At 59.6% G+C, this 115343-nt stretch carries 99 protein-coding genes and 8 pseudogenes (2 of these 107 running past the window's edge); 56 read left to right on the top strand and 51 right to left on the bottom strand.

Annotated features, from left to right (window positions below):
• The 5 genes from SM755_RS22095 to SM755_RS22070 form a co-directional block, all read right to left on the bottom strand.
• On the bottom strand, nucleotides 1–2175 hold the 5' portion of the coding sequence (locus tag SM755_RS22095; RefSeq protein ID WP_323174588.1) for an MMPL family transporter. It extends 402 nt beyond the left edge of the window; only the first 2175 of its 2577 coding nucleotides appear in the window; its start codon is at nucleotides 2173–2175; the stop codon falls past the left edge of the window.
• Nucleotides 2176–2461: 286 nt separating this feature from the next.
• Complete coding sequence (locus tag SM755_RS22090) at nucleotides 2462–2740, bottom strand: hypothetical protein (RefSeq protein WP_323174587.1); 279 nt, start codon at nucleotides 2738–2740, stop codon at nucleotides 2462–2464.
• Nucleotides 2737–3186, bottom strand: coding sequence for a helix-turn-helix domain-containing protein (locus SM755_RS24570; RefSeq protein ID WP_369335279.1), 450 nt, complete (start codon nucleotides 3184–3186; stop codon nucleotides 2737–2739). Before SM755_RS24570 ends, SM755_RS22090 begins: the two co-directional genes overlap by 4 nt.
• Nucleotides 3187–3606: 420 nt before the next feature.
• Nucleotides 3607–5079 carry an amidase gene (locus SM755_RS22075; protein ID WP_323174586.1) on the bottom strand — a complete coding sequence of 491 codons (1473 nt, stop codon included), beginning with the start codon at nucleotides 5077–5079 and terminating at the stop codon, nucleotides 3607–3609.
• Nucleotides 5080–5306: 227 nt separating this feature from the next.
• Entirely contained in the window at nucleotides 5307–5954 is a 648-nt protein-coding gene (locus SM755_RS22070; RefSeq protein ID WP_323174585.1) for a helix-turn-helix domain-containing protein, read from the bottom strand.
• Between the two features lie 301 nt (nucleotides 5955–6255).
• On the opposite strand from SM755_RS22070, the gene SM755_RS22065 reads away from it, so the two are divergent.
• From SM755_RS22065 to SM755_RS22050, 4 genes and pseudogenes are all read left to right on the top strand, one after another.
• Complete coding sequence (locus SM755_RS22065; RefSeq protein ID WP_323174584.1) at nucleotides 6256–6486, top strand: hypothetical protein; 231 nt, start codon at nucleotides 6256–6258, stop codon at nucleotides 6484–6486.
• 31 nt (nucleotides 6487–6517) lie between these two features.
• A pseudogene (locus SM755_RS22060) lies at nucleotides 6518–6684 on the top strand (IS1595 family transposase); the annotation flags it as partial.
• A 147-nt stretch (nucleotides 6685–6831) separates the two neighbouring features.
• Nucleotides 6832–7434, top strand: a complete 603-nt coding sequence (locus tag SM755_RS22055) for a hypothetical protein (RefSeq protein WP_323174583.1) — start codon at nucleotides 6832–6834, stop codon at nucleotides 7432–7434.
• A 72-nt stretch (nucleotides 7435–7506) separates the two neighbouring features.
• On the top strand, nucleotides 7507–8361 hold the full coding sequence (locus tag SM755_RS22050) for a DUF4870 domain-containing protein (RefSeq protein WP_323174582.1): 855 nt from the start codon (nucleotides 7507–7509) through the stop codon (nucleotides 8359–8361).
• 239 nt (nucleotides 8362–8600) lie between these two features.
• Here SM755_RS22050 and SM755_RS22045 read toward each other — a convergent pair.
• A pseudogene (locus tag SM755_RS22045) lies at nucleotides 8601–8699 on the bottom strand (integrase core domain-containing protein); the annotation flags it as partial.
• Nucleotides 8700–8967: 268 nt separating this feature from the next.
• On the opposite strand from SM755_RS22045, the pseudogene SM755_RS22040 reads away from it, so the two are divergent.
• Nucleotides 8968–9120 (top strand): annotated as a pseudogene (locus SM755_RS22040) (PadR family transcriptional regulator); the annotation flags it as partial.
• Nucleotides 9121–9206: 86 nt separating this feature from the next.
• Here the strand turns inward: SM755_RS22040 and SM755_RS22035 are convergent.
• A complete protein-coding gene (locus SM755_RS22035) occupies nucleotides 9207–10727 on the bottom strand; it encodes an aldehyde dehydrogenase family protein (RefSeq protein ID WP_323174581.1) in 1521 nt (506 codons plus the stop codon).
• 511 nt (nucleotides 10728–11238) lie between these two features.
• Between SM755_RS22035 and SM755_RS22030 the strand changes: the two genes are divergently transcribed.
• The 3 genes from SM755_RS22030 (at nucleotide 11239) to SM755_RS22020 (ending at nucleotide 15153) form a co-directional block, all read left to right on the top strand.
• The gene (locus SM755_RS22030) at nucleotides 11239–12963 is read left to right on the top strand and encodes a Na+/H+ antiporter NhaC family protein (RefSeq protein ID WP_323174580.1); all 1725 of its coding nucleotides are present in this window, start codon (nucleotides 11239–11241) and stop codon (nucleotides 12961–12963) included.
• A gap of 144 nt (nucleotides 12964–13107) precedes the next feature.
• Complete coding sequence (locus SM755_RS22025; protein WP_323174579.1) at nucleotides 13108–14493, top strand: aspartate aminotransferase family protein; 1386 nt, start codon at nucleotides 13108–13110, stop codon at nucleotides 14491–14493.
• Nucleotides 14494–14652: 159 nt separating this feature from the next.
• Nucleotides 14653–15153 carry an Lrp/AsnC family transcriptional regulator gene (locus tag SM755_RS22020; protein ID WP_323174578.1) on the top strand — a complete coding sequence of 167 codons (501 nt, stop codon included), beginning with the start codon at nucleotides 14653–14655 and terminating at the stop codon, nucleotides 15151–15153.
• 810 nt (nucleotides 15154–15963) lie between these two features.
• On the opposite strand, the gene SM755_RS22015 is transcribed toward SM755_RS22020, so the two are convergent.
• A complete protein-coding gene (locus SM755_RS22015; protein WP_323174577.1) occupies nucleotides 15964–16725 on the bottom strand; it encodes an IclR family transcriptional regulator in 762 nt (253 codons plus the stop codon).
• Between the two features lie 459 nt (nucleotides 16726–17184).
• Here SM755_RS22015 and SM755_RS22010 point away from each other — a divergent pair, with 459 nt between their 5' ends.
• From SM755_RS22010 to SM755_RS22000, 3 genes are all read left to right on the top strand, one after another.
• Nucleotides 17185–18552 (top strand): gluconate:H+ symporter, encoded by a 1368-nt coding sequence (locus SM755_RS22010; RefSeq protein WP_323174576.1) that lies wholly within the window; start codon nucleotides 17185–17187, stop codon nucleotides 18550–18552.
• Between the two features lie 100 nt (nucleotides 18553–18652).
• Entirely contained in the window at nucleotides 18653–19816 is a 1164-nt protein-coding gene (locus SM755_RS22005) for a mandelate racemase/muconate lactonizing enzyme family protein (RefSeq protein WP_323174575.1), read from the top strand.
• Nucleotides 19813–20622, top strand: a complete 810-nt coding sequence (locus tag SM755_RS22000) for a creatininase family protein (RefSeq protein ID WP_323174574.1) — start codon at nucleotides 19813–19815, stop codon at nucleotides 20620–20622. The genes SM755_RS22005 and SM755_RS22000 overlap by 4 nt, the downstream gene beginning before the upstream one ends.
• A 122-nt stretch (nucleotides 20623–20744) precedes the next feature.
• Here SM755_RS22000 and SM755_RS21995 read toward each other — a convergent pair whose 3' ends face one another.
• The 7 genes and pseudogenes from SM755_RS21995 to SM755_RS21965 form a co-directional block, all read right to left on the bottom strand.
• Complete coding sequence (locus SM755_RS21995; protein WP_323174573.1) at nucleotides 20745–21128, bottom strand: RidA family protein; 384 nt, start codon at nucleotides 21126–21128, stop codon at nucleotides 20745–20747.
• A gap of 102 nt (nucleotides 21129–21230) precedes the next feature.
• Nucleotides 21231–21356 (bottom strand): annotated as a pseudogene (locus SM755_RS21990) (IS5/IS1182 family transposase); the annotation flags it as partial.
• A 249-nt stretch (nucleotides 21357–21605) separates the two neighbouring features.
• Nucleotides 21606–22394, bottom strand: a complete 789-nt coding sequence (locus tag SM755_RS21985; RefSeq protein WP_342674269.1) for an ABC transporter ATP-binding protein — start codon at nucleotides 22392–22394, stop codon at nucleotides 21606–21608.
• Entirely contained in the window at nucleotides 22385–23227 is an 843-nt protein-coding gene (locus tag SM755_RS21980; RefSeq protein WP_323174571.1) for an ABC transporter permease, read from the bottom strand. Before SM755_RS21980 ends, SM755_RS21985 begins: the two co-directional genes overlap by 10 nt.
• Nucleotides 23224–24144 (bottom strand): ABC transporter substrate-binding protein, encoded by a 921-nt coding sequence (locus tag SM755_RS21975; RefSeq protein ID WP_323174570.1) that lies wholly within the window; start codon nucleotides 24142–24144, stop codon nucleotides 23224–23226. Before SM755_RS21975 ends, SM755_RS21980 begins: the two co-directional genes overlap by 4 nt.
• 505 nt (nucleotides 24145–24649) lie before the next feature.
• Entirely contained in the window at nucleotides 24650–25240 is a 591-nt protein-coding gene (locus tag SM755_RS21970) for a YdeI/OmpD-associated family protein (protein WP_323174569.1), read from the bottom strand.
• Nucleotides 25237–25443: a hypothetical protein gene (locus SM755_RS21965; RefSeq protein WP_323174568.1), complete on the bottom strand. Its 207-nt coding sequence runs from the start codon at nucleotides 25441–25443 to the stop codon at nucleotides 25237–25239. Before SM755_RS21965 ends, SM755_RS21970 begins: the two co-directional genes overlap by 4 nt.
• Before the next feature lie 441 nt (nucleotides 25444–25884).
• On the opposite strand from SM755_RS21965, the gene SM755_RS21960 reads away from it, so the two are divergent.
• The gene (locus tag SM755_RS21960; protein WP_323174567.1) at nucleotides 25885–30162 is read left to right on the top strand and encodes a hypothetical protein; all 4278 of its coding nucleotides are present in this window, start codon (nucleotides 25885–25887) and stop codon (nucleotides 30160–30162) included.
• A gap of 265 nt (nucleotides 30163–30427) precedes the next feature.
• On the opposite strand, the gene SM755_RS21955 is transcribed toward SM755_RS21960, so the two are convergent.
• From SM755_RS21955 to SM755_RS21945, 3 genes are read right to left on the bottom strand one after another with little or no spacing between them, the layout of a single operon-like run.
• Entirely contained in the window at nucleotides 30428–30874 is a 447-nt protein-coding gene (locus SM755_RS21955; protein ID WP_323174566.1) for a low molecular weight phosphatase family protein, read from the bottom strand.
• A 14-nt stretch (nucleotides 30875–30888) separates the two neighbouring features.
• The gene (arsB, locus tag SM755_RS21950) at nucleotides 30889–32049 is read right to left on the bottom strand and encodes an ACR3 family arsenite efflux transporter (RefSeq protein WP_323174565.1); all 1161 of its coding nucleotides are present in this window, start codon (nucleotides 32047–32049) and stop codon (nucleotides 30889–30891) included.
• Nucleotides 32042–32443, bottom strand: a complete 402-nt coding sequence (locus tag SM755_RS21945) for a metalloregulator ArsR/SmtB family transcription factor (RefSeq protein ID WP_323174564.1) — start codon at nucleotides 32441–32443, stop codon at nucleotides 32042–32044. Before SM755_RS21945 ends, arsB begins: the two co-directional genes overlap by 8 nt.
• A gap of 254 nt (nucleotides 32444–32697) precedes the next feature.
• Between SM755_RS21945 and SM755_RS24565 the strand changes: the two are divergent.
• The 4 genes and pseudogenes from SM755_RS24565 to hcsS all read left to right on the top strand — a co-directional run.
• Nucleotides 32698–32808: pseudogene (locus SM755_RS24565) on the top strand (arsenic metallochaperone ArsD family protein); the annotation flags it as partial.
• Between the two features lie 3 nt (nucleotides 32809–32811).
• Nucleotides 32812–33401: pseudogene (locus tag SM755_RS21935) on the top strand (ArsA-related P-loop ATPase); the annotation flags it as partial.
• The gene (gene hcsL / locus SM755_RS21930; protein WP_323174561.1) at nucleotides 33398–33766 is read left to right on the top strand and encodes a halo-CC-star protein HcsL; all 369 of its coding nucleotides are present in this window, start codon (nucleotides 33398–33400) and stop codon (nucleotides 33764–33766) included. The pseudogene SM755_RS21935 and the gene hcsL, both read left to right, overlap by 4 nt.
• Nucleotides 33757–33939, top strand: coding sequence for a halo-CC-star protein HcsS (hcsS, locus tag SM755_RS21925; protein ID WP_323174560.1), 183 nt, complete (start codon nucleotides 33757–33759; stop codon nucleotides 33937–33939). Before hcsL ends, hcsS begins: the two co-directional genes overlap by 10 nt.
• Before the next feature lie 737 nt (nucleotides 33940–34676).
• Here the strand turns inward: hcsS and SM755_RS21920 are convergent.
• Nucleotides 34677–34787 (bottom strand): annotated as a pseudogene (locus SM755_RS21920) (IS6 family transposase); the annotation flags it as partial.
• Nucleotides 34788–35856: 1069 nt separating this feature from the next.
• Between SM755_RS21920 and SM755_RS21915 the strand changes: the two are divergent.
• The 13 genes and pseudogenes from SM755_RS21915 (at nucleotide 35857) to SM755_RS21855 (ending at nucleotide 48879) form a co-directional block, all read left to right on the top strand.
• Complete coding sequence (locus tag SM755_RS21915) at nucleotides 35857–36399, top strand: fumarylacetoacetate hydrolase family protein (RefSeq protein WP_323174644.1); 543 nt, start codon at nucleotides 35857–35859, stop codon at nucleotides 36397–36399.
• Nucleotides 36400–37003: 604 nt separating this feature from the next.
• Complete coding sequence (locus SM755_RS21910; protein ID WP_323174559.1) at nucleotides 37004–37168, top strand: hypothetical protein; 165 nt, start codon at nucleotides 37004–37006, stop codon at nucleotides 37166–37168.
• 329 nt (nucleotides 37169–37497) lie between these two features.
• Nucleotides 37498–38673, top strand: coding sequence for a mandelate racemase family protein (locus SM755_RS21905; protein WP_323174558.1), 1176 nt, complete (start codon nucleotides 37498–37500; stop codon nucleotides 38671–38673).
• A gap of 91 nt (nucleotides 38674–38764) precedes the next feature.
• Nucleotides 38765–39226: pseudogene (locus SM755_RS21900) on the top strand (DDE-type integrase/transposase/recombinase).
• Nucleotides 39227–39441: 215 nt separating this feature from the next.
• Nucleotides 39442–40968 carry an aldehyde dehydrogenase family protein gene (locus tag SM755_RS21895; protein ID WP_323174557.1) on the top strand — a complete coding sequence of 509 codons (1527 nt, stop codon included), beginning with the start codon at nucleotides 39442–39444 and terminating at the stop codon, nucleotides 40966–40968.
• Between the two features lie 3 nt (nucleotides 40969–40971).
• A complete protein-coding gene (locus tag SM755_RS21890; RefSeq protein ID WP_323174556.1) occupies nucleotides 40972–41397 on the top strand; it encodes a hypothetical protein in 426 nt (141 codons plus the stop codon).
• 287 nt (nucleotides 41398–41684) lie between these two features.
• Nucleotides 41685–42839, top strand: coding sequence for a cobalamin-independent methionine synthase II family protein (locus SM755_RS21885; protein WP_323174555.1), 1155 nt, complete (start codon nucleotides 41685–41687; stop codon nucleotides 42837–42839).
• A gap of 530 nt (nucleotides 42840–43369) precedes the next feature.
• Nucleotides 43370–44380, top strand: a complete 1011-nt coding sequence (locus SM755_RS21880) for a hypothetical protein (RefSeq protein ID WP_323174554.1) — start codon at nucleotides 43370–43372, stop codon at nucleotides 44378–44380.
• 56 nt (nucleotides 44381–44436) lie between these two features.
• Nucleotides 44437–44577, top strand: coding sequence for a hypothetical protein (locus tag SM755_RS21875; protein ID WP_323174553.1), 141 nt, complete (start codon nucleotides 44437–44439; stop codon nucleotides 44575–44577).
• Nucleotides 44564–45742 (top strand): ABC transporter substrate-binding protein, encoded by a 1179-nt coding sequence (locus SM755_RS21870; protein ID WP_323174552.1) that lies wholly within the window; start codon nucleotides 44564–44566, stop codon nucleotides 45740–45742. Before SM755_RS21875 ends, SM755_RS21870 begins: the two co-directional genes overlap by 14 nt.
• 626 nt (nucleotides 45743–46368) lie before the next feature.
• The gene (locus SM755_RS21865) at nucleotides 46369–46674 is read left to right on the top strand and encodes a hypothetical protein (RefSeq protein ID WP_323174551.1); all 306 of its coding nucleotides are present in this window, start codon (nucleotides 46369–46371) and stop codon (nucleotides 46672–46674) included.
• Nucleotides 46671–47843, top strand: a complete 1173-nt coding sequence (locus tag SM755_RS21860; protein ID WP_323174550.1) for a DUF4350 domain-containing protein — start codon at nucleotides 46671–46673, stop codon at nucleotides 47841–47843. Before SM755_RS21865 ends, SM755_RS21860 begins: the two co-directional genes overlap by 4 nt.
• Nucleotides 47844–47874: 31 nt before the next feature.
• Nucleotides 47875–48879 carry a MoxR family ATPase gene (locus tag SM755_RS21855; protein WP_323174549.1) on the top strand — a complete coding sequence of 335 codons (1005 nt, stop codon included), beginning with the start codon at nucleotides 47875–47877 and terminating at the stop codon, nucleotides 48877–48879.
• A 45-nt stretch (nucleotides 48880–48924) separates the two neighbouring features.
• On the opposite strand, the gene SM755_RS21850 is transcribed toward SM755_RS21855, so the two are convergent.
• From SM755_RS21850 to SM755_RS21835, 4 genes are all read right to left on the bottom strand, one after another.
• Nucleotides 48925–49818: a hypothetical protein gene (locus SM755_RS21850; protein ID WP_323174548.1), complete on the bottom strand. Its 894-nt coding sequence runs from the start codon at nucleotides 49816–49818 to the stop codon at nucleotides 48925–48927.
• Nucleotides 49815–50450 carry a hypothetical protein gene (locus SM755_RS21845; protein ID WP_323174547.1) on the bottom strand — a complete coding sequence of 212 codons (636 nt, stop codon included), beginning with the start codon at nucleotides 50448–50450 and terminating at the stop codon, nucleotides 49815–49817. Before SM755_RS21845 ends, SM755_RS21850 begins: the two co-directional genes overlap by 4 nt.
• Nucleotides 50447–51919: a DUF58 domain-containing protein gene (locus tag SM755_RS21840; RefSeq protein WP_323174546.1), complete on the bottom strand. Its 1473-nt coding sequence runs from the start codon at nucleotides 51917–51919 to the stop codon at nucleotides 50447–50449. The genes SM755_RS21845 and SM755_RS21840 overlap by 4 nt, the downstream gene beginning before the upstream one ends.
• Before the next feature lie 202 nt (nucleotides 51920–52121).
• On the bottom strand, nucleotides 52122–52268 hold the full coding sequence (locus tag SM755_RS21835; RefSeq protein WP_323174545.1) for a hypothetical protein: 147 nt from the start codon (nucleotides 52266–52268) through the stop codon (nucleotides 52122–52124).
• A 177-nt stretch (nucleotides 52269–52445) separates the two neighbouring features.
• On the opposite strand from SM755_RS21835, the gene SM755_RS21830 reads away from it, so the two are divergent.
• Genes SM755_RS21830 through SM755_RS21815 form a run of 4 tightly spaced genes read left to right on the top strand, consistent with a single transcriptional unit; the run spans nucleotide 52446 to nucleotide 56669 of the window.
• Complete coding sequence (locus tag SM755_RS21830) at nucleotides 52446–53618, top strand: NAD-dependent epimerase/dehydratase family protein (protein WP_323174544.1); 1173 nt, start codon at nucleotides 52446–52448, stop codon at nucleotides 53616–53618.
• 3 nt (nucleotides 53619–53621) lie between these two features.
• The gene (locus SM755_RS21825; RefSeq protein WP_323174543.1) at nucleotides 53622–54620 is read left to right on the top strand and encodes an NAD-dependent epimerase/dehydratase family protein; all 999 of its coding nucleotides are present in this window, start codon (nucleotides 53622–53624) and stop codon (nucleotides 54618–54620) included.
• Complete coding sequence (locus tag SM755_RS21820; RefSeq protein WP_323174542.1) at nucleotides 54610–55629, top strand: NAD-dependent epimerase/dehydratase family protein; 1020 nt, start codon at nucleotides 54610–54612, stop codon at nucleotides 55627–55629. Before SM755_RS21825 ends, SM755_RS21820 begins: the two co-directional genes overlap by 11 nt.
• The gene (locus SM755_RS21815; RefSeq protein ID WP_323174541.1) at nucleotides 55629–56669 is read left to right on the top strand and encodes a glycosyltransferase family 2 protein; all 1041 of its coding nucleotides are present in this window, start codon (nucleotides 55629–55631) and stop codon (nucleotides 56667–56669) included. The genes SM755_RS21820 and SM755_RS21815 overlap by 1 nt, the downstream gene beginning before the upstream one ends.
• 276 nt (nucleotides 56670–56945) lie before the next feature.
• Here SM755_RS21815 and SM755_RS21810 read toward each other — a convergent pair whose 3' ends face one another.
• From SM755_RS21810 to SM755_RS21785, 6 genes are all read right to left on the bottom strand, one after another.
• Nucleotides 56946–58328, bottom strand: a complete 1383-nt coding sequence (locus SM755_RS21810; protein WP_323174540.1) for a glycosyltransferase family 4 protein — start codon at nucleotides 58326–58328, stop codon at nucleotides 56946–56948.
• A gap of 11 nt (nucleotides 58329–58339) precedes the next feature.
• Nucleotides 58340–59635 carry a nucleotide sugar dehydrogenase gene (locus SM755_RS21805; RefSeq protein WP_323174539.1) on the bottom strand — a complete coding sequence of 432 codons (1296 nt, stop codon included), beginning with the start codon at nucleotides 59633–59635 and terminating at the stop codon, nucleotides 58340–58342.
• Nucleotides 59622–60539 (bottom strand): NAD(P)-dependent oxidoreductase, encoded by a 918-nt coding sequence (locus tag SM755_RS21800; RefSeq protein WP_323174538.1) that lies wholly within the window; start codon nucleotides 60537–60539, stop codon nucleotides 59622–59624. Before SM755_RS21800 ends, SM755_RS21805 begins: the two co-directional genes overlap by 14 nt.
• 67 nt (nucleotides 60540–60606) lie before the next feature.
• Nucleotides 60607–61686: a non-hydrolyzing UDP-N-acetylglucosamine 2-epimerase gene (gene wecB / locus SM755_RS21795; protein ID WP_323174537.1), complete on the bottom strand. Its 1080-nt coding sequence runs from the start codon at nucleotides 61684–61686 to the stop codon at nucleotides 60607–60609.
• Nucleotides 61687–61772: 86 nt separating this feature from the next.
• Nucleotides 61773–62957, bottom strand: a complete 1185-nt coding sequence (locus SM755_RS21790; RefSeq protein WP_323174536.1) for a glycosyltransferase family 4 protein — start codon at nucleotides 62955–62957, stop codon at nucleotides 61773–61775.
• A 105-nt stretch (nucleotides 62958–63062) separates the two neighbouring features.
• Complete coding sequence (locus SM755_RS21785) at nucleotides 63063–64304, bottom strand: sulfatase-like hydrolase/transferase (RefSeq protein ID WP_323174535.1); 1242 nt, start codon at nucleotides 64302–64304, stop codon at nucleotides 63063–63065.
• A gap of 194 nt (nucleotides 64305–64498) precedes the next feature.
• Between SM755_RS21785 and SM755_RS21780 the strand changes: the two genes are divergently transcribed.
• Together SM755_RS21780 and SM755_RS21775 are read left to right on the top strand one after the other, a co-directional pair.
• Nucleotides 64499–65668, top strand: a complete 1170-nt coding sequence (locus tag SM755_RS21780) for a glycosyltransferase (RefSeq protein WP_323174534.1) — start codon at nucleotides 64499–64501, stop codon at nucleotides 65666–65668.
• A 101-nt stretch (nucleotides 65669–65769) separates the two neighbouring features.
• Nucleotides 65770–67308, top strand: a complete 1539-nt coding sequence (locus SM755_RS21775) for an oligosaccharide flippase family protein (RefSeq protein WP_323174533.1) — start codon at nucleotides 65770–65772, stop codon at nucleotides 67306–67308.
• Nucleotides 67309–67328: 20 nt separating this feature from the next.
• On the opposite strand, the gene SM755_RS21770 is transcribed toward SM755_RS21775, so the two are convergent.
• Entirely contained in the window at nucleotides 67329–68225 is an 897-nt protein-coding gene (locus SM755_RS21770) for an alkaline phosphatase family protein (protein ID WP_323174532.1), read from the bottom strand.
• A 274-nt stretch (nucleotides 68226–68499) separates the two neighbouring features.
• Between SM755_RS21770 and SM755_RS21765 the strand changes: the two genes are divergently transcribed.
• Together SM755_RS21765 and SM755_RS21760 are read left to right on the top strand one after the other, a co-directional pair.
• Nucleotides 68500–69831, top strand: coding sequence for a sulfatase (locus tag SM755_RS21765; RefSeq protein WP_323174531.1), 1332 nt, complete (start codon nucleotides 68500–68502; stop codon nucleotides 69829–69831).
• Nucleotides 69832–69929: 98 nt separating this feature from the next.
• Entirely contained in the window at nucleotides 69930–71780 is a 1851-nt protein-coding gene (locus tag SM755_RS21760) for a hypothetical protein (protein ID WP_323174530.1), read from the top strand.
• A gap of 129 nt (nucleotides 71781–71909) precedes the next feature.
• On the opposite strand, the gene SM755_RS21755 is transcribed toward SM755_RS21760, so the two are convergent.
• From SM755_RS21755 to SM755_RS21740, 4 genes are all read right to left on the bottom strand, one after another.
• Entirely contained in the window at nucleotides 71910–73037 is a 1128-nt protein-coding gene (locus SM755_RS21755) for a DUF1616 domain-containing protein (RefSeq protein WP_323174529.1), read from the bottom strand.
• Nucleotides 73038–73128: 91 nt separating this feature from the next.
• Complete coding sequence (locus SM755_RS21750; protein WP_323174528.1) at nucleotides 73129–75270, bottom strand: hypothetical protein; 2142 nt, start codon at nucleotides 75268–75270, stop codon at nucleotides 73129–73131.
• A gap of 197 nt (nucleotides 75271–75467) precedes the next feature.
• Nucleotides 75468–76238, bottom strand: a complete 771-nt coding sequence (locus SM755_RS21745) for an ABC transporter permease (protein WP_323174527.1) — start codon at nucleotides 76236–76238, stop codon at nucleotides 75468–75470.
• Complete coding sequence (locus tag SM755_RS21740) at nucleotides 76235–77275, bottom strand: ATP-binding cassette domain-containing protein (protein WP_323174526.1); 1041 nt, start codon at nucleotides 77273–77275, stop codon at nucleotides 76235–76237. Before SM755_RS21740 ends, SM755_RS21745 begins: the two co-directional genes overlap by 4 nt.
• Nucleotides 77276–77354: 79 nt before the next feature.
• On the opposite strand from SM755_RS21740, the gene SM755_RS21735 reads away from it, so the two are divergent.
• Nucleotides 77355–77513 carry a hypothetical protein gene (locus SM755_RS21735; RefSeq protein ID WP_323174525.1) on the top strand — a complete coding sequence of 53 codons (159 nt, stop codon included), beginning with the start codon at nucleotides 77355–77357 and terminating at the stop codon, nucleotides 77511–77513.
• A 74-nt stretch (nucleotides 77514–77587) separates the two neighbouring features.
• Here the strand turns inward: SM755_RS21735 and folP are convergent, their stop codons facing one another.
• On the bottom strand, nucleotides 77588–78430 hold the full coding sequence (folP, locus tag SM755_RS21730) for a dihydropteroate synthase (protein ID WP_323174524.1): 843 nt from the start codon (nucleotides 78428–78430) through the stop codon (nucleotides 77588–77590).
• A gap of 478 nt (nucleotides 78431–78908) precedes the next feature.
• Here folP and SM755_RS21725 point away from each other — a divergent pair, with 478 nt between their 5' ends.
• On the top strand, nucleotides 78909–80663 hold the full coding sequence (locus SM755_RS21725; RefSeq protein WP_323174523.1) for a hypothetical protein: 1755 nt from the start codon (nucleotides 78909–78911) through the stop codon (nucleotides 80661–80663).
• A 165-nt stretch (nucleotides 80664–80828) separates the two neighbouring features.
• Here SM755_RS21725 and SM755_RS21720 read toward each other — a convergent pair whose 3' ends face one another.
• From SM755_RS21720 to SM755_RS21705, 4 genes are all read right to left on the bottom strand, one after another.
• Nucleotides 80829–81578, bottom strand: coding sequence for a sugar phosphate isomerase/epimerase (locus SM755_RS21720; protein ID WP_323174522.1), 750 nt, complete (start codon nucleotides 81576–81578; stop codon nucleotides 80829–80831).
• Nucleotides 81579–81754: 176 nt separating this feature from the next.
• The gene (locus tag SM755_RS21715) at nucleotides 81755–83056 is read right to left on the bottom strand and encodes a TRAP transporter large permease (RefSeq protein ID WP_323174521.1); all 1302 of its coding nucleotides are present in this window, start codon (nucleotides 83054–83056) and stop codon (nucleotides 81755–81757) included.
• Nucleotides 83053–83601 carry a TRAP transporter small permease subunit gene (locus SM755_RS21710; RefSeq protein ID WP_323174520.1) on the bottom strand — a complete coding sequence of 183 codons (549 nt, stop codon included), beginning with the start codon at nucleotides 83599–83601 and terminating at the stop codon, nucleotides 83053–83055. Before SM755_RS21710 ends, SM755_RS21715 begins: the two co-directional genes overlap by 4 nt.
• A gap of 140 nt (nucleotides 83602–83741) precedes the next feature.
• The gene (locus SM755_RS21705; RefSeq protein WP_323174519.1) at nucleotides 83742–84758 is read right to left on the bottom strand and encodes a TRAP transporter substrate-binding protein; all 1017 of its coding nucleotides are present in this window, start codon (nucleotides 84756–84758) and stop codon (nucleotides 83742–83744) included.
• 103 nt (nucleotides 84759–84861) lie between these two features.
• Here SM755_RS21705 and SM755_RS21700 point away from each other — a divergent pair, with 103 nt between their 5' ends.
• Both SM755_RS21700 and SM755_RS21695 read left to right on the top strand, forming a co-directional pair.
• Nucleotides 84862–85056, top strand: a complete 195-nt coding sequence (locus SM755_RS21700) for a hypothetical protein (protein WP_323174518.1) — start codon at nucleotides 84862–84864, stop codon at nucleotides 85054–85056.
• 60 nt (nucleotides 85057–85116) lie between these two features.
• Nucleotides 85117–86082 (top strand): D-2-hydroxyacid dehydrogenase, encoded by a 966-nt coding sequence (locus SM755_RS21695; protein ID WP_323174517.1) that lies wholly within the window; start codon nucleotides 85117–85119, stop codon nucleotides 86080–86082.
• A gap of 70 nt (nucleotides 86083–86152) precedes the next feature.
• Here the strand turns inward: SM755_RS21695 and SM755_RS21690 are convergent, their stop codons facing one another.
• The 4 genes from SM755_RS21690 to SM755_RS21675 all read right to left on the bottom strand — a co-directional run bounded on the left by SM755_RS21690 (nucleotide 86153) and on the right by SM755_RS21675 (nucleotide 90309).
• Nucleotides 86153–87184 carry a mannonate dehydratase gene (locus tag SM755_RS21690; protein WP_323174643.1) on the bottom strand — a complete coding sequence of 344 codons (1032 nt, stop codon included), beginning with the start codon at nucleotides 87182–87184 and terminating at the stop codon, nucleotides 86153–86155.
• Nucleotides 87185–87391: 207 nt separating this feature from the next.
• A complete protein-coding gene (locus SM755_RS21685; RefSeq protein WP_323174516.1) occupies nucleotides 87392–88474 on the bottom strand; it encodes an Ldh family oxidoreductase in 1083 nt (360 codons plus the stop codon).
• Between the two features lies 1 nt (nucleotide 88475).
• Nucleotides 88476–89402, bottom strand: coding sequence for a dihydrodipicolinate synthase family protein (locus SM755_RS21680; RefSeq protein WP_323174515.1), 927 nt, complete (start codon nucleotides 89400–89402; stop codon nucleotides 88476–88478).
• A 136-nt stretch (nucleotides 89403–89538) separates the two neighbouring features.
• Nucleotides 89539–90309, bottom strand: coding sequence for an IclR family transcriptional regulator (locus tag SM755_RS21675; protein WP_323174514.1), 771 nt, complete (start codon nucleotides 90307–90309; stop codon nucleotides 89539–89541).
• A gap of 481 nt (nucleotides 90310–90790) precedes the next feature.
• Here SM755_RS21675 and SM755_RS21670 point away from each other — a divergent pair, with 481 nt between their 5' ends.
• From SM755_RS21670 to SM755_RS21600, 15 genes are all read left to right on the top strand, one after another.
• Nucleotides 90791–91555, top strand: a complete 765-nt coding sequence (locus SM755_RS21670) for an IclR family transcriptional regulator (protein WP_323174513.1) — start codon at nucleotides 90791–90793, stop codon at nucleotides 91553–91555.
• Nucleotides 91556–91697: 142 nt separating this feature from the next.
• A complete protein-coding gene (locus tag SM755_RS21665; protein ID WP_323174512.1) occupies nucleotides 91698–93467 on the top strand; it encodes a Na+/H+ antiporter NhaC family protein in 1770 nt (589 codons plus the stop codon).
• A 160-nt stretch (nucleotides 93468–93627) separates the two neighbouring features.
• Nucleotides 93628–94650, top strand: a complete 1023-nt coding sequence (locus SM755_RS21660) for an asparaginase (RefSeq protein ID WP_323174511.1) — start codon at nucleotides 93628–93630, stop codon at nucleotides 94648–94650.
• A gap of 295 nt (nucleotides 94651–94945) precedes the next feature.
• Nucleotides 94946–95734 (top strand): class I fructose-bisphosphate aldolase, encoded by a 789-nt coding sequence (locus SM755_RS21655; protein ID WP_323174510.1) that lies wholly within the window; start codon nucleotides 94946–94948, stop codon nucleotides 95732–95734.
• Between the two features lie 162 nt (nucleotides 95735–95896).
• Nucleotides 95897–96664 (top strand): HTH-type transcriptional regulator GlpR, encoded by a 768-nt coding sequence (gene glpR / locus SM755_RS21650; protein ID WP_369335278.1) that lies wholly within the window; start codon nucleotides 95897–95899, stop codon nucleotides 96662–96664.
• Entirely contained in the window at nucleotides 96661–97584 is a 924-nt protein-coding gene (pfkB, locus tag SM755_RS21645; RefSeq protein ID WP_323174508.1) for a 1-phosphofructokinase, read from the top strand. The genes glpR and pfkB overlap by 4 nt, the downstream gene beginning before the upstream one ends.
• A 238-nt stretch (nucleotides 97585–97822) precedes the next feature.
• A complete protein-coding gene (locus tag SM755_RS21640; protein ID WP_323174507.1) occupies nucleotides 97823–99001 on the top strand; it encodes a PTS fructose transporter subunit IIC in 1179 nt (392 codons plus the stop codon).
• Nucleotides 99002–99045: 44 nt separating this feature from the next.
• Nucleotides 99046–99522, top strand: a complete 477-nt coding sequence (locus SM755_RS21635) for a PTS sugar transporter subunit IIA (protein ID WP_323174506.1) — start codon at nucleotides 99046–99048, stop codon at nucleotides 99520–99522.
• Entirely contained in the window at nucleotides 99519–99878 is a 360-nt protein-coding gene (locus SM755_RS21630; protein ID WP_323174505.1) for an HPr family phosphocarrier protein, read from the top strand. The genes SM755_RS21635 and SM755_RS21630 overlap by 4 nt, the downstream gene beginning before the upstream one ends.
• Before the next feature lie 4 nt (nucleotides 99879–99882).
• Nucleotides 99883–101568 carry a phosphoenolpyruvate--protein phosphotransferase gene (gene ptsP / locus SM755_RS21625; RefSeq protein ID WP_323174642.1) on the top strand — a complete coding sequence of 562 codons (1686 nt, stop codon included), beginning with the start codon at nucleotides 99883–99885 and terminating at the stop codon, nucleotides 101566–101568.
• Nucleotides 101569–101602: 34 nt separating this feature from the next.
• Nucleotides 101603–102070: a PTS fructose transporter subunit IIB gene (locus SM755_RS21620; RefSeq protein ID WP_323174504.1), complete on the top strand. Its 468-nt coding sequence runs from the start codon at nucleotides 101603–101605 to the stop codon at nucleotides 102068–102070.
• Nucleotides 102071–102146: 76 nt separating this feature from the next.
• Nucleotides 102147–103016, top strand: a complete 870-nt coding sequence (locus SM755_RS21615) for a class 1 fructose-bisphosphatase (protein WP_323174503.1) — start codon at nucleotides 102147–102149, stop codon at nucleotides 103014–103016.
• A gap of 180 nt (nucleotides 103017–103196) precedes the next feature.
• Nucleotides 103197–103646, top strand: coding sequence for a MaoC/PaaZ C-terminal domain-containing protein (locus tag SM755_RS21610; protein ID WP_323174502.1), 450 nt, complete (start codon nucleotides 103197–103199; stop codon nucleotides 103644–103646).
• Between the two features lie 180 nt (nucleotides 103647–103826).
• A complete protein-coding gene (locus tag SM755_RS21605) occupies nucleotides 103827–104642 on the top strand; it encodes an alpha/beta hydrolase (protein WP_323174501.1) in 816 nt (271 codons plus the stop codon).
• 203 nt (nucleotides 104643–104845) lie between these two features.
• Nucleotides 104846–105715, top strand: coding sequence for an SMP-30/gluconolactonase/LRE family protein (locus SM755_RS21600; protein ID WP_323174500.1), 870 nt, complete (start codon nucleotides 104846–104848; stop codon nucleotides 105713–105715).
• Nucleotides 105716–105792: 77 nt separating this feature from the next.
• Here the strand turns inward: SM755_RS21600 and SM755_RS21595 are convergent, their stop codons facing one another.
• The 8 genes from SM755_RS21595 to SM755_RS21560 all read right to left on the bottom strand — a co-directional run.
• On the bottom strand, nucleotides 105793–106572 hold the full coding sequence (locus SM755_RS21595; protein WP_369335274.1) for an SDR family NAD(P)-dependent oxidoreductase: 780 nt from the start codon (nucleotides 106570–106572) through the stop codon (nucleotides 105793–105795).
• Between the two features lie 179 nt (nucleotides 106573–106751).
• Nucleotides 106752–107513, bottom strand: a complete 762-nt coding sequence (locus SM755_RS21590; protein WP_323174499.1) for an IclR family transcriptional regulator — start codon at nucleotides 107511–107513, stop codon at nucleotides 106752–106754.
• Between the two features lie 841 nt (nucleotides 107514–108354).
• The gene (gene gfo6, locus SM755_RS21585) at nucleotides 108355–109437 is read right to left on the bottom strand and encodes a D-xylose 1-dehydrogenase Gfo6 (RefSeq protein ID WP_323174498.1); all 1083 of its coding nucleotides are present in this window, start codon (nucleotides 109435–109437) and stop codon (nucleotides 108355–108357) included.
• A gap of 63 nt (nucleotides 109438–109500) precedes the next feature.
• Nucleotides 109501–110001: a universal stress protein gene (locus SM755_RS21580; RefSeq protein WP_323174497.1), complete on the bottom strand. Its 501-nt coding sequence runs from the start codon at nucleotides 109999–110001 to the stop codon at nucleotides 109501–109503.
• 75 nt (nucleotides 110002–110076) lie between these two features.
• Nucleotides 110077–111495, bottom strand: a complete 1419-nt coding sequence (locus SM755_RS21575; RefSeq protein ID WP_323174496.1) for a GntP family permease — start codon at nucleotides 111493–111495, stop codon at nucleotides 110077–110079.
• 376 nt (nucleotides 111496–111871) lie between these two features.
• Complete coding sequence (locus tag SM755_RS21570; protein WP_323174495.1) at nucleotides 111872–114094, bottom strand: ABC transporter ATP-binding protein; 2223 nt, start codon at nucleotides 114092–114094, stop codon at nucleotides 111872–111874.
• Nucleotide 114095: 1 nt separating this feature from the next.
• On the bottom strand, nucleotides 114096–115112 hold the full coding sequence (locus tag SM755_RS21565) for an ABC transporter permease (protein WP_323174494.1): 1017 nt from the start codon (nucleotides 115110–115112) through the stop codon (nucleotides 114096–114098).
• Nucleotides 115102–115343: the end of an ABC transporter permease gene (locus tag SM755_RS21560; protein WP_323174493.1), read on the bottom strand. The gene runs 757 nt beyond the window's last position; 242 of the gene's 999 nt are visible here — the last part of the coding sequence; its start codon lies beyond the right edge, outside the window — the gene reads right to left on this strand; its stop codon occupies nucleotides 115102–115104. Before SM755_RS21560 ends, SM755_RS21565 begins: the two co-directional genes overlap by 11 nt.

Raw genomic sequence — 115343 nt, 5'->3', positions numbered from 1 at the left:
GAGCCCCGGCGCACGGTACCGCCACCAGTACAGTCCAAGGAGGAACGTCAGGATGACACCCAGCGTCACGGCGAATCCTTCGACGAGCGTCTCGAACAGGGCGCTCTGGGCGACAGCAGTGATGATCGGCCCGCCTGTCGCAACAGCTGTTACCGGTGCATCCGCTTCGATACCGGTAGCGACCTGTCGCACGTCGCTGGCAATCGATTGGGCAGCCGCGTCGGTCTCAACACCGACGGTCAATTTGGCTGTCGCATACGACCCATTCTCGGTTTGATAGAGCACGGTTGATGCCCGATCAGGAGCGACATCGTACACGAGGTCGTAGACTTGCGCGATATCTTCGTCCGGGAGACCGTCACCATCCACGTCTCGCGCATCGATCGCGGCGGCGACAGTCTCATTTTCGGACGCTACTGAACGGAGAACAGTCGCCGGACTCTCGACGGTGGGCGTGCCGTCCGACTGCATGGCGATCGTTCCATTTTGACTCGTATATTGAGACGTATCGTCGGTCGCAGTGAGCACCGCTGGCGTGGTCACATTCCCGCGTATTAGTATCTGAGCGTCCGACCCTTGTCCGCGTTGTCGGAAGTTATCGCTCAGGTATTCGAGATTCTCTCGGACGTTGTATTCGGCTGGGGCGAACGGTTCCGGAAGCGACTCCATCCATCCTGGGGCGTCCTCCGGAAGGAAGTCCGCCTGGTTGAACTCCGTATCTAGGCTGGTCGCACCGTAGGCACCTACCGAAGCTACCAACAGTGAGACGACGAGAACGGCGATCGGTATCCGTCGTGAGAGGGTCGCAGTGCCCGAGAGCACACGACGAATCGGCCCTGAGCTGACTCCGAACGCTGACTTCTGGCGGTCACGGCCAAGTCGAGAGAGGAGCCGTTCGACTTCGAGTTTGACGGCTGGGACGAGTGCCGCAAAGACGACGAACATCGCGACGATTCCGGCGGCGCTCAGGAGTGCGAAATCCTGTATTGACGCGAGCGGGCTGACATAGTTCGAGAAGAAGCCAATTCCGGTCGTGAACGCAGCGGCGGCCAGCGAAACGACGATACCGGCGATCCCCGCCCACATTGCAGTGGTCGGATTTCGCTGGGCATCCGACTCAGTATCGGTGCCGAGATCCTCCGTTCGCGCCTCGCGATAGCGCATGACGACGTGGAGAGAGTAGTCGATACTCAGGCCGATGAGTAGGAATGGAACGGCGATGAGTATCGAACTGGACGGAACCCCGAGCCATCCCTGGATACCCTGGAGCCACACCATCACCACGCCGATACCGAACATACTGATGAGTACGTCGACCACATCGCGGTACGCAATACTGAGAACGGCGAGCAGGAGGGCGAGTGCGACGGGAGTGATGATGAGGAAGCTGTCGCCGATGGCCTGCGAAGACGCCTCGTCGATGATGCCCTGCCCGAAGACGAACGCATCGTCGAAGCGCTCGTCGACCAGTGAGGCGATAGCCACTTGCGCATCGTACGCCTCCTGGGGCGTTTCGCTAGCACCGCCACTTTCATCGGATTGGAACACAAGGGTCAGTCTCGCGTCGGCGCTCGTTGCCCCGGGTTCGTAGTCCGACGGCAGGAACGGAGTCGGGTCACGGTCAGGTGCGGTTGAACCCGGATCGAGTACTCGCGCGAGTAGTGCCTCAACCTCCTCGTCCGAGCGCGACTCGAGCACCTCGATCTGTTGGTCGAGTGTCGGCGCTGGTGGCTGTCCGTTCCGACTGGCGGCTGTGTCGTGTGTCCCGTTCTCTGCCGTTTGGGTTTCGACGTATGCCGTCGTCGCCACGATATTCTCGAGACCGAGGAGACCCGACTCCGCTTGGAGCGTCGTATTGATGGATTCGGTCTCACGTATTTCCTGCTGGAGTCGGAGGCTCTGCAGTAATGACTCGCGAGTAAGAACATCTCCATCCGCGTCTTTGACGACGATCTGTGTAACTACCGCATCATCCGTTTCATACGTTGATTCAATTTCTTCAAGCGCTGCCTGTTCTTCGGAATCGATACCTGCCCGACCGATCTCGCCGTCCTCACTGGTGCCGACCACCGCGCCAGCGCCGACGATTGCCGTGAGGACGAGTAGCAGGACGATTATAAGCTTGCTCCGCGAGATGAGCGCGTCCGCGTATCGAGACGGTAAATTCCGTTTCATTGGTCACCGTCGCCGCTTCGTATTCGCATGGGCTGTGGTACCGATGTGGGTCGACGGTTTGGTGGATCGGAATCGCTCATTGATACACTCTCTGTGCGTGCCTCTTAAGGAACGATGGAGGCCTCCCACAACGTGGGACAACCGTGGATTTCGGTTGATCTCTCGTGGTAATTCCGAGACCGGCCAACTGGAACAGCCACTCTACGGCCACTCTGTACGAAGCAGACGGCATGAATCGGTTGTGCGAGTCGATAGCCGCGCGGTCCCGATCGGACCGGTAGTAGCGTTACTGCCCGTAGAGCCCGTAGATCATGACGAGAAAGCCCCCACAGGCGATGAGACTCTCGTAGAGCATTCCCTGGACGCTTGGAACGCCAAAGATGTGATGGAGAATTCCAACTAAAAACGTTCCGATGGTGATGACCATAAGTCCAACTGCGAAGTACTGGAGTCCCTCGATCTGCGTTCGCTGATAGGCTCGGTAGGCTAACAGGGAGACGATACCCCCGAGTACGAGCGCACCGATTTTGGCAATTCCGAGTAGGATTATAATACTATCCGTCATGATTCCTTCTTCATCTCGGACCAGAACGTTGCCATACGATCCTCTGCATCCTCTTTTGGCCGTTCAACGGAGACGGTGAACTCGTCGTCGTCGATGGTGATCGAGATATCCGTGAAATCCCGTTCGTACAACGTGGCATTCGGTCCATCACGACGGACTTCAGTGTATTCTTTGACGAGTGCTGCCTCGCGGAGTCGCTTGAGTTTGCGATACGTCGTCGAACTTGGTAGATCGCAGTCCTTGCAGAGTTCGGTTGCAGATTTTGGCTCGCACAATGCCGTGAGTATCGCTCTGCATTTGCTGTCTTCAAGCGATTGTAGTACTGCTGAAACGGAAGAATCGTCATCCTCCGAAGGTCCCTGAACCATGTCGGTGGCTGTCCGAGTTGCGTTCGACCGTGATGGGATGAGCGAAAGCCGATTTGGGTCGATGAATTCATCAGTCATTTGAATATCGAATTCTCCAGTGCGCCTCGACTCGGAGACGATTACGCTGTCAGTTAGCTCTGTCTTGCGACTCTGTGTGCATAGTGGTATTGGATGTTCCCAGATCGTTGGACTACCAGGCATCCAATACAGAGGTTAGAGTCCGAACGAATGCGCGTCTGATTTCCATCGCTCAGTCCCCAAGCTACATTCTGGGACATTTCGATCGTTGGTTATCTACCTGATCGGTGGCGGTGCGATGTCGTTGCGTGACCTCAAGAGCGCGACGAAGGATATCAACCTGGTCGTCGCCGACTACGACGGCTCCCTGTCTCTTCTTGGTAGGAGAGGTTCTCGGAGTACGAGTCCAGCGATAGTTCGTCGATAGACCCTGCTTCAACGGCGGTTAGCTGAGGATGCTATGCAAGGAACTGATATTAGCTAATCAAGAGAGTTGATATCTGATACGTCTGGGTACGTATCGATCCATGGTTGACTGCGCTCTATGGCCGCACTGGCCGAAAGAATTGTCTCCTCGTCAAACCGGGATGCGACCAGTTGTGCACCGATCGGCAGTCCGTTCTCGGAGAGGCCAGCCGGAACCGACGCAGCTGGATGACCACTAAGGTTTAACGGCCACGTGAGGACCCAATCGAGATACGGATCGATGGATTCTCCATTTATCGCCTCTGGGCCGACGTTTCCTGCCTCGAAAGGTGGACACGCGAGTGTCGGTGTGAGAAGTAAATCGTATTCGTCCAGAACGTCTTGTATGGCGTCATATACCTGCGTACGCACGACATCGGCTTGTTTGAACGCAACAGCGCTATGGTCGTAGCCGTTCTCTATGAGTTCAACCAATTTCGGAGAAACCTTCTCCCGGTGTTCCCCCAGGAAATCGATTCCATCGCTCTTTTTGAGGCTTTCGGCAATCGACGCCAGCGTAGATTCGAAGAGCAGTATTTCAGCATCCCGCATGGCCTCGAATAGAATCGGGAATTCAGGGTCTACTCGGTCGATTGTTGCCCCACCATCACGAAGTGTTGTGGCGACATCGTTCACCTGCTCCTTGACCGCAGGCTCGACCTCGAAGATACCGAAATCGGAACTGTACGCGATAGAAAGATCGTCGATCGGTTGGCGAGTAGCTGGTAGATATTCGCCTTCGTTGTCAGGGATACTGATCGGATCACGTGAATGAACACCAGTGATGATTTCAAGCAGTAGTGCTGAATCCGCTACTGTTCGCGTGATTCCACCGAGAGACATGAACGGAGCAGCCGCTTCGAGGGCGTCCGGTCTCGATGCCTCTGGAACTACTCCTGCCGTCGGTTTGAGACCGTATACACCGCAGGCACTCGCGGGAATTCGTATCGAACCTGCGGCATCAGATCCAAGAGCAATTGGAACGGCTTCAGCCCCTACGGCAGCAGCGCTCCCTCCAGAGGATCCGCCAGCAGTCTTGCTGGGATCGAAGGGATTGCCAGTTGTTCCATACAGCTGATTCGAGGTGTCGGCAGCGTGACCGAACTCGGGACTATTCGTTGACCCAATGACAATCGCCCCCTCGTCTATCAACCGTTGCACGATGACTGATGTCTCCTTGGGAACAGATTCTGCGAATACAGCCGAACCGTTCGTACACGGCATCCCTTCGATATAGGAGTCAAGATCTTTCAGTGCGATTGGGACACCGTGAAGACGACCGAGTGGTTCGCCAGATTGAACGGACTCAGTAGCTTCATCCGCTTTCGCACGGGCTTGCTCTTCGCGAAGTTGTACGAAAGCGTTGATCGACTCATTTGTTTGTTCGATGCGTTCGTAGGCCGCATCAACGGCTTCCGTTGGCGTGATGGCTCCGTGTTCGATTTCCGTTGCGAGTCGTTGTGCGGATAGACTAGTTGGATTGGTCATTGTGTCTAGATCTGTGAGTTGACCTGCAGGGAATCTCGTGTCAGCGATAGAGATGAGTCTGGTTCATGAATGATGCTCTGCGGTGGATTACAAATCGATCTCAATAATCCCCGACCGTTCTGCCCAAATAGTGAAGTAGTTACCATCATGGTTGGCACAGATACTCACAGACAGACCATAATCGAATAGACACCCATTTACTGAGTCAATGTCTTATACGTGGCTGACTACCCGCTGCAAATAGTCCGAATGAGATTCTGCTGACCTCGTCTGAGGCGTGTCGATACTGCCTGAGTAGAGATATCTAACTGATCTGCGACCTCTTCCATCTTCGCCTGACGTGGAATATCGAAGTAACCGAGTTCGAACGCACACACGAGCGTCTCACGCTGTATTTCGGTTACTCCCGACGCTCGATTCTCATTCACAGTCCCGTCTTCTTCATAGAGTTTGTGTAAGCAAAATGGAATACCGCGCTCTTTACAGCCCTCTTGATATCGTATCAGATTATCCCGTGCTGGAAATCGCACCCGCATATCGAACCCTTCTCGCGTTGCCGTCGCATCCAGTACGATTCCATTATTTTCAAACATCAGTGGATAGGGCAGACTGGCTTTCATTTCCTCTATATGAGTGATCGTGTAGAGGCGTCGATCGCCGGTTTGAGCAAGGCACTCGTAATCGCTGACCAGTTCGTGATCGTGGAGACCTCTTTCGAAGGCATCAAAGTCATCACCCCACGCCCATCCGAGGATTTTTCCTCGGTCCTCAGATTCAGGATAGAGTGCTGTATTCCTGAGTTTCATCTCCGGTACCTGATCTAATATTTTGGGCAATATTTGGGTCTGTATCGTGTATTCCACTATGATATTCATGGCACTCTCTTGAAGATGATGAGTTAAAGCTTATTCTGACCACGAGGTAGACGGAGAACAGGAAGCAGCGTTTGTGTCAGGAAGGTGCCCAGGTGGCCCTGTTTGATCCTCAAGCCTGCCGATGATTTCGTCTGCTATCCAGCTGAGACGGTCGCGAACGACTTCGGACTTTCTAATTTCTTGCACGCGTAACCGATAGAGAGAAGACGAGGACGGCGTTCAGAGCGGGCGCTGACTCCGTTTTTCCATCCAGCGAGCGTCGGCTCGGCTGCTCGCGGCGGAGGTCCACGGTGAACGTATCATGGATTCAGTGAGTCAGATCCGCCTCGTTCAAGCCGACGGAACTCCATTCGCCGGCGAGACGGTAGCAGAGGCCCGTCACGACACCGAACGCGGTTGGATCGTGGTCAGTGTCTCGCATAACGGAACTGTTCACACCGACGAACATACCAATATCACGGCCGACGACGTGTTCGTTGCGGGAAGCGACGAGGCAATTCAGGAGTCCAAGCGAACGGTCGCCAACTCGTGACCGCAGGGTGCCGCATTCTTTCAATATTGCACATGGAAACACCTGCGAGAGCTACGGATAACTGCTGCGACCGTGGCCCTCGCCTCATCAAAGCATTGCAAAAGACCACCGTATTTCCGAGCGTTCCAGCTACGTCGCAAGCTCTTGCGAAAACCTGAAAGAATAACATTCACAGAAGCCATCAACGCAACGCTGTAAGATCAGTAACGTGCTACTCAAGAGCGAGTATAAAAACCGAATAGTCCAAGGAATCGATCGTATTCGCCTGCATGAACCGATTTGGTGCCCGCCAAATTCGGATGTGGGTTTAACTCCCCTCCCAATCATGGTGTGATCACTGACACGATGTCCACCCTCCCGCCTTGGATCGAGAACCGGATTGAACATAATCTCGACAAAAAACTCACACAGCGCCACGTCGTCGAGACGATACTCGAAGCCGAGCGGCCGTACTTTTCGGCCGAACAAATTCGCGCTCGAGTTCAGCCGGACGTGAGCAAAGAGACGGTCCGTCTCCGACTGAACGAACTCCGCGAGCGGGACGTCATCGCTGCTGACACGTATCCAGAGTCGATCACGTTGTACTACCTGAACCATCCGGAATCGAACTGGCCGCTCTCACCCGAAGGAAAAGAGGCGCTTGCGTTGGAGACGCCGCTCGAGACCCTCTCAGTCGACGATTTCGTTCACCTCCGAAATCCAGCCGGTATCCGAACGCTAGTGCTTGCGGGCTTTCAGTTGACGCTCGTCCTCTTTGCGATCGGAATCGTTGCGCCGGTTATCCCGATCGATTCACTCGTGGAGAGTACAAACGGGTATTGGGAAGCGGGTGGCAACCTCTTTGTAGTGTGTGTTGTCTTGCTGCTCGCTGAGCGACTGGCGAGAGAGATCCGGACCAAAAGAAGGGCAACGAAGAGCGTTCTTCCCGACAGTATCCGTCCGAAGTAACACCAACGAATCGACCGACAAACCATCTGCTGTCCATCACGGCTACACAACCAGACCGAACACCACGCACCTATGTCCAACGAACACCGATCCACATCGACCGAGACACAAGCACAACCGGGACCGACCCTCCTGACTGAACGAACTCTGAGCGGAATCTTCGTCCATCTATTGGGTCTCGGAACCGGATTTGTTCTTCCAGCGGTCATATACTTGGTTGCAAAACGCGACTTTACGCGAGAAAATGCCCGAAATGCGTTCAACTGGCAGCTACTGTTTACCGGATCGTTCTCCGCTCTGCTGGGGATATTCGCTATTGGACTGGCATTCGACTCGTGGGCCCCTGAGGGCACGATCGTACAACAGATTGGACGCGCGTTTATCCTCGTGTTTGCGGTGGGCTTTTTCGCATTTACGTTTGCGGTGCTGATTAACTTTGCCTGTGGACTGATCGCCATGGCCAAAGCGATATTTGGCAGTGCCTGGTCGTATCCACTCGCACCGGATTTCCTCGGCTGGATCGAGGCAAAAACCGATGGCTCCGTCACCTTCCGGACGGGCCTTATCGGATACGTCACCACGGTACCGATTGTATTCGCGTACCTCCTCTGGAGTGGTTTGGCAGGAGGACCGGAAAGCGGTCTCGGCTTTACCATCGGGTTCGTACTGGTGATATACCTGATCATTACGTCGATAACCACGCCGGCAGTTCTCGTTCGCGATGCACGTGCGAACGACGAATCGGATGCAAATTGGAGGATAAACTGGTTGCTGTATGTTATCTTCCCGCTCGCCATCGCCGCCCTGACGTACGTTCTGGCAGCGATACAGTTTGGGTCAGAAAACCCGTCCGGTGATGCGGTTTACGCCTTTTCAGGAGCCTTCTGGCTCGCGACGATAGTCTATCTAGTCCGACAGCAGTACTGACAGGAAGATGGTTATTTTTGAGGGACTGGTCACCGTCTCGAGGGTAGGACAGCCGTATCGTGGCCGAAAAGTGTAGACAGGTCACTAACGTATTTATCAGTTAGCGGTACTGATCGTAGTCACTTGCTGGGCCCAACGCGTATGGGTCATCGAATCTATCGTACCCACCCCTCCAGAATCGACACGAACGGATCAAGAGAGGCAATGAGGGGCTTATTGAAACCTTCTGTTGGCACTATCTATTTCAGCGCCTCCTCAGCAGGCGTTCGGCCATTGAGTGCTTGGTTCGGCCGGTTGTGGTTGTAATGGTGTCTAAACCGTCTGAGCTAGTGGCGAGCGCAGTCAAATAGCCGCCGGCATCAACGGGAAATGCTGTCTCGTCGTACCGGCCGGTCGTGCCGGCATGCCTGGCGCTGCCGTGGCTCCTTGCGGTCGTACTGAACGCGGGACTGATCCTCCGTGTGGCATAGCGATAGACTCGAAAATCAGAGTCCCACTACTGAATGTTGCTCCAAAAGTCATTTCGGCGCTTTCGCGCTACGAAATGACGCATGTAAATCCACCGCCGAAGTAACTGATAGAACGCCACAATCGACGGCGTTAGAACTGAGTGGATTCCAGCGTGACCTGCTGTTCGTGATTGCGGCCGTTGCCCCCACAAAAGGCACGGTACTGAAAGATGAGCTTCAAGACTAGTACGCGAGTGAGATACATCACGGGCGGCTGTATCCGAATCTCGACACTGTAGTCGTAAAGGGGCCTACCGAGCACCCCATGCTACGGTCCAGACGTTCGGAACTCCCCCATGATTCCGCGATGATGGCTGGCCAGCTGTGATCGTACGACTATAGCTCCGGATTCTTGAGGTCCATGTTAACTGTTTTAGTCTGCGTGTAGTGATCAAGCGTTTCTTCAGCGCACTCACGTCCGATCCCGGAGCGCTTGTAGCCACCGAAGGGGACACCGAGGTCATCACCTGGGTATTTGTTGACCGCGACTAGACCGGCATCGATATCTGAAGCGGCCTGGTGGGCACGGGAAGCATTTTCAGTGATAACATATCCTGCGAGTCCATAGTCGATGTCATTAGCCATTTCAATTGCTTCCTCGTAGTCGGAGAACGTGAGGAGACACTCAACTGGCCCGAAAATCTCCTCTTGTGCAATTCTCATATCATTATCGACGTCATCAAAGATAGTTGGCTCAATAAACCAGCCGTCGTCGAGTTCGGAATCGTCCGGAGAGCTACCGCCGGTAAGCAGGGTTGCGCCTTCTTCTGTACCGAGTTCAATGTAGTCTGTGACTTTCTCGTGCTGGCCTCGGTGTGCGAGAGGTCCCATCATCGTCCCTTCTTCGAGAGGATCTCCGACGGTGTAGTCGGCTGCACGGTCGAGGAACGCCTCTGTGAACTCCGTTTTGATATCCTCGTGAAGGAGAATGCGCGAGGCAGCATCACATGCTTGCCCGGTATTGTAGAAAATTCCGTCTGCGGCTGCTTCAGCAGCAGTTTCGATGTCTGCATCGGGGAAAACGATCATTGGACTCTTCCCCCCGAGTTCAAGCGTAACTGGTGTGATGTTGTCTGCGGCTGCCTTCATGATCGTCTCACCAGTCAGATCTTCACCAGTGAACGCAAGCTTGCGAACGGCCTCGTGTTCGGTAAGTGGCGCACCTGCCTCTTCACCATATCCAGGGACGACGTTCAACACGCCATCGGGAAGAATATCAGCAGAGAGCTGAGCGGCATATAACGCGGTGAGCGGTGTGAGTTCTGCGGGTTTTAGTACAACAGTGTTCCCGGTCGCCAGCGCAGGTGCCACTTTCCAGGCTAGAAGATAGAGCGGGAAGTTCCATGGCGTAATTTGGCCACAGACGCCGTAGGGCTCACGTTGCGTGTACACCAACGAGTCACCGTCAACAGGTATTTGTTTTCCACCGTGTGAGCGCACGATATCTGCGTAATACGAGATGAACGCGATCGCGCCATCAATTTCTGCTTTCGCGTATTCGAGTGGTTTTCCTGTGTCAAGACATTCGAGAAGGCCAAGTGTGTCGCGGTTTGCCGAGAGTTCATCAGCCCACTCATTGAGTAACGCGGAACGTTCGGACGTTTCAAGATCGCTCCATTCACCTTCAAAAGCGGACTGAGCGGCGTCGACAGCAGCAGTAATCTCTTCGTCGGTACACCGTGGGATGTCTGCGATTGGTTCGTCAATCGCTGGATCCGACGTCTGGAACGTCTCGCCAGTAGTTGCCGGTCGTGTTTCACCATCAATCCAAGCACCAAAGGTGATATCCGTTGTTGCCTCGTCGATTGCGCGACGGTGCTTCTGGCGAATATCGCCTTTGAACTCGTCGGTTGTCATACACCATATGACTGTACCCCGCCATTATTAAAATTTATCCATACTTATACAATTTTGTCGTCTTCAGTTCGATCACCATGGTACGATCGAAATTGAGTCCATTGTCTGAGGAAGACATCTACAGGCGGGTCAGTCCGAGTGTCTCAGCATCATTCGGAAGAGTTGAACTCTTCCGTGATGACTAGAGAGTTTTGCTCTCTCGAATCACGTTACCACGAGGCGGTTCACCTACTGGCCACTATTGAGCACGAGTTGAGAGCAAAGATATCTGTTATAATTTGTACTAAATTCTAGATCCTCAATTGCGGAGACGGGATCCTTGTAGACGCGAGTTAAATATCAACTTCTGACCACCATATGTGTGTCCGGCCGATGACATGGCCGACAGCACCCCTCCTCTCCCGCACACAGTAATTGGATTGTATCCAAGTATAATCGATTTTGTCGTCAATAGACTATAATAACTGCGACTCAGTAAATTATATAGTGTATGTTGAGTATATGTTGGACTATGTCTGCCACGGCATACGGTGCATGGTCGCTACTACCACTCATCCTAGCGATCAGTATCGCCATTAAAACTAGAAAAGCGATTATCGGCTTGTTTTTGGGCGTTTGGTCTGGTGGCACTATTTATCGATATTTTGACGGGGTAGAACTTGCCGAAAATGTATTCACCGGGTTAGGGTTGCCATCCTATGAACCCCTCAATATCGCATTGGGGCTCATTATAGCCGGATTCTGGGGTTCCATTGACACCCTTCAATGGATTTCAGAGTCCGTCGGTGAAAGTGTATTCAATATGCAAATCATACTACTCGTTCTGTTTTTGGGTTCCGCCATTGCCATGATCTGGAAGTTGGGAGGGACGCTCGCTGCTGCGGAGAAAGTCACTGAATACGTCGATAGCAAGAGAAAAGCAGGTATAGCAGCGTGGGTAATGGGGATAGGTTTGTTCTTTGATGATTATGCCAACGCAGCAATCGTTGGAACCACTATGAAAGATATCTCAGACGCGCTTAATATGTCTCGTGAGAAACTATCCTATATTGTAGATTCTACAGCAGCTCCAGTCTCCACCATTGCACTGTCTTCGTGGGTTGCTTTTCAAATGTCAATGATCAACACTGGATACGAAGCTACAGAGATCCCTGCTGATGAGATCCCATCATCATTTCTAATATTTATCCAATCAATCCCGTTTAACATGTATTCCATCTTGGCTATATTCATGGTCGGGATTATCGTCCTCACTCAACGCGATTTCGGCGAAATGCTTTCGGCTGAACATCGTGCTCGTGAAACGGGCAAGGTTAATCGGGAGCAGGCAAGTCCGATGCAGGACATAAAAGGTGATCTCGGGGATCCCATCGAAGGAGTACCCAGAATGCTCCGGACATTTTTCGCCCCTGTATTTGTTCTCCTTGGTGTCGTCGTGGTGGGTGCACTTATTACAGGATACGAGCCGGGACGGACACTGCGTCAAATACTGATTAATGCCGACTACGTTTTCACTATCGTAGTTGGGTCATTCGCTATGGTTGCTACTACTTGGTACTACGCATACGTCTACGACTACATGTCTATAGGAGAAAGCGTTGATACTTCTGTGAAGGGGTTTAAGATTATGTTGACTCCACTAACAATTCTTGTGTTGGCTTGGACTATCGGTTCGGTCGTTGAACAGCTAGGAACTGGCGATTATGTCGCAAATTATGCAACGTTGATCCTCACGCCCGAAACACTCCCGATAGTTATTCTTCTGATCGGTTCATTCATGGCCTTTACTATGGGTGATGCGTGGGCAGTCATGGCGATCTTGACACCTATCGCAGTTCCGCTAGCTTGGGAACTCACCGGCGATCACACAATGGTTGCTGTTGTCGTCGGTGCAACTTTTTCAGGAGCCATCTTTGGTGATCACTCCTCACCAGTCGCTCCAACAACAGTACTTGCAGCGACGTTCACCGGAGCTGATCTGATAGACCATGTTCGAACACAGATTTACTACGCTGTCACTGTCGTGGCGGTTTCGACAGCCTTACTCCTTACATGGGGATACGGTGCGCCGATTTGGGGACGTTCAATCTGGGCAGCTATCGCATTGATCCCCGTGGGAATTGTCCTCCTGTACGGTATTGTCTATTTCCTCTCTGAGTGGGACGGAAGGCGGAAGAATATCTCTCCATCTGTTGCCAGTCAAGAATCTCACAATCTGACCGCCGATGACGACTAAAACGCGTTCTGAACCAAGCACGTTCAGGTAGTCCCCTCTATACTGTTCCCCTCTTTAAATGTGGGATAGACAATAGAATTAGCCAATGATTGGATTATAATCAATATGAAGAAGTTTTATTATACATAAGACACAAGTAAGGGCATGGAGTTGGATGACACTGATCACGAGGGATTGTACCGTGAAAACACGCAGGAGAACAAGAAATTCTTCGAGCGTGCGAAAGAGGTAACACCTCTTGGCGTCGAATCCAACGTGCGACATTTCGACCCATATCCGATTTACGTGAAACGAGCGGAGGGCTCGTATGTCTACGATCTCGACGATAACGAATATCTTGACTTCCTGATGGCGCTTGGTCCCAAAATCTTGGGTCACAATCACCCTGCCGTTACTGAAGCAGTCAAAGAGCAGGCAGAAACAGCCGATCTAACTGCCACTCCACAGGTTGTCAGTATCGAACTGATGGAAAAAATCGTCGAACTGGTTCCCAGTATCGAAAAAGTCCGCCTGTCGAATAGCGGTTCAGAAGCTACCATGCACGCGCTCCGCGTGGCCCGATCATATACTGGAAAAGAAAAGATTGCCAAACCAGAAGGTGGCTATGGTGGCGCACACGATTATCTCCTCCAGAGTGTACTCGCCGACGAAGACGCATTGGGAGACGAAAAGCGACCGAATACGGTGTCATACGGCTCAGGTATTCCGGAGGCGGTCAGTGATCTTACGCTCACGTTCCCCTTTAATGATAAGGAGGCAACAGAATCGATCCTCCGAGAACATGCCGATGACTTGGCAGCAGTCATTATCGAGCCGGTCATGTTCTCTGCTGGATGCTTGAAACCTCAAGACGGGTATCACGAGTTCTTGCGGGAACTGACGGACGAATTAGGCATCGTTTTGATATGGGACGAAGTGATGACCGGCTTTCGTCTAGCTCCAGGCGGTGCCCAAGAACGGTTCGGTATTGAACCGGACATGACGACGTTCGCGAAAGCTGTAGGTGGCGGATATCAAATGGCTGGATTCGGCGGAAAAACCGAGATTATGAACGAGATCATCCCACCGGATGAATCCAACGCCCAAAAGAGTTGGGAGACGACGGCGTTCCACGGTGGAACGTATAACGGACATCCCGTCTCAGCGGCAGCCTCACTAAAGACTCTCGAGGTCCTTGAGGAGGAAAATGTCTATGCTGACATCGACAGAAAAGGAGAGATGCTCTTCAAAGGGTTGCAGGATGTTATCGACGATGTCGGGATCCCTGCCCACGTTCAATATATCGGTTCAGCAGGCCAGGTCCTCATGATGGATTCCGAATTAAACAGGTTCCGCGACCTATTCAACGCGAACGGAGACCAGTTCAATGACTGGTTTGTCGAAGCCGCCGCTCGGGGTGTTCTCTTCGGCATTCCACCGCAGGGCGAGCGTTTCTTTACCGCATATAGCCATACCGAAGAAGAGATCGAACACGCCCTTGAGGTAGCAGAAGATGCCTTCAAAGCTGTCAACCACGAATACGACCAATAAAATGGCCTCTGACATCGGGAACGCAAGATTGTAGTGCACGCGGCCGGTTCTACTCTCCGCCTGGACAGGCCACGGTACTTTTGATTGACATCATAATCAAAGAGAGATGAGATTGCCATAACCGTCATTCACGCAAGGATTCGAGATCTAACCAAACCAATGAGCGAGAACGACAATATCACTGAAAAGGACATAGAGATATTAGAAGCTATTGGAGATCTAAAAACATCAAATACGAAGGAACTTCATGAAAAGACTGGAATCCCCAAATCTACAGTACATTATAGAATTAAAAAGATGCATGAAATGGGAGTGTTTAAGAATGATCTGCTAGAGATTGACCTTGGGAAGTTAGGGCTGTCTGTTACGGTTATATCCGAAGTTCAAGCAGAATATTCCGAAGGATACCATGAAACAGTTGGTGATGAATTATCGCAAATTAATGGCGTAGATCAGGTGTATTTCACAATGGGTGATACGGACTTTATAGTCATCTCTCATCTCCAAGATAGCGAACAAGTCGAAGAACTCGTATCCGGATTTGAGCAGATAGATGGTGTCCAAAGAACTAGTTCAAAATTCGTCATTAAAACGATTAAACAGCATGAGTTCACTATAGAGAACTATGACCACTCCTCTCTAGAAAGCCTAATCGGATAAATCAAAATAGTAGATCACATTCGTAATATCGAACCGTCGAATCAAGTGTCTCTTCGTCTCATATGCACCGTCTAGTTCAGGGCCTCTTCGACTGGTAGTTACCCGTCTATCGGTTGATATGATTTGCCAGTCTTCTCGAACACCTGCTGGTAAAACTCGCCAAAAAAGGCCGTCGATACAGTTGCAGTGGCGTCTAACAGGTGGCCGAGATAGGACGATTCCGTTCGCTTTCAAGATCATCTCGAAGACTGGCGAGCCAGGTGGCAGGTGCCAGTCGTCATTCGGAGGCTGATCTCGGTCAGCTCCTGTGTGAATCCTCTACTAGATAGGGGTTGGCATAGATAGTGACGCTATTTCGTACACGCTCCGGAATTCGTCACAGTCCCTGAAACTATGCTCTCGCCACCGAACGCTACTCGAGGGGTGGGCCAACACCCGTGTTGTCGTCCACTACTGTATGGAACAACACGCCATCTCTGCCGAACAGATTGAGTACGAAGGAGTCAAGAAGTACTAGGAGCAGCGTCCTCAGAAGGAGAAGATAGAGCAACGGCGGCAGTATCTGGAGAACGTCTGAGTCTGGGCCCCATAGAACTCCCGTATTTTGAGAAGTTCGCGGAACCGGCCCTAGCGTGAGTAGGAACGATCGTGGGAATATTGGTCGATTTCGTCACTCTCGAAGTGACACTGTCGTCATGGACGGTTACAAATCGGTGTGATTAGCATGGAGGGTGCGTATAGCTGAGGACGAGCTAGACTGCCTCTCGTCGAATACATCGACTCTCTGTCCTCGAACAGAAATTCGAAGGACTAGTATTGAGTTCTGACCTCGATCTCATTTTTCGCATACTCCAGTGTATCGAGGAGAGTAGCGAGGTATGAGGATTGAAATCGGCTTCGAGGGCCGGTGATACCGATTGAGGCGATTACATTTTGTTCATCATCGAGAATCGGGACGGCAATACCCCTCACACCCCGTAAATGCTCTTCGTCATCTAGCGCATATCCTTGCTGACGGATCTTCCGTAGTTCGTTCTCCAGTTCATCCCGGTCCGTGAACGTCCGGTCGGTACCACGAGGAAGCCCATGCTGATCAATGATTTCGGAGCGTTTTGTGGCGGACAAATGCGCAAGAAGGGCTTTGCCAAGCGATGTCCAGTGCATTCGGGTATGGTTTCCGATGGTAATCTCGTCACCGGCAGCCATCTCACCGGCACTACGAGAGAGAATAATTCGGTACCCTCGTTCCTCAACTGCCGCACCGGCAATTTCACCCGTTGTATCTGCCAATTCGGCAACTTTCTCTTCGAGTAACTGGGCCGCTTCAAAGCGTTGTCTAATGGTTCCACCATCGGTTAGAAATCGTAGAGATCGACGATATTGGGAGCCCTCTTTAACAAGATACCCCTGGTTAAGTAACGTATTTAGATGAGTGAATACAGTACTCGTAGAGATATCGGTCTGCTCCGCGATAGCTGAAACTCCAGCAGGTTCTAGCTCATCAAGTGCGCCTAAAATCTCAAACGAAGTCTCAACAGCACTGATCGTTTTCGGTGTGTTACCTCCTGCCATAGCGGCAGGTGCTTTCCCAAGTGGCAAAAACCTTTTTCTACACACTCGATACCATTTCCGACCATATAGGAAATATCAATCTAGCCTGAATACGGGACAGAAGCAAGGTACTTCTCAGAACACCATCCTTGGTATCGATCTGCTATCGCATTTACTGGACTCTATCGCGGTGAAGTTGCAGATCAGGCTTTATCCGGTGTCGTTCCTCCGTGATCGGAAAAACGCCAATAATCATAGATGGCAAATGGTGATGGACATGATTTTTTCGCGTATATCGGAACAGAACATGTTGACTCTCAATAGTGATTTGGCATCGATCCCGAAGCCCTCGGCCGGTTGCGAGTGTTCTGACTAGCTATGACCAATCCGGCACAATTAAAACAATTTCCAGAATATATTTTCGAAAATAACCCTATTTCCCCGCATAGATTTATAATCGTTCAGTATGTGGGGGAGAACATGGCATTTCCACATGCCCCACTAGTAGCGTTCGGAGTGGGTTTAGTAGCGACAATACTACTCCTGGTCAAGCTCAAATTGCCCGCGTTCATCGGGCTAATAATTTCGACGTTCATCGTCGGAATCGTCGCGCCGGGAGTCCCACTTGAAGAAATCGCGTCTGAAACAGCGACGTCGTTCGGCGACACGTTTGCAGGTGTGGGAATACCTATTCTGATGGCTGCAGTGATCGGGAAGACGATGTTAGAGAGCGGCGCTGCGGAGCGTATTATCCGCTCGTTCACAGCCATTACGGGTGAAGAGAACGGAGAATACGCCCTGTTCGGAAGCGGATTCATACTAGCGATTCCAGTCTTCTTTGGCAACGTGTTCTACCTGCTTGCCCCACTCGCGCGATCGATGCGGGCACGTGTTGGACACAGCTACTCGCTGTTTATCGTCGTTATTTGCGCTGCCGCCGCAACGACTCACGTCTTTGTTCCCCCCACGCCCGGCCCGCTCGCCGTCGCGTCCGAAATTGACGCGAATCTTGGAACGACGATCCTTATCGGGATTCTGGTCGGTGCTCCTACAGCAGTGCTATCAGGGCTAGTCTACGGCAAGTTCATCTCAAAGCGGATCGAGATCCCACTCCGCGATACGATGGGAACAACGACGGAAGAGCTCAAGGAGATATCGCAGCAGCGAACGTCGACTCTTCCTGGCGTACTGGAGGCTTCACTGCCGATCGTACTCGCCATCGTATTGGTCGGTGCCCAAACGGTTACGGATACGTTCTTCGCGGCTAGTACGTCGTTCGTCTCGTTCTTTGCCTTCGTCGGGGACCCGAACTTCGCACTGACCGCCGCCGCGCTCGCCTCAGCTATCACGTTCTATCGGAGCAAATCCGACGATTTAGAAGCGTGGGCAGAAGAACTCACCGAGGCACTGAAAGAAGGTGGAAACATCGCCGCAATTGTCGGCGCAGGGGGAGCGTTTGGCGGCATGCTCGCTGCAGCAGGTGTTGGCGGGTACATTTCCAACGCGCTGCAAGGGCTGGGGTTCGGTCTCATAGTCACCGCATGGATCATTGCGGCTGCAGTTCGAATCGCACAGGGGTCTGCAACCGTCGCTATGCTAACGACTGCAGGCATCGTTGAACCGCTCGTGGGACAACTATCGGTCCACCCGGCATACCTCGTAATGGCAATCGGTGCCGGCGGGAACATCCTCTCATGGTATAACGATGGTGGGTTCTGGATCATCACCGAAATCGGTGGCTTGACCCAAGCAGAAGCCTTGAAGACGTGGACGGTTGTGACGACTCTCATTGCCATATTTGGACTCGTCTTTACCATTGCCTTCTCAACGGTGCTCCCACTCGCATGACGGAGAAAAACCCTGGCATGGCTTGTAGCCGATCTCGCCAGCATCATCAACCACAGTAACAGAAGTCGACCGAATAATCAACTCACAAACACAGTTACCCATGAAAATCACAGATATCGAGGCGTTCGCAGTTACCGTTCCACTCGTCCCGTTCGAAGACGGAGGTATTGGACCGTACGTAACCAATCACAACTCGCTACAGGACATGGATCGGGTCCTTGTCCGGGTAGACACCGATGAAGGGCTCTCCGGATGGGGTGAGGTTCGTGTATTCCTCACGCCGGAAGCGACCGTCTCAATCATCGAAGAAGGGATCCGACCACTCGTCGTCGGACAGTCCCCGTTCGAACTGGAAAAGCTCCGCCGACAGGTGTTTATTGAGTACGCGAACGCAGACATGTTCTTCGCGCCGGTCGAAGTAGCATGTTGGGATATCGTTGGCAAGTCACTCGATAAACCCGTGTATGAACTCCTCGGCGGATGGACAACACCCAGTCAGACAGACGTAAAACACAGAGACCATCAGGACGATTACGGGGATGCACACGAGATTGAGGTCGCGTACTGTCTCGGGATTCTCTCACCCGAAAAATCCAAACAACGCGCCGCTGACGTGCTCGATGCGGGCTACTCCGTGTTGAAGACGAAAGCCGGCCGTGACTGGAAAGAAGACATTGCTCGTATTAAAGCGATGCACGACGAAGTAGATGGTGAACTCGAGTTCAGGCTTGATCCGAATCAGGGCTGGACAATTGATCAGGCGATCCGCGTTGGATCAGAACTCGCAGACGCTGGGATCTACCTGCAGTATATGGAACAGCCGATTCGAGTTGATGCACACAAGTCACTTGCTAGCTTGAAAAATCAAACTGGACAACCGATAGGACCGAACGAAGATACGTACATTCCACATAACCTACGCAGACTTGTCGATGCAGCAGCCATCGATGTGGCGGTGCTGGATCTGACTCCGGCAGGTGGAATTACCGGGTTACGCCAGCAGGCAGCTATCGCGGAGGACGCAGGGATTCCGATAGCTCATCACTGTGCGTTTGACCTCGGTATTAGAACCGCGGCCATTCTGCACTCTGTCCACGGGATCCCGGGGTTCTCTCTCCCACCGGATTCGGTCTACTACGGCTGGGAAGACGATGTTATCGTTGACCCGTTCACCATCACTGATGGGAAGCTATCCGTGCCGGAGGATCCCGGCCTTGGCATCGACGTTGATCGAGACAGCATTGCGGAGTTCCGTATTGCATGACGCACTTAACTACACAATTAGACGAGACAGTTTCGTTTGGCGCACAGTCTGCGAACAGTATCACGGCTATCGGTGAGCGAGATGGATCCGTGCTGGTTATCCCAGTCGGAAGTATCGAACAACACGGCGAGCACCTCCCCGTCATGACCGATACACTGTTAGCAAACAGTGTGGCAACAGTAGGTGCCAAACGCATCGCTGACGAGATTCCCGTCTTGGTTACACCACCTGTCAGACCTGGCTACTCACCTCACCATCTCTCCTTTGGAGGAACACTCACCAGCGAGTTCGAGACGCTCCTCGACTTCATACGCGATACGGCTGATTCAGCACTTTCGAACGGATTCGACGCACTGGTACTGATAAACGGTCACGGAGGGAATACGCCACTCATTGACGCTGCCGTCTCGGAGATCGGGCATGAGCACACGGAGGCGGAGATTCTCGGGGCGACATATTTCGAGTTAGTGGCTGACCTCGTAGAAGAGGTTCGAGATAGCGAGAAGGGTGGGATGGCCCATGGCGGTGAGTTTGAGACGTCATTGATGCTCTATCTGTACCCAGAGCTAGTGGATACCGATGCAATGCCGGCGACGTACTGGGAGGAACAGTATGACCTCGGTGGAGATGACCTTATCAGTGGTGGCCCGTTATCTGTGTATCGCCCCTTCGACGAATATTCAGATAGCGGAGCGATTGGGGACCCGAACGTCGCAGATGAGAAAACCGGGAAACAACTCTTCGAAGGATCTGCAGAAGCTATCGCAGCGCTCCTCAAGGAGGTACACGAACAGAATGCCGATTAACTCCACAATATAGCCTAACCAGCTAGAGATTCCGTTCTACCGATCGCTTCTTTCGTCGTTCATCCCTGGGTAGTAGGTGCTTGGCGGGTCTGGACCGGATGTCGACCGAGAAACAACCGTGTCTAGGCGTCCGGTGTGCTCGCGACCACTTCTATCTCGACTTCAATGTCGACCGGCAGATCGGCAACTTCGACCGCACTACGGGCGGGGAAGGGCTCCGAGAAGTGTTCTGCGTAGACCTCGTTGATGGCGTTGTAGTTGTCCATGTCGCGCACAAACACGGTCGTCTTGACGACGTCGTCGAGACTAGCATCCGCCGCTCGTAGCACGGCGTCGACGTTCTCCAACGTTCGGCGCGTCTCGTCTCGCACATCGCCCTCGATTATCTCCCCAGATTCGGGGTCGATCGGACCCTGTCCGGAGATGAAGATGCGGTCGCCTTCGAGGATTCCCTGCGAGAACGGACCGATACTCGGCGGCGCATCATCAGTGCTGAGTTCTTCCATGTGAACGACACTGGTCTCCGGGGATACGAATCTTACCAAAGAAATCTGGTATAAGTGGACGAGCGCGGCTCGCCTTCTCCATTCCCTCGACCCAGTCGAGAATTCTTGGAGCGTAGCCTCCATGTGAAGACGAAGAAAATGCAGAACGGCGTGTTTCCAGCCGGCAACTCTGTTACCGGCAGGATGGCTGATCTGCATCACTGCTGCAGCAGTACGTTTTCGGGCTATCGAGACAGCTGGTTTGACGAAGCGAAAGCGGACTTTGGGCTTTAGTGAATCGCCATCTAGCGTTCAGTTGAGTGGTTTTAGAACGCCTGTGACAGAGTCCAATCGTTCTGCTATCGCAGATTCCTTCGAACTCGTAGTTACATTGTCTCAGAGTAGCGCCGCGAACTACTGGACCCCACCGCAGAAGTCGATGCCATCTAGTGATTCGCTAGATCCATATACTGTTAATGTCAATGCAGGGAGAAGGTGTCAGTGGCGAGTGTCCATCGGACTCCCGAGTTCAGCTCTGATTCTCGCGACGGAGTCAACAAAATCATGCGCCGTCCGTTCACGCGGGCGTTCTAAGTCGATAGGGATGGTCGACTGTACGGTTCCTGGGTCAGCGTCCATGACAACGACGCGATCAGCCAGTGTTACCGCCTCGTCGATGTCATGTGTGACGAACACGACGGTCTGTCCGGTCTGTGCCCAGATGGTGAGTAATTCGGCGTGTAGGCGGTCGCGCGTCCGCGCGTCGACACTCCCGAACGGTTCGTCCATCAACAGGATCTCCGGGTCGACGGCGAGGGCACGAGCGATCCCGACGCGCTGTTTCATGCCGCCGGACAGTTCCTTGGGGTAGGCGTCTTCGAAGCCCTCGAGCCCGACGAGATCGATCAACTCCCGGACCCGTGCCTCGCAGTCCGCACACTCACACGCGGGCCGGTCGAGCCCGAATCGAATGTTCCCGCGGACGGTTCGCCAGGGGAACAGTGCGTACTCCTGGAAGACCAGTCCCCGGTCTAAACCCGGATCGGTGACCGGGTTACCGCCAACCAGGACCGAGCCACTGTCCGGGTCATCGAGGCCGGCGATCGTCCGCAACAGCGTGGTCTTGCCACAGCCGGACGGCCCGACGATACAACAGAACTCGCCCTCCGAAACCGAGAACGAGACGTCTTCGAGCACTTGCGTCGATTCGTAGGCCTTGCTAACGTTCCGAATGCTAATCTTCTCGCTGGACTCCTGATCCGTGGATGATATCTCGTTCATCGCCATGAAAGTACACTCCGTTCGATGAGTCGAAATCCGACGTCCATACAGAGGAACGCCAGACTGATTAGGAACATGTAGGCGACGCTGGTCGCCATCGCAAGGTTGTTCGAGGCGTTGATGATCTCGTAGCCGACGCCGGGGGCGCCGAACAACTCAGCGCCGACAACGATCATCCAGCACCGGCCGATGCTCGTCCGGAACCCCGTCAACACTTGGGGGGCCGCACTCGGAAGCGCGACGAGTTTCAACATCGAGAGGTCGCGTTCTACGCCGAGCGTCGACGCGGCATCGGTCAGTTCGCTCGAAACGCCCTCGACGCCACCATACGCGCCGTAGAAGTTGATCCAGAACGCGCCGACGAAGACGATAAACGCCGCGCCGGTGTGATGGATGCCGAACCAGACGATCGCAAAAACGACCCACGCCAGCGGCGGAATCGGACGGAGCACTCGGACGAGTGGCCGTAACCAGTCGTCGAGCGCACCGTTCCAGCCCATCGCCAGCCCGAAACCGATACCACAGCTAGCGCCGAGGAGGAGGCCAGGGACGTAGTGGAACAACGTCTCTGCGAGGTGTGCAAGCCCCGTTGGAAGCACTAGCTCCGACCCGAAGACGGGGACCACAATCGCAGTTGAAGTTGCGAAGAGGTCGAAAAACGCGTGCACCGAATCGATCGGTCCCGGCACCAAATACGACGGCTGGGTCGCCATCGCCCCGACCCACCAGACGAGGAGGAACGCAAGGAGACCGCCCAGACCGCGAAGATACCTCTTCACGTCTCTCTCGAACCCGGCCGTAACCATCGTGTTCGAATTGGTTTCTGTTTGGTGGCTCATTCTTGGACAGCGTCGGAAGGACCGAACGCGAAAAGGTTCTCGGTGGCGATCGGTTCCTCGATGTTGCCGACGTTCGCGACGAACTCACCCATCGTTGCGGTCTGGTCGGTAATCGCGTGGGGATCCGAGATGAAATCCGACGCCTGTGAGTCCATGGCAGCCGTAGCGAGATCCTCGCTCACGCCGGAGCCGATGACCGACGCAGCGTCGGCAGCGGCTGCATCCGGTGAATCTGCCGTGAACTCGGTTGCCGCCGTATGCTGTTCGACCAGGGACTGCGAGACGTCGTTGTCGTCGATCACCTGCTGGTTCGCGAACAGCACCGTAACCGGGTGATTTTCTAGGATAGCACCAGACCAAGCGAGTTCACCGAAGTCGTCATCTTGATCGATGATCGTCGCGAACGGTTCCTGGATAATCGTCGCGTCGATGTCGCCCGATTGGACCGTTTGGACCGCCTTTGACGGTGGGACTTTCGACTTGTTGATGACGGAGTCCATCTCACCGATGTCGAGGTGCTCTTGGGTCCAGTACCGAAGCACGATATCAGGGACGCTCCCATCCGGTGGAGCGCCGAATCGTATCTTGCGGCCGTTCTCCTGCTCGAATCGCTCGAACGTGTCCGTCCCTTCCTGGTCGTACAGATCGACGAGTTCGGTTGTCGCCATGATCTTGAAGCCGTTTTTCGAGTTCGCCGCGAGGATACCGGCGTCGGTGCCCTTGTCGACGAGGACCATCGCAGGAGTGATTCCGAAGAGCGCAGCGTCGACATCCCCGCTGGCGAACGCCTTGACCACGTTCGGTCCAGAGCTGAATCGTTCGATAGTGACATCCACTGGGACGTTCTCATAATACCCCTCCTGTTCCATCACGTAGTGTTGCATGTTCGGATAGATCGGGACGTACGCGAGAGTCATGGAGTCGAGGGACCCACTACTTCGACCGAGGCAACCGGCGAGTCCCGTTGCAGCAACCGTACTCGCGCCTACCCCCTGGAGCAGTCTTCGTCGCGTGGTTTGGACCATCGATGTTGCTAACTTAGGACACCAATATAATAACTACTGCGATGTTAGGTCCTATAGTTAATAGAGGCTGGAGCTATTGAGATAGTTCTAGTTTGAGAGTTCGCCATTGGAAAAACAGTTGGGACCAGAGTGTCTTATCATATCGAAGGAGTGGTGAAAATAGGGATAGGAATGAGCGGCCTGCAAATTCAAGAAACGGCAGTGATCGTCGCCGAGGAACGTGATGGAGTTTTCACCGAGGTTCCGTCTGGATCAAGTCATCGAAACGGATCGCAAATCAGAGTCGGCGTCGGAGAGGTAAGTCGTTGACTGGAGCCAACAGCGCGGGAAACCGGGCCGAGAATTGTTGGGAGGTCTTAGCTCACGACCGGTCAATCGAGAATTCTCGTGGGATCGTTCACAGCCGCCGCTGATTGTCCTCGTCATACGCTCGAAGGTCCTGCTCTACGAGTTCAACCGTCTGCTCGAGCCGCCGTTGTTTCGTCTCATCCGTCTTCGCCTCCTCGAGCAGCGCGATGAAGGCGTGCTGATCCGAGTTCGAGAACGCCTGGAAGTTTTCCCAGGCCGTCTCGTTCTCCTTCAGTGCCGCCTCGAGTTCGTCCGGGATTTCGTGGTCGTCGGCCAGCCGATAGGCCTCGTCCCACTCCCCGGACTCCTTCGCTGCCTCGACTAATTCCATTCCGGCCGGGGTCATCTTCCCGGCTTCGACCATCGCCTGGACGCGTTCCTTATTCTTCTTCGACCACTTGCTGTCGGGCTTTCGCGGCGTAAACCGGCGCTTGTACCGTTCGTCGTCAATGCCGTTGATCAGACCGTCGATCCAACCGAAGCAAATCGCCTCCTCGACCGACTCGGCGTAACTGATCCCGGACCGGTCCGAGTCCGCCTTGTAGTACCCGACCCAAAGCTCGTCCTCAGTACCGGAGTACTCCTGGAGCCAGTCACGGAATGCCCCGCGCGATTCAAAGAAAAGTAGCTCGGTAGTCATGACGAGACGGGCCCTCGAACTGCCGTTACCACGGTCCAGTTCCGTTGCGTGGCCTCGATGCTGAGTACCTCCCCGGCATCTGCGAAGGGACTATCCGCCAGTGCGTTCTTATCGAGTTCGCTGTGACTCGTCCGATCGTCCATCTTCAGTCGGTTGTGGACTCCGACGTTGATCCCGCAGGGGACTGCAGTGTACGTAGTCATGGACCGGTGATCGTAACTACAAGGAGGGAGATAATAGAACCCTAGTTTGAAGCGGAATGTAGGCCACAAACTGCGGAGTATTCGCGACCGCTCGCCAACCGCCCATCCGCAAGTTCTGGAAGCAATTCGCATTGTAACCGCCGTTACGGCGTATGTGGACGGGTTTTCTCTGCACTCCAGACGCTGGTGAGTACGCCCACGTCGATGCGACAGTGATTTCGCCCGTGAAGACACTTTGTATGGAACGTTTGAAGCGAAGAACGGATATCGAGGAGCAGCGAACGGGAGGGGTGTCGTCCGTCGATGCCCGATGACGGATCCTCATGGATGACGATGTGTGGTAGAAAAATTTATTCAGACGGTACGGTAAGTTGAACGTAACCAACCACCGTTGTCGTTCTCTCGGATGGAGTCGTCGACGGAGTCGGTTACCACGAACCTATGGACCCCACGATACAGGAAGTCGGACCCGGCGAATTAGCGGACGTAGTCGAGCCGGGCGAGGTAACGCTCGTTCTCGGTGCACCCGGTATCGAAACGTCACAGCAGTTGCAGTCGCTAGGGCAGACCGTCGAGCGACTGCCCGCGACAGCAGGTGTCGACGACGACGAACTCGTGGTCGTCGATGATTTCGTCTCGGCAGTGTTTGCCCTTGGCGAAGAGCACCCGTCGACCTACAGTTACGAGTTCGGCGAGAAGTCGCTGTTCGCCAGAGCGGGAGGCGCAGTGCTCGTCACCCGCCCCCGGAGTTTTGACTGGCTTTGCCGGAGCGATGTGGGGATAGCCGGAGGTTTCATCGAGACGGTCGACACGGTCGTGACGGTCCGAACGCCGCCGACTGCTGCCGCGGCCGCAATCAACGATGTTCGGGGACGGATCGAAAAGCGGAGTCCAGGCGGGCTGCGAGACGGCGAGCGAGCGGCCGTGCTAGAGCAGACCTGGTATCCGCCATACTACTTCGAAACCGCGGAGCTTCAGAACCACCTCGGATGGTACGACGCGACGGTCACGCCGGCAGCATTTCTCTCCCTCTCGAGATACGACGATACAGCGGTCCTCATGCCGGATGACATCAGGGAAGTGTTCGGAGACTGTGACAGCTCAATCGGAGCCTGGAGCGAGGAGTTCGCGGACAGTATCTCGGGACTCGTTCCGAGCGGTTGCCTCCCGAGTCACATTCCCAACGAACGCTCGCCGCCGGTCCTCGCTGCAGTCGCGCTGGTTGTCGTTGGACTCGCCGAGGATGCAGACTGGCTCGAGTCACTCGCTCGGTATCGAGTACTCTCCCCGGCCGCCGAGGCGCTTGAACTCTCTCTGGACCTCCCGCCTGGAACGGTCGATCACCTCCGGGTGTTCGCTGCCGATCCCGCACGAGCAGTGATCCGCGACCGTCTCGGTAGCGACGCGAACCGAGAATCGGTCGTCGGCCTGGCATGTAACGAGATCCGGGAGGCAGTAGACGCGCTTCAGTCGGCGAGTTCGTCGTTCGACGAGATTTCGACGGGGCCCGAGGAGTACGGTTCGTCTCGACTCGTCGGTGCTTGGCACTGGGATGGACCGCAAGCGTTGCGCGAGTCGGCAGCTGAGCGCGAGCTGCCAGCACCGCCCCAGGAGCCAGACGAAACCCCCGGCGAGACAGCAACGGACTGGACATCGCTCGTCGATGGAGACGAGTTCCTCGACGCACTTGACGGGGGGCTTGTGGTGCTTTCCGGACCGAAAGCGAGCGGAAAGCGACGGCTCGCTGCGTCGCTCGCCTCGGAACTGGAGGACTGGGGCACAACCGTCGTCCTCCCCGACCTCACACATCCGGACCACATTCGGACTGGAATCGACGCAACGCCGAACGCGGTCGTCGTCGCGACGTACGGTACCGGGCCGGCGAGGATCACCAGCGACGACGGCGTTCGAGCGCTTCCCGAATGGGTTACGAAGGGCAGTTGTACGGGCGCGCTGCTCATCTGCGACGACAGCGACCGTGAGCGACTCGACGACACCTGTGAGCGGGCTGGCTGTGACGAACTGGCAGCCTGGAACGACCGCGTCGAGTTCTCACTCGACGAGCCGAACGCTGTTTCTGACCGCGATCCAGAAACCGTCGCCGGTGACCTGCTCGATGCAATCGGCTGGAACGAGGTCCAGTCACCGTCTCGTCGGACCGTCGATGTCGAGTCGGTCACGGACCAGAGCACACTGGCAGCGGTTTCGGGAGTTCCGGATCACGCACTGACTGGCGAGTTCGTCGGCCACGTCGTCGCTGAGGCCGTCGATATCATCTCGACCACGCACGGCCCTGACGCGGCACAGCAGTGGCTCTCGTTCATCGACGACCTTGTGGCAGATGTCGGGCGCAATCGAAGTTCCGACACCGATGAATCCGTCCAGTATCGAGGCGAGGTCTACGGGACCGCGATCGCTGCCGTGGCGACAGCAGAGCCGACGACGGACGAGTGGGTCCACGCGGTCGCGCGGGGTGTCCTGACCCTCACCAACGAAACCGCGACCCCGCGCGGTCAGGAATCCGCCGGCGGAGATCTGGAACCGTTTGCCACCGCGTTCTCGGGTGCATTGGCGACGCTCGCACAGCCGCCGGACGGAACGAGGGTAAACCACGGTGCAATCGGGTGTGTCGACCAGGCCCTTCACGATGCAGTCTCGGATGACGTGCGACAGTTTCCGCTCCACTTCGTCTACGGGAGTGCAGTCGAGCAAATCGTCCACCGGGCCGAGGATCCCACGACGGCCAACGGCGGCCTCACCACACTATTCTCACTCGTTCGCCAGTACGCGATGAGCCCCTCCGACCGGTCCACGGCAGTGGTGCTCCAGAACTCCGTTGGCTCTATGATCGGAGCTGTAGCGGGCCTCGAGTGTCCTCCAGAGGAGCTGTCAGCCTGGATAGCCGATATCGAGTCGCGTGTCGGGGACGCGACAGCGCTCATCAATGATCCAGACGCCCGAACAGCGATGCTCGAAGAAAGTTACGCCGCCGGGATCGGTCTGTGGGTGTTCGAACACGGCTGTCCGGACGACGTGTTTACCCCCTGGCTCGACGCTGTCGGCCACAGCATGTGCCAAACAGCGGTCAAGGCGGACCTCGATGACCCTGAAACGTTCGTGGTCGATGCATACGGCCGCGCTGTTCGGGCCGTCATCCGAACGGGCGAACTCGACCGAGCGGAACAGTTGTTCTCGAACTGTCATCGGCTCGTCGATACGATCGCGAGTTCGAATCACTTCGCAAACGAGTGGGAACTCCGGGCATCGCTGCACGCGAAGGTGCTTGCGTCCTTCGGCGACGTAGAGCGGGACCACCCAGACGAAGTCAATCAGTACCCTTACGGCAGTGATTCGATCCCGTTCGACGACTCCCTCGGTTTCGAGGACTGGATAGAACGATACGACGAAGCAGCGATGCGAGGAGCAGCATCCGACGCATCGACAGCCGAGACGAGGCGGTATCTAACGGATATCTACTGCGGGGCGCTGTCGACGCACGTCCGGGGTTACAACCCGGATTTGGCCGGATCGAACGACGGAGTGAGACCGCGCAGGGAGCGGACGTGGTATACAGGCCTCACGGAGCGGATCGAAGCGAGAGCGACTACGACTGACTCGGTCGACGATCCGCTCACCTTCCTAGCGGACGTATTCGGCGGGGCTGCCGTGCACTGGGCGGCCAACGGGGAATCGAATCGCACCCGGGAGTGGATCGAGGTGCTCGTCCGGTCGCTGCGGACCAGTCGGAAGTCCGTCGACGGGCCGAGCACGACGGAGTGGTACGACGCGTTCGCATCGGCGGACGCCGAGATTCTGGTGGCAGTACTGACCCGGACCGATGTCGGTGAACGGACGCACGAACGCCTGGTCGAGGCAGTGCTGTCCCGGATCGAAGCTGCGGCCACAGCCCCAGACAATCCGTCCCACCCCGTCGAGTACGTCGTGTCGGTCTTCGGTGGCGCACTCGCACTCGCCGCCGACGCTCCGCCCGAGGGGGTACGGTTCGGCGTCACCGAAGCCCTAGCAGTCCTCGACGACGGGGTCTCGCTCGAGCGGGACGGGACCGAGCGAACGGAGGTTTTCGAACGGGTGTACGCAGAGGCGTTCGCGAGCGTCAGTCGAACCGACACCGATGCCTCGGAGGCGGCGGCGTGGCTCGAAATCGTCTCCACCACGATCGAAGCGATCGCAACGGAGCAAACGCAGGAACGTTCGGCCGCGTTCGTCGCCGCCGTGTACGTTCGATCGCTCTTTCAAACCGCACAGAGCGGTGCCGACGGATGGTACCAGCGGCTCGACGCGGAACTCCGCGAGTACGCGAATGGCCCGTCAGTCGACGATCCGGCGGCGTTTCTGGAAGGGGTCTACGCCGATGTAGTCGTCGAGGGTGCAAAGAGACACGGGTCCGAGAGACGAATCGAAACGTGCATCGAGGCCGTGAGCGAATCGATTCGGGCCGCGACCGACGGGGACGTGATCCGTTCGAACGACGCCTTCGAGCGAACGATCTCACGAGTGGCCGAGACGTTGTTGACGGCCGACGTCCGGAACCGCAGCGACTACATGAGACGCCTCGATCGCGGACTACGGAAAACGGGTGCCGAGGACCTTGCAAACGATGTGTTCGACGGCGAAAGGAGTGACGACTCCGATAGCGAGCCAGAGTCGAATCCCAAGAGGAAACCCGGAAATACTTCAACAGGACAGCAGGATCGGTGAGATCGATGCCGTCCGTTCCGACGCCGTTCCCTTGACATCACGGACCGACACGAACTGCTTACCGATGGCAGCAACCCGAACCGGAAGTCGACCGCTGTCGCATTCGAAAGGGTCGATCGACGAACCGAAGTCGCTGCGATGTCGTTCAACAGCCTGTCGCCCGTCAGCACAGCTTACGGCTCTCCGCGATAGCGGTCACAACTGTGCTCGCGATAGTTGTTCGGACCCAGCAAAAACCGGATACTAGGTGCGGTAGTACCGTTGCTCAGGTCGACGTATTGAACTCGTCGAACAGTGCAATGACTCGCTGTTCGATTTCATCACGGATCTCGCGAACTCGGTCGAAATCCTTTCCATCGGGATCTGCAAGCGCCCAATCACGAACATCGACATCTTCGCCAACGTTGCCGACGTCGAGTGTCGAACAGCCCATCGTGGCGACGTAGTCGCAGGACTGCAGTTCGTCGATCGTGATTTCACGGGGCGTTCGATCGGAGAGGTCGAACCCCACGTCGTTCATTACCTCGATTACTTCCTCATGGACGCGGTCGGCTGGATGCGTCCCGCCAGTCAGGATTTCGACGCGGTCGGCGAGACCGCGGCGGTCGCGTTCGCGTTGCGCGAACGCCGTGGACATCTGGGAGCGGCCAGCGTTCTGGACGCACATGAAGGCGATACGGATCGGATCGTCTGAAGTACTGTTAGTGGACATGATTGTGGTAGTGGTTAATCGTTAGCTGCTGGATCGGGCGCTGCTGCATCGAGACTCTCAGTACTGGAGGCACTCCAGTCAAATTTCCGCTGGAAGTACAGGGAGACATTGACCAACCCCAGTAGGACCGGAACCTCGATGAGTGGCCCGACGACGGTCGTGAACGCGACGCCAGAACCGACACCGAACACGGCGACTGCGACCGCGATTGCTAACTCGAAGTTGTTCGAAGCAGCCGTGAATCCAATCGCGGTCGTCGTCGAGTAGTCCGCGCCGATGCCGCGGCCCATCCCGAAGCTCACGAGGAACATCACGACGAAGTAGATCGTCAGCGGAACGGCGATCAACAAGACATCGCCCGGCGAGGCGACGATGTTCTCCCCCTGCGTGGCGAACATGACGATCACGGTAAACAGCAGTGCAACGAGTGTAAGGGGATCGATTTTCGGGATGAACTCCTCGTCGTACCACTCCTCGCCCTTAGCCCGCGTTCCGACGGAGCGGGTAAGGAAGCCACCGGCAAATGGAATCCCGAGAAAGATGACGATCGCCTCGAACACCTGCATCGGTGTAATATCGAACGTCGTGATCCCGGCGACGAGCGACTCCATGCCGAGTAGCGGCGGAAGATACAGCGCGAAGAACCAGACGTACACTCCGTACGTGATGATCTGGAAGAGGCTATTAAACGCGACCAGGCCGGTCACGTACTCGGTCGAACCCTCGGCGAGTTCGTTCCAAACGAGCACCATCGCGATACACCGGGCCATTCCGATAAACACGAGTCCGAGGAAGAACTCGGGACGGGCCGGGAGACCGGGAACAATCCCGCTGAAGAAGATCACCGCAAGCCCAAACATGAGGGTTGGGCCGATAAGCCAGTTCTGGACGAGACTGAGCCCGAGTACTCGCCAGTTACTGAACACCGCCCGGAGCTGCGAGTAATCAGCTTTCGCCAGCGGTGGATACATCATCAGCACGAGCCCGATTTCCACAAAGTGGAGGTTCTGAATCGGCTCGGTGACCGACGGGGCGACATAGCCCACTCCCACACCGATTGCCATCGCGGCGAAGATCCAGACGGTGAGGTACTTATCGAGGAAATCCATCGACCGCGGGTCCCCACAATCTGGACAGTCACAGTGCGGGCCGTGCTCGTGTTCGACGTTACGCATCACCGTTCACGCTCCCTTCGAGGACCGCGACGAGTGCTATCGAACGATTGGTTGCCCGATACTTCTTCCAGCGACCGTCCTTCCGGCCGTCGACGAGACCCGCATCGACGAGTTTCGAGAGGGCGTGACTGAGACCGCTCTCGGTCACATCAACGACCGCGTTCAACTCGCAAACGCAGAGTTCCTCCTGTGCTGCAACCAGTACGCGCACGAGCGTGTAACGCGTCTCGTTCCCGAGTGCCGAGAGGACATCGAGTTCAGCGTCGGCCTGTGCCGTCCCAAGTCCCGCCTCGAGCGTCCCTAGCTCGTCGAGCCGACGCTCGATATCCTCGCTTCGACACTCCTCGAGTTCGTCATCGAGATAGCGTCGAAGCCGTTCCGTTGATTGTGCCATCGAGATCGACTTGAACATAGTCTCAATTAAGTCTTCCGGAGAACCCCACGGAGAACTGCGTCGAGAAAACACTGTATTACCCACGCATCAATATACAACCGGTAAGGAGCTTACAATACGGTGCTCGTTTTGGAACCCGACCAAAGAGTTTATGGGGTATGTATGAGTGGATATTCAATTGAATTGCGGATCAACTGAGTCGGACGCAACTGTCGTGTGACGGCTGACTCCCAGCCTGGACGAGTTCACCACAAATGAAAGATCTTACACTATACGAAGACGCGATGTGTTGTGCAACCGGCATCTGCGGTCCCGATCCCGACGACGAACTCGTCGCGGTCAGCGCCGCGCTCGACCAGCTCGAAACGGTCGAAGAGCAACTCAACAGTCCCTGCGTCGAGGAGATCGCTGCGTTCGACAATTTCGTCGACTTCATGGACAGCCCGGCGTACGACGTGGTCGTCTTCGACACTGCCCCGACCGGCCACACACCCAGCTATTAGAGCTCCCCTCCGACTGGAAGGGATTCATGGACCTGGGTTCGCTGACGAAAGGTACAGCGCCGGAGAACGGCGACCAGTACGAGGGAGTCATCGAGACGATGCAAAACCCCGAGAAGAGTTCGTTCGCCTTCGTCATGTACCCCGAGTACACACCGATGATGGAAGCCTATCGGGCCGCCGAAGATCTCAACGAGCAGGTCGGTATCGAAACCTCACTGGTCGTCGCGAACTATTTGCTTCCGGCGGAGTACGGAGACAACGACTTCTTCACGAATCGCCGAGCCCAACAGCGGCAGTACCTCGAGGAGATCAATGACCGGTTCGACGCGCCGATGATGCTGGCGCCGCTGCGTCAGGATGAGCCGGTCGGACTGGCGGAACTTCGCGCGTTCGGCGACGATCTCACCGGGCTCTCGGGAGCACTAGAGGAACAGAAGGAGGTGACGGTTTCATGAGCGAAATTCAATCTGAAAACACAGCCGTTGAAGCGAAGCTTCAGGCGTTCGTACAGACACTCAAAGAGTCTGCGACCTATCAGGAGTTCATCGAGGCCAGCGAGGCGCTCGAGAACGACACGGAGGCGATGGCGCTGCTCCAGGAATTCCAACAGAAACAGCAACGAATGCAACGCGGCGGCTTTGACCAGTCGCTTATGAGCGAGCTTCAAGACCTCAACTCAGAGATGTCGACCAACAAGACCATTCAGCGACACCAAGCCGCCCAGGAGGGGCTTGTAGAACTCCTCCGGGAGACCAACGACGTGAGCAGCGAACAGATCGATCGGGAGTTCGCCCAGTCAATCGGAGGTGGGTGCTGTTGAGCGAAACAGACGAAGCCGTGCTGGCCGCCGCCGAAGCACTCGGAGAAGAACTCGCCGACACGCAGTCTACCTCGGCGGAATTCGAAACGGTGCTAATACAGTGCAACGAAACGATCAGTCAGGAGACCGGAATCCAGTACGGCGACGCCTGCGGAGCGGGTGACTGCTGTTGACAGTCCTGTGACCGAGTAGCCGGTAATCATCTACTTTGCTGATCCCAACTGGGGACTATAGTAGCCACTGAAAGTCAGTGTATACCTGATCGCACGATGACTGTGCGATCAGCGTGTAAACAGTTTCAGTTGTTACTATAGGAAGTCTGGGTGGCTCGCCGGACAGCGTCGTGAGTTTCGGGCGGCACACAATCGCATAGCAGGCGTGGATATTTAATGTCCCATAGGAACTGATCCGTAGATATCTAGATTCTTGTGGATCGGCTGCCCACCGAACTCGTATGAAAACGGTCGATTCGTCCGTCGAGGATTGACAGTACTTCTCAACGCGGTTTCAGAGCGGGTTGTCAAGCCAACCGCTTCACCTCACTCGGGAGAGGGCAGCCAGATATCCATACCTACCGACGAGAAACACGGTGACGGAAAGTTCGTGTTTCTCGGTCAATCGATGCATAAATGCGGCGGCTGAGTCAGTACTTTGCCGTCCGAAGAGTGGATAGGATGGAGACGTTTGAACTCGGTATTTATTGCAGTAGATACCCAAGACTAGTTGCCGGTTCTCTCGACAGGAGTTCAATCAATGGCGACCCGCGGTAGTGTCGCCGTCCGCAGAACGCGGAGCGCTCTGCCGCCACGGCGAATCTGAGTTCGCCAACCACTGGAGATCGAAATTCTCCAAGCGGCCGTACGAAAACACTGCTCCCGTGATCGTCCAGAGATAGAACACTAACAGTGAACCGATATACGGAGTGCCGGATTGGTTGGCGAGAGCGTTTTACGCCAACTAAGCGAAGAATAGCGTGTATCGCTCGGAGCGAACAACCGGTCACGTGTAGCCGGGCGGCGAAGACCGTGGCGAGGGTTACCATCCGCTCATGCTCCACGGTTCAGCAGATGTCGCCACGTCACACTCACTGAGCAGTCTGCGAGCAGCATAGCCAACCTAGTGCCCCGACCTGTTCGCTTCTCAAACCGGCCTACTAGACAGTGCCGTACTCACTAGTAGGAGTTCATCTTGAGGCGATTGTATTGTGTATTCCGGGCAATATAGATTGCTAGACAAGCTGTCGGTACCCGATCACTCTCGAGTGACAACCCGCGATTCGTGCCAAGATGTATCGACTTCGGTGAATTCGATACGCCAGTCGTCTCGCGTGATTTGCTCCCGTCGACAGAGGATATCTACGCGAGGCCTCCACCACTCCTCCGTCATCGGAGATCACGTCTCAACCGAGCACTGGGTCACGTGAGACACAGGTACTGGAGTTCACATTCCTCTCACCTGTTCCGGTATTGCCGGATAGGTTTCCCGCTCTTGAACGCTGATGCTGAGCCGTCTTCCGGAATATCACTGCTGAGTATCTTGTACCGCCTCTTTAGGAAGGCCGGCCGTCCACTCAATGAATTACAAGGGTGCTATCGTAAATACCGTGGTGTCATATTGAAGAAAAGCGTTTGTCGTGGAAAGTGCACGGTCAGGTCCCCGTCTACCGCTCGATAGTGACGATAGTAGTCGTCTCGGGAGTTCACTGGATCGTGAACGGGTCGTGATCGATTCTGAGCTGTCTCAGAGGAGATTCGAATCGCAGGATCACGGCCGTCGCAGGTCGGTTGCGCGATCACGGGTGGCGTGGTCCGCTGTCGTTCAGTGCAACTCATTCGATCGATTCGGGGTCAAGGCTTCTCAGTGGATATCGGTCTGCTCTTTCGCTGACCCATTAGTCCGGTATTATCGGATAAACCGGTGTAAGTCGCTTCTTTGGTAGGAATTTTGCCCGATTACGTGTCGAAATGTGGCTCACGGTGATCCTCGATCCCCATAGATATCATATCCCTGATTGAAAGAACGTATAACATGGCAGTTGGGCTGAATTTCGGTTAACTTTCTCGCCCTGTTTCCGCCATTGTCGGAAGCAGATTACTTCGGAGCTCTCCGGTCATCCGGGACACTTCGTCCATCCGTCGGCGCTCAACGAGGTCGACTACGAGGTCGAACTCGGCGTCGTCATCGGGCGGACCGCCAAAGACGTGTCCGCGGACGACGCCTCGGACTACATCGCCGGCTACACGGCGATAAACGACGTTAGCGGTCGCGGCACCCAGTTCGCCGACGAGCAGTTCTTCCGCGGAAAGAGCTACGATACGTTCGCCCTGATGGGCCCGGCGCTCGTCCCCGACGCTCGACTCGATCCGTCGCAGTTGGACGTCGCCTGTCGCGTCAACGGGGAGACGATGCAGTCTTCGAACACGCAGGAGTTCATCTTCAACATCGATGAACTCGTCGAGTACATCAGCGGTATCACGACGCTTCGCCCGGGAGACGTGATCTCGACCGGGACGCCCGGCGGTGTCGGCATTTTCCGGGATCCGCCGGAACTGCTCGAGCCCGGCGATACGGTCGAAGTCGAAATCGATGGAATCGGAACTCTGGCGAACCCCATCGTCGCTGAGCGCGAGTAGTATAGTCCCACCGAGACGGACTGCTGTCAGTCAGTGCCGTCGCATCCGCAACCGTCTGCGAGTGCGCCGGGAAATGACACAGTAGATCGGGTGAAAGTCAGTGCACACCCGATCATACGACGGCTGTGCGAGTAGCGTGTGAACAGTTTCAATCGGAACTCTATACTCCCTCGTCAGTACGTAATCTGCGCGAGAACGCGGCTCACGCAGTTTGGCGGCGGTTTCGATTACGGTTCGACAGCGAACACAGGCGAACGGTGACGCCACTCGAACGCTTCGTTCGAGGACGACTGTCTCTCCGAGTTCGCGACTATCGGAAGCCGTTTCGATTACACTGAACGAGAACGCTCGTTCGAACGGCCCAAAATAGACCTCTGTGACCCACAATCAACAGTATACGCTCTTGGGCGCCAGCATGGCGGAGTATGGGGCGAGTTGCACGCGGTGGAATTTCGACTGGTGAGCGGTTCAGTTTCCGGTAGTACCGGAACAGAGCCACTCTCATCGTAGGCAGGATACGGTAGACAATACGATCGAGAATGTCGATTGTCTGTAGAACAGCGGGTTCTTTACGGGATCGACCCGATACGCGTCGGTTGTAAGCGTGACAACTACCGCAGATTGCGAGTTCACGATCGGCGTCACTGATACTGAACACCACCCAAACGTGTTCCGCTGGTTCGACGCGGTCGCGACGGAACGCGAGTCGGCGACCGTCGGGAAGCCGGGATCGACCGGTACCGAATTACAGACATACAACCGTAAATGATGGGCGAATTTCGATGGCAATGGCCGAACGAAGTCGCTCGCCGCGAACCGACATCCGACTCACGGTGCCCATCGTTCAGTATTAGAGAACTCGACGGTAACGTGTGTTCGAAATTTCACAGTCGGTTGCAGACAGTCGCTCTCGAGTAGGATACCACCCGATGGAGTACCGAGAGCGGGTGTGCTACGCTATCCGACAACGGGCGTAATTCGGCCGTTCGCCCTGTTGGAAAGCGCGTCCAGGAGAGTTCAGCGCTGTATAACGCCCGAGTTCGCGTGATCGGTGCTCGTTCAGGGAAATTTATAGTGCTGGTCATCAGACACCGTCGTATGGCACCGACGATAACGAAGATCGAGAGTCGGGAGTTCGAGTATCCGCTCGAGGACGTCGGAACCGACCAAAACGGGTTCAACCTCGTCTACGATCCCGGTGAGACGACGTGGCGCAAACTGTTCGGAATCACAATCTACACGGACGTCGGCATCACCGGCGAGTACGTGGGTGGGAACTCGCCCGGAGCGGCCCAGATCAACATGTTCGCCGATTACCTCGTCGGACGAAATCCGCTCAAGCGGGAGAAACACTGGAGCGAGATCAAGCGGGCGCTCCGGAAGTACGACCGAATGGGAATCGGCCCGATCGACATCGCCCTCTGGGATTTCGCGGGAAAGTACTACGACGCGCCGATTCACGAGCTGCTCGGAACCTACCGCGAGTCGATTCCAGCTTACGCCTCGACGTACCACGGCGACGAAAACGGCGGACTGGACTCGCCAGAGGCCTTCGCCGACTTCGCTGAGGCCTGTCTCGAACGCGGCTTCCCGGGCTACAAAATCCACGGCTGGGGCGGCAGCGACGCGAGCCGCGAGATCGACCGCGAACTCGATGCGATCGCGGCCGTCGGCGAGCGCGTCGGCGACGAGATGGACCTCATGTTCGATCCGGCCTGCGAGTACGAAACGTTCGGTGACGCGCTCAAAGTCGGGCGTGCGCTCGACGACCACGAGTTCTTCTGGTACGAAGACCCCTATCGTGACGGCGGCATCTCCCAGCAGGGACACCGTCGGCTCCGGGATCATCTCGATACTCCAATCTTGCAGACCGAGCACATCCGCGGCCTCGAATCCCACGCCGACTTCGTCGTCGGCGACGGGACCGATTTCGTCCGCGCGGATCCGGAGTACGACGGCGGGATCACCGGAGCGATGAAAATCGTCCACATGGCCGAGTCCTTCGGCCTCGATGTCGAGTTCCACGCCCCAGGACCGGCCCAGCGCCACTGTATCGCCGCGACGCGCAATACGAACTACTACGAACTCGCGCTGTTGCATCCCCGCTGTCAAAATACGCAGCCGCCAGTTTACGAGGGCGGCTACTCGGATATGATCGATACGATCGACGACCGGGGCCACGTCACCGTACCCGACGGGCCGGGTCTCGGTGTCGATTACGACTGGGGCTACATCGAGGAGAACGGGACGGGCTCGGTCCACGTCTACGAGTAAGCCTCGTTGACGGACACTGCAGGCACGATCGGGACCGGTGGGACCGCCGGGGTGAGACTCCTCGGCGTGTTGGAGCGCTAGTTTGACTCCGCTGCTCGCAGACCTGCTCACCGAGTGTGACGCGATGGAATCTGCTAAACCGTGGGAACGTGAGCGGACGGCGAAGCCGTCGCGGGTCGCTATTATAAGGTCGCTGTCTAGATTAATGACGAGTGGTCTTGGGTGTATGCTGCAACAGACATAGAATCAAAGTGAATCCGTGATGGCGCAGTCTGTGGTCGTTGAGGCGCTGATCCAGCCGCTGCATTTCTGCACCGATTGGCCAAGAAACGCGATCTTAGCAGCACGATGTTTCTTGTCGATGGCGACGGCTCGTTGACTGCCCTCACGAGTAGGATTCTGCGATCAGTTCGACTGCGTCAACCGATATCGCATCGAAAAGCGGTTTCACAGGCTCAAAACACGCGTTGATCGATTCCAGAACTCGCCGGTTGGCAGTCGGGCGACCGTTGGAGGTCTGCTTGTCCATTTTGCACATTACTCTAACAAATAATGAGCGAACCAATCACGAAGCGGATAGGTAAAGCGGAGATGCTAAACTAGACAGTGCCCTATAGAGGGACGTGTCATAAATCAGCCGTGTTGCCCATACGCAGTTAACTCTGTGTTCTAACCAAAAGTCCACTGGCCATTCGTAACCAATATCAGTTATTGTGTGTAGTCCTAGTCATATGGTTTTATGTGCTGGATAATGGTTGTTTGCATGGAATGTCTACTGAATCTCAGCCAGTCAGCGATCGAAAGGACAACATCGAACAACGCCATCAGGAGACCGCAGCGGACGTCGTTCCGCCGAACCTGAAGCTCTATATCGGCGGCGAATGGACAACGAGTTCGTCGGGAGAAACGTTCGAAACTCGTGACCCGACGACCGGCGACTCGCTCGCGACTATCCAAGCGGGGAATCACGAGGACATCGATCGAGCGGTGGAGGCGGCATGGACCGCCTACGACGAAATGTGGTCGGACTACACAGCAGCGGACCGGCAGCGCGTTCTCGAGGAAATCGCGGACCGAGTCGAGGAAAATAAAGAGGAGTTCGCCCTTCTCGAAACGCTCGATAACGGGAAGCCGATCAGTGAGTCCAGAGTCGATATGGAGCTCGTCGCCGACCACTTCCGCTATTTCGCCGGTGCGGTCCGCGTCAACGGCGGCGAGACGATCCCGAGCGGCGGTGATAGCCAGCACGTCCAAACGATTTCCGAACCGTACGGCGTCGTCGGCCAAATCATCCCGTGGAACTTCCCGCTGTTGATGGCGGCGTGGAAGCTCGGCCCAGCACTCGCGGCCGGAAACTGTTCCGTGCTCAAGCCGGCCGAAGAGACGCCGTTGACAGTCCTCAAGCTCATGGAGGAGGTCGATGACGTGCTCCCCGACGGGGTTGTAAACGTCGTCACTGGATTCGGTCCCGAGGCCGGCGAACCGCTGGCGACGCATCCGGATATTCGGAAGCTTGCGTTCACCGGCTCGACCGAAATCGGCAAGCAGGTAATGGCACAGGCCGCCGAGAACGTCCACGACGTGACACTCGAACTCGGTGGGAAGAGTCCGCTGATCATCTACCCCGATGCGGATCTCGATAAGGCGGTCAACACGACGATAACAGCCATCTTCTACAACACGGGTGAGTGCTGTTCCGCGGGTTCGCGGCTGTTCATCCACAGCGACATCAAAGGCGAGTTCCTCGACGCCTTGGCGTCCACCGCGGAGGATCTCGTCATCGACGATCCGCTCCTCGAAGAGACGACCCTGGGACCGAAGGTGACCGAAGAACAAGCCCAAAACACGCTCGAGTACATCCAGGAGGCGCGTGATGCCGGTGCCGATTTCATCACCGGTGGAGACGTGCCGGACGACGAAGCACTCGAAGAGGGAAGCTTCGTTTCGCCGACGCTGATCGACAACATCGACCACGACAATCGCGCCGTCCAGGAGGAAATCTTCGGCCCGGTCCAGGAAGTCTTCGAGTGGACCGACTACGAGAAGATGATCAAACTGGCGAACGACGTCGACTACGGACTCGCAGCGGGCATCCTTACGAACGACCTGACGAAAGCCTATCAGACGGCAAAAGACATCGAAGCCGGGACCATATGGGTCAACCAGTACAACTCCTTCCCAGCCGGGCAACCCTTCGGCGGCTACAAAGAGTCCGGTATCGGTCGTGAGATCGGATACGAAGCGCTCGCCGACCACTATACGCAGACGAAAACCATCAACGTCGCGTTGGAGTAGGCGATGCGTGATCCGGTCTCGGTCCCGTTCTCCGAATGGGACGGCGAGCACGCCCGCCATCTTACCGTCGCACCTGACGGCAGTGTTTACGTCGTCCCGTCGGGTACCCACGAGCGCTTGCATCAACTCGTCGTTGGGAACTCGGCTATCGGAGCGCAGTTCGACGGACCGACCGGAACAAAGGTCGAACTCGCGCTTGCGGGCTGGGTGCAACTCCAGAGCGATCAGCTGATCGATCGAGTCAACGTCGACGCCCCCGACGGATTCGACGACACTGAACTCGTCCGAACGTTCGCCCGAATGCACGAGGCCGGATCGATCGCCGTCGCACTCCATCCGTCGGGGGAGGTACGGACGTGCACGATTCCCGAATTATCTCTCCCCGGTAACGGGGATCGCGTGCCGATATCATTGGGAGACGAGAACTAATACCGTTCGACTGAATCCTCAATGCAATCGAGCGGACAACCCGACACGTGCGTACTCAAACCGGAACAAGAATACTCCCGCTGACAAAAATCGGCCCGAACCCGCGAACAGGTGTACCACTGGCTATCGTTGCGGGACGAACTGCACGGTATTCGTGCCAGCGGTGACGGAGCGACAGTCTACGGTGCCTTGAGCACCGTCGGTTCAGCGTAGCCGCCACGCGTTCCGTCGATGGAATAATACCACCAGTTATATTACTGTATATGATTATTACTCTAGAGAGTACAATGACGAAGACCACAGATCGGATCCACACGACTCATATCGGTAGTCTCCCGCGGCCGCCAGAACTACTGGAACTGCTTAAAAATCGCCAAGACGGGGAAGACGTTGATGAAAGCGAGTGGACCACAACCGTCGCAGACGCCACGAATGCCGTCCTCGAACGACAGGCCGAGGTCGGCCTCGATGTCGTCAATAACGGCGAACAGCCGCGAGTCTCGTTCAACTGGTACGTCGCGGACCGGTTAAGCGGCATCGACGGCACGCGCGAGCAGGATCTCTGGGCCGACCTGCAAGCGTTTCCGGAATACGCCGAGGAGACGTTCGAGACCGATATCATCGACCTCGCGATGCAGCCTGTCGTCACCGGTCCCGTCGAGTATACCGGCCACGAGGAGGCCGAAGCTGAACTCGACGGATTCCGCGACGCACTCGAGGCCGTTGACACCGACTTTGAGGGAACGTTCGTAACCTCGGCATCGCCGAGCGTCGTCGCAACCACACACGTCGACGAGTATTACGATTCGTACGAGGAGTTCCTCTTTGCCGTCGCGGACGCGATGCAAGCGGAGTACGAACTGATCGCCGAGACCGAAATGACCCTTCAGATCGACGCACCCGAACTGCTCACCATCGGCCAAACGGCGGCCTACGCGGACGAATCCCTCGAAGAAATCAGGGACGCTACTCGCCTCCACGTCGAGGCACTCAACAAGGCATTGGAGAACGTTCCCGCCGAGCAGGTTCGCCTTCACACCTGCTGGGGAAGCTACGAGGGCCCGCACCACCTCGATACGGATCTCGTTGACCTCCTTCCAGAAATCTACGATGCCGACATTACGGGACTAAGTGTCGAACAGGCAAATCCTCGCCACCAGCACGAGTACCGCGCGTTTGCGGAACATCCGCTTCCAGACGGTTGGACGCTGCTACCAGGCGTTGTCGATGTGAAGACGAACATCATCGATCACCCTGAGACGATCGCGGACCGTCTCGAACGCGCCGCCGATGCGGTCGACGACGAGACGCCGCTGGTCGCCGCACCCGATTGCGGCTTTGGGACGCAGGCTGGCCTCGGCATGGTCCACCCCGAAATCGCGTGGGCGAAACTCGAGGCGCTCGTCGAAGGTGCCGAGATCGCGACCGACCGAATCTACTGACAGAATCCTATATCATTCAGTATTCATGATTCGGAATAGATCGAAGTACACGTATTTACACCGAGACAATGAGACGTGTTCGTCTTTACTCGCATTCCTTCAGAGGTACCGTCTTGCCCGTTCGCTTCGTCAATAGTCACAAGATCATTTGAAGGCGATCATAGCGGCAGTTACCGTCTATAGAGACTACCCACGAATGCGAGTTCAGTTGGACATCGCGGACAGTAGAACGAGTCAGCCGTCGGTATTGTATCTGTCTTCGCAGATGGAAATAGGTTCGGAATACCAGATCACGAAGATACTAGAGAAAAGGATAATCGTGATCGACACCGGTCGTGAAGACGAACCGATCGAAATCGAACGACACCATCGAACGACGATCTCGAGACCGGGGATATTCCCAGGAGCCATGGTCGACTGCGGACAACTACGACAATTTTCTGAAGCGGTCACGACCGCCGCTTCAGGCGACTGTCAGAACGTTTTTCCTGTGTTACTCTGTACGTATCTGTAATACGTATCGATCGACAATGGATGACCCTCTTGACCTGCCGAGTGACGAACTGATCCAGCAACTTCGAGGGAGTAGCCGCGAGCAGATCTGTAATCGACTCGAGGGATATCGCGAGGCAAACGCCGACGTACAGAAAGAACTCGTTCGAGCGTTGCAATCGATCGCAGTCGAGCAGCCGGCCGTACTCACGCCGTTCGTTCCCAAACTGCTCCCGTTTCTCACCGCCGAAGAACGATCGGTTCGACTGACGACCGCGAAGCTGTTCGTTTCCCTATCGAAGACGAGGCCCGACGCGATAGTCGATACTGCCGACGTACTAGCTGCTCGACTCGCCGATAAGTCGGAGTTCTACTACGTCCGGGCGCGATTGGCCGAGACGCTCGGGTACGTTGCAGTCGAGTATCCCGAGAAAACCACGACACCGGACCTGCTCGCGGATCTCCGGACTGGCCTCTCGTTCGACGAACCGGAGGTAAAAGAAAAACTGGCGAAAGCCCTCGCCTACGTCGCACTCGGCAACCCACGTCGATTGCGCCACTGGATTTCGGATCTCGCAGCCCATCTCGATGCCGAGGACGAACTCGTCCGCTATTATCTTAGCACGGCGATTGTGGCAGTCGGCTGTGAGCAACCGGCCGCACTGTCTGACAGTGTCGACGAACTCGGTTCCCGTCTCGACGACGAGTGTCCGTACGTCCGCGGACGTGCGGCCGAAGCACTCGGGTTGCTCGCGGGTGCTACTTCGGACACGTCGATAGTTCCGGACGAACGGCTTGCCACCGTCGGGTCGGCGAGTGACGAGCCGTTTGTGACCGAACGCACACGATTTGCGCTTGCTCGTCTCGAGAACGAGAGTTCAGTCGACTCCGGTGACGGGATCGCCTCGCTCGAGTCGATCCGCGATCAGGTGGACGAAATTGCCGACGCAATCGCGTCACCGGACGGGGAATGTACTCAGTGTGGGGGTTCGCTTCCAGAGGGTGGACCGCCGATGTGCCCACGCTGCGGGACGCCATATCGAGGATGATTCGTAGGCAAGCCAAAAACGAAGCAGTTATTATATTTTAGGCCAGCCTAAATAGTATGTCAAGCATCGGCGCGGCATGCGGGGGGCCGGCGCGGCAGGAGTGTGTGATGTACGGTGGGACAGTTGCGGCCGGCGGAGCTCTCGCCGGCTGTACCGGCGGAACGGGAAACGGGGGGTTCTACCATGACGACGGGTAGTGATCCGGAGACGACGAGACAGTCGACGCGACGGGACGTCATGAGATACGGTGGTACAGTCGTCGGGGCTGGCGTGCTCGCCGGGTGTCTCAATAGTGGGCTGGTCGAATCGGAGAGGCCAGGCGAGACGGGCTATACCGTCGAAATATCGCCCGTGGGTGAGGTGTCCTTCGACTCACCGCCGGAAACCGTCTTCACCCGCTTGACACACCATGCTGGAATGGCGTTTGCGCTCGGGCGTGGGAATGCCGTTAACGCAATGCACGCACCCGAGTATTACGATGCACTGTGGAACCAGTTCGTCGAGCGCCTTCCGGGTGTGTCGCTCGATTGGACGGGACTGTACTCCTCGTGGGAGCCCGACAAGGAGACATTGTACGAACTGAACAGTGATATCCATCTCGCTGATGTTGCAGGGATCACGCAACTCAGTAGCTGGACCCGTGATGACATCGACGAGATTGCCACGAAAATCGCGCCGTGGTTCGGAAATTCACTTAGCGATCGTCATCAAGAACCGGCTGGAGAGTGGGCGGATGGATACCAGTATTACGGTTTGTGGGAGCAGTTCGAAATCGTCGCCGAAGCCTTCCAGGAGCAAGAGCGGTATCGGGAACTGGCAACGATACGGAGGGAATTGCTCGACACGATCGAGGCGGATCTCCCATCGGATGGAGCCCGTCCGACCGTCGCGCTAATCGGACTGAGCGAAATCGAGAGCCCATACGTCTATACCACCGATGCGCCCGGATTTCTAACCGCACATCTGCGGCCGTTCGATCCGCTGGACGCGTTCGATTCGTCCATCGGCTCCGGCGACCAGGTGGATATGGAAGCCATGATAGACGCTGATCCCGACGTGATCTTCACACTCGGCGGGATGGTTCCAGAGACGGATATGGCGACGTTACGAACTGAACTGCGCGAGCACGCAGTCGGCCAAGAACTCGCTGCAGTCGAGAACGACCGCGTGTATGCACAGGGCGCGCGCTACCAGGGACCGATTCTGAATCTCTTTCAGATAGAGATGACCGCGAAACAGCTGTATCCCGACCGGTTTGGAGACTGGCCGACCTATGAAGCGGGGGCCTATCCCGAAATCCCGGACGACGAACAACTCTTCGATCGCCAGCGGGTTGCAGACATCATTACCGGTGATACCTAACCGATCCGTGGGAACGGCCGGGTGTGACCATGATCGCTATCGAGATCGCCGGTTACAGCCGATTCAGGTTCGTTCTGCCGCGCAGATAATTACATTCGTACCGCTGTAAACGACGTGAACACCAGCACTGGTCGTTCGACGAGTTCAGTGCGTGCAATTGTCGGGTGCTGGAGTGAGTCAGCTCGCGCCGCGGTCGTTTGAGAGCGGTGGCTTTCGCCACAAACCGGTTGCCTGAGGGAAAATCGTAGGAAGGAGTCCGTCACAATCGCGGTAAGAATCCGGCGCGAGATCGGGGTGTGCGATAGTAGCCGTGATTACTTCGGGGGAGTGACGCCGCTGTAGCCGTACTCGCACACCATTGCAAAAACAGAAATATAATTATCATATGTCATAAATCCGGGCGTAAAACAACCGACGCGGAGACAGTAGACTGGCCGTCGGATTCGAGGTCATCAGAGCGAACACCGCTTTGATCCAGTGGTAATAGCTAGTGGATACTGAACGGTGGCTGGTGATTTCAGTGGTGGTTCGTCGGCACTCGTAGGCGACGCCTGTATCGGGAGGTGCCCCAGCGGTCCGACGATGATAGGACGCTGTTACCGGAGTGACGACCCATAGGTTTAGATATGATGCCCTATCAGTTCGAAGTACCAGTGGCACACCGTCGACTGCAGTTCGTTCGCGGACAGCTCGCGTGGATGCTGACACTCGTCATCGCCCTGTCGGCCGTTAGCCTGTTTTCGTACGAATTGTTCTTTGTCGGATCGCTACTCGGGTTTCTGCTTCTCGTCGAACTGACTGCGCCGGTTACCGTCCGGCCGCAGTGGAGACGACGACTGACGTGGGTCGTTCTCGTCGGTTTCGTCGCCTTCATCCTCGCCGTCGGTTACCGGTTCGTCGAAGTTCTACCGCCGGAGGTGATACCGTGGTGAACGATGCTGGGCGATCGGCGTCCGGACCAGCAGTGTTCGATCGACGGTTCGAGTGGCCGACGCTTCTTGCGTGGGCCCTCGGAGTCGCGGTAGTTAGCACGCTGCTCCTGACCGCTGTGACCTCGACGGCGGCGTTCGATCCGTTCAACCCCTCGTGGAACGGGACGGCAGACCTCCGAAATCACCTCGAATCCGATCCCGACGTGGAGAGCGAATTGGTTCGCGACACGAACTCGTACGAGACGGCAGATCCGGACGAAACGGTTGCGATCGTCATCGCACCTGACGAGCCATACACCGGCGCAGACGCAAAGCGAGTTCAATCGTTCGTCGACGAGGGCGGAACGCTCGTCGTCTTCGAAAACGTTGGAGCCGAGGGGAACGCCCTGCTCGAATCCGTCGACGCCGACGCTCGGGTCGATGGACGGCTGCTTCGCGACGAACAACACTACTATCGCGGCCCGAAGATGCCGATCGCGACCGGCGTCGCGAACCACTCGATAACCGCCGACGTCGACCAGTTGACGTTGAACCACGGAACGGCAGTGAATCCCGGATCAAACGAGACGACCGAACTCGTCACGACGAGCAGTATCGCGTCTCTCGAGGGTGATGGTGGCGATACCGGAAACGGAACCCACATCGGAACGCATCCGGTTGCAACAGCCGAATCCGTCGGGGACGGCCGCGTTATCGTCGTCGGCGATCCGAGCATTACGATCAACGCGATGCGCGAACGACCGGATAATTCCGCGTTCATCCGCGGACTATACGAGGACGAGGAGCGCGTCCTACTCGATATCTCTCACGTTGCTGATCCACCCGTGCTGGCGATGACGATAGAGACGGTACGTGCGACGCCGCTCGCGCAGACGCTCGCCGGAACCACCGGTATCGTACTCATCGCCGCACTGGCTGGCCACCGCATAACACCGCTCTGGCGGCGGCTCACGAGGTGGCGATCACGTCGGTCACGCTGTCACGAACTCGAAGAAACGCTGACGGATGCCGGACGATTCTCTAACGCGCAGTCGGGCGATTCCAGACAGGAAAATCGACGACGCCGTTCGGACCGGATTCAACGCGTGAGAGGCGACGATACCGATATCCATCCCCGGCGCGATACTCCGGAGTGGAACCGACGAGACGAGCGGACCGACGACGACTGAACCGACACCCGATCGATACGCATCTATATCAATGAGCGAGAACGAACCGATAGTCGACGACGCCAGTACGAACGCCTCCGCAGCGGTCTACGACGCATTGCGAACCGAGATCGATCACGTGCTCGTCGGCAATGACGACGCGGTAGAATTGCTCACGATCGCACTGCTAACGCGCGGTCACCTGCTCCTCGAAGGGGTACCCGGGGTCGGGAAGACGACGCTCGCGAATAGCTTTGCGAAAGCGAGCGGACTCGCGTACAACCGCATCCAGATGACCCCCGACATCCTTCCTGCTGACATCACCGGGACGCAAATGTACCGCGAGCACGACGGTACGTTCGACCTGCAGCGCGGACCGGTGTTTGCAAACCTCGTCGTCGCGGACGAGATCAATCGTGCGACGCCGAAGACCCAAAGCGCCCTTCTCGAGGCGATGCAAGAACGTCGCGTTACGATCAGCGGAGACACCCTGGAGCTGCCGATACCGTTTATGGTGATCGCGACGCAGAACCCGCTCGAGATGGAGGGCGTCTTCGAACTGCCGGAGGCACAACTCGATCGCTTCCAGTTCAAGCACCGAATCGACCTCCCCGACGAGGACGCTGAACGTGAACTCGTCGATCGCTTCGACGACAACCCGGAACTCGGTCCGGAAACGATCGAGCAGGTCATGACGGACGAGCGATTGCATCGTGCACGCGAGTATGCGTCGTCGGTTTACGTCGCCCCGCCGCTCAAGGAGTACCTGATCGATATCGTCACCGCGACACGAGAGCACCCGGATACGGCTCACGGCGCATCGCCACGAGCGACGCTCGTCTATCTCGACGGCATCAAAGCGAGCGCGGCGATCAACGGCCGCAACTACGCCATTCCGGACGACGTGAAGGCGCTCGCAGAACCGACCCTCGTCCACCGGCTCGTGCTCGCCACCGACGCCGAACTGAGCGACGTGTCGCCGGACGAGGTCGTCACGGACGTCGTCGAATCGGTGGCCGTGCCGAGCACCGACATCCTCACGCCGGATGAGCAATGACGGAGGAATTCGTGGCAGTAACCCGTCGGAGGCGATCGAAACGGGTCAGTGCGTCTCCCACCGATACGTGAGAAGCCATTCCGTACTCTTCTCGCCAGGATCGATCTCGAGTTCAACTGGACGATCGAGGCCCTCGGCGAAACCGATCGCGAAAAACGAGGCGATCGGGTGGTCGAATCGGTCGACATCGCCGAAGGCGCTCGATTCGATCGTGACAGTAGCACGCCCGTCATCGGGATCAACGGACGGCTCCACACGGTCCGCAAGTGCCAGTTGTTCGGCGACGCCGTCGCCGAGTTCCGTCGCGAGTTGTGTCGCCGCTGTCGGCAGCGACCCGTTGAGCGCGCGTTCGAACTCCGTAAAGAGGCCGGATCCGGTCGGTTCGAGGAGGAGGCCCCGTTCAGCGGCATGCGTTACGATCGGGCCCGACCGGTCGTCCGGAATGTCGGAGTCCGTTCGCTGAGGGACGAACAGGCGCGGCGGTCTCGAGTCGCTACTCGGGAGATAGTGATACTCCTCTCGAAGCCCGAGTTCATCGGCGAGTGCCAGCAGGTTCGTTGCACCCGTCGCGTAGACGCGCTCACCGATGTCGGCGGGGATGAATCGGCTGGGCGTGAGATAATACGTTAGGACGCCGCCGAACAGGCCAGTCGCGCCGAGGGCGAACAGGACCTGTCGCGCATCGGGGAGCCACAGCCCACCGCCGACGGCGACGACTCCGATAGCGGCGATCCAAAACGCCGTCCGTCGATACGTGGTCCGTCTTGTGCGGGCGTACTCGGCGCGGAGACGCCGATTCTCTTCGGCCAGCAGTTCGACTTCGACGGTGTCGTTCGCGTCCGCGCGATTCGAAGCCGAAGCAGATGGATCCTCACTGGTGGTCCTCTCTGTTGGTTGCGAGTCACTGCGATCGGTTTGGGGAGTCGTCTTTGTGCTCATTGTTCGGACTGGGTGTCTGGTTGTGAGTCGGTGCGAGCCGTTGCTTCGCCGGGATCCGTCCCGAGATCGGTCGCGTCTGGTTTAGCCACCTCTCGAACCACGACGAGTTCGTATCGGTGGAGGACGTATCCGCAGCAGGCGAGGACGACGAACACCGCGCCCGCCGCGACCCAGATGGGCTGGGCTAGCGGGAGCCACACGGTCCACGCCGTGACGCCGAGGACGGCGATCCCGCCGAGCACGGCGGCGGCGTGTCGAACTCGGTTTCCGGACGCGGTTCGCGGAACGGCCACCAGCAGGAGGAAGACGAACGCCGCTTCGATACCGACAAGCGCGCGGAAATGGGAGTCGATGCTGGCGGGAGCGAGTGTGAGGAGCACGACGTGCCCGAGTGCAATGGCGTACGGCGTTCCGACGGCGTACCAGACGGCTGCCGTTGCGAGCGCGCCGATCGTCCCTCGGTGCCCCGCGAGAGCGGTAAACGCGACGACAAGCGCGCCGAGTGAGAGCACGACGGCAACGCGTACATCGGATTCGATCGTCTCGACCGCCGCCGAATCGAGTTCGTCGTCTCCGCGGGCGGCCGTCTCGTCGGTCTCGTCCGCGCCAGTCGGTTCGAGACGGTCGGTCATTGGCGATCACCGTCGCGGCCGGCTTCGAGGATGGTCGAGAGCCGGTCACGAGGGCCGACTTCGAGCGCACGCACGCGATCCATGCCGGCGAGTTCGCGACGGAGCGTTTCGAACTCGAGATACTGGTTGCGCATCCGTTCTCGGTCGCCGGCGGCTTGTGAGTCGTAGAGTACCGTCGGTGCGAGGAAAATCGTTACGGCAGCACCGTTTTGTCTGGCGAGTGAAACCGTTTCCCGGAGTTCAGTTGGGTTCGAATCATCGGTGAAGACGGCCATCCAGACGGCTTCGGAGTTCGATGCGAGGGCCGTTCGGACGGAATTGAAGAGCGGTTGCTCGCGGATTCGCCACCGGTAGGGCTGCTGATCGGCGTAGAAGGGGCGGAGTATTTGGCCGAACGAGCCAGACGCTGTCTCGAACTCGTCGAGATCGCTGGCTGACCGTCGAACCGTCCGTAACGTTGGAGATTCGTGTGGAGACTGCATTACGGCGGCGTTCGACCGGGATAGATGTGCATTTTCGGAATGTTGGGCATCGATCGAGGATGGCTCTAGTTCGAGCAGTTCGCGGCGAATCGTCGTATACGAGTCGAGCGCGGTCGCCGGCTCGAGATACGTTGTCGTGCCACCATCGCCGATGCCGAGCAGTCCGATCGGATCGGTGAGGTCGTGTGCGTTCCGTGCTGTCGCGAGCATAACGTTGCGGAGATAGTCGAGTTTCGTTTCGTTCGGCGGGCCGGTCGCCAACGACGATCGGTGATCGACCACCAACAACGTTCGCTGGTCGGTGTCCGTCTCGTGTTCGCGAACGTGGGGTGTTCCGAGCCGTGCGGTCGCCTTCCAGTCGATCCGTCTGGTCGCATCGCCGGGCGTGTACTCCCGTATTTCGGCGAGTTCGATCCCGCTTCCGTGCTGTGCAGAGGTGTGCTCTCCGGCCGCACTCGCAAGGCGGGTACCGCCCTCGCCGACGTGGATCCGTCGCGGTCCGCGCGGTTCGACGGTGACCGTCGGTCGATCACCGGTGGGAAACGTTGCGACGAAGAGCCCGTCAGTCGCGGTTAGTCGCGGCGCGGAAAACTGCTGACGGCCTGCAACGGGCCAGGTAACCGAGGCCGTTTGCTCGCTACTCGTCGTCTCGGGCGTGACCGCTACGTGGAGAGAATCGCCCGTTGTCGCCACCGGAAGCCCCGCCTCGATTCCGAGGTGGAGCGGGACCGGCTCCGCGAGCGTTACAGCGAGTGTCACCGCCATCGAGGAATCCGTTCGAACGGACGAGCTCGCCGGCGATTGGGTCACCGACATCGTCCGTGTCGTCCGCTCAAGAGCGGCGAGAAACGAATACTGGGCGGCGAGAATCCACGCCCCGATCAGAACCGAACCCGAAAGCAACAACGGCCGTTCGAGGATCGCCGCTAGCGCGGCGAGAAACCCCGACAGGGCGAGTGCTGCCCAGAACCGGCGTGTCACGCGCATATCGTACGGTTACGATCCACCGCTGATGGTGTTGAAGATTCCGGTCATTTACGGCTGGTGCAGCGGAGCACACTGCTGAACACGGCTAGCAAGTTCACGCCGATCGACGGATCGATGAGGGTCGGACAGCATCGAGATCGAGCGCCGTGCAGACTTACTCTCGTCCAGTTGGTCGGTCGTCTCACGCCTGTCGGGACGTTCATCACTCCTCGTCGCGCACATCCTGAAGTCGGTCCCAGATTTCGACGCAGCCGGCACCGTCCGGAATCGTATCGGGTAACCATCCCTCCTGTTCTTCGTGCTGTTCATCCGTCTCTTGGTCGCCGTCGGAGACGCAACGATCGTCCATTCGAAACCACATGGGGACACCATTGGTAATAAAGTTCATGTTTTAGCGGGGGTGATCACCGGTGTTATGCGCTAGAAACGGGAGACAAATTCGAAGTAACTCACGGGTGCAAACCTGTTAGTCGGGCCTACTAGGGGTACATTTTTCTTGGTGTCCGAATCAGTGTTGGACCATAGCATGGGAATACTACTGACTGGAGCAGACGGTTATATCGGATGGCCGACTGCCGTCCGGCTGGCGTCTCGAACGGACGAACGACTGATCCTCGTCGACAACTTTGCTCGCCGAGACTGGGTCAAGAGCGTCGGGGCAACGAGCGCGACGCCGGTCGAACCAATGAGCGACCGACTCGCGGCGCTTCGCGACGAACTCGGCGCTCGAAACGTCTCGTTCGTTGAGGGGGACCTCACGGAGAGTTCGTTCGTCGATCGGCTCATACGAGTCCACGAGCCGGAGACGATCGTCCACACTGCGGCCCAGCCGTCAGCGCCGTACTCGCAGGTGAGTCGCGAACAGGCGAACGACACCCAACATAACAATCTGCAGGCGACGCGGAACCTATTATGGTCGCTCGAAGAACACGGGCTCCAGGAGACGCACTTCATCGAGACGACGACGACCGGGGTGTACGGAGCGCCCGAGTTCCCCATCCCCGAGGGTGGGGCAACGATGGAACACCGCGGCGAGCGCGACGAGGTTCCCTTCCCCGCGATGGCAGGGTCGTGGTATCACTTGACGAAGGCTCACGACGCGGCGAACATGCGGTTGGCACACGAGCAGTTCGACATTCCCGTCTCGGACGTTCGAACCGCGATCACGTACGGGGTCGAAACGACGGAAACGGCCGCCGATCCGCGTTTAGCAACGCGATTCGACTTCGACTACTACTTCGGCGTCGTCGCCCACCGCTTCTGTGCGCAGGCCGTCGCGGGCTATCCGCTGACCGTCTACGGACGCGGCGAACAGCGCAAACCGTTCATCGCGCTCGAAGACGCCGTCGAGGGGCTCACTCGGCTCGCACTCGCCGATCCGGCCGAACGACCCGCCGACCACACGGTCTACAATCAGGTGACGCGTGCCATTAGCATCGTCGAAATGGCCGAAACCATCGCCGGCGTCGGCACTGAACTCGGGCTAGACACCGCCGTCGAACACGTCGAGAACCCTCGTTCGGAGGACGAAACGCACAAGATGGAGATCGAAAACGACCGATACGAGGCCCTGATCGACGGGCAGTCGACGACGTTCGAAACAGGAGTTCGATCGATACTCGAGCGGCTGTTGGAGCACGACGAAGTCATCACGGCGAACGAAGATCGGTTCCTCCCGAGCGTCCTGAGCGAGGGCTGACCCGTGCGGGTACTCGTCACTGGCGGATGCGGTTACATCGGCAGTGTACTCGTCCGCCGCTTGGTCGAAAACGAGCGGGTCTCAGAAGTCGTCGTCCTCGATTCGTTGAGCGGCGGCTCTCCGCGCGCACTACTCGGTGTCGCCGACGACATCGAGTTCAAACGCGGAAGCGTTTGCGACGAAGCCGCTGTCGAAAGCGCAATGCAAAACGTGGACCGCGTCATCCACCTCGCGGCGATTACCGGTGCGGATAGTACACACGACCGGCGACGGGAGACGCGAGCGGTTAACGTCGGCGGGACCGAGAACGTCGTGAACGCGGCCGGTGCCGCCGGCGTCGAAACGGTCGTCTTCGCCTCCTCGTGTAACAGTTACGGGCGGACGGAGCGGACGAACATCGACGAGACGGTGACGCCGAATCCGCTCAATCCGTACGCCGAATCCAAACTCGAAGCCGAGCGCCTCGTGGATGAAGCGGCAGCCGAACACGGCTTTTCCGCGACCTCGCTTCGGATGAGCACGAACTACGGGTACGCGCCGGGCGTCCGATTCAACCTCGTCGTCAACCGTTTCGTGTTCCAGGGGCTTACCGCGCAACCGCTGACGGTATACGGCGACGGCAAGAATTGGCGGCCGTTCATTCACGTCCGCGATGCCGCCCGCGCGTACGAACACGCGGCCATGCATCCCGAACGATGGTCCGAAAGCCGCTACAACGTCGGCAGCACGCAGCAAAACTACCGCATCAAGGATATCGCCCGTATCATCGACCAGGAACTGGAGACCACCCTCGAAGTCACCTTCCTCGGCGACGAGCAGCCGGGCCCGTCCTACCACGTCTCGTTCGACCGACTCGATGAAACCGGATACGAACCGGAGTGGACGCTCCGTGACGGTATTCAAGAGCTTTCAGAACGGTTTCGGGGCGATCCCAACCCCACCCCATCGACCGTCGTTTCGACGACCGCACCGTCTCAGGTGGTGAGTCGCAATGACCCGTGATGAGAGCGATCGCACGGCGGCGAAGAATACGAGTTCAGCGCAACAGGTACGGGTCGCGATCACCGGTGCGGCCGGATACATCGGGAGTCGCATCGTCGCCCAACTGCAGTCCGAACGACCCGACTGGGAGCTAACGGCGCTCGACAACTTCTATCGCGGCTCGCTCCGGGAGATCGGCTCCGTGACAGTCGAGCACGTCGACGTTCGAAATCGCGATCGGCTGTGGGACGCGCTGCAGGGTGCCGACATCGTGATGCACCTCGCCGCGATCAGCGGCATCGAGGACTGCAAGGAGCATCCGGAACTCGCCTACGACGTAAACGTGACCGGGACCGGACACGTCGCTCGATTTTGCAGGCGGACGAACACCGGGTTGATCTTCCCGACGAGTATGGCCGTCATTGGCGACCCCCAGGAGTTCCCGATCACGGCCGATCACCCGCGCGATCCCCTGAACTGGTACGGCCGAACGAAAGTCATCGGCGAGCGGCTGATCGACGAACTCGCGGCCGATTCGTTCCCGGCGCACCACCTCCTCAAGTCGAACCTGTACGGCACGCACGCCGTCGACGGACGAGTCGTTACGAAGGCGACCGTGCTCAACTTCTTCGCGGAACGGGCGCTCGAAAACGAATCGCTGCCCGTCTACGAACCGGGAACCCAATCGCGCAATTTCGTCCACGTGAAAGATGTCGCTCGCGCGTACATCCACAGCGCCGACGTGCTTCTCGAGGATCTTTCCGAGGGTGAGACCGGGATAGAGACGTTTCCTATCGCCAGTGACGAGGATCCGAGCGTCCTCGATATCGCAGAAACCGTCCGCGAGAGTGCGGCGGCACAAGCGGGGTTCGACGCGTCGATCGAACTCACCGAGAACCCGCGCGGGAACGAAACGCTCGTCGACGACTTTCCGGTCGAGACGACTCGAGCTCACGAGGTCCTCGGCTGGGATCCGATCGAGACGGTCGACGAAACGATCCGCTCGCTGATCGAAACGAACGCCCGCTAATGCTTCCAGTTACGATCGACCCGTTGAGCACGCTGCTCGTCGCCCTTGCGATCGGGGTCCTCGCCTGGGGGTTCGACCGATACCGACGCCGGTTCGAGCGAAACGACCTCCTGATCGCAGGAGTTCTCGCGAGCGGCCTGCTCTCGTTCGTGTTCATGCCGGGCGCGTTCGATCTCGTCGGCGGCGCACTCGACATCGAGCACCGCTACGTCGTGATCTCGCTGCTCGCGAACATCGTCTTCATCGGATTCCTGTGTTACGTGTTGACGCTCGTTCGCGGCGCACACGATGAGGTGTCCGAGCTGACGCGGGCCCTCACCGTCGAGCGAGCACCGGCGACGGACGGCGGCACGGACGCGGAGTGCATCTTCGTCGTTATCCCCGCCTACAACGAGGGCGAGACGATCACCAACGTCGTCTCGTCGCTTCCCGAAACGATCCGCGGATACGAGGTCCAACCGCTCGTCGTCTCCGACGGCTCCACCGACGACACCGCTCGAAATGCCCGTCTGTGCGGCGCGATGGTCGTCGAACATCCCATCAACCAGGGCCAGGGAGGTGCCCTCAAAACCGGCTTCGACATCGCACTCGAGAACGACGCTGCGATCGTCATCACGATGGACGGCGACGGGCAGCACCCGGCCGACGAACTCGACCGACTCGTCGATCCGATCGTCGCGGACGAGGCGGATTACGTGATGGGGTCGCGGTACCTCGGCGTCAACCGGTCCGGAAACGGACTCGTTCGGCGCTCGGGGATCCGATTTTTCACGACGGTGATCAACGTGCTGACGAACGCGAAGATAACCGACTGTACGAACGGCTACCGCGCGATTCGCGGCTCGATGCTCGAGCGCCTCTCGCTCACGGAACGACGGTTCAGCGCGCCCGAACTGATCATCGAAGCCCGAAAGAACGGCCTCCGTCTCTCGGAGATTCCGATTCGAATCGAAGACAGAAAGGACGGACAGAGCAAAAAGCCGCAACTCGGGTTTGCAGTCGGCCTGATGCGCATCATCCTCGTCAGTTGGTTGCGGTAGTCGCCGGTCGATACCCCTTCAACGGCTACGTATCGACGGATCAGGCGTACACTCATAGAGCGTTCACCATCACCAGGCCGTGGGTCGACTCGATCGTCCTTTGAGCTCGCTATAGCCGCCGAGAGAGCCGCGGCGTCCTGTTCAACTTCGAGACCCATCGGCATTGGTCCGCGCCGAACGGTTCTCGCGAACCTCCGGAGCTGGAATGGAACTACGGCTGGAGTGGAACGGAACACCGAAAACGGCGCAAGAATCGAGAGTCCTCCGAAGCCGAACCTACAGCCGCGAGAGGAGGGTCGCCGCGGTCTCCCGAACTCGCGCTCCGACCCTGGTGGAAAGGCTCGGACGAGTTCGTGCGGCGACGGTCAAGAGCACGTCGCCAATGTCCGAGCCGAGGTCGTCCCAGCGGTGGTTATCGTCGATAAACGCGACGCCGCGTTCGCCCATCGTCCGCCGGCGCTCCGGATCGGAGAGGAGTTCCCGCAGTGCCGCCGCGATCGTGTCGGGATCGTTCGCGACCGCGAGACCGGCACCAGCGTCCCGCGTAACGGCGTCGATCTCCGCGACGGCGCTTGCGACGTAGGGCGTTCCGACGGCCATCGTTTCGAGGAACTTCGTCGGGCGCGCGTAGTCCAGCGTGTGTTCGGTTTTGAGCGGGACCAGGCTGACCGCCGACGACGCGACGAGGCCGGGGATTTCCTCCCGCGGGACCGGGCCGTTGATTCGGACGCGGTCCTCGATACCGAGCCGTGAAACCAGCGTCTCGAGTTCGTCGCGGCGCTCGCCGAAGCCGTAGATGACGAGTTCACAATCGCAATCGCAGTCGGTATCGAGGCGTTCGAAGCCGCGCAAGTACGGTTCGAACGCTTGTCCCTCACCGAGTTTTCCGGTATAGATGATCCGGTCCGCATCGTCCGCCGACGGGGACGGCGCGAAACGTTCATCGTCGACGCCGAACGGAACCGCCGTAACGGGCGTCTCGTCGAGGTCGTACTTCGATCGGTACTGATCGGCCATCGTCGGCGTGAGAACGACGAGGTGGTCACAGCCTTCGACGGCGATCCGTTCCAGCTGCCGGAGCAAGCGGTAGGCGAGCGAGCGTTCGTCGGTGAACCCGAAGTCGACCGCATTGTCGAGCCAGAGATCGTAGACGTCGACGACGAGTCCGCGGCCGGTCGCCATCGCGGCGAGTCCCGGCACGAGCGTCGTGTGCGGGCCGACCTGAACCACGACGCTGTCGTACTTCCGGCCGTGGACGAGGACGTACACCGTCGCGAGCACCGCGAAGATGACGTGGTTCAGGATCCGTTCGAGGTTCGACCGATCCGCGGTCGGCTGGTAGGTAAAGAGCCGCGTGACGGGGACGTCGTCGACGCGCTCGTTCGACCAGAGGCTGTACCGCCGGTCGAATTCGCCGACGGGGACCGAGGGCTGGGGACAGACGACGCGGGACTCGACGCTGTCGGGGACGTTCCGGAGAAGCATCTCCCAGCGGTGCGCGCCGGCCATCGACTCCGGGGGGAACAGTTGCGAGATGACGAGGACGGACGTCGATTCCGTCTCAGTCTCCGTTTCAGTTCCCGTCTCCGTTTCCGTTTTCGCGTCGCTCAGTTCGTCGTTCGGTTGAACTCGTCTCGACTGTGCAGTGGCTGTTGACATGCGTTGGCGGATCAGGGTTCGATCGGGTTTCCGATGCCGAACTGGAGGACGTCGACGCCGGCGTCGGCCAGTCGGGATCGCTCCGACTCGAGGGCGGCGACAGTTCTCTCGTGCGGGACCAGTTGGACGACGACGTCGGGCGATTCGCGTTCGAGAACCGACGGGAGATCGTCGTAGGCGAGTTCGTCGACGTAGCGGTCGTAGTGGTGCACGCGGTAGCCGTCGCCGCGCAGGTCGGCGACGATCTGCATCGCGGGGCTGTTCCGACAGTCGTCGACGCTCGGCTTGTACGCCGCACCGAACGCGAGGACCGTCGGGTCCGCGTGGGACGCGAGCGCACGCCGAATCTTTTGCGTCGCAACGGCCGGCATCTTGTCGTTGATTCGTCGCGCGCTCGTGATGAGATTCGTGTGTTCCGGGTCGGCCTCGTTCAGGAACCACGGATCGATCGGCAGGCAGTGACCACCGACGCCGATACCGGGCTGAAGAATGTCGACCCGCGGATGTCTGTTCGCGAGTTCGATCACGTTGCTCATGTCGATGTCGAGTTCCTCGCCGATCAGCGCGAACTCGTTTGCGAGCGCCACGTTGACGTCGCGAAACGTGTTCTCCATGAGCTTACAGAGTTCGGCGGAGAGCAGATCCGTGTAGTAGATCTCGCCCTCCAGGAAGGGTTCGTAGATCGATGCCGCCCGTCGGCGACTGGTTTCGTCGATGCCGCCGATGACGCGATCGTTTCCGACGAGTTCGTCGAACACGTTTCCGGGGAGTATCCGTTCGGGCGAGTGGGCGAGTTGGATGTCCGCGCCCGGTTCGAACCCCGCCTCCTCGAGGAAGGGGACGATCGTTTCCTCGCAGGTCAGCGGCGGGATCGTCGATTCGACGTTGATGAGATCGCCCGGTTCGAGGTACGGCTGGATCGACTCGAGAGCCGCTTCGAGCGCGGAGAGGTCGGGACTTTTGTTCGGTTCGGTTAGCGGGGTCGGGACCGAGATGACGAACGCGTCGCCGTCGGTCGGTTCGGTTCGCGCTTCGAGGTTCCGTTCGACGGGGCCCGTCGTCAGGAGGTCCTGAAGTTCGTCCTCGTCTACGTTGAGCGTGCCGTCGTTGATCTCCCGGACGAGGTTTCGATCGATGTCGACGCCGACGACTCGCTTGCCGTGGTCGGCGAGTAACAGCGCGAGCGGTAAGCCGATGAATCCGGTGCCGATGACGACGATGTCTTCGACCGGGTCGAGCACTGGGTCGCCCGGACCTCCCAGGCCGCTCGGGCCGCTCAGTTCGCTCTCGTTCTCACTCGATGTCATAGTACTCACGCATCCAGTCGATCGTTCGGGGGACGCCCTCCTCGAGCGAGACTCGCTGTTCGTGATCCAGATCGCGCACCGCCTTCTCGATGCTCGCCTTCTTGTCCAGGGTGTTGTGGGTTTCCGTGCCGCGGTATTCGACCGCCTCGTCGTCCTTGCCGAGGTAGCCGAGCACCGTGTCCGAGAGTTCTTTGATGTCGTAGTACTCCGTGCCGGCGATGTTGTACACTTCGCCGGGACGGAACGAATCGACGACGTTCGCGAGCGTTCGCACGGTGTCGTCGATGTAGGTGAACGACCGGTGGTGATTCTCGTAAACGTGGTACGGCAGATCGTGTAACGCACGGTAGCAGAACTTGCAGACGACGCTTCGGTACTCGCTGTAGCGCTCGCCCGGACCGTACGTGTTGAAAAACCGGACCCGAACCGACTCGGTACCGTGTCGATCCGCGGCGTTCAGTATCTGCTGTTCGTTCACCCACTTCGAAATCGCGTAGTCGTTGAGCTGTCGGGGCCCCTCCTCGAGCGGGACCGACTCCTCCATCACGTCCGGGTAATCGCCGTAGACTTCGCTACTCGAGGAGAACACCAGCCGAAAGCCGTGCTCGGCTTGCAGCCGAAGGACGTTCTTCGTTCCGACCGCGTTCGAGGACCACATCGTCTCGTAGAAGTCCTCTCCGTTCTTGCGACCGAACTCGGCGGCCAGGTGATAGACGTACTCGAACTCGCGGTCCTCGAAGATCCGTTCGAGCTGGCGGTATTCGCTCACGTCACACCGATAGTACCGTTCCCGTTCGCTCCACGGGAGGTCGGCAACCCAAACGTCGTGGCCGCGTCGTTCGAGTTCAGCTGTGAGCGGTGCGCCGACGGCTCCGAGTCCTCCAGTAACGAGCACTGATGCCATACTCCGTGCCACGACGAACACCGATAATTAGTTTGTGCCGGTATCTGGAGCAAACCATCACGAAACGCTACAATAAGCTGTCAAGAATCCGTTCCGCGGCGGTGCCGTCGCCGAACGGATTCGACCACGAACCGTCGCGGGAGACCATCTCGTCGGCACCGGCGAGGATCGTCGACGGTTCGGTTCCGACGAGGCGGTTCGCACCGACATCGACCGTTTCGGGCCGTTCGGTGGTGTCGCGGACGGTGAGACACGGCGTCTGCAAGATGCACGTCTCCTCCTGGACGCCGCCCGAATCCGTGATGACGAGCCGCGCGCTGGATTCGAGGGCAAGAAAATCGAGAAAGCCCAGGGGATCGACGAGTCGAACGGACGGCGGCACCGAGAGGTCGAACGCTGCGAGATTCTCACGTGCGCGCGGGTGAATCGGATAGAGAACCGGGCGGTCAGTTCGGCGCGCGAACTCGCCGACGCCGCCGAGGATACCGGCGAAGCGATCCGGATCGTCGACGTTCTCCTCGCGGTGAGCGGTAAGCAGATAGAACTCGTCAGGTTCGAGGCCGTACTCCTCGAGAACCGTGCTCTTCCGGGTCGCGAGTTCGAGATTCTGCGAGACGGCGTCGACGATCGTGTTTCCGGTGACAGTGATGCGGTCCGCGTCGATCCCCTCCGCTTCGAGCAGGCGCGCGGCTTCGCCGGTCGGTGCGAACAGGGAGTCTGCGGCGTGATCGGCCAGGATTCGATTGATCTCTTCGGGCATCTCCCGGTCGAAGCTCCGCAGTCCGGCTTCGACGTGTCCGAGTGCAGTGCTTTGTTTGCTCGCCGCGATTGCGCCCGCGAGCGCGGAGTTCGTGTCCCCCTGAACGATCACGTCGGTCGGTTGTTCGTCCGAAAGAACCTCAGCGATACCGAGAATCATCTCGGCGGTCTGTTCGCTATGGGTTCCGGAGCCGACGGCGAGGTTGTGGTCCGGAGCGGGCAGTTCGAGTTGCTCGAAGAAGACCGTATCGAGCGACTCCGAGTAGTGTTGGCCGGTGTGGACGACGGTGTGTGGAATCTCCCGTCTGTGACACGCTCGAACGAGCGGCGAGAGCTTGATGATCTCCGGCCGAGTTCCGAGGACGAACGCGACGCGTGAGGCGGGCATTCTTGACGAATCCCGTCTACGTGCGGGATAAAGAATCCACGCACGTAGGGGCGGCTTTCGCCGAATTTCCGCGTCGCTCGCGGATGTTACCGAGCGCGTACCGGTTCGGCCGAACGCGATTCGCGTTCCGACCGCGCCGCCTCGTAGAACTCGCGGTGGCGGTCGACGCACCGCTCGACGGAGAACTCCGCCTCGGCGCGGGAGCGAGCGGCGGCTCCGCGTCGGCGGCGTTCCGCCGGCGAGGCGAGCGCCTCGAGGATCGCCGTCGCGAGCGCGTCGGGGTTCTTCGGCGGGACGAGCCACCCGTGGGTGCCGTCGTCGAGCTGTTCTGGCACGCCGCCGACCCGGGTCGCGACGATTCCGGTCCGCATCGCCATCGCCTCGAGCACCGAGATCGGACAGGCCTCCCGCACCGACGGCAGGACGAACACGTCGAACGCACCGAGCAGTCGCGGAACGTCCGACCGGTGACCGAGGAACCGAACGGTGTTCTCCAGCCCGAGTCGCGCCCGGAGCGAGCGCAGCCGATCGAAGTACGCCTCGCGCGACTCGAGTCGTTTGCCGACGATTGGGACGACGACAGAATCGACCCGGTCGCGAACGCGAGCGACGGCACGCAGCAGGTACTCGTAGCCCTTCACCGGGTTGATGTTGGCGACGGTGCCGACGATCGGTACGTCATCCGCGACGCCGAGTTCGTTGCGAACCGACCGGCCGGCGTACGGTTCCGTTTCGGGATCGAACGCGGCCGTATCGACGGGCGGATAGACTGTCCGCGTCGAAACCGAGCCGTCGAAGAAATGATCCTGTACCGCGTCCGCGGCGAGCGCGAGTTCGTCCGCCGTCGCTCGGGCGAGGCGGGCGACCCCGCGGTTGAGCGGCCACGGGGTCCCCGTATCGTTGAAGAACCAGGCGAGGGGCGTCCCCGACCGGCGAGCGGCGAGCGCGGCCGGAACGGCGAGCGTCATCCCGGCGTGAACGACGTCGATACCGTACCGGTCGATCGCCGACGCCAGCCGGCGGACGGCCGGTCCCAATCCGGCGACGAACCGGGCGTTCGCGGCGACGCGTCGCGGGGGGTATAATCGAGGCGGACCGGGTCTGATAACGTCGAATCCCGCGTCAGTCGCCATCGCTTCGAACGCATCGTCGCCGTCCGGAAGGTGAAAGACCGTTTCGACCCCGCGGTCGCGAAGCCCTTCGGCCACGGCCAACGACCGCAACTGCGGGCCGCCGACGCGCGGATCGGCGAGGCTGGTGAGAACGCGCATTCGGAAGGCGCGTTCGTCACCGAGCGCATAAAGTGTGGTGTCGCTGCGCGACTGAACTCGGAGCCTACGCGGAGAAATGGATCCGAAACCGGTCGGGTCGACGCCTTAGGTGTATCCGAGATCCCGCAGCCGTTGCTGGGCGTCGTCCGACAGGGAGACGGTCTCTCGCTCGACCGCGTCCGCCGTCACCCGTTCGAGCAACTGCTCCGCCTCGTCGGGGGTAAACGCCGGACTTCCGTACTCGGTTTCGCTTGCGCGAGCGTACGATCGCAGCGCACGCGGCAAATGCCGTCGCACGTAGCGGCGCTTCGCGCTGGCGGTCGCCTTTCCGGCGAGAACGAGGAGCCGCTCCGGAAGCGCGCTTCGGGCGAAGACGTAACCGCCGTCGGCGTCCCACGCCCCCTGGTAGTTGAGCGAGCCTGAGAGAAACGGGATCGACGCCGGCAGCACCTGATTCTCGTACGTACAGGGCCGCGGGCCGGTCGGCATCTCCGCCGCCGCCGATCGCCCGTCGAACGGCGCTCGCCCGGCGGTCCGCGTCGCCACGTCGACGCCGAGCACGTCGAGGACGGTCGGCAGGAGGTCCGCGTGGTGAAACGCGGCGTCGTCGATCGTGGTCGTCGGCAGCTCGGGATGACAGAACAGCGTCGGGACGTAGACGAGTTCGGGTCGCATCGGGGAGCTGTGACCGAGTTCGCCGCCCTCGCCGAGCAGTTCGCCGTGGTCCGACGTGTAGATGACGAGCGTGTCCTCGGCGCGGCCGGCGCGTTCGAGGCGCTCCAGCCGCTCGAAAAAGAGGTCGACGTCCAACTCGACGCTGCGCCGGTAGTCGTCCCGGATCGTCGCCGTCGCGCTCGATCCGCGCCGTCGGAAGTACGCCGATGCAGTCCCGGTAAAGTCACCGTAGGGCGCGTGGCCGCCCGGACCGCGTTCCATCGAGACGAACGGCGGTTCGAGTCCCGCGAGCGGATCGTCGGCAGCCGGCGGGTCGACGTCGAGGACGGTGTGGATCGGATCGGTCGTCTCCCCGTGTTCCCGTTCTGCATAGGCGAAAATCGAGTTCCGGAAGCGAGTGTCGTATCCCGGAATATCGAACAGCCGAAACGCGTCGGCAGACACCTGGTTGGTGAATGTCGCGACGCCGTGGGTCGCCGGATACCGCCCGGTCGCAAGCGATGCGAACGAACTCGGACTGTGTGTCGACGCGCTTATCGATCGAACGAGTGCTCCGCGGTCGGCGAGTCGGTCGGGAACCGCGTCCCACCGGACCGCATCACCGACGTAGACGAACACGTTTTCGACATCGAGCGCTCCAAGCGCTGCCGTGAACTCGCGGCCGAAGGACATTGCCGTCCTTTCCATACTCTCAGTAACAAGTGCTTCGGTGAGTCGTTCCGTTACGGCGGCGTTATCGCGCTCGGTCGACGGGGGATGTCGGGGGTGCAATTTCGAGGGGACCCGTAGAACGCCACTACTCTCCGTCAAAACGGTCATCGAACCGGACAGTCACGACGCTGTCATCAAACACTAAGGCGGCTCCAATGGTACGCGACAGCCAGATGCCCCCACGTTCGATAGCGCTCGTTCTTTTCGCCTCCGAACTGGATCGAACGCACGCCGCATACGAGGACGTTCAAAATTTCATCGACATCTACGACCGCGAAGTCGACCGCATCGCGATCGTCGGCCCGGAGTCCATCGATACCGACCGCGACGAACCGAGCGTCGAACCGGTTCCGGTCGCGCGTCCCGACTCGAGTGCGACCGGGTCGCGCATCCTGTCCTACGTTCGGTATCAGTTCAGGATCGCAATTGCGCTGTGGCACCGCCGCCGGACGACCGACACCGTTTTTTTCCACGTCGGCGGCAGTATGCTCCTGTTGCCCCTGCTCGCGAGCAAGCTCGCCGGGCTCCAGACACTCGTGTTCATCCTCGGCTCCGTCGAGGACGGATTCGACGCCCAGCACCAGCAATCAGTTTTGACGCGGTCGATCGGCCGGATCATCGAACTCGTCGAGGGCCTTACATGCACCCTGGCTACCGACGTCATCTTGCTGTCGAAACACATGGACGTTCCCCGCCTTCCGATACCGCCCTCGCCCACGACGCAAGCCGCGAATCTCAACTACGTCGACTGTACGGCCTTCGCGAAACGAACTCCCGCCGAGGAGCGATCAACCGACGTCGTGTTCGTCGGCCGGTTCGCGGCCGTCAAAGGCGTCGACCGTATCGTGCGCGCGCTCCCTGAACTCGTCGAGTCGAACCCGGACGTTCGGATTACGCTGATCGGATCGGGGCCGCTGTTCCCGGAGGTCAAAGCGGCCGTCGAGCGCCGCGGCCTCGCCGACAACGTCACGCTCACCGGCTGGGTCGACCACGAGGAGCTACCGGCCTATCTCGACGACGCGAAAGTGCTGCTCCTGCCGTCAGAATCCGAAGGCGTTCCCAAGGCCCTCCTCGAAGCGATGGCCTGCGGGACCGTTCCGGTCGCGACGCCCGTCGGTGGCGTTCCCGATATCGTCACCGACGGCAAAAACGGCGTTCTCCTCGACGAGGCGAACGCAACAGTGATCGATCGCACGGTGTCGCGAGTTCTCCAGCGCGAGGATCTGGACGCGCTCAGCGATACTGCTCGCGAGACGATCCGCCGAGAACACGCGTACCCGATCGTCAGAGAACGGTACCATCGCATCCTGTTCGATACGGCATGACGGAGTGGACGATATATGACCGATAGGACGACCGATGCGACGCGTTCGCCGAGTGACGACCGAGGAACTGGTCGAGGAAGAGGAGGTGGCGATCGAGTTCGATGAGCCGGCGAATCGTCCGCAGCTTTAGCGCCGTTTTCGGGTCCCAACTCGGCGTGTTGGTGCTTACCGTCGCCACCACGCCGCTTCTCACGCGACTGCTGGGCAGCGGCGGCTACGGCGACTACTCGTTCGTGCTCTCGGCGCTCCAGTGGCTCCTCGTCTTCGTGTACGCCGGCGCGTTCAACGGAATCCGCAAGTACATCGCCGAAGACCGCGACGCGGACGGGTGGACGGACCACGTTTTCGCGTTCTATTTCCGAATGGTCGCCGTCCTCGCCGCGGGAATGGTCGTCCTCGTCCTCCTCCTCTCTCGCTCTCCGTTCGTCTCGCCGCTCGGATCGGAGTTCACCAGCTATTTTCTGCTGCTCGCGTGTATCATCCCGCTACGGGCCGCGTTCCGGATCGCACGAAGCGGACTCATGGGACTCGAACTCGAGTCCTACTCGGAGCCGTTACAGATCGTCGACCGACTGTTTTTCGTGGTCGTCATCGCAATCCTCTCGGTCGTCGGGGGAGGCGTCGCAGCCGTCCTGCTCGGTCGACTGCTCGGGATCGCCATCGCCGCCGGAGTCGCGCTCGTGCTCGTCTCGCGGCGGATCGATCTCTCGAAGATCGGACGCCGAACTCCCGAAACGGTTCCGCGCAAACGCCTCGCAACGTACAGCGTCTCCACCATGACGCTGGCGTTTCTCTTGCTCTCGCTCTACCACCTCGATATCATCCTGCTTCGCTTCCTGGCGGGGGATTCCGCAACCGGATTCTACCGCGCCGCCCTCGTCGTCGCCGAGTTCTTATGGTTCGTGCCGACCGCGGTTCAGCTTACGCTCTTGCACTCGACCTCGAACCTGTGGATCGAGGAGCGATACGACCGGCTCAGCGAGATCGGGAGCCGCGCGGTCAGGTACACGCTGCTTTGTACCCTGTTGCTCGTGCTCGGCGTCGCCGGTCTCGCCGAACCGTTCCTCACGTTCTACTTCGGTCCCGAGTTCGACGCGGCCGTGGTGCCGCTGTTGCTGTTGTTGCCGGGAGCGCTCGGATTCGCGGTCGCTCGCCCGGTGTTCGCGATCAATCAGGGCCAGGATAATCTTCGACTGCTGGTCGCCGTCACGGCCGTGGCAGCCGCGATGAACGTCGCGTTGAACGTCGCGCTCATCCCCCGATTCGGAACGAGCGGCGCTGCGATCGCGACCAGCATCTCCTACGGCTCGATGTTCGGTCTTCACGTCTGGACGGCTCGACGGCTCGGGTTCGATCCCCTGGTCGACATCCGGATCGGCCGCACCGTCGCGACGGCGGTGCTCGCGGCCGTCCCGATCATCGGCCTGCCGTACGTGCTCCAGTCGGAACTTCTCTCGCTCGCTGTCGTGCCGCCGATCGGCGCGCTGGCGTTCGCGTCGGCCGCACTTGCGACCGGTGCCGTTCGCCGCGACGAAGTGCAGCAACTTGCCGCGTTAAGTCCGCTTCCGGCGGAGACGCTCGTCTCCCTCCTCCCCGATCGAGTGGCGGAATCGCTTCGCTCGACCGATCGGGACGGCTGAACCGGTCCGATGCCAGTCCCTTAGAGATAGCCGAGATCTTCCAGGTGCTCCCGCGGCGCGTCGACCGACGCGGTCGGATCGCTCGTGCCCTCACCGTCCGCCTCGATGCGGTCCTCGAGCCACGGTCGAACTGATAACACGTCCGTCGGGAGGGGACCGGGTTCCGTCGTCGCGACGAGCGCGTGCTCCGAGTGGACGCCCGGCTCCGGATCCTCCGTCGCCGTCGTCTGCATACCGTGATCGGAGACGATAACCAACCGATCGACGCGCGATCGAAGCCAGCCGACCAACGCGTCGATCCGCTCGTAGACCGTTCGAAGTTCGGCGGGCCGGCGCGCGTACATGTGTCCCGCGTGGTCGAGGATGTGCGCGTGCACGCCCGCGATCGGCACGTCCGAAAGCGCCTGTCCGGCGAGCCATCCCAGACAGCTCCCGGTGCTGCCGAAATAGCGCCGCATGAACTCGGCCGTCGCCATGCGACCCTCGGTCGCTTGCTCGAACCACTCGCTCTCTCGCTCCCAGTCGAGCGCCGGCGTCACGCCGGGCCAGTTCCGGACGCTCCCGTCGTCGAAAACGGTCGGGTCGTCGGTGTACGGAAAGCCCCCCTCGTCGAGACGTTCTTTCGCCGTGGCAAGGCGTTCAGACGCCGCGTCGGGAAGGAGCTGTGCCATCCGGACGAGGACGTTCAATCCGGACGTATTGTCCCATCCGACCGAGTCGAGCACGACGCCGTGTTCCGCCGGCGGCGTGCCGGTTGCGATCGACGGCCACACTTCGAGCGTCGCCGGCACGTCGAGCGAATAGGAAATCGACTCGAGTTCAGCGTTGGTTTCGAGGAGGAGGTTCGAACACTGCCAGCGAGTCGCGAGGCGATAGTCCGCAGCGTCGAGACCGAGAACGCAAAGCGTTTCTGACATTTGTACCTAGAAGTACGAACGGTCGCTTAAACCTAGGTGCGAAATCGACGGAAAACGGTCTCGGAGACTGATATAGGCCCTCGTTAGTTCGAGCCACGTTCGAGGAACGCCGTCGCTAAACCGGGCCGTTCGGGCCCGACGGAACAGCGTGACAGCCGGTGCTATGACAGGTTCAAAAAGCGTACATTCTGGTGTGCGTGTCGCTGCGTGGATTTTTGATCCGCCTTCGCATTAGGAGTTTTCGCAACACCTGTTCACGAGGGATTTCCAAGACATGCCGTCAACACTCCTGCTGTCAGTCGACTGCCTGCGATCGGATCACGTCGGGTGCTACGGATACGATCGCCCAACGACGCCGAATATCGACGCGTTCGCGGCCGACGCAACGCGATACCGATACAGTTACTCGAACTGCCCGGGAACACGGTGGGCGTTCCAGTCGATACACACCGGACTGTACGCCGGCCAGGTCGACGGACTCGGCGTCCCGAACTCGTATCGTGACAACCTCAGTAGCTGCTTTCGGTCCGCGGACGTTCCGACGTTCGGGATCGCACACAACGGCTTTCTCAGCCGAGATTACGGGTACGATACCGGATTCGACCGCTGGGTCGGCGTGACCGACTTCGACGAAGACGATTCGGTCGTCCTGAAGGCAGGACGCGAGCTCGCGAGCGCGATCGACTCGGACGCGATCAAACGACGCGTGTTGCGACCGGCCTACCAGCTCGTCGCCGGCACCGGTTCGGGCGGTGCGTACCGGCCGCCGACGACCGATTCGGATATCGTCGACGAAGCCCTCCCGTGGCTCCGGGAGAAGCAGTCGTCCGGCGAGTTCTTCGCGTGGATCCACTTCATGGACGCACACACACCGTACGGCCGCTACGACGATCACCTCCGCGAAATCCGCGGGGACGCGGCCGTCGACCACGTCATCGCGCCGAACGAGGCGGACGCGGTCGTCCACAGCGAGACCCCCGAACAGCGGGTGATCGACACGTACGATGCGTGCATTCGACGCGTCGACGAACAGATCGGCCGCATCCTGGAGGTCGTCGACGACGATACCGTCGTCGTCATCGTCGGCGACCACGGCGAAGAGTTCGGCCGATACGGCGAATTTCACGAAGCGTCGCTATACTCGTCGATGACCCGCGTCCCGATCATCGTTCGCGCGCCTGAACTCGAGGCGGGGGTCGTCACCGATCACTTCGCACAGCACGTCGACGTTCCGCCGACGTTGCTCGCCGCGTCCGATCTTCCCATCCCCGATCGGTACGTCGGCACGCCGCTGCAGCACGTCGACGACCGAGATCTGTCGACGCCGACGTTCTTCTCGCTCGAGCCCGGTCACAGCGGCGTCCGAACCGACCGGTGGAAACTCATCCAGCGCGACGGCACCCGCCGCGGATACGAGGCGAGCCGCGACGAACGCGAGCCGCAAGCGACGACCGACGTTCCCGACGACCTCCACGACCGGCTGGACGAGTTCGACCGACGACTGGCCGAAGAACGCGTCGGCGGCGGATCGGCAGCGCTCGAGCGCGATACCGAACTGTCGGAAACCGTCACGGAGAATCTCGCCGAACTCGGCTATCTGGAGTGAACCGTTTCATCGCGTGAGACTCGCCGCGCGGATCGCAGTAGGCTGTGACTGCGGGGATACGTTTTTACTGATGACGATAGTCACCGGACATAGTATCGATGGGCGATCGATGGTGGCTCGGTCCCGGGCTCGGCGTGCTCGGCGCGCTCGCGTTCATCGTCGGGGTAGTGACGACACCGCCTGCGGCGGGATACGAGGTGTCGGTCTACGACGCCTATCCCCTGTGGACGTGGGCCGGATTTGCGCTGGCGCTGGTCGCCGGGCTCGGATCGCTGTTCCGGTCGGTCATCACCGGTGAACGCGGCTGGCGGCACGGACTCGCGATCGTCGCGAGCGCGTACGGCGTCTTCTTCGCGCTGCCACTGTTTCGCGGGTACTACATCTACGGGACGCCGATGTCCGATGCGCTGTATCACTTCGGAATCGTTCGGGACGTTCTCGAGAACGGGTTGCTTCCAGAAACGGGATACCCGGCGACACACCTCCTGTATACGGCCCTCGTAACCGTGACCGGCCTGTCGATGCGCGAACTCCAGCCGATCGTTGCACTGGGGTTCTTCGCGTTGTTCGTCGGCGCGTGCTATCTCGCCGGGCGCGCGTTTTTCGGCCATCGCGGCGGTCTCGCAACGCTCGGAGCGGCGCTTCCGCTCGTGTTCGTCTCGCACCACCTCATGACCCTGCCGTGGTTGTTCGCCCTGCCGTTTCTCCCGCTCCTCCTGGCGCTTACGCATCGGTGGGCGCGGCGGCGTCGCTCCGGTCACGAGGGTATTTTCGGGTCGATACTGATCTGTGGAACCGTGCTCGTGTTCTACCATCCGGTGACGGCCCTCGTGACCGCGCTCGCGCTCGCTCTCTACGCGCTGATCGTTGCCGCCCCCTCACTTTGGCGAGTGCTGCAGCGCCGTCGGAATCGGACTGGGAGACGAGACCGCGATCACGGCACCTTCGCCGTCACGTACCGTCTTCCGTTCATCATCTTGATTCCCGGCGTGTTCTGGTACCTTTCGATCGGTCACATAACCCAATTCCTCGCACGGGCGGTCACTCGCGATATCGATGGTGGGGCTGCGGGATACGCTGGTGCCGCACAGCAGACCAGTTATTCGATTCGAGAACTGGTCTGGGAATTTCTCGTTCTCGAGTGGGGGACGGTCGTCCTGTACGCCGGCGTCAGCGCAATTATCGTCGCCGTGATCGCAATCCGCCTCCTCCGCCGTCGCGGAAGCCGTCTCGAACTACTGTTCGCCGCCCAGTTCAGCGCCGGCGTCGGCGTTGCACTGCTCCTGATCGCCTCGCAGGTCCTCTCGCGCAACATCGTCCGGCTCAACAACTACACCCTCGTCGGGGCGATTTTCCTGCTCGGGCTCGCGATCGCCGGACTTGCCTCGCAGCGACCGAATACGGACGGATGGAAACGCATCGGCGTGACTCTAGCGCTTGGCGGACTCTGCCTGACCGTTCTCGGAACGGCGCTGTTAGCCGGCGCGGTCACCTACGAGGACAACAGTCACGTCACGCACGCGACGATGGCAGGCGCGGAGTGGCAACACGATCACCACCAGACGGCACCGGAGACGCGAGCGTTCCGAATGTCTGAAAACATCCAGCGGTACTTCGACGGTCTTTCTCGATCGACGCCCGAGGATCGACAGTTCCACCGATCGGTAGACGCCTACCAACTTCCGGACCGGTTGGGCTACGACGACGCCGATTCGATGGCGGCCGTCTACGAGAACGAAACCTACCTCGTCACCAAAACGGCGGATATCGAGTGGGCGGCAGATCAACCCCCCGACCGACGGAACGAGATTCAGTCCTACTCGTCGTCAGATCTCGAGCAAGCGACGGACGACCCGTCGGTCAGTCGACTATACGACAACGGAGAGTTCACCGTCTGGCTCGTCGAACCGAACTCGTCGGGAGCGGGGTCGGAGTCGGAGTCGGACTGACGCTGGGTTCTAGAGACGGAAGGTAAATCTGGAGACGGACACCGGAGACAGCTACCAAAGGCGGACACTAGATACAGCTACCGGAGATAGCCGCCGAATACCGCGCCGATCGCCGACCGAACCGCTACGCTACCTGTCCTCATCCGCTTCCGTTCCCCCTCCGTCCCCTTCCTCGGGTTCCGCCGGAGCCGACACCTCGACCCACCGGTGCGTCGAGTAGTCCGCGTTCTCGAGCGATGGCGATTCGGGAACGTCTCCGTCGAGATAGACGAGCCAGGCGAGACGAACGGTTTCCCCGGACACGGATGGCTGTACGTCGTGAGCGTGATTCCACGTCCGCCCGTGTTCGAGTTCCGTTTCGAACCGCTTCAGTTCGCGCTGTTCGACGACCGAGTCGTTCTCGACGCCCTGTTCGACGACGACCACGGTGTAGCCGACGGTCCGTCGCTCCCGGTTCTCGACGGTGAATACGAGTTCGTGGCTCTCTCCATCGTCGAACGACGTCGGGTAGTTACCGGCGACGAGTTCGCCGTTGTTCGTCTCCGTGAGGATGGAGACTTCCGAGAACTGCTCGCCCGTTTGGGGACCCACGACGGCGTACCCGATGCTGCTCACGGCCAGAAGGAGAACGATCGCGACGGAGATGTGGATCGCCGCGGCGGGCCGCGATTCCGCGGCGGATACCGGGGCGCGAACGGCGGTGATCCACCGTTCGACGGGGGGCTGAAAACGCTCGGCTGGAGGAAGCGCATGCCGTCGCTTGGCCCCGATAAGCGTCGCGACGAGCGTAATCGCACTGAGCGCACCGACGAGCGGTTGGGCGGCCACCGTTCCCAGGCCGAAGTACAAGACCAGTCCGACCAGCGGCACGACCGACACGCTCAGCGCGACCGCGAGGACGCAGCGTTCACCGCCGGTAAGCGAGGCCTCCAGCGACAGTGGCCACGACAGGAGCGAGTCATCCGGACGCGGTTCCTCGCCATCATCCTCTGACTCGGATTCAATCCCGGACCCGGACCTAGGCCCGGATCGCCGAGCGCCGCGTCCGCGAGGAAACAACGCCGACACCAGCGCATACCCGGGTACGAACAGCACGAACGCAAGCCCCAGCGGAACTCTGACCGGCGTCTCCTCGAGTATCGGGAGAAACACCGCGAGGGTGGTCGCGACGACGGTCATACAGGTTCCGACCAGATCCGCCGGCAGTTCGCGGATCGGGCGCGGAAGGATCTGCCACAACGTACCGACTCCGCTCATTCGTATCGAGCAACAACCGGCAATGGAGAAAGTTAGCCGGTGCGAACCACTACCGAGTCCCGATACGGGCGATCGTAAGAACCGGGTACGACTACGCGTCCCCGCCCGCCCGTGCGGATTCGGTAGACGGCGACGATCCCATCTCGCACAATCGTGTCGCCGATTCGAGGACGACCTCCGCCTCCTCGCAAGACACGTCCGCCACGCCGAACGTCGTCCGTTCGTAGCGTTCGATTACGGTGCGAAGGAGCGCCGCGTCGTCCTCGCCGTCGACGGACGCCGCGTCCCGCCCGCGCTGCCAGTCCCGATAAAACTCCCAGTGAGTCAGCGCTGAACTCGCGGTCTCGCGGCCGGAAAGGGCATGCCGAACGGCTGCATAACCCATCTCAACGGCCTGTTCGGGCCGGCCGTCCGCGAGACACTCGCGACCGTGTTCGAGCAGCGAACGGGCGATCTCCATCCGCGAGCGATCGGCGACCGAGGGTGCGGTTCCATCGTCCGACTCCGAGCGCTCTCGTGCCGCGGTATCCGCCGGGCCCGCAGGACGGAATCGCCGCCACCAGACGACGGCACAGAGCGTAGCGAGCACCCCGATACCGATGCCGATCCGCGCCCACATCGGCAGTCGCCCCCATAGTCTCGCGACGGCCGTCGAGCCCGTCGTCGTTCTCGCGGTCGCGGACGCGACGTTCGATTCCGAGCCGTCGTACGTCACAACGACCTCGACGTCCTCGCTTCCCTCCGGGAGCGTCGCCGTGAGACCGAACGCTCCGTTCTCGTCCGTCGAGACGGTATCGACCGTCGTCCCATCCACGTCGACTCGCACCGCCTCACCGGCAACGCCCTCGCCATCTCCCGTCTCCAGCGTTCCGTTGACGTCGACCGTCCGTCTGTCGGCAGCCGTTCGCGTCGCCGTCACCGAAAGCTCACTGTCGGTTTCGCGAACGGTCGCTTGATTCGTCAACGGCGTGGCGGCGAGAGCGCGGTCCTCGTGTGCGACGCGAACGCCGAACTCGCGCTCGCCGGCGGGAACTCCCGCCGGAACGGTACCATCGATATCGAACGACCCGTTCGTCGTTTCGGTGGTTTCGATCCGCTCGTCGCCGAGCGTTACCGCGAGCGACGCGTTGTCTACGGGAACGTCGTCGACGACGAGCGTTCCGGAGACGGTCGCGTTGTCGTTATAGGTAACCTCGTCCGGCGTTTCGAGGTCCGTAACGCTCGGTTCCGTCTGGCTGATCGAAACCGGAACGCTCGTCTCACTGCCGAGGTAGACCGATTCGTTGGCCGGCGCGTATTCGATTTCGAGTTCCTCGCTCGTCAGCGGTTCCTCCACCGGCCGGTATTCGAACTCAAACACGCCATCGGCGTCCGTTTCGGTCCGCACGGAGCCGTTTCCGATCTCGAGTTCGATCGGTCGGTTTCCGACGGGCTCTCCCTCGGCCGTTCGCAACCGCCCCGTGCCGGTAAGCGGTTCGAGGAACGAGATTTCCTCGCGGTCGGCGTCGACCGAGAGTCCGGTTGCGACGAATTGTTCCTCCCGAATCGTCTCCTGGGACGATCGAATGTCGTCGGTGACCGTCTCTATCGAGCGCTCTGACTCCGAGAGGTTCGCGTCGGTCGACTCCTCGAGTTCGTCGTACTGGTCGCGCAACTGCGTCCCCGTTTCGGTCGCGGTAGTCGCGACGTTGTCGAGTTCACGTGCGAGTTCGCGAGCGCGAGCCTCGTCACCGGCGTCTCGTGCTCGTTCGTACTCGTCGCTGAGCTCCTGATACCGTTGTGCCGCATCGGTTACCCGAGTTTGGTCTTCGCGTATGGCCTCGAACAGTTCGGCGTGGTCCTCGCCCTCCGTTTGGGCGGCAACGTCGAGGTACTGATCGAGGTACGCATCGTAGTCGTCCCCGACGTATCGGCCGGCGCGGTCGTAGTTTCCGTCCTCGAGTTGGACGGCGCTTTCGTCGATGTTTTCGACCATCCGATCCATCAGCCACGTTTCGAGTGTCGCCGGGTTTCCGGACTCCCTGTACTCGTCGGGGTTTTCGTGGCGGACCGTGTCGTTATCCGCACTGTCGGCCTCGGTCTGTGCAAACTGTGCCTGCGAGGCGGGTCCTATCGAGGCCGTCTGTGCGTCTGCGTGACCGGCGATCGTTGCTCCAGCAAGGCCGGTAGGACCGATTATGAACCCGATCACGAGAAAGCCACAGAGGAGAACGCGCGTATCGAGACGACTCACGCCCGTGTCCTCTACGCTGATACCTAAAAGCTATTGTTTTCGTTTTCGACAGTGATTGTCAGTGGGACGACGAAACAATCCCGTACAACGACACGTGTGGATACTATGGTCCGAATACCGGCGGAAGGTCGGGTCGTAAGCGGGTCGTGACTGCCGGTTGAGCGATACGCGGCACCGAACGGAGACGAAGACGTAACTCAGACTGCTTCGACGCGTTCGAAGAGATACGTTCCGATGGCGACCATCAGCACCGACGAAACGACGAGCGCGCCGAAATCGAGGAGGAGGGGATACGCGGCCGAGCCGACTAACACCGCTCGCAATCCGTCGACACCATAGGTCAGCGGATTCATGAACGCGAGTATCCGAATCGGGTCCGGAAGGCTCTCAACCGGGTAGAGCGCGCCCGAAAGGAAGAAGAGTGGAAAGATGACGAACTGGATGATCAGTCCGAATCCCTCGCTATCGCTAAACTGCGAGGCGAGCGCCACCCCGAATCCGACGAACGTCACCGCGATGAGCACGAGAAAAACCGCCGCGAGCGGCAACAAGAGCAGACTGTCGAATCGAAATCCGAGCGGAACCGACAGGACGAGAATGAGCACCGCCTGCACGAGAGCCGTCGTGGATCCACCGGCGATCCGTCCGAGAACGATGGACGTGCGGCTCACAGGGGCGACCAGAATCTCCTTCAGGAAGCCGACATCCTGATCGGAGAGGATCGAAAGCCCGGCGAACGACGAGCCAAACAGCATCGTAAACCCCACCATTCCGGGGACGAGATACTGGAGGTAGTCGACACCCGCCGGCAACCCGGGAATGGCGGCATCGCTAAAGCCGAATCCCAAGAAGACGAGGAACAAAAGCGGCATCGAGATGGATCCGATGATTCGAGAGGGCGTTCGGACGAATCGCGTGACATCGCGTCGCCAGAGCGCGTAAATGCTTCGCGGGTCAATGAGGTTCATTCGTCGTCCTCCGGTGTCGTCGACGCGCGTCGATCGGCCGTCGTAGACGAGTGAGTGCCCTCGAGAGCGCTATCGTTCGCATCACTGGACGAGTTCGACTCGCGTTCTGCAATCGTTGTACCGGTCAGTGAAAGAAAGACGGTTTCGAGGTTCGGTTTGTGAATATCGACGGACGCGATCGCAACGCCGGTCTCATCGGCCAGTCGAACGAGGTCGGCGATGCGAGTCTCGCCGTGCTCTACCGTGATCCGTACCTGGGTTGGACTGGCGGTGTACTCCATGACCCACGGACAGCCATCCAATCGACTACAGAACGACGACAGTGATCCGTCGACCTCCAAGATCACGACATCACCGCCGAGCGAGTCCTTGAGAGCGGCGGGCGTATCGATGGCTGCGATTTCACCGTCATCGACGACGGCGACGCGGTCACAGAGCTGTTCGGCCTCTTCGATGTAGTGGGTCGTCAAAACGATGGAAACCCCGGCTTCGTTGTTCATCCGCTGGATGTACTCCCACGTGTCTCTTCGCGTCCGCGCGTCGAGTCCGACCGTCGGCTCGTCGAGGAAAAGTACCGACGGTTCGTGCAACAGTCCGCGGCCGATTTCGAGACGGCGTTTCATCCCCCCGGAGTAAGATCCGACGGGGTCGTCGCGTTCCGCCTCCAGGCCGACGAGTTCAAATACCTCGTCGATGCGCTCGTCGCGGTCGGCCTTGTGCTGTCCGTATAGTTGGGCGTGAAACGTCAGGTTCTCAGCACCGGTTAACTCCTCGTCCAGCGCCGGTTCCTGAAAGACGATCCCGAGGCTGTTGCGAACGGCCGCTGTTTCTTCGATGATATCGTGGCCGTTGACGGTTGCGGTCCCCGATGACGGACGAAGCAGGGTGACGAGCATGTTGATGAGCGTCGACTTCCCTGCGCCGTTCGGACCGAGCAACCCGAACAGTTCACCGTCCTCGACGCGAAAGGAGAGGTCGTCGACCGCAGTCGTCTCCCCGAACGTCTTGGACAAGCCATCGACCTGTATCGCAACCATGATAGTATGGTAGTACTCCTAATTAGTTGTTCAATACATAAGTAGTCATTGGAGAGTTTAGAGGAAAGTTACCCCCGTGATGCGCAAAGAGAGAAAAGATGATCGACAGGCGGCGCAGGCCGAGGTATTCGTCCTGTTTTCCTGTGAGAATCGGTGGAAACAGCATCCGACCGGCACACGTCGACAGGTGCGGATGATCCGAAACCGAGTGCCGGCGAGCCCCAACGAGGTCGGCTGAAGTGAAAAAGTGAAGAAGTGAACGATTCGTTAGTGGTTGGGCTATTTACCGCGTTTCAAACACAACATCTCGGCTCAGCGAGTGTGAGGTCGATGCTCCCACAATGCTTCTGCCGTGCGGAGGGCGGACACCGTTTCCGCGACATCGTGAACGCGAACGATATCCGCCCCGTGATTCGCAGCGACAAGGTGAGCAGCGAGACTCGGTGCAACCCGTTCCCGGGGCGGCTGATCGACGATCGCTTTCGTGAACGACTTGCGTGACGCGCCAACGAGAACTGGATAGCCGAGCGCGCTGAACTCGTCGGTTCGAGCGATGAGTTCGAGATCGTCACCCGGGCCCGTCGCGAATCCGACTCCGGGATCGAGAACGAGCTGATCGTCGGCAACACCCGCGCTCCGAGCACGTTCAACGCGTTCCTCCAGCCGCTCGCAAACTGCAGCGACGATATCGTCGGCGGCTGGGGTGAACTCGGGTTCGACGGGGATATTGACCGCATCCATGAGAATCGCCGTACACTCCCGGGACGCGACGAGCGATCGCATATCGGGATCATCGAGTCCGTTCTGGTCGTTGATGATGTCGGCACCGGCGTCGAGGACCGCCTCGGCGACCGCCGGTTTGTACGTATCGACGGAGATCGTCGCCTCGATATCGGGATCGTCGGCAATCTGCTCGACGACGGGGACGACACGCGAGAGTTCTTCATCGACTGACACGGGATCAGCACCCGGCCGGGTACTTTCCCCACCGATGTCGATGATGGCTGCTCCCGCTTCGTCGATCTTTCGAGCGCGTGCGATCGCGTCCGAAACCGCAGTATAGCTGCCTCCATCGGAGAACGAATCCGGCGTGACGTTCAAAATACCCATCACCTGCGTTTCGGCCGTCCGACCCGCTGCCTGCGTCGAAGTCATGTCGATACTGTCCCTCGATGATTGACGTGGATAAGTGCGGTGGATTCGCTCGTATCCGTCGCGATAACAACAGAATTGTCAGTTTCATATTCATATCGCTGGTAGTACTATTATTGGGAGAAGCGTTCAACCGACGGATCACTCACGACTTCGCCCGCCGTCTCCAGTACGAGTTCAGCCATCGATAACCGCGCGCTTCGTGTGTCGGTCGTCGCTCCGGTGCGACAATTCGTCTGTCCGGGCGATTGCTTCGAGAGCAGCGGCGTGAACTCGTCTCTGCCTCGGAGTAGATACCGGTTGTCGAAAACGGTCTCGGTTCGGGATGACGAGTGACTTCGGTGGTCACAGTATACGAGAGGCGAAACGAATGGCCATATTCTCACCGTTGTGTCCGCTATACAAAATATATAAACCACGTAAATATTTTACTTTCAATGGAACGGAAACTGTGAAGTTCGAGATTGTATTGCGATCATCCATGGCATCGAAAGACCGCCATCCTGAGAAGTCAACCCGAAGTACCGTCTCGCGGCGTGGATACCTCCGTCTGGGTGCCGTTGCGACCGTTGGTGTCGGGACGCTCGCAGCGGTAGACGAGTATACCGATACCGGGTCCGCTGGTGCGGTTTCGACGGCCGATCCATCGCCAGCCGACTCGGAAATCGGCGGTGGGGCGGCGTACTCCAATGATGTTACCGAAAGCGATGCGACGACGACAGTCAGCACCGGTTCCGGACTGAAAACCGCGTTGCAGAACGCGGGTGCAGGCGATGTAGTCTGGGTCGACAGCGGAGCGACGATCGATATGACGGGGGAATCGAACATCGAAATTCCCTCGGACGTGACCCTGGCGAGCGGGCGCGGAATCGATGGTTCGCAGGGTGCGCTCTTGCACGTCGATAGCGGCATGAACGGCGAATCGCTGTTCCGGAGTTCCTACGAGACCGGCGTTCGCGTCACGGGGATACAGCTTCGTGGCCCGTTCCCCGGCGGTTACTTCGATCCGCCGGAAGATCCGGACGAACCGGGATACACCGAGAAAGAGTCCGCCGGAATCTTCGTGTACAACACCGAATCGAGCAGGACCGTCGAAATCGACAACTGCCACCTCTGGGGGTGGACGAGCGGGGCGGTTCGTCTCGGCGCGAACGCGAACGGCGGCACGAGTTGCCCGACCGGGACGCACGTCCATCACTGCTCGATCCACACGAACGCGATGGAACACCTCGGATACGGCGTGGACCTGCTGAACGGCGACCAGCACCTGATCGAGTACTGTTACTTCGACCTCAATCGGCACTGTATCGACGGGTTCGGAAACCCGGAAAACGGCTACGAGGCCCGGTACAACATCGTCGACGACCGGACGGTAAGTCATGCCTTCGATATGCACAACTGGGCGACAAATCGCGGCGACCGCGACGTGGCAGGGAGTACGATTTACATCCATCACAACACCTTCCGGTACACGAACGAAGTGGAGGGCGAACCGGACGAGTATCGCGATGGCGGCCCGCAGGAGTACATCAAGATACGGGAAGCGCCCGACGATCGGTGCGATATCGACAACAACTGGTTCCAACACAAGGAGAAACCGCCGGCCGGAACCACCGGCGGCGATCAGTACGCGTACACCCAGACGGGCGTCTCCTCGTGGACGAACATGTACGAATCGAACAACGCGTTCGGTCCCGAGGAACCGGCCGCGGACATCGGCGCGCCGCGTACCGGGAACGGCGGCGGTGGTGGAACGCCGGACTTCGAGTACAACGACGACGTGACCGCGGTCGACGCGTCGGTCGACTCACACGACAAACGATCCGGACTGCAACTCAGCGTCACGAACAACTTCGACTCGAAACTGAACATCACCGACGTGACGATCGAGCCGGCGAACGCGGCCATCGACGAACTCTCGGATCACTCGATGGAGGAAGGAAAGTGGCTAAGCGAACTGTACGTCGACGCCGACATCCAGGACAGCGCCGCCGATATCAACAACGGCCTCTCGCTTCCCGGCTCGATCGACCTGCGAAACGACGGGCACGACGACAGCGACCGCCGGTGGGCCGTGTTCTCGCCGGGATCGACGGGCGAACTGTATCTCTATCAGTTCGAAGACGACGGTTCTCCCGTCGACATGGTCGGTGAAACGGTCTCGTTGACGATCGACTACTACCTGGATGACGGCAATTCCACGACCGGGTCGAAGACGCTTTCGCTCTCTCCCTGAGCCGGGCCACAACGGCCCCTGCGTTTCCATCCGATTCACGGGGCACGGGGCAGTCGAACCCGGTGACAACTCGGCCCAGCGACGACTCATACGGCAGCCGGCAGCCAGTTCCGGTGCACCCGCGACTGTCCGGATCGTGCCGGGAAATCGGCACGGCAGACCGTATCAGGGACGCAGCGATTCGAGCACTCCCGCACCGCGTTCGAGCGAGGCGACGGGATCCGCGGGCTCGTCGTGCTCGTAGATCAGCCACTCGACGCCGGCATCGCGGGCGGCCGTCACGCACGCTTCGAGGTCGACCTCCCCCTCGCCGAGTTCGACCGGCCGTCCATCGGCGACGTCCTTGATATGAACGAGCGGCACGCGCCCCTCGAGTTGCTCGAGCAACGCGACCGGGTCGTACCCCGCGGCGACCGCCCACCCCACGTCGAGTTCAATCGAGAGCGACTCGTCGGTGTCCTCGATCAAGCGTTCGAAGGCGCTTCGGCCGTCGTCCGCGTGACCCTGCCTCTCGACCGCGATGAACTCGTGATCGTGATTGTGGTAGCCGAGTTCGAAGCCCCGCATCTCGAGCCGGGTAGCGAGCGTTTCGAGTCGGGTTCCGGTCTCTCGAACTGCGTCCGTCGTCGAGAAGTGTTCCGCGGCCAGATACGGCACGGTGAGCCGTTCGGTCCCGAGCGCAGCGGAATCCGAGACGACGGCGTCGAGATCGTCCTCGAGCGACTCGATGTCGACGTGGACTCCGGCGGCGGTCAGGCCGGTGTCCGCAAGGACTGTGGCCGTTTCCGGTGTGGGGTCGTCCGCGCCGGCGAACTCGACGCCGTCAAAGCTCGTTTTGCCGACGCGACGCAACACCGACGGAAGCGATTCGTCGAGTTCGCGGAGCGTGTACAGCTGAATTGCGGTTTTGACCATTGATCGTCGAATACGACAACGGTGATGAAAGTCGTTTCGTCCCGATCGGCCGATCGTTCCCGTCGGGGATTGGGCCGGTAGCGAGACGGCGGTCTCGCTGTGGGTGCCTCAACAGCGTCTGGAGGGAGACAGTGTACCCGAAACGGTGGAATACGAGCGAAAAATACCGGAGACCGCTACCCCATCACGGTATGGGGAACGTACGTGACGAGTTCGGGAACGAAGATCAGGATGACGAGCGCCAGGAGGATCGGGATGTAAAACGGGACCACGGAGCGGATGACCTGTTCGAGGGAAGCGTCGGTCACTTTCTCAAGGACGAACAGGAGTGCGCCGAACGGCGGGGTGAGCGTGCCGACCATCAGCGCGAGGATCATGACGATGCCGAAGTGGACGGGATCGATGCCGACGAGTTCGACGATGGGGATCAGAATCGGTGTGAGTATCGTAATCGACGCGGTGACGCTCATGAAGGTACCGATGATGAGAAACATGAGGACGAACAGGACGAGGATCAGCGTCGGGTTCTCGGTCAGTGCGGTGATCTCCTCGGCCATCAGCGTCGGGAGGCCGAGTTGCAGGGCGACGAGTCCGTAGACGGTCGCGGAGGCGATGATGAACGTCAGCGAGAAGGTTTCGACGGTTGCGTCCGAAATTTCGTCGACGAGGTTGCCGACGGTCAGTTGTCCGGAGAGGAAGCCGTAGGCGATAACGTACACGACGGCGACCGCGCCGGCCTCCGTCGCGGTGAACCAACCGCCGAGGAGGCCGCCGATGATGATAATGGGGATGAAGAGCGCGATGACGGAAGATTTGAGTGTTCGAACGAGATAGCGGAGGCTGAACGGCTCACCGCTGTCGTAGCCGCGTTTGCGGACAATAAGGAAGACGAACGCGAGCAGCATCAGTCCGAGGAGGATACCGGGGAGGATGCCGCCGAGGAATAACTGGCCGATAGATTCCTCGGCGAGGACGGCATAGAGGATGACCGGAACGCTCGGCGGGATGATCGGACCGATAAGCGCCGAGGAGCCCGTAACGCCGAGCGAGATGTCCCGTTCGTAGCCGTAGTCGCGCATCGCGCTGTACTCGACGCGGCCGAGACCGGCGGCGTCCGCCAGTGCGAGTCCGGACATCCCCGAAAAGAGGATGCTCGCGACGACGTTGACGTATGCGATGCCGCCGCGGAACTGTCGAACCGCGGCGTTTGCGACGTCGAAGATATCTCTGGTCATACCGGTCGCGTTCATCAGCCGCCCGAGCAACACGTAAAACGGGATCGCGAGCAGGACGAAACTGTTGACCCCGTTGAAGAGGCGGCTGTTGATCAATCCCGGGTCGAATCCGGTTCCGACGCCGGGGACGAGCATGACGACGATGCTCGTCGAGAGCATCGCGATGGCGACCGGAACACCGAGGCCGTACAGGAGAAACAGCGGCCCCAGAAACAAGATTGCGAGGAGCAAGAGTTCGTTCATTCTGACCGGACCTCTCGAAGGCGCTTCCAGATGGTCGTCCCGCGGACCTCATCACTGACGAGGTGCCACAGTTTAATCAACTCGTTGACGAGCATCAGCCCGAGCCCGCCAGCGATCAGCAGAAACATCATGCCGAGCGTTGCCCACGAGAGGCCGACGATCTGGGTATCCAGGTTGCTGATCCCGCCGAGGACGAGGTGATAGACGACGACCGCGAGCGTCGACACGACGACGAGGAGAACGAACACGTCGACGGCGTACTTGACCCGCGGATACCGCTTCCCGACGCGGTCGAGCAGGAACTCCAGTTTGATGTTTTCGTTGTTGCGAGCGGCGATCGCCGCGCCGAAGTACGTCCCGATGATCAACGCGAACCGACCGACCGGTTCCGTCCAGTACCAGTCCAGTGGCAAGTTCAGAAGTCGAATGGCGACCTGCAACGTCGCCATGAGGATGGTCGTCGCGAAGATGAGTCCACCCGCGTAGAGAACGAGCGTATCGTACAGCGTATCCTGTTTCAACCCGAGTCGCTGATCGATCTCCATACACCACGTGTTACCATACCATAGATTATGAAAGTACGGGGTCACGTCACGTACTGTATCGCCGATCCCACCAGTGGCCGAGACGCGGTTGCGGCGGTGAGACGAGAGCCCCGCCGGAATCGCTCACGGGAACCGAACCGTCAGATCTGTCGCCAATCGTCCCACTCGCCGGCCCAATCGCCAAACATTTCCTCGACGACGGGCTCGGCGGCGTTCCGGAACGCATCCTGATCGACATCCTCGATAATCTCCATGCCGGCGTCCTCGAGTTCCTGAAACAGGGTCTCCTCGTTTTCCCGCGCGTCGGCGGAAATCTGCTGTGTCGCCTCCACCGACGCCTCGTCGACGAGTTCTTGATGCGCGTCGTCGAGTCCCTGATAGAACTCGTCGTTCATGTACAGGGCACCGACCTGAACGTGGTGGCCGGTAAGACTGAGGTAGTCCTGGACCTCCTGGAGGTTAAACGAGTGAATCTGCGGAACGTCGCCCTCCGAGGCCTCGACAACGCCGGTCTGGAGGCCGCTGTACAGTTCGTCCAGTGAGACCGGCGTCGGGTTGGCACCGATTTCGCTCCAGATGTCGACCCACTCATCGATTTCGGGGAGTCGCAACTCGATGCCGTCGACGTCGCTCGGCTCGCGAACCGGTTCGTTCGACGTGAAGTGTCTGAGACCCCGGTAGATCCACTCGCCCATCATGAACTGGTTGCCGTCCGAGCGCATCTCCTCGTGTGCGGGTTGGAAGTCCTCATGTTCGGTCACCCGCGTCAGATGGTCGTAGTCCTCGAAGACGATGGGGATGTTGACAAACGAGTAGTTTTCGGCGTACATCATGTACGGCCACCGCGAATCGGCGTGTGCCTCGACCGTCCCCTCCCGACAGAGGTCGGAAATTTCCTCCTCGCCGCCGTAGGCTCCACCCTCGGACACGGTAACTTCGAGTTCGTCGTCGCTTTCCTCCTCGACGATCGACTTGAACTCCTCGGCCGCGTCGACGACGACGTGACCGGGTTCGTAGGTGCTCGCGATCGTGATCTCGTTGGCCCCGCTGCCGCCGCCCAGACAGCCCGCGACCGCCGTCAGACCGAGTCCGCTCGCACCGACGGCGGTCCGTTTGAGAACAGTCCGTCTGCTATGGTAGTCGCTCCCATGAGCCATACGAAGGTGGTCACGACTGGACTAGTTAATCCTTTGGCTGCTTCTCACGAGCAGCAACGAACCGGCGAAAACGGTTTATGCCGGTCTCGTTGTCCCGGTTCTCATGGCTCACGCACTGGTCGTCGTCGCGCCGACGGCCACCGGTCGGGAACGCCGCTCGATCGCCGCCGACTTCGCGCTCGGAACCGACGCCGAACTCGGTCTGGTCCGCGCCACCGATCGGAGCGCCTTCGAACGAGACCTCCAGCGAACGCAGCCCTCGATGGAGGGAATCGACAGTATCGACGACCTGCAGTAGCCACTGACAGTCACTCTCCCTGCCGGCAGGTTTTTGCTGACAGGTAACACAGCACACGGTATGTCCGAAACAGCGACTACCCTCGTGATGCACGAAGCCCCACACCAGGGATCCGTCGACGAACTCGCCGCTGCGGTCCACGATCGAAATCCGGAGATCCCGCTCACGAAGGCCTACAGTTACGAGGAGTCGAAACGAGCGCTGCAGGACGAAGCCACGGAGATCGTCATCACGCGGGCGCTCCCAGATGAACTCCTCGCCGAGGCGGCGTCGATAGGATGGATTCAGGCGCTTAGCGCCGGCGTCGATCACTACGACATCGAACGGCTCCGCGACCGGAACATTCGCCTGACGAACGCCTCCGGCGTCCACGCAAATCCCGCTGCGGAGCAAGTTTTCGGGTACATGCTGCAGTTCGAGCGAAACCTCCGACAGGGCTTTCGCCAACAGGCGCGGCGGGAGTGGCGTCACTTCGGCGGCGGCGAACTCGCCGAGGGAACGCTCGGCGTCGTCGGCGTCGGCGAAATCGGCGGTCGCATCGCCGAACTCGGGTCGGCGTTCGAGATGACGACCCTCGGCCTCCGGCAGTCGCCGGATCGCGGTCACGACGCTATCGACGAGATGTTCGGACCGGACGAGTTGCACGCGCTCCTCGCACGCTCCGATTACGTGGCGCTGGCCTGCCCGCTCACTGACGGGACTCGAAACTTACTGAGCGCTCGCGAGTTCGAGTCGATGCCCCAGCACGGCGTGGTACTCAACGTGGCCCGGGGCGAGGTTATCGACGAACCGGCGCTCATCACCGCGCTTCAGAAGGGGAGGATCGGCGGTGCCGCACTCGACGTGCAACGCCGGGAGCCGCTGCCGGCGGACTCGCCGTTGTGGGACCTCTCGAACGTCATCATCACGCCGCACATGGCGGGGTCGACGCCGAACTATCTCGATCGCTGTGCGGACATCTTCGCGTCGAACTACGACCGGTACGTGCGCGGCGAGACCGACGAGTTCGAAAACCAGATCGTCTGAGGACCGGCGCTCATCGAAGCGCCGTCGAACCGCGATTCCGCAATTCTGCGTTCGCGGTTCCGCGATTCGATCAGTCGGACCGGAGACTCCGATTGAGGCCGTTGAGGTAGCCGACTGCCTGTGCGCGGCCCCGGTGGCCCCAGTCGGTGTCGCCGACCATATCGGGAACGTGGTCGGGAACGACCACGCCCTGGAAGCCGACATCGTGGAGCGTCCGCATGACCGATCGCTCGTCGTAATTACTGTGTTCGTCGTCCAAAAACGTCTCTTTGAACGACGGCCAGGTCCCGATGACATCGCGGAAGTGGACGAAGACGATGTCGTCGCGCTCGCCGAAGGTTCGGACGACCGCCTCGACATCGGTGTCGGGCATCTCCGAAAAACAGCCCAGGCACAGCTTCAGGCCGTGATTGTCGCTCGGAACGGCGTCCATCGCGCGCTCGAACGCCGACACGTCGCGAAAGAGGCGCGGAATCCCGCCAAGCTGTTCGACCGTCGGCGGGTCGGCCGGGTGTAACGCCATCGTGACGCCAGCCTCCTCGGCTACCGGGAGGACTTCCTCAAGGAATCGTTCGTAGTTCTCCCAGAGTTCGGCCTCGGTGTACGCCCGATCGAGGCTCTCGACGGGTTCGTACGGATCGTCGAGCGCCTCGATGTCGAACTCGCTCGAGGCCGCACCGCCGCGGACGGGCGTCGACTCGGACGTTCGCATCGGCACGACGCCGCGAGGATTCCACTGGTAGCCGAGGATCGGCACGTCGGCCTCGCCGAGGTTCCGAACGAGTTCAGTAATCGTCTCGAGTTGGGCGTCCTGCCCCGGTTTGCCGAGCATGATCTTCCCGTAGACGTTGTAGTTCAGCGACTGGATGCCCATGAACCGAAGGCCGTGTTCGGCGGCTCGCTCGCGCGCCTCGACGAGTTCGGAGACCGACGGGACGACGCCCTCGTCGATCGTGATCGTCGTCTCGTCGGCAGAGCCCTCGTCGGTGAAGATGTCGCCGCGGGGCAGTCGGTGATCGACGAAAACGTCGTCGACGCCGATCTGTTTGCAGTACGCGAGCCGGTCGTCCGCGAGCGTCCGCGTCCGTACACCGACGCGCATCGGCAAGTCGGCCGTCGTCGCAGGAGTGAGTGCTGTCATCTACGGTGAACTCGTCCTCGTATCGGACCAAATAGCTTCCGCCGAGTCACACTGTATCGACAGCGGTGCTCGCGTCGATGGCGCGGCTCCAGGGACCGGCACTGACGATTACGTCCGGTGGCAAGCGAGCACTCGTGCGTACTGGGATTTGATCGGTCGCCGCTTGCACTAGCCACCGTCTTCAACGGGTTGCCACGGCGGCTCGTCGATGCCGTATGTTTCGGCGAGTTCGGCGAGCGTCGCTCGGACGCCGGTGCCGATCGGAACGCCGTCCCGTTCGCGCCGGTCTTTCGTCCGCGCTTCCGGCTCGCCGGGAAGCAACACCTCGTCGAACTCGGTGCGGGGCGGCGTCGATTTGAGGTCCGTCGCCATGACGGACAAGCGCTCTTTGAACGCCTCGGGATCGGTAAACGCGGAGACGTCGATTACCCCGATCATGTGCCCCAGGCCGGCCGGCGTCATCATATCGTCGTACATCGTGGGCACGTCGTCGCCGAACGCCGTGTCCAGGAGGAGGCCGCAAAACGCGTCGACCACCAGGCCGAGACCGTAGCCCTTCGGCCCGGCCATCGGTCTGAGCGCGTGGAAATCCTCTGGGTCGGTAATGGGGTCGCCCGATCCGTCGACGGCCCACTCCGGCGGGATCTCCTCGCCTTCTTCCGCCGCGAGGATGACGTTTCCCTTCGCGGTGACGCTCGTAGCCATATCGAGCGTGACCGGATAGCCGAGGTTCGACGGCAGTCCGACTGAGAGCGGATTCGTCCCGAAGTACGGGTCCGTGCCGCCGAACGGCGCGACGTTCGGCCCCGCATGAGTCATCCCGATTCCGATGAACTCGTGTTCGGCGGCGACGTTCGTATAGTAGGAGGCGGTGCCGAAGTGGTTGCTATTGCGGACGCCGACGAAGGCGCAGCCGGTCTCGGCCGCCAGCTCCATCGCCGTCTCCGTCGCTCGAACGGTACTCACCTGTCCGGCCCCGCCGTCGGCGTCGAGGATCGCGGTTCCAGCCGCCGTCTCCTCGATCGTCATGTCGGGTTCCGTCTCGATCCCGCCGGATTCGATCCGTTCGACGTAGGGGTCCAGCCGAACGACGCCGTGCGTGTCGATGCCGCGAAGATTCGCGTCGACGAGCGTCTCGGCGACCGTGTCGGCGTGGGATGCAGAGAGCCCGGCCGCGTCCAGCGTCCGCGCAGTGAACGTCTCGAGAGCGCCAGCGTCGGTCCGAACGGACTCGGACGAGTTCACGGTCATCTTATGCGTCCCCGCTGTCGACGATCTGCGTGTAGTACGTTTCGGCCCGCTCCTTGTCCGAGTCGGAGAGATCGACGAGCGGTTCCCGAACCGGGCCGCCGACGAGGCCGGCGAGATCCATGCCGTACTTGACCGCGGGCACGTTGTTGGCGGCCGCAAACGGATTGTTCGGGCCGGATTCCGCCCGCAGGTTCTCGTAAGGACGGATGCGATTTCGGATACGTCGCGCCCGCTCGTAGTCCTCCGCTTCGATCGCCTCGTGTAGCGCCATCGAAGCGGCCGGCGCGAAGTTTCCGATGCCAGTCGTGAATCCCTCGGCCCCCTCGAGCGCGAACGACGGAGCGAATCGCTCCGCGATACCGTTGATGCAGACGAACTCGTCGTCGACGCGATCGACGAGGTGGGAAAACGCCTGCACGTCGTTGACCGCGTACTTGACGCCGACGATGTTCTCGACCGTCGAGAGGGAGGTGATGGCGTCGTCGCTGAGTTCGGGGCCGCGCTTGTACATAACCACTCCGAGGTCGGTTCGCGCCGCGATATCGCGGTAGTACCGCCTGATCCCTTCCTCGTGGAGGTACGTGTGATCCGGATGCATGATCATGATCCCGTCGACGCCGAACTCGTCGTAGGTCGCCGCCAGATCGACGACGTGTTTCGTGCTGCCGGCCACACCGGCGACCACGGTGCTATCGCCGGCGACGGCGTCGACCGTCGATTCGACGACGCCGACGCGTTCGTCGCGAGTCAGCGAGTAGTACTCGCCGGTATTCCCGCAGGGGATAAACAGCGAACCGTTCGCGGCTTCGATCGCCTCGAGGTTGGTTTCGTACGCGTCGAACTGCACGTCTCGGCCGTCGTCGCTGAACGGGACGGCCGTGGTAAAGGCGACGCTGCGGAGCCCGGCTTTCAGGTCTGTATAACTCATCCACATACGACGTGTCACAACCAGCGTAATATGGCTTGTGGCTCGGGAAACCTCGAAACCGTCGCAGGAGATCCGTCGCGCCGATTCACCGGAGAGCCATCGAACGACGAATCGATATGATCGAACGCGACCGCAGCTACGAATACTGCGTGTTGAGTTCGATAACTCTCGCGACGTTCGTGACGAGCGTCGGGAGTTCCTCTTCGAAGTACTCGCCGCTGGCGCGTTTCGTCGGGACCGTCACGCTCAGACTGGCAATCGTCTCGGGACCGCATTCGATCGGGGCGGCGACACAGCAGATGCCTTCGATCCGTTCCTCCCTGTCATAGGCGTATCCACGGTCGCGGATCGTCTCGATGCGTTCCCGGAGTTCATCGCGGTCGACGACGGTATTTGCCGTTCGCGGCTGTAACTCGCTGTTCGACAGGATCTCCTCGACGCGGTCGTCGGGGAGGACCGAGAGGATGGTTTTCCCGACCGCCGTGGAGTGAAGCGACACGCTCGTCCCGAGTTGTGAGTCCGTCTGGACGTATCGGTGCCCGCGCGATTGATAAAAGTAGATGCCCTCGCCCTGGTACTCGACGACGACCTGGGCGCGTTCACCGGTTTGATCGACGATGTCGTCGATTTCCGCCTTCGCCGCCCGGTACAGGTTCTGATAACGATCGGTGCTTCGGGCTGCACCACCGAGCGTCAGAAACGGCAGACCGACGTGATACTCATCACCGATCCGGAATAGGTATCCCATTTCGGTGAGGGTCTGGAGGTGAGCGTGAACCGTGCTTTTGGAGCGTCCGAGCGTCTCTGCGAGTTCGGAGACGGTCGCACCGTCGGTCGACGATATCCGTTCGACGATCGAGAACGCGGTTCGCGTCGACTTGATCTGCTTTCGGTCTGTCGATCCCATGTGGGTGGCGATCACACCCACGATAATAGAACTATCGCAGCGGTTCGACACTGTCGAACGAGGTCAAGTGCGGAGACGAGAGCGTGTCACGAGTATCGCAGCGTATTACGAATGTACAGTTGTAAATGGATTGGTGGTCGCCGTTCGACCGCGGTCAGCGTCCGTCTATATATCATGGAGCCATCCGTCGGCAGCCGACAGGATGGGTTACGGGTACGACCGGATCGCTCCGATTCGAGAAATAGTTCCGCAAGTGCTCCCGTTAGCAGGGTATTACTGCCATCACGAACGACCGGTCCTTCGATATACGCCCGTTCCGACTGCGAACGCCTCAGTCGGCGACGCTTTCTATCGGGACACCGCGTAGACGGGCTGATTCCGGTAAAACTTCTCTCGATCACCGTGTCTCTCGATCGGACGGCAGCCTGGAAAACGTTCTATGATGCGTGGATTTATCTGGTCGGCGGGAGAACGACGACCAATGACCGACAGTCAACTGCTGACGACGACCGAAACGTCGCTGGCGGTAATCGAAACGATTCAAGAGCGAGACGGGGCGACGCCGGCGGAGTTGGCGGCTACGCTCGATCTCTCCGAAAGTACGGTATACAAACATCTCCATACCCTCGGTAAACACGGCTACGTCGTCTCGAACGGCGATACGTACCGACTCGGCGGCCGATTCTACCATTTCGGGATGTACGTTCGAAACCGCAGCAAGATCTACGAACTCGCCGGAAAGTACGTGATCGAACTCGCGGAGCAATCGAACGAGGAATCCGACTTCGGCATCGAAGAAAACGGCCGCATCGTCACGCTGTTCGACTCGGTCGGCAGCTCAGCGACTCCGAGTTCGCGACTCAATAACTACGAGTTCATGCACACGACGGCGATCGGAAAAGCGATCCTCGCTCGACTCCCGCCGTCTCGCATCGATCAAATCATCGACCGCTGGGGACTCCCCCAGCTCACCGAGCAAACGATCACGTCCCGAGCCGCGCTCGACGACGAACTCGCGCGGATTCGGGAGCGAGGCTACGCGATCAACGACCAGGAATCGATCCCCGGAAAGCGCGTCGCCGGCGTCGTCGCCGAAGATCCGTCCGGCAGTATCATCGGCGGCTTTACCGTCTCCGGACCGGCCTACCGAATCGAAGACGACGATCTCTACCGAGAATTTCCCGACATCCTCCGGCGAGTCGTCCCCGAGTTCGAAACCGAACTCGACTCGCAGGGACTCATCTGAGCGGTGGAATCGGGCGCGCCATCGATTTCAGCACGATCCCCGTAGATATTCGAAGCGATACCCCACTGACCAATACGGATGACCGCTTTCCAGCCGGTTTCCAAAAGACTTAAGTAGTATTGCCAATCTCGGTTGTGACTGTATGTCATATGAGGCGTTGCCGTACGGAGCGCTGTCACTGGTACCGCCGCTGCTCGCGATCGCACTCGCGATGTACACGCGGCAGGTACTGGTGTCGCTGTTCGCCGGGGTCTGGGCCGGCGCGTTGCTGATCGCCGACTGGAACCCGATCGCCGCGACAGCGTTATCGATGGACTGGATCGTCGAAGTAGTGCGGTCGCCGTTCGATACGAAATTCCTCATCCTGATCATGTTCATGGGGGCAGGGGCCGCGTTCATTCACAAATCGGGCGGGATCATCGCGCTCCAGAACTGGATCGGCCACCGGGTGAACACCGCCCGCGATTCGCAGATCCTGACGTGGCTCATCGGAATCTTCATCTTCTTCGATTCATACACAAGCACCATCGTCACGGGAAACGCGACGCGTGAACTCTCCGAGGAGAACCACACGTCCCGCGAGATGCACGCGTACGTGCTCGACTCGACCACCTCTCCGGTGACGACCTTCGGCCCCGTTTCGAACTGGATCGGCTACCAGGTGTCGATGATCATCGTCGGCTTCGAGGCCGCTGAGTTCACGGCCGAAGAAGTCGGTCTCACCGCCTTCGGGCTCTTCCTGCAGAGCATTCCGTGGAACATCTATTGCTTTCTCGCGTTCTTCATGGTCGGGTTCATCTCGATCACCCAGCGGTTCTACGGCCCGATGCTCGACGCTGAATGGCGGTCGCGCAAGGAGAAAAAGACCAAGCGAGACGACGCGACCCCGCTCTCGGACATCGAAACCGACGTCGGCGAGCCCAGCGAGAAGAACCCGACGCTGGTTAACTTCTTCGCGCCGATTCTAACGCTGCTGGTCGTCGGACTCGTCTCGATGTGGTGGCTCGGCGGCGGCCACCAGCCCGGCGTCGACATCGCGACCGCGTTCCAGGAGACCGACGTCGCACTCGGCCTGCTCTACGGGTCGTTCGCGTTCATGGCGGTCGGCATGCTCGGTGCCGTCGGCTTCCGGACGATGGACCTCGACGAGGCAGGCGACACCATCATCAGCGGCTTCAAGACGATGATGATCGCGGCGGCGATCATCGTGCTCGCCTGGAGCATCGGCCACGCCGCCGAACAGGTCGGCACCGCCGAGTTCATCGTCGACGTCATGGTCGACAGCGGCGTGCCAGGTTCGTTCCTGCCGCTGCTCATTTTCGTCGCCGCGATGTTCATCGCGTTCACGACGGGGACCTCCTGGGGGACGATGGCGATCCTGACGCCGCTCGCGATCCCACTCGGCTACGAACTCGTCGGCGTGTCGATCCTGCCAGTGCTGATGGGCGTGCTGTTCGGCGGTGCGATCTGGGGCGACCACGTCTCGCCGATCAGCGATACGACCGTCATGTCGTCGATCTTCGCCGGCTCGGACCACATCGACCACGTGTCCACGCAGATTCCGTTCGCGATGACCGCGGCCGGCGTCACGGTGATCGCGCTGTTGCTGTACGCCGCCGGACTCACGTCGGCGCTCGTCTTGCTTCCACTCTCGGTCGTCCTCACCGCGGGCGTCGTCGTCGCGCTGAACAAACTGGACGCTCGCCGGAAGAATCTCCCCGAAATCATGCCGACCGCGAAGGCTATCGAGAACGGCACGATCGATACCGACGCGATCGAGAACGGAAATCGGTCCGGCGCAACCCAGTTTAACGGGACCTACGACTACATCGCCTCGATTCCGCTGACCGCGGTCGGCGTCGTCGCCGTCTATCTCGGTCTCGTCTTCGCGTTCGTCATGATCGGTCTCTGAACGCGACTCTCCCGGCCGTATCCGATCTTCTGCGAGTTCAGTTTCAGTAGCCGACGAGGTTTCAGTAGCCGACGAGAGACGAGCCATCGGTATCGAACGCGGGGGCTGGGACGAGCGACTGATCACAACTACTATACGGTCCGTTCGTCCAGTACGACGTATGGCAACGGTCCACGTCATAGCGACCGGTGGGACGATTGCAGGGACAACGAGTGAGACCGGCACGGTTCCGACCGAATCCGGACACGACCTGCTGGAGGCGTATCCCGAGAGCGTCGAGCGCGTCGACGTCGATATCGAACTCGAGCAACTCACGCAGACGCCGAGTTCGGAACTGGCGTTCGATCACTTAGTGGAACTGGCCGCACGCGTTCGCGCCGTCGCTTCCGACGTCGACGGCGTCGTAATCCTCCACGGAACCGATACGATCGAAGAGACCGCCTATTATCTGGACCTCGTCCTCGACGTGAACTCGCCGGTCGTCTGTACCGGTGCACAGCGGCCACACGACGCGGTCAGTCCCGACGGCCCGGCGAACGTTCGCGGCGCGCTCGACACGGCGAGCCACGAGCACATCAAATCAGGGAGTTACGTGTTCTTTAACGATCGACTGCACGCGGCGCGACCGGTGACCAAGCGCCACAGCAGCAACCTCACGGCGTACGACTCGGGTAATTACGGCCCGGTCGCCGAACGGACGCCGGAGGGACTCTGGTTCTATCGCCGCCCCGAGAGTCTGTCAGCGACGATTCCCGTCCGAGACGTGACGGCGACCGTCGAAATCGTCGCGACATCGACGGACACGACCGGATCGCAGATCGTTGCTGCCGTCGATCGCGGCGTCGATGGACTCGTCGTCGACGGACTCGGACTCGGAAACGTTCCCGGCGCCGTCGCCGACGCAATTCGTACTGCAATCGACGACGGAGTTGACGTGGTTATCACGACACGCTGTCGCGATGGGATCGTCTCGCCGGTGTACGGAGCCGACGGCGGTGCTGCAGTGCTCGAGGAGGCTGGTGCGATATTCGCGTCGAACCTCTCCGCGCAAAAGGCCCGCATCAAACTCCTCGCTGCGCTGTCGGCCCGACCAGACCGACCGATCCGACCGCTGTTCGACGCCGCTCGATACGACGGGCACGGATACGTCCGTTCGACCACTGGCTGCGGCGATTCCCGTTAATCCCAGCCGTCGACTACCCGTCGACCGTCCCGCCGGCGCGACGGAAGCAAACCCTCGATCGCGAGGTTGAACTCGCGTCCCCCGACTGCTCCGATTCGCGTCCGAGGAAAATATTAGCGGGTCCGAAAGCGATAGTATCAGGGGACGGTATTTTTCTGTCTGTAGCTGTTGGTCTATAGTGATCACAATAGCAGTACTGATCCCGTGTCGTATACGAGATGATATCACCATATTGTAGTGGAAAACAAACACGTTCAGTACTACTTAGTTCCCATACGTGAGTACTTCTGATGGAATGCGATCACTATCCGAGACACCCCTCGTTCGAGACGGCAAATCGATCATTCTCGCGCACGATCACGGGTTGGAACACGGACCGACCGCCTTCTCCGAGGTTCCAGAACGACTCGATCCGGAGACCGTCTTCGAGATGGCAACCCACGACGCCGTCACCGGATTCGCGGTACAGAAAGGGCTCGCAGAAACATACTATCCCTCCTACGAAGACGACGTGAACCTGCTGGCGAAACTCAACGGCACCAGCAGCCTCTGGATGGGTGAACCGTACTCGCCCCAGACGTGCTCGGTCGAGTACGCGCTCGAACTCGGTGCCGACGCCGTCGGCTACACGGTATACCCCGGCACCAACCGGGAACCGGAGATGTTCGAAGAGTTCCGAACCGTACAAGAGCAGGCACGCAAGCAAGACGTTCCGGTCGCGATGTGGTCGTATCCGCGCGGGCAGGCGCTGAAAGAACACCGCAAGCCCGACGTAATCTCGTACGCGACCCGGATCGCGCTCGAACTCGGTGCGGACATTGCGAAGGTGAAGTATCCCCGCAGCGGCGACGCAATGGCCACGGCGGTGGACGCGGCGGGTGACGTAAACGTCGTGCTCAGCGGCGGCTCGAAAACCTCGGACTACGAGTTCCTCTCGCTGGTCGAGACGGCGATGAACGCCGGTGCGAGTGGGCTGGCCGTCGGTCGAAACGTGTGGCAACGCGACAATCCCGAACGAATTCTCGACGCACTCGAAGCGGTCGTTTTCGACGGCGCAACCGCAGACGAGGCGCTCCCCGAGTAACGATCCTCGGGGCCCGAGTCTCGACGCGGTCGGCACGCGACAGCGACGGAGTACAGTCGACCTGCCGGCTCCGCTTATTAGTATATAAATTTCGTGCAGAAAAAATCAAGACCAGATACAAATATGAATGCCACCGTGCAAGTATCCGTCGAACACACAGCTATGTTACCGGCAATGCGAAAGCGCGATATCGTCGAGGTGGTCTCCGAGCGTGGCGAGTGTTCCGTCGCCGAACTCGCCGAGGAGATGGACTGCTCGAAGGCGACGATCCGTCGGGATCTCAGCGATCTCGAGGACCGACAGTTGATCGAGCGGTCACACGGCGGTGCCGTCCCGGCGACGACCGTCGGAAGCGAACAGACCTACGGCCAAAAGGAGGTACAAAACCTCAACAGCAAGATGGTCATCGCCGAGCGAGCGGTCGAGGAAATCGCCGAGAATCAAGTCGTCTTCTTCGACTCGGGCTCCACGACGATGCAAGTCGCCAAGAACGTCCCGACCGACCGATCGTTCCTGTCAGTGACGAACTCGCCGGTAGTAGCGATAGAACTCGGAGAGAAAGACAACGATGTGAAACTGACCGGCGGCACGCTTCGCCACGAGACGCGAGCGCTCACCGGGCCAAGCGCAGAGCGGTTCATGGAGCGAACGAACTTCGACTTGCTGTTTCTCGGGACGAACGCAATTGATCCGTCCGAAGGACTCATGACGCCGAACGAAGACGAGGCCCGCCTGAAATCGCTCATGATCGAAAACGCAGCGCGCGTCGTCCTCGTTTCCGATGGGACCAAGCTAGACAAGCAGAGCTTCGTCAAATTCGCGTCCGTGGAAGACGTGGACATGTTCATTACCGACGTAACGCTCTCTGAGCGTCAGCGTGAGCCGTTCGACGCCGCCGGCGTCGAACTCATCGAGGGGGTCGGCCAGTGATCGTCACCGTCACACTCAACCCGGCAGTCGACCACACGCTCTCGATTCCCGACCTTCCCGAGGACGGCGAGATCGCACGCACCGACGACGCGCGCGTCGACCCCGGCGGAAAGGGCATCAACGTCTCGAAGTACCTCGTCGAACTCGACACCGAAACGACCGCAACCGGAATCACCGGTGACTTTCTCGGCCAGTTCGTTCGAGACAGTCTGACCGAAAAAGGGATCGATAGCGACTTCGTCGACATCGAGGGTCGGACGCGGCTCAATACCACGATTTTGACTGCGGATTCGGAGTACAAGATCAATCACGACGGACCCGCGGTCAACGACCACGCGATCGAGACGCTCCTCGAAACTATCGAGCGCAACGACCCGGATACCGTCGTCGTCGGCGGTAGTCTCCCGCCCGGACTTGGTCCCGACGCTATCGACCGAATCGCTCGAGCGGGCGACTGGCAAACGGCGGTCGACGTTGGTGGAGATGTGCTCCGCGACTTGGACGCCTCCTATACGCTCTGTAAACCGAACCGAGAAGAACTCGCAGTAGCGACAGACCGCTCGATCGACTCGCTCGAGGACTGTTACGACGCAGTCGAACGGCTGCAAGCGATGGGCTATGAACGCGTTGTTGCCTCGCTTGGAGCCGACGGTGCAATCATGGCAACACCGGACGGGCTGCTACATGCAGCGGCGCTGGAGACGACTGTCGTCGACACGGTTGGAGCTGGCGACTCGTTGCTCGCAGGGGTACTGGCCGCGCTCGAACGCGGTGCAACAGACGAAGAGGCGCTTCAGTCGGGCGTCGCCGTTGCCGCACAGGTTGTTTCGGTACCGGGGACGACCGTCCCACCGCTCGACGACGTACCAACGCGACTCGGATCTGTCCCCGTCTCGTCGCCAGAGCCCTTCTCACAGTGAGAGTGACTACGTCTGACTGCTTCGGGGCCCATTCATCGCTCTATATTCGTTCCTGCACGATCGCTGTCCGATACGGCGGACGGGGATCAGTCGTACCTCAGATCAGCAACAGCTAGCGAATTCGAGTCGATTTACGAGGTCATCCTGCGTGATTGGATTTTTATTTCGTCGAAGAGATGCAGTAACGATCATACTCGAAAATTCTTTTGAATAATAGGTAGGAACTACAGATCGAAGCATGGCATTGACAGACAGTGCGGAGAACGCGCTCCGGTCGCACGTTACGTCCGTAAAGGAGGACGTGATGACCGGCGTGTCGTTCATGATTCCGTTCGTCACGATCGGGGGGATCTTCCTTGCAGTCGCGTACATGGTCGCCGAGCTCCCGTTTACCGCCGGTAACACCGAGAACGTGTTCGAAGCGACCGGGACGCTCGCCTGGTACCTGGCCGAGATCGGTAACCTGGGACTGACGATTATGATCCCCGTTCTGGGGGCGTACATCAGCTACGGTATCGCGGACAAACCCGGATTGGCTCCAGGGTTCATCCTCTCGTGGACGATCCAGCAAGAGCAGATCATCGAGGCTGCGGGGACGATCGTCGGCTTCCAGGCCGACGGTGCCGTCGCCGGATTCCTCGGCGCGCTCGTAGCCGGTCTGCTCGCCGGCTACGTCGCGCGGTGGATGAAAGGATGGACGGTTCCGTCCTTCATCAAGCCGATGATGCCGGTATTGATCATCCCCGTCTTCACGACGGCGCTGCTGGCCCCGCTTGTGATCGTCGGGCTCGGCGTTCCGATCGCCATCGTCGACGACGCGCTAACGACGTTCCTCCAGGACATGGAGGGCGCGAACGCCCTGCTCCTGGGCGCGATCCTCGGCGCGATGATGGCTCTGGACGTGGGCGGACCCGTCAACAAAGTTGCGTACGTCTTCGCGGTGGCGCTCGTCGGCGACCAGATCCACGGGCCGATGGCCGCCGTGATGATCGCGGGCATGACGCCGCCGCTCGGGTTGGCGCTCTCGAACTTCATCGCTCCCCAGAAGTACTCCGCCGAAATGTATGAAAACGCCAAGGCCGCGATCCCGCTCGGGCTGGCGTTCGTCACCGAGGGTGCGATCCCCTACGCGGCGGCCGATCCGCTTCGGATTATTCCCAGCGCTATGATCGGAAGTTCGACGGCCGCGGCGACGGCGATGTGGCTCGGCGTGACGATGCCGGCCCCGCACGGCGGCGTCTTCGTGATCTTCCTCTCGAATAGCTGGCTCGCGTTCCTCGGCTGTATCGCGCTTGGAACCGCGGTGACCGCGGCCGTTGCGACGGCGATCAAACCCGACTTCGAACGGACAGTCGCCGATGTCGAAACGAATACCGGGGGAACGAGTTCACAGCCAGCGGCACAAACGAACGATTAAGACAAGCTTGTTACCGACCGCTCTATACTCACGGATTACAACCGATGACCGACACACTCACCCACAATCGAATCGAGACGCTTGCGCCGACCGAACACATCTCGCTCGAACCGCCGACCACCGACAAGCGGGGCTACATCGAGTTCCTCCTGGATCTCCTCGTCGACGCGGGGCGTGTCGAAGACCGTGAAACCGCGCTGCAGGCCCTGCTCGCACGGGAGGAGGAGACGACGACCGGCGTCGGCATGGGTATCGGGATTCCCCACGCCCAGACCGACGCGGTAACCGAACCGTCGGTGGCGGTTACCCGCTCGGACGACGGCGTCGACTTCGGGGCGATGGACGACGAGCCCGCGCGGCTTCTCTTTATGATCCTCGTCCCCGAATCGGGAGCCGACGACCACCTCGCGATCTTGAGCACGCTGTCGCGGGCGCTCATGCACGACGAGGTCCGCCAGAACCTGTACGATGCGGAAACGCCCGCCGACGTGCAGGCGGTTCTCAAGGAGGCGGTAGCATGAGTTCCGAACTCGAACGGGTCGTTACCGTCGTTCCCGAAGCGGGCCTGCACGCTCGTCCTGCCGCCACGTTCGTCGAAACTGTCACCGACGCCGACTCCGACGTCCAGATCGCGCACGCAACCGACGGCGATGACGATACCGACCTCACGCCCGCAGCCAGCATGATCGCCGTTACGAGCCTCGGCGTCGAACACGGCGAAGAGATCCGGATCGTTGCCGACGGTCCGGACGCGGAAGCGACGCTCGATGCGCTCGAACGCGTGCTTACGACACCGGAAGACGAACTCGACGGAGAGAACGCAACAGCCACAGATACAGACACAGACGCAGACGCGACTACAGACACGAATGCCTGAGCAGATGTCCCGCCGAACGCTCACCGGCACCGGTGCGACGCCACGCGCTGCCGTCGGCACGGTCGTCTGGTACGACCGAGACAGCGACCTCGGAGACCCCGACGAGACGAGCGTCGATCCGCAAACCGAACTCGAACGGTTCGAAGACGCGCGAGAGGCCGCCCGCGCGGAACTCGAAGCCGAGCGCGAGCGTACCGCCGAGCGGGTCGGCGAGCAGGAGGCCGGCGTGTTCGACGCGCACCTGCAGTTCCTCGACGACCCGCAGATCGAATCCGGCGTCGCAAGCGCCGTCGAGAACGATCTGCCAGCCGAACACGCCGTCAAACGAGCCTTTGCGGACCCGATCGAGCAGTTCCAGGATATGGACGGCCGGATGGCCGAGCGGGCCGACGACCTCCGCGACGTTCGCGACCGGTTGATCCGACTGCTCACCGGCAGCGAACGGGTCGATCTCGGCGACCTTCCGGAAGGGGCAGTCGTCCTCGCCGAGCGACTGACCCCCAGCGATACGGCACAACTCGATCCGGACCGGGTTGCCGGATTCGCGACCGTTACCGGCGGCCGAACCTCCCACGCGGCGATCTTCGCTCGATCGCTGGCACTCCCGGCCGTCGTCGGCATCGGCGACGAACTACGCGAGGTCGAGGAAGATGCGACCGTCGTCGTCGACGGGGAGACCGGCGAACTCTGTCTCGATCCGACCGACGAACGCCGCGAAGAGGCGGCGGCCGCCAGCGAGGTCGACGTTCGAACCGACCCCGTAAGCACGGCCGACGGTCGTTCCATCGAAGTCGCCGCAAACGTCGGCCAACCCGCCGAACTCGACGGCGTCCGAGCGCAGGGCGCGGACGGAATCGGCCTCTACCGCACGGAGTTTCTGTTCCTCGACCGCCAATCGCCGCCCGACGAGGACGAGCAGTACGAGGCGTACACGACCGCGCTCGATACGTTCCCGGACGGTCGCGTGATCGTCCGCACGCTCGACATCGGCGGCGACAAGCCGATCCCCTACCTCGACCTGCCAGACGAAGAGAACCCGTTCCTCGGCGAACGCGGGATCCGTCGCTCGCTCGACTCCGACACCGAACTCTTCGAAACCCAACTGCGCGCACTGCTCCGCGCAGCCGCCGACGGCGACGGAGACCTCGCCGTCATGTTCCCGCTCGTCGCGACGGTCGACGAACTCGACGCCGCACTCGAAACCGTAAACGCAGTTGCAACGCAACTGGACGCGGAAAACGTCGCCCACGCCGTCCCCGAACTCGGTGTGATGATCGAAACCCCGAGCGCCGTGTTCGCCGCACCGGAACTCGCCGCGCGAGTCGACTTCCTCAGCGTCGGGACGAACGATCTCACCCAGTACACGATGGCCGCCGCACGCGGCAACGAAAACGTCGAAGCGCTCAGAGACCCGACACAGCCGGCCGTTCTTCGCGCCATCGCACGAACCGTCGAGGCGGCCCACGAGAACGATGCGTGGGTCGGCATGTGCGGCGAGATGGCCGGTGACCCCGACCTAACCGAACTCCTCGTCGGACTGGGATTCGACGAACTGAGCATGAGCGCCGTCACCGTTCCGGACGTGAAAGCAGCCGTCCAATCGATTCACACCGACGAGGCGTCCGCGCACGCAGCGCGCGCACTCGACGCAGCCACCGGAGAGCAGATACGTACACAGCTCGACGAGTAACTCGTCTACCGCAACCACACAACACCACACAGCCATGAAACTCATCGCAGTCACGTCATGTCCAACCGGTATCGCACACAGCCAGATGGCAGCGGAAAACCTCGAGACGACCGCCGAAGACCGCGGCCACGACATCAAAGTCGAGGTCCAGGGCGCAATGGGTGCCGAAAACGAACTGACCGAGACCGACATCCAGACCGCTGACGCAGCGATCATCGCCGCAGATACGGCGGTCAGCCAGGACCGCTTTACGGACATGGTGCTGATCAAAAGCACCGTCAAAGAAGCCGTCAACGACGCTGGCGGACTCATCGATCAAGCGGTGCAACAAGCCGAAGCCGGCGAAACAGGCGTTACCGCTGTCGGGTCCGAGGGCGGAGTGACCACCGAATCCGAACCCGGACAGGAAAGTGCTACCTCGGCAACTGCCGAATCCACGGAACAGCTCGGCGGTGATCCCTCCAAAGGCCTCTTCGCCCGCCTCAAGCGGTTATTCTCCTAATGGGACGGGCTCGACTCGATCCGACGAGGGGCACGGACACCACGACCACATCTCCCGAGAACACCCGACGAAATCGATGACGAGAACCGACGTACGCACACTCCTCGATGAACTCGCGGCGATCACGCCCGCCGTCAGGATGGAGTTACAATCGGCCGCCAACCAGGGGAAAACAGCGACGGAGAACTCGAGCGGCGACGACCAATCGGTCGCGGATCTGGCCATCAACCGCCGGTTTCGCGAACGACTGAACTCGCTCGACGCCGTCGGTGCGTTCGCCAGCGAAGAGTGTGAGAGCGTCGAAGAGACCGGCGAGGGATACAGCGTCGCCATCGATCCACTCGACGGATCGTCGAATCTGCAGTCGAACAATACTGTCGGAACGGTCATCGGCGTATACGACGCACCGCTTCCGGCCAGCGGACGGGACCTGATCGCCAGTGCGATCCTGCTATACGGACCGATAACCACGATGACGGCCGCCGTGGACGGAACTGTAACGCAGTATACGATCGACGACGGGACGATCGTCGATTCCTGTCCGATAACCGTTTCCGATACGGAACGGATCTGCGGATTCGCCGGAACGACGAGCGAGTGGTCGGCACCGGTCCGGTCGTTCTGGCGGGAGCTGAACGACGAGTGCAAACTGCGGTATACCGGCGCGATGGTCGGCGATATCGCACATCTCCTTGTCGACGGCGGACTCCTCGGGTATCCCGAGCGAACGGCCAGTCCGAACGGAGACCTTCGGCTCCAGTACGAGGTGAATCCGATAGCTCACCTCGTTGAAACCGCCGGTGGACGATCGTCGACCGGGCGCGGCTCTCCACTCGATATTCAACCCAACGGATTGCATCAGCGCGTTCCGGCGTATTTTGGGACACCAGCCACGATCGATACGTTAGAGGGTTATCTCAAGAGTGGCAGTCAAACGGACGAGTGAGATACCGCCGTGAGGGGAAGACGAACACCCATCCCTCGATCGTAACTTACCGATGGGAAATGGTAGGGGAGCAGTATTTCACGTGCTATTGCGGCCACCGTTTTCTGAAAAAGAAGGACTCAACTGGAAACCTGTCAAATTCCCCTATAGATTTATAACCTATGGTGATAACCACCGTATATGGGAGGAAAATTCTACGAAGATTTTGTCGTCAGCGATACGCAGGAGTTCGGTAACTATACCGTCGAAAAAGAGGAGATCATCGAATATGGAGAAAAATACGATCCCCAACCGTTTCATACGGACGAGAATGCCGCCGAAGAGTCAGCCTTCGGCGGGCTGATTGCGAGTGGACTCCTCACGGTGGGAATTGGGCAACGAATGCTCGTCGAGAATTTCATTCAGGGAACTCGTGCGAAGGGATCGCTTGGTATCGATAACTTGCGGTGGCGACATCCCGTTAGACCCGGGGATACGCTTTCGATGAAGACGGAGATAGTTGAAAAAGAAATCTGGGACGATGGCTTCGGAGTTGTCAGCGTTAGTATCGAGATACACAACCAAGAGGGCGAGATAGTTGCGTCGCTAATTGGATTGGTTAGATACGAAAGAAGGGAAGAACGAGAGTGAGAGGGCGCTTTCCTATCGAAAACCGATGAGGGAACGTAGAATCCATACAAGACACACAGAATCGAGGTGTAAATCACTAGTGGGGAAATTCAGTAATGTAGATTCCAAGTATTTATTCCCTATTTAGCAGGTTTGGGTGAAGTGGTATATACGACAATGTTGACTCTGTACATGATACGTATGAAAAAAGAGAGTCCTACAGTAGCGAGATACCGGGAACGGGCATCTACCGTGATAACGGACGCTGGCGATGGCCCGCCGATCGTATTTGCCCACGGCATGCTAATGGATCGGACGTTATTCAACCATCAGCTCGCAGCGTTATCGAATAACTATCGAACGATCTCTTACGACTTGCGAGCACGAACCGATCGGTATAACGAATCCTACGACCTCGAGGATCTCGCCGCCGATCTCGACGCATTACTCGACGCGCTACAGATTGAGTCGGTTGTATTAGCCGGGATTTCCATGGGCGGGTTTATGGCGCTACGCTTTGTGGAACACTATCCGCAACGAGTAAACGGCCTCGTTCTCATCAACAGTATGGCCGAACCGCATACGGAGGCCGAACGAGAAGAATACAGCGCCCTTGCAAAACGAGTTCTCGACGAAGGCGTGCGATCCGAACGCGTCCGCCACATCGCTCGAACAAAGATGTTCGGAGAATCAACACTAGAAGATAACCCTACTATCGTTGATCATTGGGAAAAGCGATGGGCGACCTATCCGCCCGAATCAGTATATCACGCTATGCACTCGTGGATTGATCGGTCCGATTACACGCATAAACTCCCAAATATCGAGATTCCAGTGTTATCTATCCACGGAAAAGAAAACACCGTTCTTGCTCCGAAACGTACGGAATCAATGCTGAATACTCTCCCTGACGCGCGCCAAACGGTAGTATCTGCAGCGGGACATAGCGCCCCAGTGGAACAACCGGACGAGGTAACTGACGCTATTCGCGAGTTCCTATCAGAAGTCGTATTATAGTATCTATATTTTGGTTAGACAGTACATATGTAGCTTCAGCTCTCTACTGGACGGAGTACGTATAGATGAGAGAACCAGTATGACACGTTATTTTTGAAATATGGAATATATAATCACTCGATAGAAGCGACCCCATAGAACGACCGTACACGTGAGGATCGTATTCACCATAGATTTAATGTACTATTGTTCAAACATAGCATATGGCACGACCAGAACGTATTGTCGATATCCACGCCCACACCGGCGAGGGTCCGATCTGGCACCCCGACGAGCGCCGGCTCTACTGGGTCGACATTCCGGCTGGACGGCTATATGGATACGAGCCAGCAGCCGACGACTACGAACTCGTCTACGAAACGGCCGGACGACCGCTCGGCGGGACCACGGTCGAAGCTGATGGTGCGTTGCTCCTGTTCACCGACGGAACCGTTCTCCGATTCGAGCCGACGACAACTGCCGTAACCACGGTCGCCGAACTCGAGACGGAGACGCGATTCAACGACGTTATCGCCGACCCCGAAGGGCGCGTCTTCTGCGGGACGATGCCTGGCGAGAACGAACTCGGAGAGCTCTACCGGCTCGATCCGGACGGCACAGCGGCCGTCGTCGTCGAAAACGTCGATATCGCTAACGGAATGGGATTCGCCCCCGACGGGGAGACTTTCTACTTCACCGAATCCAAAGCACACCGGATCTACGCGTTCGACTATGACAGAGCGACTGGCAAACTCTCGAACCGCCGCGTCCTCCTCGAGACACCGCCGGATGATGGAATGCCGGACGGCATGACCGTCGACGAAGACGGATACATCTGGTCTGCCCGGTGGAACGGCGGCCGTATCATCAAATATGCGCCGGACGGAGCCGCGGTCGATGAACTCGAACTTCCCGCGCGAAAGGTTTCCTCGGTCACTATTGGTGGCCCGTCGTACGACGAACTGTATCTCACGACTGCGCTCACCGACGGCAAGCGCGCGACCGAGGGCGATGGGGCAGGAGCGCTCTTTCGCGTTTCTGACATCGATACCGGTGGCGTTCCCGAGTTCCGCTCGCAGATCGCAAGCGAGTAATCAGAACCAGTAATGTGTGGCCGGAACCTGGAAGGGGCGGGATACCGATATGACTCGAGTTCGTCTCGGCGCGGTGTTCAGAGAGCGCTCGTCGCGAAGCCGCCGTCGACGGTCAGCACTTCGCCGGTCACGAACGAGGCAGCGTTGCTAGAGAGGTAAATCGCTGCGCCGATCAACTCCTCGCGCTCGCCGACGCGACTGAGCGGGGTTCGCTCGTCGATTCGGTTTCGCTTCTCGGTTCCTTCGGCGTAGGTGTCCGCGTTCTGCGGTGTGATGAAGAATCCGGGAGCAATCGCATTGGCGCGAACGTCGGGAGCGAGTTCTTTTGCGGAGGCGCGGGTGAACGCCTCGACGCCGCCCTTCGCGGCAGAGTAGGCCGGCAGATTCGCCATCGAGAGTCGCGCCGAAAGCGAGGAGATGTTGATGATGCTTCCGCCGCCGTCTTCGGCCATCGCAGGGGCGAACGTCTGTGTCACGCGCCGAACGCCGTCGAGCGCGACGTCGGTGACGAACTCCCAGTCGTCGTCGTCGACGCCGAGAACGGTCTCGCGGGAGATCGCGCCTTGCGATGCGACGACGATGTCGATGCCGCCGAACAGTTCTTCGGCGCGTTCACGGACGAGTTCAAGTGAGTCTCGGTCAGTGACGTCGCAGGTGATGCGGGCGGTTTCGGCACCACGATCTTCGAGGAGGGTCGCGGTTTCGTCGACTTTGTCCTGGCTTCGGCTGGTTGCAATGACATCGGCGCCGTCGGCGGCAAATCCGAGGGCAAGTGCCTGTCCAATGCCGCTGGTACCACCGACGACGACGGCACGCTTTCCCGAAACGGTAACCGGAGTGTGCGAATAGTCCTCCATACGAAAGGAACTCTCGTCGCGAATCATGAACGTTTTCATCGGCACGATCGCAGGGTCTCGCAAAACCTCGCGGAGGCGAGGGGTGGTCAGGGAGAGTGGGCTGGGGAGGGCGAAGGTGAGGGTGAGGGAGAGGAAGAAGATGGGAGGGTGAGGAAGAAGATGGAAAGAGAGAGACGGTGTCAGGAGTAATTGTACTCGAGTTCGATCACGTTTGCAGCGCCGAGTACCGCCTCTGGCAGGTCCTCGTAGAATCGGTCGTCGCCGACCCGGTGGACCGGACAGGCCACGCTGATGGCGGCGATGCTGCGGTCCGAATCGTCGGTGATCGGCGCGGCGATACAGCGGAGTCCGTTGAGGCGCTCTTCTCGGTCGACCGCGTATCGCTGGTCGCGGATCTCTTCGAGTTCAGCGTCGAACGTGTCGCGGTCGGTGATCGTTTGCGGGGTGAGTTCGGGGAGACCCTGGTCGGCGATGATTTCGTCGACCGTTTCGTCGGAACGGAACGCGAGGATCGCTTTGCCGAGGCCTGTACAGTGAAGGCGAACGCGTTTTCCTTCGTGGGTATCGAGTTCGACTGCGTTTTCGCCTTTCGACTGGTAGAGGTAGATACCCTTGCCGTTCTTTTCGACGAGGAGGTTGACGAGTTCTCCCGTTTCGTCGGCGAGTTCGTCGACTTGTGACTGGGCGGTGTCGTAGATCGGCGTCCGATTGCGGGCGTACGCGCCGAGGCCGAGAAACGAGAGGCCGATGTGGTATTCGTCGCCATCCTTGTCGACGTACTCGTAGTTCTCGAGCGTCGTCAGGTGGTTGTGAACGGCGCTCTTGCCGATGTCGACGCGGGCTGCGATCTCGGAGACGCCGGCTCCGTCGAGTTCTTGAATGATCTCGAGGATTTCGAACGTCCGCCCGACGGTTCGTACGGGGTATTTCGGGTCCGCCATATGCGTCACATGCTCGGCGATCACATATAAATTATTCTGATACACAAAACGGGGTTTCGAGGCACAGAATGAAAAAAGAGTGATACAGAACGATTAGCCGGGTGTGATCGGCAGGTCTTCGCCCGCTCGAGACGATCGGATCCCGGGTGTGGAGAGAACGCCGTCAAATCACCAACCTCCGTTCTCGAGTTCGACCGTGAACACGGTACTGTTCTTTCTCGATGGGGAGTAGTCTGTAGGGGTGAATAGTACTCAGTTATAGAGAACAGAGAGTGACATACAGAGAACTCTTGTGTGACAAGGTACTAACCGTGAGGAGACGAGAGAAACCGGATGTCGAGGGGTTTCATCCCCCATATCGACGGATTTCGAGCAAAGATAGAAATGTGCGTTCGAAGACAGGGAGTCTCGAAAGTACCACTGGCAGAGCCTTACGAGTGTACAACTGTAAACAGAGAACGGGCGTTTGGCCCGTTGTATCGCGCGGTTCGTTCACAAACGCGGCACCAGTCGGCCAGTTCCGTCCGGGAGGCCGCCAGTCAATGAGACGATCGATAATAGTCGAGTACTACAGAACAGAGTTCTGTATAAAAGAACGGTGTTCTGAAAGACAGTTGGTCAATGACGTGCAATCGGAACAACTGCAACGATGCACACCACTCACACCGTCGTCGTTCGATCGGGTGCGCAGTGACGCAGCGGCTACCGGAGACGGTCGACGGGCAGGAGGAGGAAAAGAATCGCGGGAGGACTGGATGCCATCGAATACGCTCCGACAGTCGGGTGAAACGGGCCGAAACGATGATCGTTCGCCGCTGGATGGGAGCAGACTACTTTGGTCTCACAGATCGAGAGTGACCACATCCTCGCGGTCGGCGGATTCGTGGATCGCTTCGATGATCCGCATATCTCCCAGCCCGTGACGTCCATCCGGGTAAATCTCGCGATCACCCAGGAGTCGGTCGGCGAAGTAATCGAACTCCTCTCTCATCTCCGCTTCGGCGTCGAACGTCTCGTGTTCGACCGAAACCGAGACGTCACCCCGCGAGAGGTCCATCGAACACTCCCCGTGGAACGCCGGTTGGAGGGTGATTTGGCCCTCCGTTCCCGTAATCTTGAGCTCCGTGTCCTCGTGAGCGTGCTGACTGGCCGTCGAGATCATCTGGATATCGTCTTCGAAGACGAACAGCGACGAGGCGCGTTCGTCCGGAACCGCGTCGAACGCCTCGTGTGCCGAGATCATATTCGAGCGGACCGACACGGGTTCGCGCTGGAGGAGGTACCGCGTCGTATTGATCGAGTAGATTCCCAGATCCATCACCGACGTTCCGTACCCGCTCAGATCGGGATCGAGTCGCCACTGATCCGGATCGGGAATCATCTCGAGCAGTGGCTGACTGTTGTGACCGTAGACGGACACCGGCTCGCCGATGAAGCCGTCTTCGATCAACTCCCGCGCTCGCTGGACGGCCGGCTCGGTGTGCATCCGATAGGCGACCATCAACGGCACGTCGGCTCGCTCGCAGGTCTCGACGAGTTCAGTGGCGCGTTCGACGGTGGCCTCCATCGGCTTTTCACAGAGCACCGCCTTGTCCAGACTGGCCGCGGTTGCAGCGTACTCCAGGTGGTAGGCGTTCGGCGTGCCGATGTAGACGGCATCATACCGGTCGGCTGCATCGCCGTCGTGGAACTCGTCGTAGCTGAGTCCGCGTGCAACGTCGTTCTCGGCGGCCAGACGGTCCGCCTTCTCGCTCGAACTGCTGACCAGGACGGTAACCTCGCCGAGGTCCGAGGATTCGATCGCCGGCAGCGCAACGTCGATGGTCCACCACCCGAGGCCGATCAGGGCGTATCGAACAGTCCCCGATTCTTCGTCGGTCGTTTGCCAGGTTCGCTCGTCGTAGGTATCGATCCACTCGCGCATACAGCGTGTTATCTCCGCAGTTGATAAAAAACGATCGATGACAGTGTGTCCCAATAACAGGGATTACGAGTGCTGTGCTGCTGTCTCGGTGTCCTCGTCGAGGGAGACGGTGACGAGGCCGTCGAAATTCAAAAGGACGCGCTGAATCCAGTCGCCGAAGATCGCCTTGCCGGTCGGCGAGCGCTTGCGGCCGGCGATAAAGATCGTATCGCAGTCGAACTCGTCGGCGGCGTTGAGCGTTCCCATGCCGTAGCCCTGCGAGAGAACGCGGACGGTTGCGGTGTAGTCGATCCCGGGGTCGTCCAGCGTTCGCTGGACGAACTGTTCGAGTTCAGTTTCGGCGGCATCGATGATCGCTGCTTCGTCGGTGGTGCTATCGGAGACGCCCTCAATCTCGCCGATCGAGTCGAGCTTGTGAATGCCCGGGCCGATCTCCTCGGGGGTTGCAAAGGCCAGGACGATCAGAGTCGTCTCCTCGTCGCCACCGCGGGCGGACTGGGCGGCTTCGCTGAGCAGCGCGGCGTGATTGGCAGTGTCTTCGACGACGACAAGTCCGGTTTCCATACAGCGCCTTACTGGATGGTGGATTAAATAAGCTGCCCCGAGAACGGGTGCTGGGTCGGGAAACGGAACCGATGGTTACGCGAACCCGAACGGGTCCGGGAGCAGCGTCGAGTAGACGAGGATCATGACGAGACTCGAAAACGAGAGCACCGTCGTGAGCGTCGTCCACGTTTTCAACGTCTCCGCCTTCGTCAGCCCGCCGATTTCTTTGACGATCCAGAAGCCGGAATCGTTGAACCACGAGCAGATGACGGCTCCGGAGCCGATCGCCATCACGAGATACGCCGGATGAACGCCCATCGAAGAGACCTGCGGTGCCATAATCCCCCCGGTCGTCAACATCGCAACCGTGACCGATCCCTGTGCGACGCGGATGATCGCGGCGATGAGCCAGGCGGTCACGAGGATTCCGATACCGAAGTTCTGCAGCGTCGATGCGACCACGTCGCCGATACCGGCTTCCGCGAGCATGGCACCGAACGCGCCGCCCGCGGCGGTGATCGCCGCGATGTTGCCGCCGTTTCGCAAGGCGTCGGTGAGTTCGTCCTCCCAGACCGACCGCGGGAAGTCATCCATGCGCAGGTAGGTGAGCGCGGCGATGACCGCAGCGAGGGTCAGCGAGAGATTGACGTTGCCCAGGTAGTCGGTGATCGGTTGCACGGTTTCTAACGCGGGGATCGAGTACGCCGTCGTGAGCGTGTTGACCGCGGTGCTGGCGGCGATGAATGCGACTGCGACGACGACCGGCAGCACCGACTCCGCGAACGACGGCAGGTTCGAATCCGACTTTGCCACCTGTTCTTCGAGGTCCTCGACGGTCGTTCCCATCGCGTCGCGAAGCGGGATATCGATGTACTGATTGATGAACCGGCCGAAAAGAATTCCGCTGATGAGCGCAGCCGGAATCGCAACCGCCAACCCGACAAGTATCGTTGGCCCGAGAATTGAACTCGTCTGGTCGGGGGTGATCTCCTGGGCGACCGCAAGCGGACCCGGGGTCGGCGGGACGAACGCGTGCATCGCGACGCCGCCGCCACCGACGACGACGATGTACAGCGTGTAGTTATCCCCAATGCGGGCGCGCATCGCACGGGCTAGCGGGGCCATAAGATAGAATACGTTGTCGAAAAACACCGGAATGGAAAGCAGCGAGCTGCTCACCCAGAGTGAAATGTCGGCGTTTCGATCGCTCACGAACGATTGGAAGGTTCGGACGATGCGGTTTGCCGCGCCGGAGTCGGTCATCGACTTCCCGATTACCGCTGCCATCAGGATCGGAATCCCAACACTGGCCATGTTGTCACCGAACGCCGTCGCGACAGAGTCGGGGATTTCACCGGCAGTGATCCCCGGAAAGAGCATCGCATTAACCGTTCCAACGAGCAGTGCCGAGAGCGTCAATCCAATGAACGTCGGGACGTCCCAGACGACCAGAAATAGGACGACGGCGACGATTCCAATACCGAAGGCTACCAGTGGTGCCGTTGCTACCATGTGCATTCGTCACAACCAAGGACGGACATAAAAAACCATGTGTTTATGATTATTCGCCTCACAAACATGATTGTTTCCCATAACGACTGAATAGCGGACGAATGTCCACCCGTTTTCGGTAAGCGAGAACGGCGTTTAGCAAACTCGGATTCCAGTTCACTAGCAATGAACGATCGGACGCCTCTCGTTCGAGACCGTAGGCCGGCGACGGAACGCCCGAGGATTGTGCCGACCCGAAGGAGAAAGAGAAGGAAACGGAAACGAAAACGGAACGGAGAGTCCGAACCGGGTTAGCTGCCAGCACCCTATAGACGGGTATCGACCCGTGTCGAGCCGCAGGCGCACGAAGCGATCATCCAGCAGACGAGTTCGCGTCTCAGTCCCCCGCGAACTCTTCTGGCTGCTCGACGGCTCCGTCCAGTGGATCGCTGTCCCAATACTCGTGATTCGGATCCTCCCGGAAGCACGCAGCTTTCCCGTCACCCTCATCGATCCGCCGGAGACTCGGACGCTGTTCACGGCACGCCTCGCGAGCGACGGGACATCTCGTGTGGAACCGACAGCCGGATGGTGGATCGATCGGATCGGGAACGTCGACCTCCCTGAGCGGCGGGTCGCCAGCACCCATCGAATCGAGTTCTAGATCCGGCGTCGCCCACCGGAGCACTTCGGTGTACGGGTGCCGAGGATCGTGGATGAGACGCTCGGCGGAGCCGATCTCGACGATCTCGCCGAGGTACATGACGGCGATACGGCCGTCGCCATGCTCAGCAAAATAGCGTGCGTTCGAGAGATCGTGGGAGACGAACAGAAACGAGGTTTCGAACTCCGACTGAAGTTCCAACATCAGATCCATGATCTCGATGCGCAACGAGACATCGACCGCACTGATGGCCTCGTCGGCGAGGATCGCATCCGGATTCATCAGTAGGGCGCGAGCGAGCGCGACGCGCTGTTTCTCCCCGCCCGATAGTTGGTGGGGGTACCGATCAAGGAACTCGTCCGCCGGCGCCATACCGATCCGTTCGAGCAGCGAATGCATCCGTCGCCGCCGCTCGTTCCGATCGATGTTTGGATGAGTGTGTCTGAGCGACTCCGAGAGAATATCGGCGATACGTCGGTTGGGATTGAGTGCGCTTCCCGGGTCCTGATGGATGATCTGCAGCGCCGACCGTATTTCGTCGTACGGAATCTCACCGTCGCCGTCTTTCGCCTCCCAGATATCCTGTCCGCGATACTCGATCGATCCGTCGGTCGGTCGCTGAAGCCCGATCAATGTCTTCCCCAGCGTCGTCTTGCCACAGCCGCTCTCGCCGAGAAGACAGACGAGATCCTGCTCATGAATATCGAGCGAAACGCCGTCGACCGCACGGACGACCGTCGGGTCTTTCGTGAACCGTTCGGTCAGTCCCTGTTCCTCGGTGAAATGGACCGCAACGTCGTCGAGCGAGAGTAGCGGCGTCTCGCTGGTCTGTTCGGCCCGCGTTTCGACTGCTGATACTGACGGCTCGACGGGGGAAGCCGACTCGAGTTCGTCGTTCGCCTCGTCGAAATTGAGCTGGATCTCCTCGCGGGCGGTCGCCGGATGGTGGCACGCGGATCGATGGCTGGTCCGGTCCCGATCGACCGCGGCTAGCGGCGGATCGGTCGTCCGGCACTCTTCGGTCGCGAGCGGACACCGCGGTTCGAACCGGCACCCGGACGGAACGCTCACCGGGGCCGGGCCTTCGCCCTCGATGGGTTGCATCTCCTCTAACGGCGCATCGACGTTCGGCGTCGCGTTCAACAACGCCCGGGTGTACGGGTGGGCGGCGTTGCCGATAATCTCGTCGCGCGGCCCGATCTCGGCGAACTGGAACGCGTAGATGATGGCCATCCGATCGGCGAGCGAGGCGACCAGCGGCAAGTCGTGGGTGATGAAGACGATCGTCAAATCGTACGTGCGCTGCAAGCGGTCGAGCAGCGTCAGGATCGATCGCTGCATCAGCAAATCGAGCGCGGCCGTCGGTTCGTCCATCACCAGCACCGCCGGATCGAGGACCATACTCAGCGCGATCAGGGCCCGCTGTTGCATCCCGCCCGAGAGTTCGTGCGGATACGAATCGAGCACCCGCTCGGGTTCGAGATAGAGGTTCTCGAGAAGTTCGCGAGCGAACTCGAGTCCCTCCGAGACGTGCTTGTCGTGGGCCTTGAGCGTCTCCTCGAAGTGGGCGCCGATCTTCATCGTCGGATTGAACGAACTCATCGCGCCCTGGAACACCATCGACACTTCCTCCCAGCGGAACTGTCTGCGTTCCTCCTCGGTCAACCCGAGGAGATCCACCGGCGGTCCGTCCGACGGATGGTATCGGATATCGCCGCTCAGGACGCCGGGATCGGGGATAGCGTCGAGCAATGCGGAGGCGAACATCGACTTCCCGCTGCCGCTCTCGCCGACGATGCCGAGGATCTCGTGTCGGTCGATGCTGACGGTGACGTCCTCGAGGACGCGCGTGTCGCCGTCGTCGTACGTGACGCTTGTGTCGGTGATCTCGAAGATCGGATCTTCGACGGTTCCTCGCGAGACGACGCGATCGCTGACTGAGCTATCGGTAGCCATGTTATATCATCTCCGTTGTCGACGTGTCGGTATCCTCCGTGACGGACTCGGATTCGCCGGTGAGCCGAGTCCGAACTCGCGGATTGAAGATGCGGTCCATGCCCTGACTCAGCAGGATGAGCCCGAAGGCGAGCCCGACGATGGCGATAATCGGAACGAGGAGCCAGTGGAGCGCCTGCATCGAGAACAGGCCGCCCTGATAGTACGCGTTGCTCAGCGTCACGCCCCAGTTCTGCCCCGAGTACGGCAGGACGCCGATGAAGTACAGCCCGACGGCCGCGAAGATCGTGTAGCGCGCGGCGAGCACGAAGTTGACCATCACGTACGGCATGATGTTCGGCAGCACGTCCTTGACGATGATACGGGGCGTACTCGTTCCCATCGTTCGGGACGCCTCGACGTAGCTCGCTTCCCGTATCGAGAGGACCTGCGACCGTATTGAGCGGCCCAGGCCCGCCCAGTAGTTGATCGTCAGGACGACGCCGAGAAGGATCGGGTTCTCGGGACTGAGTGCGATTGCAAGGACGATGACGAGCGGCAGTCCCGGGATCGCCATGAAGAAATCGGAGATCGCCGTGATGACGGTGTCGACCGTCCCGCCCTTGTACCCCGAGAGAGTGCCGACAGCGACTGCAAGTGTGGTCGCCCACACGCCGCCCGCGAGCACCATCAGCAGGATGAACGGCGTCGAGTCGATGATCAACGCGAGCAGATCGATCCCCGAATTGGTCGTCCCGAGCGGATACTGCATGTTCTCGAACGGCCCGAGGAAGCGCTCCGCCTGGTTCGGACTGGGATCGCGCCAGAGACCGAGCACGTCTACCAACGCCATGAAGAGGTACACGCTGATGATGAGGAGACCCAGACGAGTTCGGTCGTCCGACCACGCGACGACGGCGGGAACGCGGATCTTCTGCTCGTACAGTTCGCTCAGTTGGTCGCGACGACTCATTTCGACGTTCGAGGCCTCCGAACGCCAGTCGATCCCTTCGGCGGCCGAGTCCGGTTCAGTACTCATCGGAATCACCTGCTGAGATGCGCGGGTCGATGAGCCCGTAGGTCAGGTCGGCGATGTAGACGCCGACGACGAGCGTGACCGTGATGACGAGGAAACAGCCCATCATGAGCGGGTAATCGTTCGCGTTCACCGCCTGGATCATGTAGTATCCGAGGCCGGGATACGAGAAGATCTCTTCGAGCACGACGGTGCCCCCGAGGCGGAACCCGATGAGGAGAAGCAGTCCCGTGT

Origin of the sequence: Natrialba sp. PRR66, assembly GCF_034808065.1 — an archaeon.
Lineage (GTDB): Archaea > Halobacteriota > Halobacteria > Halobacteriales > Natrialbaceae > Natrialba > Natrialba aegyptia.
The sequence above is the reverse complement of the archived record's forward strand: the minus strand, read 5'-3'. Positions and strand labels throughout refer to the sequence as shown.

Bases quoted from the DNA above. Each gene is read 5' to 3' on its own strand.
- SM755_RS21840 (WP_323174546.1), bottom strand. From the start codon at position 51,919: ATGCGCGTGACACGCCGGTTCTGGGCAGCACTCGCCCTGTCGGGGTTT.
- SM755_RS21710 (WP_323174520.1), bottom strand. From the start codon at position 83,601: ATGGAGATCGATCAGCGACTCGGGTTGAAACAGGATACGCTGTACGAT.
- folP (WP_323174524.1), bottom strand. From the start codon at position 78,430: ATGACTTCGACGCAGGCAGCGGGTCGGACGGCCGAAACGCAGGTGATG.
- SM755_RS21590 (WP_323174499.1), bottom strand. From the start codon at position 107,513: ATGGCGGACCCGAAATACCCCGTACGAACCGTCGGGCGGACGTTCGAA.
- SM755_RS21700 (WP_323174518.1), top strand. From the start codon at position 84,862: ATGGCTCACGCACTGGTCGTCGTCGCGCCGACGGCCACCGGTCGGGAA.
- arsB (WP_323174565.1), bottom strand. From the start codon at position 32,049: ATGCGTAACGTCGAACACGAGCACGGCCCGCACTGTGACTGTCCAGAT.
- SM755_RS21670 (WP_323174513.1), top strand. From the start codon at position 90,791: ATGACCGACAGTCAACTGCTGACGACGACCGAAACGTCGCTGGCGGTA.
- SM755_RS21665 (WP_323174512.1), top strand. From the start codon at position 91,698: ATGTCATATGAGGCGTTGCCGTACGGAGCGCTGTCACTGGTACCGCCG.
- SM755_RS21605 (WP_323174501.1), top strand. From the start codon at position 103,827: ATGAAAAAAGAGAGTCCTACAGTAGCGAGATACCGGGAACGGGCATCT.
- SM755_RS21835 (WP_323174545.1), bottom strand. From the start codon at position 52,268: ATGGACGATCGTTGCGTCTCCGACGGCGACCAAGAGACGGATGAACAG.
- SM755_RS21875 (WP_323174553.1), top strand. From the start codon at position 44,437: ATGTCAAGCATCGGCGCGGCATGCGGGGGGCCGGCGCGGCAGGAGTGT.
- SM755_RS21830 (WP_323174544.1), top strand. From the start codon at position 52,446: ATGGGAATACTACTGACTGGAGCAGACGGTTATATCGGATGGCCGACT.
- SM755_RS21980 (WP_323174571.1), bottom strand. From the start codon at position 23,227: ATGAGCCACCAAACAGAAACCAATTCGAACACGATGGTTACGGCCGGG.
- SM755_RS22035 (WP_323174581.1), bottom strand. From the start codon at position 10,727: ATGACAACCGACGAGTTCAAAGGCGATATTCGCCAGAAGCACCGTCGC.
- SM755_RS21715 (WP_323174521.1), bottom strand. From the start codon at position 83,056: ATGAACGAACTCTTGCTCCTCGCAATCTTGTTTCTGGGGCCGCTGTTT.
- SM755_RS21845 (WP_323174547.1), bottom strand. From the start codon at position 50,450: ATGACCGACCGTCTCGAACCGACTGGCGCGGACGAGACCGACGAGACG.
- SM755_RS21820 (WP_323174542.1), top strand. From the start codon at position 54,610: ATGACCCGTGATGAGAGCGATCGCACGGCGGCGAAGAATACGAGTTCA.
- SM755_RS21570 (WP_323174495.1), bottom strand. From the start codon at position 114,094: ATGGCTACCGATAGCTCAGTCAGCGATCGCGTCGTCTCGCGAGGAACC.
- gfo6 (WP_323174498.1), bottom strand. From the start codon at position 109,437: ATGCGCGAGTGGATCGATACCTACGACGAGCGAACCTGGCAAACGACC.
- SM755_RS21780 (WP_323174534.1), top strand. From the start codon at position 64,499: ATGGTACGCGACAGCCAGATGCCCCCACGTTCGATAGCGCTCGTTCTT.
- SM755_RS22055 (WP_323174583.1), top strand. From the start codon at position 6,832: ATGTCCACCCTCCCGCCTTGGATCGAGAACCGGATTGAACATAATCTC.
- SM755_RS22090 (WP_323174587.1), bottom strand. From the start codon at position 2,740: ATGACGGATAGTATTATAATCCTACTCGGAATTGCCAAAATCGGTGCG.
- SM755_RS21635 (WP_323174506.1), top strand. From the start codon at position 99,046: ATGACCGACACACTCACCCACAATCGAATCGAGACGCTTGCGCCGACC.
- SM755_RS21945 (WP_323174564.1), bottom strand. From the start codon at position 32,443: ATGGCACAATCAACGGAACGGCTTCGACGCTATCTCGATGACGAACTC.
- SM755_RS21790 (WP_323174536.1), bottom strand. From the start codon at position 62,957: ATGCGCGTTCTCACCAGCCTCGCCGATCCGCGCGTCGGCGGCCCGCAG.
- SM755_RS22010 (WP_323174576.1), top strand. From the start codon at position 17,185: ATGGCATTTCCACATGCCCCACTAGTAGCGTTCGGAGTGGGTTTAGTA.
- SM755_RS21775 (WP_323174533.1), top strand. From the start codon at position 65,770: ATGAGCCGGCGAATCGTCCGCAGCTTTAGCGCCGTTTTCGGGTCCCAA.
- SM755_RS21640 (WP_323174507.1), top strand. From the start codon at position 97,823: ATGGCATTGACAGACAGTGCGGAGAACGCGCTCCGGTCGCACGTTACG.
- SM755_RS21885 (WP_323174555.1), top strand. From the start codon at position 41,685: ATGACGAAGACCACAGATCGGATCCACACGACTCATATCGGTAGTCTC.
- SM755_RS21865 (WP_323174551.1), top strand. From the start codon at position 46,369: ATGATGCCCTATCAGTTCGAAGTACCAGTGGCACACCGTCGACTGCAG.
- SM755_RS21630 (WP_323174505.1), top strand. From the start codon at position 99,519: ATGAGTTCCGAACTCGAACGGGTCGTTACCGTCGTTCCCGAAGCGGGC.
- SM755_RS21655 (WP_323174510.1), top strand. From the start codon at position 94,946: ATGCGATCACTATCCGAGACACCCCTCGTTCGAGACGGCAAATCGATC.
- SM755_RS21580 (WP_323174497.1), bottom strand. From the start codon at position 110,001: ATGGAAACCGGACTTGTCGTCGTCGAAGACACTGCCAATCACGCCGCG.
- SM755_RS21720 (WP_323174522.1), bottom strand. From the start codon at position 81,578: ATGGTCAAAACCGCAATTCAGCTGTACACGCTCCGCGAACTCGACGAA.
- SM755_RS21735 (WP_323174525.1), top strand. From the start codon at position 77,355: ATGCGCAAAGAGAGAAAAGATGATCGACAGGCGGCGCAGGCCGAGGTA.
- SM755_RS21970 (WP_323174569.1), bottom strand. From the start codon at position 25,240: ATGACTACCGAGCTACTTTTCTTTGAATCGCGCGGGGCATTCCGTGAC.
- SM755_RS22005 (WP_323174575.1), top strand. From the start codon at position 18,653: ATGAAAATCACAGATATCGAGGCGTTCGCAGTTACCGTTCCACTCGTC.
- SM755_RS21565 (WP_323174494.1), bottom strand. From the start codon at position 115,112: ATGAGTACTGAACCGGACTCGGCCGCCGAAGGGATCGACTGGCGTTCG.
- SM755_RS22050 (WP_323174582.1), top strand. From the start codon at position 7,507: ATGTCCAACGAACACCGATCCACATCGACCGAGACACAAGCACAACCG.
- SM755_RS21810 (WP_323174540.1), bottom strand. From the start codon at position 58,328: ATGTCAACAGCCACTGCACAGTCGAGACGAGTTCAACCGAACGACGAA.
- SM755_RS21890 (WP_323174556.1), top strand. From the start codon at position 40,972: ATGCGTGATCCGGTCTCGGTCCCGTTCTCCGAATGGGACGGCGAGCAC.
- SM755_RS21685 (WP_323174516.1), bottom strand. From the start codon at position 88,474: ATGACCGTGAACTCGTCCGAGTCCGTTCGGACCGACGCTGGCGCTCTC.
- SM755_RS21610 (WP_323174502.1), top strand. From the start codon at position 103,197: ATGGGAGGAAAATTCTACGAAGATTTTGTCGTCAGCGATACGCAGGAG.
- SM755_RS21755 (WP_323174529.1), bottom strand. From the start codon at position 73,037: ATGAGCGGAGTCGGTACGTTGTGGCAGATCCTTCCGCGCCCGATCCGC.
- SM755_RS21760 (WP_323174530.1), top strand. From the start codon at position 69,930: ATGGGCGATCGATGGTGGCTCGGTCCCGGGCTCGGCGTGCTCGGCGCG.
- SM755_RS22020 (WP_323174578.1), top strand. From the start codon at position 14,653: ATGAGCGAGAACGACAATATCACTGAAAAGGACATAGAGATATTAGAA.
- SM755_RS21770 (WP_323174532.1), bottom strand. From the start codon at position 68,225: ATGTCAGAAACGCTTTGCGTTCTCGGTCTCGACGCTGCGGACTATCGC.
- SM755_RS21740 (WP_323174526.1), bottom strand. From the start codon at position 77,275: ATGGTTGCGATACAGGTCGATGGCTTGTCCAAGACGTTCGGGGAGACG.
- SM755_RS21620 (WP_323174504.1), top strand. From the start codon at position 101,603: ATGAAACTCATCGCAGTCACGTCATGTCCAACCGGTATCGCACACAGC.
- SM755_RS21695 (WP_323174517.1), top strand. From the start codon at position 85,117: ATGTCCGAAACAGCGACTACCCTCGTGATGCACGAAGCCCCACACCAG.
- SM755_RS21595 (WP_369335274.1), bottom strand. From the start codon at position 106,572: ATGGAGGACTATTCGCACACTCCGGTTACCGTTTCGGGAAAGCGTGCC.
- SM755_RS21705 (WP_323174519.1), bottom strand. From the start codon at position 84,758: ATGGCTCATGGGAGCGACTACCATAGCAGACGGACTGTTCTCAAACGG.
- SM755_RS21785 (WP_323174535.1), bottom strand. From the start codon at position 64,304: ATGTCCTTCGGCCGCGAGTTCACGGCAGCGCTTGGAGCGCTCGATGTC.
- SM755_RS21675 (WP_323174514.1), bottom strand. From the start codon at position 90,309: ATGGGATCGACAGACCGAAAGCAGATCAAGTCGACGCGAACCGCGTTC.
- SM755_RS22070 (WP_323174585.1), bottom strand. From the start codon at position 5,954: ATGAATATCATAGTGGAATACACGATACAGACCCAAATATTGCCCAAA.
- SM755_RS21975 (WP_323174570.1), bottom strand. From the start codon at position 24,144: ATGACTCTCGCGTACGTCCCGATCTATCCGAACATGCAACACTACGTG.
- SM755_RS21985 (WP_342674269.1), bottom strand. From the start codon at position 22,394: ATGGCGATGAACGAGATATCATCCACGGATCAGGAGTCCAGCGAGAAG.
- SM755_RS21745 (WP_323174527.1), bottom strand. From the start codon at position 76,238: ATGAACCTCATTGACCCGCGAAGCATTTACGCGCTCTGGCGACGCGAT.
- SM755_RS21805 (WP_323174539.1), bottom strand. From the start codon at position 59,635: ATGACATCGAGTGAGAACGAGAGCGAACTGAGCGGCCCGAGCGGCCTG.
- SM755_RS22015 (WP_323174577.1), bottom strand. From the start codon at position 16,725: ATGGCAGGAGGTAACACACCGAAAACGATCAGTGCTGTTGAGACTTCG.
- SM755_RS21905 (WP_323174558.1), top strand. From the start codon at position 37,498: ATGGCACCGACGATAACGAAGATCGAGAGTCGGGAGTTCGAGTATCCG.
- SM755_RS21800 (WP_323174538.1), bottom strand. From the start codon at position 60,539: ATGGCATCAGTGCTCGTTACTGGAGGACTCGGAGCCGTCGGCGCACCG.
- SM755_RS21690 (WP_323174643.1), bottom strand. From the start codon at position 87,184: ATGCGCGTCGGTGTACGGACGCGGACGCTCGCGGACGACCGGCTCGCG.
- SM755_RS21850 (WP_323174548.1), bottom strand. From the start codon at position 49,818: ATGAGCACAAAGACGACTCCCCAAACCGATCGCAGTGACTCGCAACCA.
- SM755_RS21815 (WP_323174541.1), top strand. From the start codon at position 55,629: ATGCTTCCAGTTACGATCGACCCGTTGAGCACGCTGCTCGTCGCCCTT.
- glpR (WP_369335278.1), top strand. From the start codon at position 95,897: ATGTTACCGGCAATGCGAAAGCGCGATATCGTCGAGGTGGTCTCCGAG.
- SM755_RS21575 (WP_323174496.1), bottom strand. From the start codon at position 111,495: ATGGTAGCAACGGCACCACTGGTAGCCTTCGGTATTGGAATCGTCGCC.
- SM755_RS21870 (WP_323174552.1), top strand. From the start codon at position 44,564: ATGACGACGGGTAGTGATCCGGAGACGACGAGACAGTCGACGCGACGG.
- SM755_RS21880 (WP_323174554.1), top strand. From the start codon at position 43,370: ATGGATGACCCTCTTGACCTGCCGAGTGACGAACTGATCCAGCAACTT.
- SM755_RS21895 (WP_323174557.1), top strand. From the start codon at position 39,442: ATGTCTACTGAATCTCAGCCAGTCAGCGATCGAAAGGACAACATCGAA.
- SM755_RS21615 (WP_323174503.1), top strand. From the start codon at position 102,147: ATGACGAGAACCGACGTACGCACACTCCTCGATGAACTCGCGGCGATC.
- SM755_RS21600 (WP_323174500.1), top strand. From the start codon at position 104,846: ATGGCACGACCAGAACGTATTGTCGATATCCACGCCCACACCGGCGAG.
- SM755_RS21965 (WP_323174568.1), bottom strand. From the start codon at position 25,443: ATGACTACGTACACTGCAGTCCCCTGCGGGATCAACGTCGGAGTCCAC.
- SM755_RS21725 (WP_323174523.1), top strand. From the start codon at position 78,909: ATGGCATCGAAAGACCGCCATCCTGAGAAGTCAACCCGAAGTACCGTC.
- ptsP (WP_323174642.1), top strand. From the start codon at position 99,883: ATGTCCCGCCGAACGCTCACCGGCACCGGTGCGACGCCACGCGCTGCC.
- SM755_RS22025 (WP_323174579.1), top strand. From the start codon at position 13,108: ATGGAGTTGGATGACACTGATCACGAGGGATTGTACCGTGAAAACACG.
- SM755_RS21955 (WP_323174566.1), bottom strand. From the start codon at position 30,874: ATGTCCACTAACAGTACTTCAGACGATCCGATCCGTATCGCCTTCATG.
- SM755_RS21660 (WP_323174511.1), top strand. From the start codon at position 93,628: ATGGCAACGGTCCACGTCATAGCGACCGGTGGGACGATTGCAGGGACA.
- wecB (WP_323174537.1), bottom strand. From the start codon at position 61,686: ATGCCCGCCTCACGCGTCGCGTTCGTCCTCGGAACTCGGCCGGAGATC.
- SM755_RS22030 (WP_323174580.1), top strand. From the start codon at position 11,239: ATGTCTGCCACGGCATACGGTGCATGGTCGCTACTACCACTCATCCTA.
- hcsL (WP_323174561.1), top strand. From the start codon at position 33,398: ATGAGCGAAATTCAATCTGAAAACACAGCCGTTGAAGCGAAGCTTCAG.
- SM755_RS21995 (WP_323174573.1), bottom strand. From the start codon at position 21,128: ATGGAAGAACTCAGCACTGATGATGCGCCGCCGAGTATCGGTCCGTTC.
- SM755_RS22000 (WP_323174574.1), top strand. From the start codon at position 19,813: ATGACGCACTTAACTACACAATTAGACGAGACAGTTTCGTTTGGCGCA.
- SM755_RS21960 (WP_323174567.1), top strand. From the start codon at position 25,885: ATGGACCCCACGATACAGGAAGTCGGACCCGGCGAATTAGCGGACGTA.
- SM755_RS22075 (WP_323174586.1), bottom strand. From the start codon at position 5,079: ATGACCAATCCAACTAGTCTATCCGCACAACGACTCGCAACGGAAATC.
- SM755_RS21855 (WP_323174549.1), top strand. From the start codon at position 47,875: ATGAGCGAGAACGAACCGATAGTCGACGACGCCAGTACGAACGCCTCC.
- SM755_RS22065 (WP_323174584.1), top strand. From the start codon at position 6,256: ATGGATTCAGTGAGTCAGATCCGCCTCGTTCAAGCCGACGGAACTCCA.
- SM755_RS24570 (WP_369335279.1), bottom strand. From the start codon at position 3,186: ATGACTGATGAATTCATCGACCCAAATCGGCTTTCGCTCATCCCATCA.
- SM755_RS21765 (WP_323174531.1), top strand. From the start codon at position 68,500: ATGCCGTCAACACTCCTGCTGTCAGTCGACTGCCTGCGATCGGATCAC.
- SM755_RS21680 (WP_323174515.1), bottom strand. From the start codon at position 89,402: ATGAGTTATACAGACCTGAAAGCCGGGCTCCGCAGCGTCGCCTTTACC.